Source organism: Ramlibacter sp., from assembly GCF_036676645.1.
GTDB lineage: Bacteria > Pseudomonadota > Gammaproteobacteria > Burkholderiales > Burkholderiaceae_C > Ramlibacter.
Genome location: NZ_JAKFCM010000113.1, coordinates 1 through 95,526, shown reverse-complemented (window position 1 = coordinate 95,526; position 95,526 = coordinate 1). Strand labels below are relative to the sequence as shown.

The window sequence follows — 95,526 nt, the reverse complement described above, 5'->3', positions numbered from 1 at the left end:
TTGAAGTTCAGGCTGGTGGTGACCGTGAGCGGCACGATGCCGATCTCGCCCAGGATGGCGACGTACAGCGCCACGTCGGCGGTGGCCATCATGACCGGCCCCGAGACGGTGCCGCCCGGCCGCAGCTCGGCGGGGCCGACCTCGTGGACCACGGTGGCCGACCGCCCGCCCACTTCCACGATCTGCACCCGCGTCTGCGGGAACTCCGTCGCGATGAAATCCGCGATCTCCTGCCTGCCTGGCTTGTTCACTGCGTTGCCCCTCATTCCACCCGTTCGATCGTCACCGGCTTGAAGCCCAGGTCCGCCGCCTTGCCCTTGCGGCCACGCGCGCCCCGGGCATTGTTCAACGACCGGATCTCCAGCGTCTCTTCCCGCTCCTTGCCGCCGCGGCCGACACCCGACAGCCGCACGCTGCGCGTGTAGGCCGCGGCGCCGGCCAGCGCGTCCCTGGCCTCCAGGTCGATCAGCATCAGGCCGCGGCCGCCGTTGGCCTGCGGGCGCAGCTCGCCGATCTCGAAGGTGAGGATGCGACCGCCGGTGGACGCGCAGGCGACGTGCGTCGCGGGCGCGTGCAACCCCGTTGCAGCGGCGCCCGCGGGCGCCGGCACGTTGGCCGGCGAGGGCCTGCACACCGCCTCGCCCTCGCCGCAGCTGATGAAGGACTTGCCGCCGCGCTGGCGCGACGTCATGTTCTCCACCGTGGCCAGGAAGCCGTAGCCTGCGCTGTTGGACAGCAGCAGCCAGGCACCGGCGGCGCCGGCGAAGTAATGCACGAGCTGCGTGCCGGCTTCCAGGTCGATGAAGGTGGTCACCGGCTGGCCGTCGCCGCGGCCCCCCGGCAGCGTGGACACCGGGATCGAATAGATGCGCCCGTTGCCGCCGAAGGCCAGCAGCGTGTCCACGGTGCGGCACTCGAAGGTGCCGTACAGGCCATCCCCCGCCTTGAAGGCAAAGCTGCCCGCCTCGTGGCCGTGGCCGTGGCGGGCGCGCACCCAGCCCTTCTGCGAGACGACCACCGTCACCGGCTCGTCGACCACGCGCACTTCGGCGACGGCGCGCTTCTCGGCCTGGATCAGGGTGCGGCGCGCATCGGCGAACTGCTTGGCGTCCTGCTCGATCTCCCTGACCATCAGCCGGCGCAGCGCGGCCGGGCTGCCCAGGATCTCTTCCAGTTTCTTCTGCTCCTCGCGCAGGCTCTTCAGTTCCTGCTCGATGCGGATCGCCTCCAGCCGGGCCAGTTGCCGCAGGCGGATCTCCAGGATGTCCTCGGCCTGCCGGTCCGAGAGGCGGAAGCGCTCGATCAGCGCCGCCTTGGGCTCGTCGCTGCCGCGGATGATGGCGATCACCTCGTCGATGTTCAGCAGCACCAGCTGCCGCCCTTCGAGGATGTGGATGCGGTCCAGCACCTTGTCCAGCCGGTGCCGCGAGCGGCGCTCGATGGTGCGCTGGCGGAACTGGATCCACTCGGTGAGCATCTGGCGCAGCGGTTTCTGCACCGGCCGGCCGTCCAGCCCGACCGAGGTCAGGTTGATCGGCGCCGAAGTCTCCAGGCTGGTGTGCGCCAGCAGCGTGGTGACCAGCTCGCCCTGGTCGATGCGGCTGGTCTTGGGCTCGAACACCAGGCGCACCGCGGCGTCCTTGCTGGACTCGTCGCGCACCGCGTCCAGCACGGCCAGCACGGCCTGCTTCAGTTGCAGCTGCTCGTGCAGCAGCGCCTTCTTGCCCGACTTCACCTTGGGGTTGGTGAGCTCCTCGATCTCCTCCAGCACGCGCTGCGTGCTGACGCCGGGCGGCAGTTCGTGCACCACCAGCTGCCACTGGCCGCGCGCCAGCTCCTCGATCTTCCAGCGCGCCCGCACCTTCAGCGAGCCGCGGCCGCTGCGGTAGGCCTCGGCGATGTCGCCGGCGCTGCTGATGATCTGGCCGCCGCCGGGGTAGTCGGGGCCGGGCAGCAGGGCGAACAGCTCCTCGTCGGACAGCTTCGCGTTCTTCACCAGCGCCACGCAGGCGTCGGCCACCTCGCGCAGGTTGTGGCTGGGGATCTCGGTGGCCAGGCCGACCGCGATGCCGCTGGCGCCATTGAGCAGCGCGAACGGCAGGCGGGCGGGCAGCTGCAGCGGCTCCTGCGTGCTGCCGTCGTAGTTGGGCGCGAAGTCGACCGTGCCTTCGTCGATCTCCTCCAGCAGCAGGTTGGTGATCCTGGCCAGCCGCGCCTCGGTGTAGCGCATGGCCGCCGCCCCGTCGCCGTCGCGGCTGCCGAAGTTGCCCTGGCCGTCGATCAGCGGGTAGCGCTGGCTGAAGTCCTGCGCCATGCGCACCAGCGCGTCGTAGGCCGCCTGGTCGCCGTGCGGGTGGAAGCGGCCCAGCACGTCGCCGACAACCCGGGCGCTCTTGACCGGCTTGGCGCCGGCGCCGCCGCCGAAGCCCAGGCCCATGCGCCACATCGAATACAGGATGCGGCGCTGCACCGGCTTCTGGCCGTCGCTCACGTCCGGCAGCGCGCGGCCCTTGACCACGCTGAGGGCGTATTCCAGGTAGGCACGCTGGGCGTAGCTGGCCAGGTCGATCTGGTCGTCGCTGCCGCCGTCATCCAGGGAAATCAGTTGTTCTTGGTCGCTCATCGGTCAGGTCCAGGGCGTGCCCGGCCGCCAGGGCGCCGGGCGCGCGGGGTTGGCTTCAATCGGTGCCGGCGGACGCCAGCCCCGGCGGGCGCGCCGCCAGCGAAGGCGGCAGGTTGCCGCGGCCGGCAGCGCCGCCCGGCGGGCCGGCCAGTTCGACGCGCACACGGCGCGGGACGCTCCGGCCGGCCGCCACCGCTGCCGGCGGCTTCAGCATGGCGTACAGCTGCATCACCGTCTGCACGTACTGGCGGGTCTCGCGGTAGTCGGGGATCCGGTTGCCCGCGCGCTGCACGGCCCCCTCGCCCGCGTTGTACGCGGCCAGCGCCAGCTCCAGCCGGCCGGGGAACAGGTCGAGCAGGTGGCGCAGGTAGCGGGCGCCGGCGCGGATGTTGGTGCGCGGGTCGGCCAACTTCTTCTCCACACTCTGCTGGCGGTCGGCGCTGACGCCGTAGCGCTGCGCGGTGGATGGCAGCACCTGCATCAGGCCCACTGCGCCCCTGGGCGAGACCGCGGCGGAGTCGAAGCCCGACTCGGTGGCGACCAGGGCCTTGAGCAGTTCGACATCGATGCCGTGGACCCGGGAGGCTTCGCGCAGGTGGTGCTGGACCTGCTTGTAGCCGGGCGAGACTTCGAAGAAGGCGAACAGCCGCGAGGCGCTGCCGGAGGGCACCGCCACCGGGCGCGGCGTCGGCCGGCGGGCGGCCACGCCCTCGGCCGTATCGAAGCTCTCGCCGCCGCGGAAGAACAGTTCGTAGCGATCGTCCAGCCGCTCGGGGGCGAAGTGCGCGACGCCCCGGGTGTCGACGTAGCCCCAGACGTCGGCCCGGGCCGGCGCGAGCGTGAAGGCCAGCGCAAGAAAGACCGCTGCCGCCAGCCCGGCCCCAGGTGTCATCCCGGGGAAAGCCGGGATCCATCTCCAGGTGCCAGCACCCCCGGGCACGTCGCACGGAAATCCCAGCCCCCTGCGCAACGACGACCTGAGCCTCATGCCGTCGACTCCAGCCCCTGGGCGCGCCGCGCTGCGAACTCGGCCTGCAGCATGGACATCACCACCAGCGAATCGAAGCCGTCGGCTCCGCGCACGCACTCGCGCAGCGTGCCTTCGGCCACGAAACCCTCGCTTTCGTACACGCCGCGCGCCCGCGCATTGTGCGTTCGCACGTCCAGCCAGAAGCGGTGCGCACCCAGGTCGTCGAAGGCCACCCTCTTGGCCACCCGCAGCGCCGCCCGGCCGTAGCCCGCGCCCTTGTCCTGCACCACCATGCGCTTGAGTTCCAGCGACTGGTTCGGGCTCTTGCAGCCGATCAGGATCAGGAACCCGACCGAGACCAGCCCGTCCCCGCCTTCGATGATGAAGTGCCGGAAATCCGGAAAGCGGATCGCCGCCTCGTGCTGGGTGCGTTCCCAGGGCGTGATGTACGGCAGGTTGGCGGGGTCGCGCTCGACCGAGAGCACGTACGCCAGGTCGCTCTGCATGGTCGGGCGCAGCCGCACGCGCGCCGGCGAGCGCGGCGAAGGCGATTCGGCGGCCGGCAGCATCGTCGTCATCCGTCCGGGTCAGACGTCGACTTCCACGGCGTCGCCGTGCAGTTCCATCAGCTCGCGCCGGGCCGCCGCCTCGCCCTTGCCCATCAGCTTGGTGATCAGGCCCTCGGTACCGGCGAAATCCAGCTTGCCCAGCTGCACCGGCAGCAGCCGGCGCGTGTCGGGGTTGAGCGTGGTCTCCCACAGCTGCTCGGCACTCATCTCCCCCAGTCCCTTGAAGCGGCTGATGGTCCAGCCGCCTTCCCTGACCCCCTCCTTGCGCAGCTTGTCGAGGATGCGGGTCAGCTCGCCCTCGTCGAGCGCGTATTCCTTGCCGGCCGGCTTCCTGCCGCGCGCCGGCACGTCCACCCGGAACAGGGGCGGCCGTGCCACGTACACGTGGCCGGCTTCGATCAGCTTGGGGAAGTGCCGGAAGAACAGCGTCAGCAGCAGCACCTGGATGTGCGAGCCGTCGACGTCGGCGTCGGACAGGATGCAGACCTTGCCGTAGCGCAGGCCGGACAGGTCGGGTTCATCGCTGGGGCCGTGCGGGTCGACCCCGATCGCCACCGCGATGTCGTGGATCTCGGTGTTGGCGAACAGGCGGTCGCGCTCGACCTCCCAGGTGTTGAGCACCTTGCCGCGCAGCGGCAGGATGGCCTGCGACTCCTTGTCGCGGCCCATCTTGGCGCTGCCGCCGGCCGAATCGCCCTCCACCAGGAACACCTCGTTGTGCGAGATGTCGCGGCTCTCGCAGTCGGTCAGCTTGCCGGGCAGCACGGCCACGCCGGAGCCCTTGCGCTTTTCCACCTTCTGGCCGGCCTTCTGCCGGGTCTGCGCCGCCCTGATCGCCAGCTCGGCCAGCTTGCGGCCGTACTCCACGTGCTGGTTGAGCCACAGCTCCAGGGCCGGCCGCACGAAGCTGGAGACCAGCCGCACCGCGTCGCGCGAATTGAGCCGTTCCTTGATCTGGCCCTGGAACTGCGGGTCCAGCACCTTGGCCGACAGCACGTAGCTGGCGCGGGCGAACACGTCCTCGGGCAGCAGCTTGACGCCCTTGGGCAGCAGCGAGTGCAGTTCGATGAAGCCCTTGACGGCGTTGAACAGGCCGTCGCGCAGGCCGCTCTCGTGGGTGCCGCCGGCGCTGGTGGGGATCAGGTTGACGTAGCTCTCGCGCACCGGGTGGCCTTCGTCGGTGAAGGCCACGCACCAGGCCGCGCCCTCGCCCTCGGCGAAGGTCTCGCTGTTGTCGGCGAAGCCCTCGCCCTCGAACAGCGGGATCACCGGGTCGGCCGGCAGGGTCTGCAGCAGGTAGTCGCGCAGGCCGCCCTTGTACTGCCAGCTCTGGCTCTCGCGCGTCTTCTCGTTGACCAGGTAGACGGCCACGCCGGGCATCAGCACCGCCTTGCTGCGCAGCAGGTGCTGCAACTCGGCCATGGGCAGCTGGCTCGACTCGAAGTACTTGCCTTCCGGCCAGACGCGCACCGTGGTGCCCTGCCGCCGCTCGCCCTCGGCCAGCTTGCGCACCTGTAGGTCCTCGACCACGTCGCCGCCGGAGAACACGATGGTGGCGACCTGGCCTTCGCGGTGGCTGGTGACTTCCATGCGCCTGGCCAGCGCGTTGGTCACCGACACGCCGACGCCGTGCAGGCCGCCGGAGAAGCTGTAGGCGCCGCCCTTGCCCTTGTCGAACTTGCCGCCCGCGTGCAGCCGGGTGAACACCAGTTCGATCACCGGCGCCTGTTCCTCCGGGTGCAGCCCGAAGGGGATCCCGCGGCCGTCGTCCTCGATGCTGACCGAGGCGTCGGCGTGCAGCGTGACCTTGATGCGCCTGCCATGGCCGGCCAGGGCCTCGTCGGCGGCGTTGTCCAGCACTTCCTGGACGACGTGCAGCGGGTTGTCGGTGCGGGTGTACATGCCCGGCCGCTGCTTGACCGGCTCCAGGCCCTTGAGGACGCGGATGGAGCCTTCGGAATAGTCGGTGGCGAGGGAGGAACGCGTGGCCATGGGAGGCGGATTGTAGTCGGGCACCCCTTCGGGGCTGTATGGATCCACAGCTGCGGGCAGCATCGATGCCCGCCACGCATCAATCCCGGGCCGCGATTTCATGGGGGTTGTCAGGGCGGCGACGGTCGCCCGCCGGGCCGATTCGCTACATTCGAGCGATGGTTTTTTCGCCCGCCCGCCTCTCCATGCGCCAGGTCGTGCTGTGCGGCGCCATGGTCGTCACGCTGTCCATGGGCATCCGCCACGGCTTCGGCCTGTGGCTGCAGCCGATCACCCAGGCCCAGGGCTGGACACGCGAGACCTTCGCCTTCGCGCTGGCGGTGCAGAACCTGGCCTGGGGCGTGTTCGGCGTGTTCGCCGGCATGCTGGCCGACCGCTTCGGCGCCTTCCGGGTGCTGGCCGGCGGCGCCGTGCTGTATGCGCTGGGGCTGGTGGGGATGGCGCTGTCCCCGAACGCGTTCCTGTTCGCCCTCACGGCCGGCGTGCTGATCGGCGCGGCGCAGGCGGCCACCACCTATGCCGTGGTGTACGGGATCATCGGCCGGCAGATCGACCCGTCCAAGCGGTCCTGGGCCATGGGCGTGGCGGCGGCCGCCGGCTCCTTCGGCCAGTTCCTGATGGTGCCGGTGGAGGGCTTCCTGATCAGCGGGCTGGGCTGGCAGCAGGCGCTGCTGGTGCTGGCGGCGCTGGTGCTGCTGATCGGCCCGTTCGCCTGGGGCCTGCGCGAGCCCGGCTTCCAGTCGGGCCAGCCGGCGCCGCGCGAGCAGACCATCGTGCAGGCGCTGCGCGAGGCCTTCCGGTACCCCAGCTTCCAGTTGCTGATGGCCGGCTACTTCGTCTGCGGCTTCCAGGTGGTGTTCATCGGCGTGCACATGCCCAGCTACCTGAAGGACGAGGGCCTGTCGCCGCAGGTGGCCAGCTACGCGCTGGCGCTGATCGGGCTGTTCAACGTGTTCGGCACCTACGCCGTCGGCGTGCTGGGGCAGAAGTTCGCGCGCCGCAAGATCCTGGCGGCGATCTACTTCGGCCGCTCGGTGGCCATCGTGGCCTTCCTGTGGGCGCCGCTGACGCCGGCGTCGGTGTACCTGTTCTCGGCGGTCATCGGCCTGCTGTGGCTGTCCACCGTGCCGCCCACCAATGCCACGCTGGCGCAGATCTTCGGCGTGGCCCACCTGTCGATGCTGAGCGGCTTCGTGTTCTTCAGCCACCAGATCGGCTCCTTCATGGGGGTCTGGCTGGGCGGCCTGCTGTACGACCGCACCGGCAGCTACGACATCGTCTGGTGGCTGGCGATCGCGCTGGGCGTGTTCGCGGCACTCGTCAACCTGCCCGTGCGCGAGGCGCCGATCCGCCGCGCCCCGCTGGCGCAGCCCGCATGAGCAGGGTCGGCCGCACCCGCAAGCTGCTGGCCTGGGGCGCCGCCGTGGCCCTGCTGGCGGCGGTGTTCGCGCTGTACGCCCAGCCGCAGGTGACGGTGATGCTGACCGAACAGATCTGGGCCTGCTTCGGCGCCTGAGGATGGGCGCCATGCACGGCCTGCAGCCGCCTTCCGACTGGGTCTGCCGCTGGAGCCACCTGGTCCCGGCCGGCGGCACCGTGCTCGACGTGGCCTGCGGCGCCGGCCGCCACATGCGCTGGTTCGCGCGCCTCGGCCATGTCGTGACCGGCGTCGACCGCGACCCAGGCGCGCTGGCCTTCGCCTCGGCCGCCGGCCGCACGGTCCAGGCCGACATCGAGAACGGCCCCTGGCCGTTCGCGGGTGAAACCTTCGACGCGCTGGTCGTCACCAACTACCTGTGGCGGCCGTTGTGGCCGGCCCTGCTGGGCAGCCTGGCGCCGGGCGGCGTGCTGCTCTACGAGACCTTTGCCGAAGGCAACGAGACCGTGGGCAAGCCCTCGCGGCCGGACTTCCTGCTGCGCCATGGCGAGCTGCTGGAACTGTGCCGCGGCCTGCGGATCGTGGCCTACGAGGACGGTTACCTGGACGATCCGCCGCGCTTCGTCCAGCGCGCCGCAGCGGTGCGGATGGGTCCTGCCGACGGAAGGGCTCGCTACCGCCTCCAGATAGAATCCGCCATTCCCGAGCGAACCCGACAATGACCTCCATCACTGGCAGCATCGTGGCCCTGGCGACCCCGATGCAGGACGACGGCAGCGTGGACTATCCCACCCTGCGCAAGCTGATCGACTGGCACATCGCCGAGGGCACCGACTGCATCGGCGTGGTCGGCACCACCGGCGAGTCGCCCACGGTCAACGTGCAGGAGCACCAGGAGATCATCCGCGTCTCGGTCGAGCAGGCGAAAGGGCGGGTGCCCGTCATGGCCGGCTGCGGCGCCAACTCCACCGCCGAGGCGATCGAGCTGGCGAAGTTCGCGAAGAAGGTCGGCGCCGACTGCCAGCTGCAGGTGGTGCCCTACTACAACAAGCCCACCCAGGAAGGCCAGTACCGGCACTTCAAGGCCATCGCCGAGGCGGTGGGCGACCTGCCGATGGTGCTGTACAACGTGCCCGGACGCACGGTCGCGGACATGCAGCACGACACCGTGCTGCGGCTCGCGCAGGTGCCCGGCATCGTCGGCATCAAGGAAGCCACCGGCAACATCGAGCGCGCCCAGTGGCTGCTGCGCGACCGTCCGGCCGGGTTCTCCGTGTATTCCGGCGACGACCCGACCGCGGTCGCACTGATGCTCTGCGGCGGCGACGGCAACATCAGCGTCACCGCCAACGTGGCGCCGCGCCTCATGCACGAGCTGTGCATGGCGGCCGTGAAGGGCCAGGCGCGCCAGGCCATGGAGATCCAGAACCGCCTGCTGCCGCTGCACAGGCAGCTGTTCGTGGAAGCCAATCCGATCCCGCTGAAGTGGGCCATGGCGCGCATGGGCCTGTGCGGCCCGGCGCTGCGCCTGCCGATGACGCCGCTGGCGCCTGCCTACCACGCGCAGGTGGAGGCTGCGCTGCGCTCCGCCGGCGTGCTGGCCTGAACCCGAGAGAAGGAAAGACGTGAAGCGATTTGCAAAGCTGGGCGTGCTGGCCGCCTGCGCCGCGCTGGCGGCTTGCTCGGTCCTGGAGAACGACCGGATCGACTACAAGTCGGCCAGCAAGGGGCCGACGCTGGAAGTCCCGCCGGACCTGACCCAGCTGGCCCGCGACTCGCGCTACCAGGTACCGGGCGGCCCCGTCACGGCCAGTTCCTACCAGGTCGGACAGGCGGCCTCCGGCGTTCCCACGGCCGCCAACACCGTGGGCGACGTGCGCATCGAGCGGGCCGGCGACAAGCGCTGGCTGGTCGTCAACCGTCCGGCCGACCAGCTGTGGGGGCCCGTGCGCGATTTCTGGCAGGAGAACGGCTTCCTGCTCTCCATGGACCAGCCCAACCTGGGCATCATGGAGACCGACTGGGCCGAGAACCGCGCCAAGATCCCGCAGGACATCATCCGCAGCACCCTGGGCAAGCTGATCGACTCGGTCTACTCGACCGCCGAGCGCGACCGCTTCCGCACCCGCTTCGAGCGCGCCCCCAACGGCGGCACCGAGATCTACGTCAGCCACCGCGGCATGATCGAGGTCTACAGCAACACCCAGAAGGACCAGACGGTGTGGCAGCCGCGCCCGTCCGACCCGGAACTCGAGACCGAATTCCTGCGCCGGCTGATGGTGGAGCTGGGCGTGTCGCAGGAGCAGTCCAAGGCGCTGGTCGCGGCCGGCTCGGACAAGCCCATCGCGCGCGTGGCCACCGTCGACGACACGCCGGTCGTGCAGATCGACGAAGGCTTCGACCGCGCGTGGCGCCGCGTGGGCCTTGCGCTGGACCGCACCGGCTTCACGGTCGAGGACCGCGATCGCAGCCAGGGCACCTACTTCGTGCGCTACGTGGCGCCCAACGCCGACCGCAAGGAGCCGGGCTTCTTCGGCAAGCTGCTGAATTTCGGGCGCAGCGAGCAGGCCGAGGCGCCGCTGAAGTACCGCATCGCCGTGCGCAGCCAGGGCGACTCCACCACCGTCTCGGTGCTCGACGACAAGGGCGCGCCCGCGGCTTCGGCCAATGCGCAGCGGATCGTCCAGGTCATCGCGGACGACCTGAAGTGACGGGGGATGACGAGTGACTTCGGCCACGGGGTCGCTCGGGCCGCGCGGCGGCGAGGGCGTGCGGGGAACGCGTCGTTCGCCATCGCGGTAGCCGCGGGCCGGGCATGATCCGCTTCAAGAGCCTGGGCAGCGGCAGCTCGGGCAACGCCACGATCGTCCAGGCGCGCAGCGGCAGCGCCACCACCCACCTGCTGGTCGACTGCGGCCTGGGGATAAGGACGCTGGACAAGCGCCTGGGGCAGGCCGGCCTGCTGGCCGAACAGGTCGATGCCATCTTCATCACCCACGAGCACGCCGACCACATCGGCTGCGCGCGAACGCTGGCGCTGCGCGAACGCATCCCGGTGTGGATGTCCGAGGGCACGTGGCTGGGGCTGGGCCAGCCGGACTTCGACGGACTGCTGCGCGTGGCCGGCGACGGCGTGGACATCGAGCTGGGCGAATTGCGGTTGCGCCCGTTCACGGTGCCGCACGACGCGCGCGAGCCGCTGCAGCTGACCTGCACCGACGGCGCTGCGCGGCTGGGCATCCTGACCGACCTCGGGCATGCCACGCCGCACATCATCGGCCAGCTGGCCGGCTGCGACACCCTGCTGCTGGAGTGCAACCACGACCCGCAGCTGCTGCAAAGCGGGCCCTACCCCTTCTTCCTGAAGAAGCGCGTGGGCGGCGACTGGGGCCACCTGGCCAACGGCGACGCCGCCGCCATCGCGCAGGCGCTGCTCGGGCATGGCCTCAGGCAGGTGGTGGCCGCGCACCTGAGCGAGCAGAACAACCGCCCCGACCTGGCGCGCGCCGCCCTCGCTGCGACACTGGGGACGGCGGTCGAGGTACACGTCGCCGACGGCCCCAGCGGCAGCGGCTGGCTGGCGGCCTGAGGATCGTGTCGTTGCGGCCTCGAGCCGCGATCGAATCGTCGGTCGACCGGACACGCACGCCGCAGGCGGCGGCAGACGGTTCCGGCCTTCGCCGGGACGACAAGAAGCACAAAAGCCGCCCGAAGGCGGCTTTTGCAGGGGGCGCGCAGCGCTTACTTGCTGGCGGCGGACGCAGCCGGCGCAGCGGCGGGAGCCGCAGCGGTATCGGAAGCAGCCGGAGCAGCGGCCGGGGCGGCGCCAGCCTCGGAGGCGGCCGGTGCGGCAGCCGGAGCGGCGGCCGGCGCCGGCGCGGGTGCAGGAGCGGGAGCAGCGGCAGGCGCGGGAGCCGGCGCAGGAGCGGGCTCTTCGGTCTTGCCGCAGGCGGTCAGGGCGACGGCGGCCACCAGCGACGCCAGGACGAGCGAGTTCTTCATTGGGAGGATCCTTTGGGTTTTCGAATTTCCGGAAACTGCGGCGCTACCCCGATGGCGCGCTGCATGAGCAGCGGCAACTCGAGCTGCGTCTGCTCAACAAAAAATTATAGGTTCAAACCCTGTTTCACGCGTGTGACCCTGATGGCAACAGGCGTCACAGGCCCAGCGTCGTCGCCGGAAATGCCGGCGAACTTTTCTGCAGCCACTCGCCCAGCAGTTCGCGCAGCGCGAGCCGCCGCGCCGGCTCGCTGCCGCTGACGCCGATGCAGCGCTGCGGGTCCATGCGCTGCATCACCCAGCCGGGACTCCAGACCAGGCTGGGGACTTCCAGCTCGTCGGCCGAGGGACAGGCCCGTGCCTCGACGATGTGCGACCAGGCCTGCCGCCAGCTCACGAAGCGGGCGTGCCGCCGGGGCAGCTCGTCGTAGCGGCGCGCCAGCAGCACGCAGCGGCGCCCGCCCGCCGACCAGGCGTGCAGCGACTCGGCCACCGCGCGTTCGCCCAGCGGCCAGTCGGCGAAGGACGGATCGGCCAGGACCACCTCGCGCCAGCCCTCGCGCGCGGCGCAGGCCAGCGCATCGCGCACGAGTTGCGCGAACGCCTGCCGCCCTTCGAAGCGGCCCTGCGGCAGCGCCGCCGCGCTCATGCCGGCTCCTCGTGCGCCCAGCCGGCTTCGCACCAGGCCGCCAGCAGCTGCAGGGCCTCCTCGCTGGCGCGCGACAGCTCGGCGCCGTCCAGCCGGCGCTCGTCGGCCAGCCGGCGCATCAGCCGCGCGTCCGGTCCCGAGGCATGCCAGCTCTCGCCGTTGATGAACAGGTGGCGGCCGTCGTAGAGCATGCGGGTGCGGCGGTCCAGCCGCACCGAACGGCGGGCCCCCGGTGCCGCCCCCGGCTCGAACCAGACGTCGGGCTTGGGCTCGCTCAGGTACTCGCCGAGTGCGCGCGGCAACGCCTGCGGGTCCTTCAGCGCGGCGCGCAGGGCTTCCTGCGCGAAGCGCCGCAGCTCGGGCGGAATCTCGCCGGGCGCGCGCACGGCGCTCTGGCCGGGGTCGCGGTACAGCGCCTCGCCCGCATCGCCGGCGTCCTCGTCGGCCAGGCGCAGCAGCAGCTCGCGCGCCAGCTCGGACCGCTGCGGCGCGCGAAAGCCGATCGAGTACGTCTGGCACTCCCCCTCGGCAATGCCGTCGTGCGCATGGCGGGGTGGCAGGTACAGCATGTCGCCCGGCTCCAGCACGTGCTCCTCCTGCGGCTCGAAGCCGGCCAGGATCTTCAGCGGCACGCCCTCCTGCAGCGAGAGGTCCTCCTGCCGGCCGATGCGCCAGCGGCGCCGACCCTGCGCCTGCAGCAGGAACACGTCGTAGCTGTCGAAGTGCGGGCCGACGCCGCCGCCGTGCGTCGCATAGCTGATCATCAGGTCATCGAGCCGTGCCTGCGGCACGAAGCGGAAGCGCTGCAGCAGCTCGTGCGCGGTGTCCAGGTGCAGGTCCACGCCCTGGACGAGCAGGGTCCAGCCGGCGCGCGACAGCGGCGGCAGGACGCGCCGCGCGAACGGACCGCGGCGCAGCGTCCACTGCCCGCCCGCCTGCTGCTCGACCACGCGCGACTCCACCTCCTCGCGCGCGGCCAGCGCGAACAGACCGGCGCGTCCCAGCAGGGGCCGGAACCCGGGGATGGCACCGCGCACCAGCAGCGGCTTGCGCTGCCAGTGGCGCTTCATGAACTGGCGCGGCGACAGGCCGCCGAGCAGCGGCGAGGGCAGGTGGACGTCCATCGAGGGCGGGGGAACTGCGAGAATTCTCGCCTATGCAAGTCACCCCGCAATGCGTCGTCGCCCTGACCTGGACGCTCAAGGACACCCTGGGCGAGGAGCTGGACGTGCTGTCCGATCCGGTGGAGTTCCTGGTGGGCGGCGACGACCTGCTCGCCCGCATCGAAGAGGCGCTGCAAGGCCACGAACCCGGCGCCCGGCTCGACCTGCACCTGGAGCCGGAAGATGCGTTCGGCGACTACGACGACCAGCTGGTGTTCCTGGAGCCGCGCGCCCTGTTCCCCGCGGAACTGGAAGAAGGGATGACCTTCGAGGGACTGCCCCGGGGCGCCAGCCCGCAAGCGCCGGCCGATCGCCTGTACACCGTCACCGAGATCTATCCCGACCACGTGGTGGTGGATGGCAACCACCCCCTGGCCGGCATCGCGCTGCGCCTGCACCTGAAGGTGGAAGGCGTGCGCGAGGCCACCGAGGAGGAGATCGGGCGCGGTTCGGCCGGTACGGGGTTCTTCCGCGTGGAGCGCAGCGATCAGGAGCGGTAGATCACCCCGTTCTCGACCCGCACGCGGTCGCCCACGCGCAGGTCGCCCAGCGCGCCGACCTCGTAGGTGCGCCACTGGCCCTGGTCGGTCTGCACGGTGACGCGATAGGCCGGGCCCGCCGCGCCGGCGGCCGCGGTGCTCTCCTGCCGCTGGCCCATGCGGTTGCCGATGGCCGCCCCGGCCGCGCCACCCAGCACGGTGGCCGCGCTGCGGTTGTCGCCTTCGTTGATGTGCTTGCCGGCGATGTTGCCGACCACCGCCCCGATGATGCCGCCCACCACCGCATTGCGCACGCCGGGGTTGGTGGCGCTGGTGGCCCCCATCTGCACGGTCTGGATGTCGGTCACGCGGCCGGTTTCCACGCCTTGCGGTACCGTCTGCGCGGTGGTGGCGCTGGGATAGGTGGTGCCGGGCGCCGTGCTCACGCTCGGGTAGACCGGCGTGCTGGGATAGGTGGCGACGGGCTGGGTGGGGTTGCTGCCGCAAGCGGCGAGGCCGGCCGCGACGACGGTGGCGCCGGCGAGGGTGAAGATGCGATTGCGCATGGAACTCTCCTGGGAAATGCAGACAACGGCGCAGCCAGGGCGCGCCCCGTGCTTTTCATTACAGGCATTCCGGCGCCGGCCGTGCCACCGCCATTGCCGCGCATGGTTGTAGGAGACCGCGGGAGAGGCTGTAGGCGCGCGCCGGACCGCGCCTCAGGCCTTGCCGGTGGAACCGTACCCGCCCTCGCCGCGCTGGGTGGCGGGAAACTCGGCGACCACGTTGAACCGCGCCTGCACCACCGGCACGATCACCAGCTGCGCCAGCCGCTCCATCGGCTGCAGCGTGAACGGCGTGTCGCTGCGGTTCCAGCAGCTGACCATCAGCTGGCCCTGGTAGTCGCTGTCGATCAGGCCGACCAGGTTGCCCAGCACGATGCCGTGCTTGTGGCCCAGCCCCGAGCGCGGCAGGATCAGCGCGGCGTAGCCGGGGTCCTTCAGCCAGATCGCGATGCCCGTGGGCACCAGCTTCCAGTCGTTGGGCGGCAGCTCCAGCGGCCGCTCGATGCAGGCGCGCAGGTCCAGCCCGGCGCTGCCGGGCGTGGCATAGGTGGGCAACTGGTCCGTCATGCGCGGATCCAGGATCTTGACGTCGACTCTCATGCGGGAAGGTTGCCGGGCAGCCGGCGCGCGATTTCGGCGACCAGCATCCGGGCCAGCTGCAGCTTGGGCGCGCGCGGCAGCTCCTGCTCGCCGTGCTCGTCCACCAGCAGCAGCTGGTTGTCGTCGAGGCCGAAGGTGAGCGGGCCGATGTTGCCGGCCAGCAGCGGGATGCCCTTGCGCGCGCGCTTGGCACGGGCGTGGGCCAGCAGGTCGTGGCTCTCGGCGGCGAAGCCGACGCAGAACAGGCGGCCGCTGCGCGCCCGCTCGCCCTGCGCCACGGTCTGCAGGATGTCCGGGTTCTCGGTGAAGGCAAGCACCGGGGGCTGGCCGGAACCGTCCTTCTTGATCTTCTCGCCGGCCTCGCTGGCGGGCCGCCAGTCGGCCACGGCCGCGGTGGCCACGAAGACGTCGGCTTCGGGCACGGCGGCCAGCGTGGCCTGCAGCATCTGGCGCGCCGACGTCACGTCGACCCGCCGGACGCCGCGCGGCGTCGGCAGGTGCACCGGGCCGGCCACCAGCGTGACCTCGGCACCGGCTTCCCGGGCGGCCCTCGCGATGGCGAACCCCATCTTGCCGGACGAGTGGTTGGTGATGCCGCGGATCGGGTCCATGGCCTCGAAGGTCGGCCCCGCCGTGACCACCACGCGCTGGCCGCGCAGCGGCTTGGGCTGCAGGAAGGCGGTGATGTCCTCCAGCAGTTCGGCCGGCTCCAGCATGCGGCCGTCGCCGGTCTCGCCGCAGGCCTGGTCGCCGCGGCCGACGCCGAGCAGCACTGCGCCGTCCTGCGCGAGCTGCGCCATGTTGCGCTGCGTGGCCGGGTGCGCCCACATCTCGCGGTTCATCGCCGGCGCCAGCAGCAGCGGCACCCGGCCGATCGGGCGGGCCACGCACAGCAGGCTGAGCAGCTCGTCGGCCCGGCCGACGGCCAGCCTGGCCATGAAGTCGGCGCTGCACGGCGCGACGACGATGGCGTCGGCTTCGCGCGACAGGTTGATGTGGGGCATGTTGTTCGGCTCGCGCGCGTCCCATTGCGAGGTGAACACGGCGCGCCCCGACAGCGCCTGCAGGGTGACCGGGGTGATGAAGCGCTCGGCCGCCTCGGTCATCACCACCTGCACGGCGGCGCCTTCCTTCACCAGCGCCCGGCACAATTCCGCGGCCTTGTAGCAGGCGATACCGCCGGTCAGGCCGAGGACGAGGCGCTTGCCCTGCAGGTCGTTCATGGCGCGAGTGTAAGCGGCGGCCCCTTCCCTATAATCTGGCTTTACCACCACCATTCGGAAGCGCGCCCTTCCGATCGACATGACCAAATTCGTCTTCGTCACCGGCGGTGTGGTGTCCTCCCTGGGCAAGGGAATCGCCTCAGCCTCCCTCGCTGCGATCCTGGAATCGCGGGGCCTCAAAGTCACCCTGATCAAGCTCGATCCGTACATCAACGTCGATCCGGGCACGATGTCGCCGTTCCAGCACGGCGAGGTGTTCGTCACCGACGACGGCGCCGAAACCGACCTCGACCTGGGCCACTACGAGCGCTTCGTGACCACCCGCATGGGCAAGGTCAACAACTTCACCACCGGCCGGATCTACCAGTCGGTGCTCGAGAAGGAACGGCGCGGCGACTACCTGGGCAAGACGGTGCAGGTCATTCCGCACGTCACCAACGAGATCCAGGAGTTCATCCAGCGCGGCGCCCACGTCGGCGAATCCGATGCGGCCGACGTCGCCATCGTGGAGATCGGCGGCACCGTCGGCGATATCGAATCGTTGCCCTTCCTGGAGGCGGCGCGGCAGATGAGCCTGCGGCTGGGCGCCAACCGCACGGCGTTCGTGCACCTGACCTACGTGCCGTTCATCGCCGCCGCCGGCGAGCTCAAGACCAAGCCCACCCAGCACACGGTGCAGAAGCTGCGCGAGATCGGCATCTCGGCCGACGCGCTGCTGTGCCGGGCCGACCGCAAGATCCCCGAGGAAGAGCGCGCCAAGATCTCGCTGTTCACCAACGTGCCCGAATGGGGCGTGATCTCGATGTGGGACGTGGACACCATCTACAAGGTGCCGCGCATGCTGCACGAGCAGGGCCTGGACGGCCTGATCTGCGACAAGCTGCGCCTGAACACGCCGCCCGCCAACCTGCGCCGCTGGGACGACCTGGTGCACGAGGTCGAGCATCCGCAGGGCGAGGTCACGATCGCCATGGTCGGCAAGTACGTCGACCTGTCCGACAGCTACAAGTCGCTCAACGAGGCGCTCAAGCACGCGGGGCTGAAGAACCACGTGCGCGTGAGGATCGACTACCTCGATTCCGAGGCCCTCGCGCCCGACAGCGTCAAGCAGCTCGGCCAGTACGACGCAGTGCTGGTGCCCGGCGGCTTCGGCAAGCGCGGGATCGAAGGCAAGATCGCCGCGGCCCGCTTCGCCCGCGAGAACCAGGTCCCCTACCTGGGCATCTGCCTGGGCATGCAGGTCGCCACCATCGAGTACGCCCGCCACGTGGCCGGCCTGCAGGACGCCAACAGCACCGAGTTCGAGCCGGGCACGCCGCACCCCGTGATCGCGCTGATCACCGAGTGGCAGGACGCCGACGGCACCGTCAAGCGCCGCGACGAGCAGTCCGACCTGGGCGGCACCATGCGGCTGGGCGCGCAGAGCTCCGACGTGGCCAGGGGCACGCTGGCCCACAAGATCTACGGCGACGTCGTCAACGAGCGGCACCGCCACCGCTACGAGGCCAACGTGCATTACCTGGACCGCCTGCGCAACGCCGGGCTGGTGATCTCCGCCCTCACCCAGCGCGAGCACCTGACCGAGATCGTCGAGTTGCCGCGCGAGGTGCATCCCTGGTTCATGGGCGTGCAGTTCCACCCCGAGTTCAAGTCCACCCCCTGGGACGGCCACCCGCTGTTCAACGCCTTCATCAAGGCCGCGCTGGACCACCAGGCGCAGCGCAAGCCGGGCAGCGGCAAGCTCAAGGTGGTGGCATGAGGACGTGGGCCGCCTCCGGCGTGCGACCCCTTCCATGTCATCCCTCGCACCTGTCATCCCTCGCACATGTCATCCCGGCGAAAGCCGGGATCCAGCTCCCGCCGACTCCTCAAGCCCGCAATGACATGCGGCCCCGGATCAATCCCGCAATGACATGAACCCATGAAGCTCTGCGGTTTCGACATCGGCCTCACCAGGCCGTTTTTTCTGATCGCCGGCCCCTGCGTGGTCGAGAGCGAGCAGTTGCAGATGGACACGGCCGGTCGCCTCGGGGAGATCACCGCCGCGCTGGGCATTCCCTTCATCTTCAAGAGCAGCTACGACAAGGCCAACCGCTCCTCCGGCGCCAGCTTCCGCGGCCCCGGCATGGCGCGCGGGCTGGAGATCCTGGCCAAGGTCAAGAGGGATCTGGGCCTGCCCGTCCTCACCGACGTGCACACCGAAGCCGAGATCCCCGCTGTGGCGAAGGTGGTCGACGTGCTGCAGACGCCGGCCTTCCTGTGCCGCCAGACCGACTTCATCCGCGCCGTGGCGCAGTCGGGCCGGCCGGTGAACATCAAGAAGGGCCAGTTCCTGGCCCCGCACGACATGAAGAACGTCATCGACAAGGCCCGCGCCGCCGCGCGCGAGAAGGGCCTGCCCGAGGACAGCTTCATGGCCTGCGAGCGCGGCGCCAGCTTCGGCTACAACAACCTGGTGTCGGACATGCGCTCGCTCGCGATCATGCGCGAGACCGGCGCCCCGGTGGTGTTCGACGCCACCCATTCGGTGCAGCTGCCGGGCGGCCAGGGCACCAGCTCGGGCGGCCAGCGCGAGATGGTGCCGGTGCTGGCGCGCGCGGCCGTCGCAGTCGGCGTGGCCGGCCTGTTCATGGAAACCCACCCGGACCCGGACAAGGCCCTGTCCGACGGCCCCAACGCGGTGCCGCTCAAGCACATGCAGGCCCTGCTCGAGACGCTGCTGGCACTCGACCGGGTCACCAAGAAGAACGGATTCCTCGAGAACGATTTCAGCGCCTGAGCGCCAAGGAGAACGCATTGCCTGCTGCCTACGTCATCGTCGACATGAACATCTCCGACCCGGAGCGCTACAAGGAATACATGGCGCGCGCGCCCGAGGCCGTGAAGGCCTTCGGCGGCGAATACCTGGTGCGCGGCGGCCGCCACGAGACGCTGGAGGGCGACTGGAAGCCGGCCCGCATGGCCATGCTGCGCTTCCCCAGCTTCGAGCAGGCCAAGGCCTTCTACGACGACGCGCAGTACACCCAGGCGCGCCAGCTGCGCGCGGGCGCGACCTCGTTCTTCAACATGGTGCTGGTCGAAGGCGTCGCCGCGCCGGTCTGAATCCGAATTCCCAAGAAACCGAGAGAAGCCTTCAATGAGTGCAATCGTTGACATCGTCGGCCGCGAGATCCTGGACTCGCGCGGCAACCCCACCGTGGAATGCGACGTGCTGCTGGAGTCCGGCACCATGGGCCGCGCCGCCGTGCCGTCCGGCGCGTCCACCGGCTCGCGCGAGGCCATCGAGCTGCGCGACGGCGACAAGGCCCGCTACCTGGGCAAGGGCGTGCTGCGCGCGGTGGAGCACGTCAACACCGAGATCTCCGAAGCGGTGCTGGGCCTGGACGCCTCCGAGCAGGGCTTCCTGGACAAGACCCTGATCGACCTGGACGGCACCGAGAACAAGAGCAAGCTGGGCGCCAACGCGATGCTGGCCGTGTCGATGGCGGTGGCGCGCGCCGCCGCCGAGGAATCGGGCCTGCCGCTGTACCGCTACTTCGGCGGCATGAACGGCTGCCAGCTGCCGGTGCCCATGATGAACGTGGTCAACGGCGGCGCCCACGCCAACAACAACCTGGACCTGCAGGAGCTGATGATCATCCCGGTGGGCGCGCCCAGCTTCCGCGAGGCGCTGCGCTACGGCGCCGAGGTGTTCCACGCCCTGAAGAAGATCATCCACGACAAGGGCATGAGCGTGGCGGTCGGCGACGAAGGCGGCTTCGCGCCCAACGTCGAGAACCACGAGGCGGCGATCGGCATGATCCTGCAGGCGATCGAAGCCGCCGGCTACCGCCCGGGCGAGCAGATCGCCCTCGGCCTGGACTGCGCCTCCAGCGAGTTCTTCAAGGACGGCAAGTACCACGTCGAAGCGGAAGGGAAGGTGCTGGAAGCCGGCGCCTGGGGCGACATCCTGGCTTCCTGGTGCGACAAGTACCCGATCATCAGCATCGAGGACGGCATGGCCGAGGGCGACTGGGACGGCTGGCGCCAGCTGACCGACAAGCTCGGTTCGCGCGTGCAGCTGGTGGGCGACGACCTGTTCGTCACCAACACGAAGATCCTGAAGGAAGGCATCGACAAGAAGATCGCCAACTCCATCCTCATCAAGATCAACCAGATCGGCACCCTGACCGAGACCTTCGCGGCCATCGAGATGGCCAAGCGCGCCAACTACACGGCCGTGATCAGCCACCGCTCGGGCGAGACCGAGGACAGCACCATCGCCGACATCGCGGTGGGCACCAACGCCGGCCAGATCAAGACCGGCTCGCTGTCGCGCTCGGACCGGATGGCCAAGTACAACCAGCTGCTGCGCATCGAGGAAGACCTGGGTGACATCGCCCAGTACCCGGGCCGCGCGGCCTTCTACAACCTGCGCTAGCCGCCGCGGCACTCCTCCGGACCGGCCATGTCGTCCCGCATCGTCCCGGCCCTGCTGATCGCGCTGCTCGCCATCGTGCACGCGCAGCTGTGGTTCGGGCGCGGCAGCGTGGGCAGCGTGGGCGAGATGCAGCGCAAGCTGCAGCAGCAGCAGGCCGCCAACATCCAGGCGCAGCAGGCCAACGAGCGGCTGGCGGCCGAGGTGCGCGACCTCAAGGAGGGCCTGGGGATGGTCGAGGAGAAGGCGCGCGCCGAACTGGGCATGGTCAAGCCCGACGAGATCTTCGTCAACGTCGTGACGCCCAAGTGAGGCGCCGCGGTTTCGCAGGGCGCCGCAGCAGCGCGCGGCGCGCAAGCTGATGCCCGAGTCCTGGTTCGCTTCGGCGTTCGCCCTGTGGGGCTCGCCGGTCACCTGGCTGGAACTGGTGGCCGTCGCGTTGTCGCTGGCCATGGTGGGCTTGAACATCCGCGAGATCCACTGGGGCTGGCCGCTGGCCATCGTGGCCTCGCTGCTGTACTTCCTGCTGTTCTGGCGCAGCCGCCTGTATGGCGAGGCCGGGCTGCAGGTGGTGTTCGCCGTGGTGGCGCTCTGGGGCTGGGCGCAGTGGCTGCGCGGCAAGGGCCGCGACGGCGCGCCCCTGCGGGTGCACCGGCTGACGGCGCGGGGCTGGGGCGCGTCCCTGCTGGCCTTCGGGCTGTCCTGGCCGGCGCTCGGCTGGGTGCTGAAGGCCTTCACCGACACCGACGTGCCCTGGTGGGACGCCTTTCCGACGGCCCTCAGCCTGGTCGGGCAGGTGCTGCTGGGGCGCAAGCTGCTGGAGAACTGGCTGGCCTGGATCGCCGTGAACACCGTCAGCGTGGCGCTCTTCGCCTACAAGGGCCTGTGGCTGACGGCGGGCCTGTACCTCGTGTTCATCGCGCTCAGCGGGGTCGGCTGGCGGGCCTGGCGCGCGCGGGCGGCGGCCCCATGAAGATCGCGCTGCTCGGCGCCGAGAGCACCGGCAAGACGGAGCTGTCGCTGCGCATGGCCGACGCGCTGCGCGCACGCGGGCATGCCGTCGCCGTGGTGCCGGAGGTGCTGCGCGAGTGGTGCGTGCGCGAGGGCCGCACGCCGCGGCCGGAAGAACAATGGCCGATCGCGCAGGAGCAGGAGCGGCGCGTCGACGACGCCGCCGCCGGCGCCGCGATCGTGATCGCCGACACGACGGCGCTGATGGTGGCCATCTACAGCGCCATGCTCTTCGACGACGGCACGCTGTACCGGTTCGCGCTGGAGCGCCAGCGCGGCTACGACCTCACGCTGGTCACGGGCCTCGACCTGGCCTGGGTGGCGGACGGCCTGCAGCGCGACGGCCCGCACGTGCGCGAGCCGGTCGATGCGCTGGTGCGCGAAGGGCTGGCGAAAGCCGGCGCGCCCTACCGGGTGGTCTACGGCAGTGGCGAGGAGCGCACGCGCCATGCGCTGGCGCCGGTGCTGGCGCGGTTGGGCGACAAGCCGCCGGCTCCGGCGGCCAGCCGATGGAAATGGGCCTGCGACAAGTGCAGCGACCCCGATTGCGAGCACCGCCTGTTCAGGCTGCGCTGATCACTGCACCGCCGACGTCACCGGCGGCTGGTCGCCCGGCGAGGCGAACAGCTGGGCGGCGTCGACCGCATCGAACCGGTACTGCTGGCCGCAGAAGTCGCAGCCGACCTCGATGCCGCCCTGCTCCTCGACGATGCCCTCGGCTTCCTCGCGGCCCAGGCTGCGGATCATGTTGGCGACGCGCTCGCGGCTGCAGGTGCAGGCGAAGCGCGGCGCCTGCGCCGGGAAGCGCATCAGCCGCTCTTCCCAGAACAGCCGCCGCAGGACGGTGTCGGCATCGAGCTCCAGCAACTCGTCGCGCTGCAGGCTGGACGCCAGCGTCGCGATCCGGTTGTAGTGCTCGTTCAGCCCGATCTCGTCCTCGTTGGCCTTGCCGGCCAGGTTGCCCTCGCCTTCCGCCGGCAGGCGCTGGATCAGCAGCCCGGCCGCCACCTTGGCGTCGGCGGCCAGCACCAGCGTGGTGTCGAGCTGTTCCGACTGCAGCATGTAGTGCTGCAGCACGTCGCTCAGGCGGGCCAGCTTCTCGCCATGGTCGCCGTGCAGCGGCACCACGCCCTGGTAGGGCTGCTGCCCCGGCAGCTTGTCGCGCGGATCCAGCGTGATGGCGCAGCGACCCTTGTTGTGCACGTTCACCAGGTCGGGCAGCCGGTCGGCCGGCTGCACGTGGCCCAGCACCTTGGCCGTCACGCGCAGGGCCAGGTCATGCTGCACCTCGGCCACCGCCACCTTGACCGGCCCGTCGCCGAAGACCTGCAGCACCAGCGCGCCGTTGAACTTGATGTTGGACTGCATCAGCACGCCGGCCGCCGCCATCTCGCCCAGCAACTCGGCCACCGGCGGCGGCCAGGCCCCGGTGGCACTGTTGGCCTGGCGCCGCGCCAGGATCTCGGTCCAGGCGCCGGTCAGGCGCACCAGCGCGCCGCGAACCGGCAGGCCTTCGAAGATGAACTTGTGGAGCTCCGACATGCAGGGAAATGCCCAAACCCGGGCAGATGGCGGTCAGCCGATCTTCTTCAAGCCCCGGGCGAAGCGCCGGCTGTTGGCCACGTAGTTCTTCGCGCTCAGGGCCAGCTTCGCCGCCGCCGCCTCGTCGAGCGTGCGCACGACCTTGGCGGGCGAGCCGATGATGAGCGAGTTGTCGGGAAACTCCTTGCCCTCGGTCACCACGCTGCCGGCACCCACGATGCAGTTGCGGCCGATCCTGGCGCCGTTGAGCACCACCGCCTGGATGCCGATGAGCGAGTTGTCGCCCACGGTGCAGCCGTGCAGCATCACCTGGTGCCCCACCGTGACGTGGTCGCCGATGGTCAGCGGCTTGCCCTCGTCGGCATGCAGGACGCAGGCGTCCTGGATGTTGCTGCCGTTGCCGATGCGGATGGTTTCGGTGTCGCCGCGGATCACGGTGTTGAACCACACGCTGGCGTCGTTGCCGAGTTCGACGGTGCCGATCACCTGCGCGCTGTCGGCGACCCAGGCGCCTTCGCCCAGCCGGGGCGCGGCGCCATCGAGTTCGTAGAGGGCCATGGAAGAATGCGCTCGCAATGCTGAAACCAGGAATTGTAGGGATGCGTACCGCGCGGCAGGAGGCACTGGCTGTGCTGTTGCAGCCCCGGCCCGAGCTGAAGGCGGAGATGGCGCGCGCCCTGCGCGCGGACGGCTGGCTGGGCGAAGCCGAAGCGATGGCCGAGCCCGCGGGCATTCCGGGCCGGCCGGCGCAGCCGCGGCTGGTGGCGCCCGCGGGGCTGAAGCGGCGTTCGGTGCGCACGCCGGAAGGCCGCGCGGCGCTCATCCACGCCCTGGCCCACATCGAGCTCAATGCCATCGACCTGGCGGCGGACATCGTGTGGCGCTTCCACGGCCTGCCGCCGCTGTTCTACCGGCAGTGGATCGCGATCGCGCGCGAGGAAGCGCTGCACTTCCAGCTGCTGCGCGCCCACCTGCGCTCGCTGGGCCACGACTATGGCGACTTCCCGGCCCACAACGGCCTGTGGGAGATGGCGGAAAAGACGAAGGGCGACCTGCTGGCGCGGCTGGCGCTGGTGCCCCGCACGCTGGAAGCGCGCGGCCTGGATGCCTCGCCGCCCATCAGGGCCAGGCTGCTCGAGGCCGGCGATGCGCACGCCGCCGGGATCCTGGACATCATCCTGCGCGACGAGATCGGCCACGTGCGTGTCGGCAACCACTGGTACCGCCTGCTGTGCGCCGAGCGCGGCCTCGATCCCGTGCAGGCTTATGCGGCGCTTGCCGCCCGCCACGGGGCGCCACGCCTGCGCGGACCCTTCAACCTCGAGGCCCGGCGCCGGGCCGGTTTCGAGGAAGCCGAACTCGCTGTCCTGGCCGCCGACGACGGCATGCCGTCCACAGGAGAGGGTTCCCGGCGTTTGCCGGGATGACCCATTTCGTGTCATTGCGGGCTCGCCCTGGCTCGCCCCGCAATCCATCTCCCGCCGCTTGAATCCCGCCTGCGATGGCGGCCGGCCCTCCGCCGACCGCCGGTCCTGTCACCTTTTCCGGTTTCGTGCGTCCCTTGGGGAGGGCCCGCCGGTCCGGCGCCGCCCTGCTCGAAAGAACGAGAAGGAACCTCTGCCATGGAACCCCTGTTGATGCTTCGCACCGCCATCGTGCTGCTGGCCATTGCCGCCCTGGGCGGCCTGCTGATGGCCGGGATGCGGTTTTCCGGCCGCGCACACCCGCCGCCGCTGATCACCATGGTGCACGGCCTGCTGGCCGGCGCCGGCCTGACGCTGTTGCTCTATGCCGGATTCACCGGCCACCTGTCCGGGGGCGGATGGCTGGGGGTGGCCATCCTCGTGGTCGCCGCCGCCGGCGGCCTGGTGCTGAACCTCGGGTACCACTGGAAGAACCAGGCGCTGCCGGTCTGGCTGGTGCTGGTGCACGCCGCCGTGGCGGTGGTGGGCTTCCTGGTGCTCGCGCTGGCCGTGTGGAACCCTCCCGCCTGACGGCGGCCGCGCGGGGCGCGGCAATCATGCGGCGGCGCGCAGGCGATCGGACAGGGCCCCGGCCCTGAGGCGCAGCTCGGTGGGCCGGTGGCAGCCCGCCAGCGCCGCCAGTTCCCGGCAGTGCCAGCATGTCCTCCAGCCGCTTCGCCGCGCGCAGGCGATGGAGCATCGGCTGGATCAGCACGTCCCATTGCAGGGACACGGGCCGGGCGCTACTCCGGCGAACGGTCGTTAGGCCGCCCTTATCCCGCGGGGCGCACGCAGGCCCTTCAGCCCTGCGCTTGTTCGGGGAGGCTGCGCCGACGCCGGCTTCGGTGCGTGTCTGCTTTCCACGCCGCCGTGTCCGCTGCCATTGTGGCCGCGGCGGGGACCCACGAAGCACAGCCGCGCCGGCTGCGCGCCGGAGTCGGGCAGTCCCGATTCACGGCTGCGCGGTTCCGCAGTACAAGGGCTCATCCTTGACTTCCTGCAAGAAAGGGGCCGGCGATGGGCAAGTCGGATCGCGAGCGCAGGCACCGCGCCAACCTGGAGCGGATCAATCGAGTCCAGCAAGTCGTGGGCCGTGGCGACTGCCTGCGCGTCGACCACGAAGGCACCCTGCTGGAGCGGGCCCGGCTGATGGCCGAGGAGTACCGGTCGCACGAGGCCACCGAAGCCGGCCTGGCGGCCTTCGGGCGCCTGCTGCGCGCCGCCGAGGAACCCGGCTTCCCGCACGGCCGCGACGTGGCGGCCTTCGTCTCCGCCGTCTGGAGCAGCCAGCCGCTGGCCATGGCCACGCTGCGCGGGCTGGACACCGCCACCGGCGACGACATGATGGCCGTGCTGGACGCCTATCGTTTTGCACGGCTCGACCTCGTCGAGCACGTGGAGGGCGGGCCGCGCCGCGTGGCGCGCGTGGTCGGCCAGTGGCTGCCTAGGCTGGCCGCGGCCCCGGCAACACCCTGAACCCGATGGCGGCCAGCGCCAGCATCAGCGCGATCGCGCCGAGCACCGCCTCGTAGGCCTCCACGCCCCAGCCCGGCGCCGCGGCCGCGACCAGCCCGGTGAGCCACTGCACCAGGGCGACGCCCAGGAACAAGGCCATGGTGAAGACCGCCATGGCGCGGCCGATCATCCGTGCCGGGTAGGTCGATCGCACGTCGGCGTACTGCAGCACGATGTAGCCCGAGACCAGGCTCATGACGATGCTCACCGCCACGTCCACCGCGGCCAGCCGGTTGAACGCCATCGCCGCGTACATCGCGGCCACCGCCAGCGTGTAGCCGACCAGCCAGCGGCGGCGGTGCGCGTCGCCGGGGTCCAGGCGCCCGAACAGCGGCGGCCCCAGCATCCCCATCACGGAGACCGCGAGCGCCACGTGCCCGGCCTCCACCAGCGTGAAGCCGTGCCGCTCCACCATCAGCGGGCCCAGCCACAGGCCGCGCAGCGCCATGAAGGACGCATAGGTGAAGGTCGCCAGCACCAGGATGCCCCAGGTGTGCCGCAGCGAGAACAGCTCGCGGTAGCCGCGCAGGGCCGCCAGCACGCCGGGCGGCGTCGGCGTGCCGGCGGGCGCCGGGGCCTCTTCGACCAGCCACCCGATCGCCAGCCAGGCGGCGAGCGAACCGGTGGCCAGGGCCAGGTAGCCGGCGCGCCACGACGTCAGGTCCACCAGCCACGCCAGCGGGGTGCCGGTGAGCAGCAGGCCGACCGAGCCTATGCCCAGCACCGCGCCCGAGACCGCGGCGAAGCGCTCGCCCGCGAAGCGCCGGGCGATGAACACCGTGCAGACCAGGAAGGCCGGGGCGCAGCCGACGCCGATCACCACCTGCCCGACCAGCAGCTGGCCGAATCCGCCGGCGCTCGCCGCGATCAGCGCACCGACGATCGCCAGCGGCGAAACCACCAGCACGGTGCGCCGCGGCCCCCACACGTCGATGCCGATGCCCATGAACAGCTGCAGCGCACCGAACGAGAAGTGGAAGGCGCCGGCGAACAGGCCGAGCTGCTCGGGCGTGAGCCCGAACTCCTGCTGCAGCGGCGGCGCGATGATGGCGGCGACGGTGCGGAAGGCCTGGCTGAGCGCGAAACCGAAGGTCAGCGCCATCAGCATGGCCCAGGCGGTGCGGCCCTGGGCAGCCGGGGAGGTGGCGTGGGAGTCCAAGGAAAGCGACTGTACTTGAGGCTCGGCAGGCGTCGCCGGGGGCGGCTGGCTAGCATGACCGCATGAATCGCAAGATCCTCGTCCTGCAAGGCCATCCCGACGCCACCGCCGCGCACCTGTGCCACGCCCTGGCCGACAGCTACGCGGCCGGGGCGCGCGACGCAGGCCACGACGTGCGCACGCTGGCCATCGCCCGCTTCGATTTCCCGCTGCTGCGCAGCCAGCACGAATGGGAAAAGGGCGAACTGCCGGCCACGCTCGCACCGGTGCAGCAGGACATCCGCTGGGCCGATCACCTGGTGCTGTTCTTCCCGCTCTGGCTGGGCGACATGCCGGCGCTGGTCAAGGGCTTCCTCGAACAGGCGATGCGGCCGGGTTTCGCCTTCGACTACGTCGAAAGCGGCACGGCCTTCACGCGCAAGGGCCTCAAGGGCCGCTCGGCCCGCGTGGTCTGCACCATGGGCATGCCGGCGCTGGTCTACCGCTGGTACTTCCGCGCGCACAGCATCCGCTCGCTGGAGCGCAACATCCTCGGCTTCGTGGGCATCGCGCCGGTGCACGAGACGCTGATCGGCGGCGTCGGCAACCTGGAGGCCGAGGATGCCGCGAAGTGGATGCGGAAGCTGCGCCGGCTGGGGCAGCAGGCCGCCTAGGAGGCGTTCACCCGCGCGGATGGTGCTGCGCGTGCAACACCTTGAGCCGCTCGCGCGCCACGTGGGTGTAGATGGTGGTGGTGGAGATGTCGGCGTGCCCCAGCAGCATCTGCACGGCTCGCAGGTCGGCGCCGTGGTTCAGCAGATGGGTGGCGAAGGCATGGCGCAGCGTGTGCGGCGACAGCGGCGCGGAGATGCCGGCGGCCCGCGCGTACTTGCGCACCAGCACCCAGAACATGGCGCGCGTCATGCCGTGGCCGCGCGCGGTGACGAACAGGTCCTCGCCCTGCCGGCCGGCCAGGATGGCGCCGCGGGACTCGGCCAGGTAGCGCACGATCCAGTCGCGCGCCACCTGCCCGAACGGCACCAGCCGCTCCTTGCTGCCCTTGCCCATCACGCGCACCACGTGCTCGGCCATGCCGAGGTGGATCACCTTGAGACCCACCAGCTCGCTCACGCGCAAGCCGCTGGCATACATCAGCTCCAGCATGGCGCGGTCGCGCAGGCCCAGCGGCGTGTCCACTTCCGGCGCCGCCAGCAGCGCTTCCACCTGCGCCTCGGTGAGCGTGCGCGGCACCCGCAGCGGACGCCTGGCCGACTGCAGCTTCAGGGTGGGATCGGCGCCGACCAGCCGCTGGCGCAGCGCCCAGCGGAAGTAGCGCCTGAAGACGGCGAGCCGGCGGTTGGCCGAGCTGGCCCGGGTCTGCGGGTGCCGCGCGGCGAAGTAGGCCAGCAGGTCGGCTTCGGTGCTGGCCTCCAGCACGCCACCGCGCGCGCGCAGCCACTGCGCGTACAGCGTCAGGTCGCGCCGGTAGGCCGCCAGCGTGTTGCGCGCCAGCCCGTCCTCCAGCCACAGGGCATCGACGAACTCGTCGATGGAAGCGAACAAGCCGCCCGGAGGCGGCCTGTTGCGGGGCGCGGCCCGTGCAGCCACGGAACCTGCGTCAGTCCAGGCGCAGCTTGGCGCTGTCGACCACCTTGCGGTACACCGCGAACTCCGCCTTGATCTGCTCGGCGAACTGCTCGGGCGTGTTGGCGATGATGATCGAGCCGGTGTCCTCGATGCGCTTGCGCACCGCCGGTTCCTGCAGCGCCTTGGCCGTGGCGGCGTGCACCTTGTCCACCACTTCCCTGGGCAGGCCCTTGGGGCCGAGGATGCCGTAGTAGGCCATGCGGTTGACCGGCTCCAGGCCGATTTCCTTGAAGGTCGGCACGTTGGGCAGCTCCTTCAGGCGCTGCGGTGCGGCCACCACGATGGGGACCAGCCGGCCCTCCTTGATGAAGGGCAGCGCCGAGGGGATGTTGTCGAAGATCACCGGCACCTGGCCGGCCACCACGTCGTTGAGGGCGGGGCCCGCGCCGCGGTAGGGGATGTGGGTGATGAAGGTGCCGGACAGGTTCTTGTACAGCTCCATCTGCAGGTGGCCGATGCCGCCGGTGCCCGACGAGGCATACGAGTACTTGCCCGGGTTCTTCTTCAGCTCGGCGACGAAGGCCTTGTAGTCCCTGGCCGGGAAGCCGGGATGCACCGCGATGAGGTTGGGGGTGGCGGCGATGTTGATGATCGGCGTGAAGTCGGTGGTCGGGTTGTACGGGACCTTCGGATTGATCGCCGGGTTGGCCGCCGTGGTGGACACGGTGGCCACGCCCAGCTCATAGCCGTCGGGCGTGGCGCGGGTGGTCTGGGTGGCGCCGATGATGCCGCCGCCGCCGGCCTTGTTCTCGACGATCACGTTCTGCCCCAGGGCCTTGCCCAGCGGCTCGGAGATCACGCGCGCGATGATGTCGGTGGTGCCGCCGGGGGCGAACGGGACGACCAGCTTGACGGGCCTGGTCGGATAGCCCTGGGCCAGCGCCGGGGCTGCCGCCACCGCCATCGAAGCGGCGGCCAGGGCCATCCAGTCACGACGTTTCATTCAATCTCCTTGCAGGTTGGAACCGGCGCAATCCTACAGGCGGCCGAACCGCCGGCCTGTGGATTCCACATACGGAGTTACCCCGAACGGCGCGGCTATGCTCGGGCGTGGACATCGCACGCCTGCTGTTTCCGGACTTCTCCCTCATTGCCCTGGGCTACCTCGTGTGCCGGTTCACGCCGCTGGACCGAGCCGTCTGGGAACCGGTCGAGCGGCTGGTCTACTACTTCCTGTTCCCGGTGCTGCTGTTCCACTCGATCGTGCGCACGCCGATGCAGCTCGGCCCCGCCTCCAGCCTGATCGGCGCCGGCCTGCTGCTGGGCCTGGCCGGCATCGCCATGGCCTACGCCATCCCGCACCTGCCGTGGCTGCGCAGCCACGTCGACCGGCGCGAGCACGCCGCCGCCGCCCAGGTGGCCTTCCGCTTCAACTCCTTCATCGCGCTGGCGATGGCCGGGCGGCTGGGCGGCGAACAGGGCCTGCAGCTGGTGGCGGTGCTGATCGGGGTGTGCGTGCCGCTGATGAACGTGGGCGCGGTGTGGCCGATGGCCCGCCATGCGCAGACCGGCGTGCTCGGCGCGCTGGTGCGCAACCCGCTGATCATCGCCACCGCCGGCGGCCTGGCCGCCAACCTGGCGGGACTGCGCATCCCCGGCCTGCTGGAACCCACCGTGGCGCGCATCGGCGGCAGCTCGCTGGCGCTGGGGCTGCTGGCGGCCGGCGCCGGCCTGCAAGTGGGCAGCCTGGCGCGCTCGCGGGCGCTCACCGCGGCCGTGCTCGGCATCCGGCACGCGCTGATGCCGCTGGTGGCGTTCGGGCTGGCGCTGCTGTTCCGGCTCGAGGCCATGCAGGCCGCCGTGCTGCTGGTGTTCTCGGCCCTGCCGACTTCCTCCAGCGGCTACGTGCTGGCCTCCCGCATGGGCTACAACGGCTCGTACGTGGCCGGGCTGGTGACGGTCTCGACGATGCTGGGCGTGCTGAGCCTGACGGCGGTGCTCGGACTGGCGCGCTAGCGGCGCGCGCCCTCAGCCGCCCTGCCCCAGCGCCCACTGCACATGCTCGCGCACCAGTTCGCTGGGGTGCGCGAGCAAGGCCTGCAGCGCGCTGCGCAGCTCGGCATCGTCGACCTGCCGCAGCGCGTTGCCGGCCGCCACCGCGACGTTGCGCAGCCAGCGCTCGTGGCCGACGCGGCGGATCGGGCTGCCTTCGGTGCGGCGCAGGAATTCGTCCTCGGTCCATGCCAGCAGGCTCGCCAGCGTCGACCCGCTCAGGCCCGCACGCTCGTCGAAGTCGGGCAGCGGGCTGCGCCCGGCGTACTTGTTCCAGGGGCAGGCCAGCTGGCAGTCGTCGCAGCCGTAGATGCGGTTGCCCATCAGCGGCCGCAGGTCCGCCGGGATGGGGCCGTGGTGCTCGATGGTCAGGTACGAGATGCAGCGCCGCGCATCCAGCCGGCCCGGCGCGACGATGGCGCCCGTGGGGCAGGCGTCGATGCAGGCGGTGCAGCTGCCGCAGTGCGCCGTCACCGGCTCGCTGGGCGGCAGCGCCACGTCCAGGTAGATCTCGCCCAGGAAGAACATGGAGCCCGCCTCGCGGCTGAGCACCAGGGTGTGCCTGCCGCGCCAGCCCTGGCCGCTGCGCGCCGCGAGTTCCGCCTCCAGCACCGGCGCCGAATCGGTGAACACGCGATGGCCGAACGGCCCGATCGCCGAGGCGATCCGCTCACTGAGTTTCTGCAGGCGCGCGCGCATCACCTTGTGGTAGTCGCGGCCGCGCGCATAGACCGAGACCACGCCTTCGCGCGGCGACTGCAGGCGGCTCCATTCGATCGCCTGCCAGTCCGGCGGCGTCGCCGAAGGCAGGTAGTCCATCCGGGCCGTGACCACCGACAGGGTGCCGGGAACCAGTTCCGCCGGCCGCGCGCGCTTGAGGCCATGGGCCTGCATGTAGGCCATTTCGCCGTGGAATCCGTTGGCCAGCCACTGCACCAGGCCCGGTTCGGCGCTGGAAAGGTCGACGCCGGCCACTCCGATTTGGGAGAATCCGAGCTCGCGGCCCCACTCACCGATGGCGGCCACCAGCGAAGGACCGTCGATCTGAGCACGCTGCAAGGTCACCCGCCGATTGTAGGAACCGGCCCCCTGTCGGGCCCGGGCGCCGTGTTGCAGTGGTCCGCCGAGGCGGACACCGCCCGCTTCGCCCAGCGACTGGCGTCGCGGCCCGCCGTGACCGACGCCTTCATCGAGCTGCACGGCGACCTGGGTGCGGGCAAGACCACCTTCGTGCGCCACCTGCTGCGGGCGCTGGGGGTGCCCGGCCGCATCAAGAGCCCGACCTACACCCTGGTGGAGCCGCACGAGGGACCGGGCTTCCCGATCTGGCATTTCGACTTCTACCGCTTCGACGACCCGCGCGAATGGGAGGACGCGGGCTTTCGCGACATCTTCCAGCAGCGCGGCCTCAAGGTCGCCGAGTGGCCCGCCAGGGCCGCCGGCCTGCTGCCGCCGCCCGACCTCTCCCTGCACCTCGAACTGCAGCCGGATGGCACGCGCCGGGTGCGCGTGCAGGCGCACAGCGCCACCGGCCAGGAGCTGCTCGCGTGAGCGCGGGCGGGCCGCTCCTGGGCGCGAAGGCCCCCTCGGGGGACAGTGCGGCGGCCCCGGCCGCAAACGTGGGGGTCCTGTTGCCGCGGCGCAAGCTGCTGAAGCGCGGCGCGCTGGTGCTGCTGCTGGGCCAGGCGCAGATCGCGCGCGGCGCCACCATCGTCGCCGTGCGCCTGTGGCCGGCGCCGGACTACACGCGCGTGACGATCGAGTCGGATGGCCGGCTGGCCTCGCGCCACGTGTCGGTCGGCAGCCCGCCGCGGCTGGCGGTGGACATCGAGGGCATCGAGCTCAACGCCGCGCTGCGCGAGCTGGTGGCCAAGGTGCAGGCCGACGACCCCTTCATCGCCGGCATCCGGGTGGGCCAGTTCGCGCCCGGCGTGGTGCGGCTGGTGGTCGACCTCAAGCAGCCGGCCCTGCCGCAGGTCTTCACGCTGCCGCCGATCGCTGCCTACCAGCACCGGCTGGTGCTGGACTTCCACCCCTCGCAGCCGGTCGATCCGCTGGAGCAGCTGATCGCACAGCGCCTGCGCGAGGGCCCGGCCCGGCCCGGCGCGGCCCCGGCGCCCGCGGCCGATCCGCTCGAGGAACTGATTGCGCGCCACAGCGGCCCCGCGGCCCGGCCGCGGGCGGGCGAAGCGGGCGCGGTGCCGCCGGCGTCGGCTGCGGCCGCGGCTGCGGCTGCGGCCGGCAAGACCGATCGCCTGATCATCATCGCGCTGGATCCCGGCCACGGCGGCGAGGACCCCGGCGCCATCGGACCCGGCGGCACGCGCGAGAAGGACGTGGTGCTGCAGGTGGCGCACCGCCTGCGCGACCGCATCAATGCCACGTCGATCAACGGCAACCCGATGCGGGCGTTCCTTACGCGGGATGCCGACTTCTTCGTGCCGCTGCACGTGCGCGTGCAGAAGGCGCGGCGGGTGCAGGCCGACCTGTTCGTCAGCATCCATGCCGACGCCTTCGTCACGCCGTCGGCGCGCGGCGCCAGCGTGTTCGCGCTCAGCCAGAACGGGGCCTCCAGTTCGGCGGCGCGCTGGCTGGCCGAGAAGGAAAACCGTGCCGACCTGATCGGCGGTGTCAACGTTCGCACGCAGGACCGCCACGTGGCCCATGCGATGCTGGACATGAGCACCACGGCCCAGATCAAGGACAGCATCAAGCTGGGCGGTGCGCTGCTGGGCGAGATCGGCCACGTCGGGCGCCTGCACAAGCGGCAGGTGGAACAGGCCGGCTTCGCGGTATTGAAGGCGCCCGACATCCCCAGCGTGCTGGTGGAGACCGCCTTCATCAGCAACCCCGAAGAGGAAGCCAAGCTGCGCAGCGACGCCTACCAGGAGGAACTGGCCGACGCGCTGATGCGCGGCATCGGCCGCTACTTCGCGGCCAACCCGCCGCTGGCACGCAGTCGCGCCGTCTGACCCGCCGCGCCCCGCGCGCGCCGTCAACCGCCGGCGGGGGGTGCCGACACCCCCTGTCTGGCGCCTCCTACAACCCGCTGACGGGCTGCTTTCCACAATGCAAGCACAGGCAGGCCGCGCCTTTGGCGGTCGTGAACGATTGAAGGTGAACGGTATGAGAACCAGGATTCTTGCCGTCGTGGCCGCCGCGACGATGCTGGCCTTGGGCGGCTGTGCCAACATGGACCGGCAGACCGCCGGCACGATCGGCGGCGCCGCGGTCGGCGGCGTGGTGGGCAATTCGGTGTTCGGCGGCCCGCTGGGCACGCTGGGCGGCGCGGCTGCCGGCGGCTACATCGGCAACAAGGCGACCGAGCCGAACCGGTAATGGCCCAAAGGAGCAGCTGAAAGCCTGCTCCGGGCCGGACCGCGCGGAATAACATGCAGCGCGGTCTCCCCTGCATGCAGGAGCCGGCTTTGCCGGGCCTGCATGCACTGGCTGGGGCCCCGTCGGAATCGCGCAGCGATTTCGACGTGATCAATCAGATCGGATAGATCAACGAGTTCAGCACCATCTCGCTGTCGTACACGCAGCGCCGGCTCCGGAACTTCAGGCCTTCGTCCGTGCGGACGATCTCGTCGATGTAGCGGCCCGCGTTGTAGACCTCGCTGGCATCGCCCGGCCGGGTGCGGAACACCGCGTAGTTCGCCTCGGCCCGCACCAGCCCCGGGTCGTCGCCGGCCTGCGCGGGCAGCACCCGCGCAGTGCCCACGACATGGCGCGTGTAGTAGGGTCGGTGGAAGATGGTCTGGGTGATGCCGTAGACGCGGTCCTTCATCATGCCGCGGCTTTCCAGCGCGATCAGCGCCAGCGGGAGGCCGCGGTCGAAGTTCTCGCGTCCCTGCACCACGTACTGGCCACCCTCCAGGAAGAAGCCGGGCCAGTCGTCGAAGCGGCGCTCGTCCAGCGCGGCCGCATAGTCGGCATTGAGCCGGTCGACCTCCAGTTGGAGCAGCAGCGACTCTTTCATACACCCATCACCTTGCGCCAGTAGGCGTACATGCTGCGGATCAGGGTCTCGGTCACCATGTGTTCGGTACCGCCGGTGCCCGTGCCGCCCAGTTCGCAGATCGTCTGCCCGTCGTCGCCCCACTGCCGGAAGCCGTCCTGGCTGAACTCGATCACCTCGCCGTCGTCGGCGCTCACGAACCCGGCCGGCCCGAACAGGTTGGCCTGGCGCAGGCGCCGCCGGGTCATCTCGGCGCCGTCGTCGGCGAAGCCGAAGTGGGTCCAGACGAAGTCGAATCCGCCCTCGCCGCGCGGCACGATGTGCCGGGTGGACAGCGAGTTGACCTGCTGCTGGACGATGACGCTGGGAAACAGCGTGATCATGGTGACGGTCGGCATGATCTCGACCCCCGGTTGGGCCGGGTCGGGCACCTTCCACCACGGCTCGGGCACCACGTCCAGCAGGCGGTCGTCATGCAGCACCATGTCCGCCTTGAACGAGGTCACGCCCTCGGTGACGACCTTGTTGGCGCCGCCGTCGTTGCGCCGCGAGATCATCACCGCGTGGCGGCCGTGCCCATCCATCACCATGCGGCTCTTCTGGTCGGCGCGCCACAGGCCGAAGGTGACGAACCAGGTGTGCAGAAGGCCCGGATGGTACGGGTCCTTGATGTTCTCCATCATCAGCTTCCAGTTGCCCGGGATGCGCTGGCGGTTGTAGCCGAGCAGCGCCAGTTGCCGGCCCTGGAAGATGCGGTCCAGCCAGGGCATCACCTGGGGCCCCAGGTAGTCGCGCAGCGGCTCGGCCTGCTCGCTGAAGGTGGCGAACACCAGGCCGTGCAGCACCTCCACGCGCAGCCGGGTCAGGCCATGGGCCTTCAGGTCGAAGTCCGCCGGCATGCCGCCCTGGATGCAGGTGGAGCCATCGGCCTCGATCGCCTTGACACCGTCCTTGAACGGTAGCCCGGCCAGCTCGCCGTTGAGCTTGTAGGTCCACTGGTGGTACGGACAGACGAAGCTGCGCGCGTTGCCGTGCGGCTGCTGGCAGAAGCGCACGCCGCGGTGGGCGCAGCGGTTTTCCACCACGCGGATGCCGGGGTCGGTGCCGCGGTCCCGCGGCGCCACGCGGTCGCGGACCATGATCACCTGGCGCTCGCCGACCCAGCTGAGCTTGTAGTCGCCGACGCTGGGGACCTCGACCTCGAGCCCGACATAGCACCAGTGCGGGCCGTAGAAGATCCTTTCCAGCTCGCGCCGGTACAGCTGGGGATCGGTGTAGGCCCAGAAGGGCACGCGGCTGGAACCCGGCTGGGTCCAGCGCGAGAGGGATTCGGGGGCGTTCATGCAGGTCGATCTCCTCGAGTTCCGTCATTGCCGCGCAGCGGCGCGACGACGCCAGGCTGGATGATAAGCATGCATAGCAACCCGCAGCCGGGCCAGCGGCTTCAGCCGACCGGCGTCAGCCTGGCCACCGACAGCGCCAGCCACTTCACGCCGTGCCGGTTGAACTTGACCTGCGCACGGGCGTCGTCGCCCTGCCCTTCGACGGCCAGCACGGTGCCCTCGCCGAACTTGTTGTGGAACACCTGCAGGCCGGCCCGCAGCCCATGCGAGGGCGCCGCCTTCTGGACCACCGGCGGCGCGCTGGCGTAGCGCTCGGCGCCCCAGGCGGTGCCGCCCTGGCCGGCCCGCGTGCTGGGATAGCCGGCGCCGTAGCCGAAAGCCGAGCCGCGGAAACCCTGATCCTTCGGCGTCAGCCACTTGAGCGCGTGCTCCGGCAGCTCGTCGAAGAACCGGCTGCGCATGTTGTAGCGGGTCTGGCCGTGCAGCATGCGCGTCTGCGAGTAGCTCAGGTACAGGCGCTTGCGGGCGCGGGTGATGGCCACGTACATCAGCCGGCGCTCCTCCTCCAGGCCGTCGTGGTCGGCCATGGAGCGCTCGCTGGGGAACAGGCCTTCCTCCAGGCCGGTGACGAAGACGACGTCGAATTCCAGGCCCTTGGCGGAGTGGACCGTCATCAGTTGCACCGCATCCTGGCCGGGCTGGGCCTGGTGGTCGCCGGACTCGAGGGCGGCGTGGGTGAGGAAGGCAGCCAGCGGGGAGAGGGTTTCGCCGGTCTCGGCGTCGGGCGCGAGCGGCTCCAGCGGCCGGTCGGGGTCCAGCCCCTGGCTCACCGGGCTCTGGCTGAGCTCGTCGACGGGCAGGGCGACGGCATCGCGGCCGAAACCTTCCTGCATCACGAAGCTCTCGGCGGCGCTGGCCAGTTCTTCCAGGTTCTCGATGCGCTCGGCGCCATCGCGTTCGGCCTTGTAGTGCTCCAGCAGCCCCGAGTGCTGCAGCACCAGCTCGATGATCTCGCGCAGGCTCAGCCCCTGGGTCTGCTCGCGCAGCACGTCGACCTTCGCGACGAAGGCGCCCAGGTTGGCGCCGGCCTTGCCGGTGGTGGCGCTGACGGCGTCGTGCAGCGAACAGCCGGCCGCCCGCGCCGCGTCCTGCAACTGCTCGATGCTGCGCGCGCCGATGCCGCGCGGCGGGAAGTTCACCACCCGCAGGAAGCTGGTGTCGTCGTTCGGGTTCTCCAGCAGCCGCAGGTAGGCCAGCGCGTGCTTGATCTCGGCGCGCTCGAAGAAGCGCAGGCCGCCGTAGACGCGGTACGGCACGCCGGCGTTGAACAGCGCCGTCTCGATCACCCGGCTCTGGGCGTTGCTGCGATAAAGCACCGCCATCTCGTGCCGCGGCATGCCCGCCGTGGTGCCGGAATCCCGCGCCAGCTGCCGCATCTCCTCGACCAGCCACTGTGCTTCGGCCAGGTCGGTGGGCGCCTCGTACACGCGCACCGGCTCGCCCGGACCCTGGTCGGTGCGCAGGTTCTTGCCCAGCCGCCCCTTGTTGTGGCTGATCAGCGCGTTGGCCGAATCGAGGATGTTGCTGTAGCTGCGGTAGTTCTGCTCCAGCTTGATCTGGTGGCGCACGCCGAACTCGCGCACGAAATCGGCCATGTTCCCCACCCGCGCGCCGCGGAAGGCGTAGATGCTCTGGTCGTCGTCGCCCACCGCGAAGATCGAGTTGCCCTCGCCCGGGCTGCCATCGGGGTTGAACGCGAAGATGCGGATCCAGGCGTACTGCAGCCGGTTGGTGTCCTGGAACTCGTCGATCAGGATGTGGCGGAAGCGCCGCTGGTAGTGGGCGCGGGTCGCGTCGTTGTCGCGCAGCAATTCATAGCTGCGCAGCATCAGCTCGCCGAAGTCCACCACGCCCTCGCGCGCGCACTGCTCCTCGTACAGCTGGTACAGCTCGACCTTCCGGCGGTCCTCCGGCGTGCGGGCGTCGACGGCGGCGGGGCGCAGCCCGTCCTCCTTGCACCCGGCGATGAACCACTGGGTTTCCCTGGCCGGGAAGCGCTCCTCGTCGACGTTGAACTGCTTCATCATCCGCTTGATCGCGGACAACTGGTCCTGCTGGTCGAGGATCTGGAAGCTCTGCGGCAGCCCGGCCAGCTTGTAGTGCGCGCGCAGGAAGCGGTTGCACAGCCCGTGGAAGGTGCCTATCCACATGCCACGCACGTTGACCGGCAGCATCGCCGACAGGCGGGTCATCATCTCCCGGGCCGCCTTGTTGGTGAAGGTGACGGCCATCACGCCGCCGGGCGAGACCTGTCCGGTGGACAGCAGCCAGGCGATGCGGGTGGTCAGCACGCGGGTCTTGCCGGAGCCGGCGCCGGCCAGGATCAGCGCGTGCTCGTTGGGCAGGGTGACGGCGGCGCGCTGCTCGGGGTTGAGGTGCGAAAGGAGCGGGGACGCGGCGTCGACTTCTGGGAACATACGGCATTGTAGAAACGGCCCCTGGCAAGCAAATGTCACGAGTCCCCCTCCTCGCCGTGCTGCTGGCCGCGGCCGCCACGGCCCATGCGCAGCAGACCTCGTGCAGCAGCGACGAGCAGCCCGCGCCGGTGGCGCTGCTCGAGCGCTTCATCACTGCGGATTGCGAAACCTGCTGGCAGGACGACCGCGCGCCGCGCCCGCGCGCGGGCGAGCTGGCCCTCGACTGGATCGTGCCGGGCGCGCGCGGCGACGACGCGCCCCTGTCGGCTGCCGCGACCCGCGACGCCGAGGTGCGCCTGCGCTCGCTCGGCCGCAACACGCCGGCCGGACTCGATTCGGTGCGCACCCCCCGGCAGCAGGCCGCGGGGCAGCTGCGCGTGGCCCAGGGGCCCGTCTTCAATGGCTATGTCGGCGCGTCCATCCAGTCGCTGGGCGGCGGCGAAGGCCCGTTCACCGGCTGGCTGGCCCTGGTGGAGACGCTGCCGGCCGGCACGGAGGGCTCTCCGGTCGAGCGCAACCTGGTGCGCAACCTGCTGCAGGTGCCCTGGCCGGCGCCGCCGGGGCGCCGCTTCGAGGCACGGCCCATGGGCATTCCCGAAGGCGCCAGCCCCGAGCGGCTGCGGGTGGTGGGCTGGCTGCAGGATTCACGGGGAAGGATCAGGGCCATCTCCGAGTCGCGCTGCGACCCGCCGCAGCAAAGGCGCTAGAATTGTGCACCGGGCCCAAGCATTTGGGACCCGGTTTTTTTTTGCCGAAACCGGGCCCAGTCCAAGCGTCCACTCGTTCTTCAACGATTCCTCTCCAGGGAGCTTGGTCAATGGAAATCTTCGACTACGACAAAGTCCTGCTGCTGCCGCGCAAGTGCCGCGTGGAAAGCCGCTCCGAGTGCGATGCCAGCGTCGAGCTGGGCGGCCGCACCTTCCGCATCCCGGTGGTCCCCGCCAACATGAAGACGGTGGTGGACGAGAAGACCTGCCTGTGGCTGGCGCAGAACGGCTACTTCTACGTGATGCACCGCTTCGACCTGGACAACCTGGCGTTCGTCCGGTGGATCAAGGGGCACGGGGCCTTCGCCTCGATCTCGCTGGGGGTCAAGCAACCCGATTACGAAACCGTCGACCGGCTGGCCGCCGAGGGCCTGGTGCCCGACTACGTGACCATCGACATCGCGCACGGCCATGCCGACAGCGTGAAGAACATGATCGCGCACCTGAAGGCGAAGCTGCCCTCGACGTTCGTGATCGCCGGCAACGTCGGCACGCCGGAGGCGGTGATCGACCTGGAGAACTGGGGCGCCGACGCCACCAAGGTCGGCATCGGCCCGGGCAAGGTGTGCATCACCCGCATGAAGACCGGCTTCGGCACCGGCGGCTGGCAGTTGTCGGCGCTCAAGTGGTGCGCGCGCGTGGCCACCAAGCCCATCATTGCCGACGGCGGCATCCGCGAGCACGGCGACATCGCCAAGAGCATCCGCTTCGGCGCCACCATGGTGATGATCGGCTCCATGCTGGCCGGACACGAGGAGTCGCCCGGCCAGACCGTGGAAGTGGACGGCCAGCTGTACAAGGAGTACTACGGCAGCGCGTCCGACTTCAACAAGGGCGAGTACCGGCACGTGGAAGGCAAGCGCATCCTCGAGCCGATCAAGGGCCGGCTGGCCGACACGCTGCGCGAGATGCAGGAAGACATCCAGAGCTCGATCAGCTACGCGGGCGGCAAGCGCCTGCTCGACATCCGCAAGGTCAACTACGTCATCCTGGGCGGGGACAACGCGGGCGAACACCTGCTGATGTGAGCGCCGACTGGGTCAACTCATGTCATCCCGGCGAACGCCGGGATCCATCACCCGCCGCCTGAACTCGCGCAGCGGCTGCTTGACACCCGGTGATGGATTGCGGCTCAAGGCCGCAATGACACCCTTCGGTGCGGCTCGGGCCGCAATGACACCCTTCGGTGCGGCCCAAGGCGCAATGACACCTGCCGTGCGGCTCGACGCCGCAAGGGCACCTGTTCACCGCCACAGCAGGTCCAGCGCCAGCTCATGCAGCCGGTGCTCCGGCTCCACCAGCGCCTCCAGCACGCTGAAATGGTTCAGCCCGGGCAGCGCCTCGCAGACCTCCACGCAGGGCTCGCCCCAGGCCTTGCGGATCAGCTGGTTCTGGCGCAGGAACTCGGGGCTCTCCTCGGCGCCAGCGACGGCGTACAGGGTCGCGCCCAGCGGCGAAGGCAGGAGGGCCGGGCTCGCCTTGCGCGCGTCGGCGGGGGTGAGCCGCAGGTCATTCGCCAGGAAGGGCGTGCGCCGGATCGGCTCCAGGTCGAACAGCCCCGAGATGGCCAGCCCCTTGCGCACCACATCGACCGGCAGCTCCGGGTCCCAGCGCCGCCAGTCGCAGGCCAGCATCATGGCCGCCAGGTGGCCGCCGGCCGAGTGGCCCACCACCGTGATCTGCCGCGGGTCGCCGCCGTAGGTGGGCGCGTTCTTCCAGGTCCAAGCGAGCGCGCGCACCATCTGCAGCGTGATCTGGGGAATCGTGACTGCCGGGCACAGGTCGTAGTTCGGCACCACCACGCAGGCGCCCACGTCCTGGAACATGGGCGCGACGAAGGAGTGGTCGCTCTTGTCCAGCGCACGCCAGTAGCCCCCGTGCAGGAACACCATGACCGGGCCGCGTGCCTGCGGCGCCGGGAACACGTCCAGCCTCTCGCCGGGGCTGTCGCCATAGGGGATGTCCAGCTCGCACTCGAACGCCTCGCGCGCGCGCCGCGACGCGTCGGTCCAGCGCGCCATGTGGGCGCCGTTTTCGGGCACCAGGGCGCGGTTGTTGTACATGCGGTCGAGCCAGTCGCCGTCCTGCCGTTCCATGCGTTGACCTTTCCTCGGGTATGGTGCCATTCCTGAACCAGCCGGCGACGATACCGCAGAGCCGGCCCCGCCATCACCCGGACACCGGACGGTGCACGTGGCCCGCCCGCGGCGCGAGCCCGCAATGACACGAAAATCCGACAGCAACGCCATGAGCCTCCACACCCAACTCCAACGGCGCGCCGCCGCCGGCAAGCCCATCCGCGTCGGCCTGATCGGTGCCGGCAAGTTCGGCTCCATGTACCTGGCCCAGGTGCCCCCCACGCCGGGCGTGCACCTGGCCGGCATCGCCGACCTCTCGCCCGCCAACGCGCGCGCCAACCTCGCGCGCGTCGGCTGGGAGCCGGCCCGCACCGAAGCCGCGTCCCTCGATGCCGCCCTCCAGGCCGGCAGCACCCACGTCGGCGAGGACTGGCAGGCGCTGGTGCGGCACCCGGCGATCGACGTGATCGTGGAATGCACCGGTCACCCGATCGCCGCGGTCGACCACTGCCTGGAAGCCTTCGCCAACGGCAAGCACGTGGTCAACGTCACGGTGGAGGCCGACGCCTTCTGCGGCCCGCTGCTGGCGCGCCGCGCGGCCGAGGCCGGCGTGGTCTATTCGCTCGCGTTCGGCGACCAGCCGGCGCTGATCTGCGACCTGGTCGACTGGGCGCGCACCTGCGGTTTCCCGGTGGTGGCCGCCGGCCGCGGGCACAAGTGGCTGCCGCACTTCTGCGAATCCACGCCCGAGACGGTGTGGGGCTACTACGGCCTCACGCCCGAGCAGGCGCAGCGCGGCGGCCTGAACCCCAAGATGTTCAACAGCTTCCTGGACGGCTCCAAGCCCTCGATCGAGAGCACCGCGGTGGCCAACGCCACCGGCCTGGGCGTGCCGAGTGATGGCCTGCTCTACCCGCCGGCGAGCATCGAGGACATCCCTTTCGTCACCCGCCCGCGCAGCGAAGGCGGCGTGCTGGAACGCAAGGGCATGGTGGAGGTGATCTCCTCGCTGGAGGCCGACGGCCGCCGCATCCCCTACGACATCCGCATGGGCGTGTGGGTCACGGTGGAAGGCGAGACCGAGTACATCCGCAACTGCTTCGAGGAATACAACGCGCACACCGACCCCAGCGGGCGCTACTTCACCCTGTACAAGCGCTGGCACCTGATCGGGCTGGAAGTGGGCCTGTCGGTGGCCTCGGTCGCCCTGCGCGGCGAGGCCACCGGCGTGGCCGCCGGCTGGCAGGCCGACGTGGTCGCCACCGCCAAGCGCGACCTGCAGCCGGGCGAGCTGCTGGACGGCGAAGGCGGCTACACCGTCTGGGGCAAGCTGCTGCCGGCGGACCGGTCGCTGCGGATGGGCGGCCTGCCGCTCGGACTGGCGCACGGCATCAAGATCGTGCGGCCGGTCGCCAGGGGGCAGAGCCTGACCTGGGCCGACGTCGCCATGGACACCGGCACGCGGGCCTGGCAGTTGCGCCGCGACATGGAGGAGCTGTTCGCGCCGGGGCGGCTGAAAGCCGCCTGACAGCCAGCGCGCCGGCGGCAGCGCCATGATGGCCGCACAAGGAGGGATGCCCACCATGAAGATCGCCCTGCTCGGCACCGGCCTGATGGGCCTGCCGATGGCGCGCCGCCTGTGCCGCGCCGGCCATGAAGTGGCGGCCTGGAACCGCACGCGCGCCAAGTGCGAGCCGCTGGCCGCCGACGGCGCCCGGCCATGCGACAGCGCCGCCGAGGCTGCCGCCAGTGCCGACATCGTGATCAGCATGCTGGAGAACGGCGCGGTCGTGCACGAGGTGCTGTTCAACCAGGGCGCCGCCCGGGCGATGCGCCGCGGCACCCTGTTCATCGACATGGCCTCCATCCAGCCGCGCGAGGCGCGCGACCATGCGGCGCGGCTGGGCGAACTGGGCGTCGCCTGCCTGGACGCGCCGGTCTCCGGCGGCACCGTGGGCGCCGAGAACGGCACGCTGGCCATCATGGTGGGCGGTACGCCGGCGGACTTCGAGCGCGCGGCGCCGGTGTTCCAGGTGTTCGGCCGCGCCACCCACGTCGGCCCGCATGGGGCCGGGCAACTGGCCAAGCTGGCCAACCAGATGATCGTGGGCATCACCATCGGCGCGGTGGCCGAGGCGCTGCTGCTGTGCGCCAAGGGCGGCGCCGACATGGGCAAGGTGCGCGAGGCCATCGGCGGCGGCTTCGCCGACAGCCGCATCCTGCAGCTGCACGGCCAGCGCATGGTCGAGCGCGACTTCGCGCCGCGCGGTCGCATGACGGTGCAGTTGAAGGACATGCGCAACGCGCTGGCCACCGCCGAGGAGATCGGCTTCGACGCGCCGATCACCCAGCTGTTCGCCCGGCTCTATGCCGAGGGCGTGGAGCACGGCCTGGCCGACCTGGACCATTCCGGCCTGTTCGTCGAGCTCGCGAGCCGCAACGGCATGCGCTAGAATATCGGCCTGTTGTGGGGGGGTAGCTCAGCTGGGAGAGCGTCGCGTTCGCAATGCGAAGGTCGGGAGTTCGATCCTCCTCCTCTCCACCACAGCCGTTTTCGCAGCGCCGCCCTCGTGCGGCGTTTGCAACAGTGGGTTCTTAGCTCAGTTGGTAGAGCAGCGGACTCTTAATCCGTAGGTCGTAGGTTCGAATCCTACAGGACCCACCACTTCATCAAGGACCTGGCCGCGAGGCCAGGTCCTTTGTCTTTCGGGGGCCCATTGGCACGCCCGCACAGGCGCCGCCCGAAGCGCGGCCCGGGATCCGTCAGTGGTGCGCCGCCGCCCCGCGGGTCGCAGCCGTCGTGAACATCTGCTGCCAGGCCTGCGCCATCGGCGCCGCCGCGTTCATGGCCGCTTCGACGACCTGGGCCGTCGCATCGGCCGCGGTCGCGGTGACGCTCTCCTCTCGCGGGGGTTTGGCACTCGTCGCGGTCGCCTTGGCGCCAGCCTGCATCAGTTCCTGGAAGTAGCGCATCCCTTCCTGGTACTCGTAGGCCAGCAGGTTGGCCTGGATCGACGCCAGCTCCAGCGGCGTCTCGGCGCTGCGCAGGGTCTCCGCGGCCTGCTGGCTCAGCAGGGCGGCGCGCTGGGCCATGTGGAGTTGCGCCTGCTGGATCGATTCCCCGGCGCGGAACAGCATCGCCATCGTGTCTGCGGCCCAGGCCATCTGCTGGCGAGCCATGTGCGCCCATGCGGCCGTGCCTTGCTGCGCAGCACGGTCGGCGCCGTTTCCGGCCATGGCCTGCTGGGTGCGCTTCGAAGTGTTCGCCATCGTGTCCTCCATCGGTGTGCGGGCCGGCCACTGTAGGAGAGGGGCGGCGAAAGCCCAAGGCTGGAAAAGAACTGTTGCCTGCGGCCGCCGACCGTTTCCGCGCGACACTCCACTCGTCCTCTCCTCCTACAGACCCTGGGCGCCATCGATGCCAGAGAGCCTGCCCTGCAGTCCCGCCGCCGAGCGCAACAAGGAGCCCATCCTGGCTGTCCTGCGCCGCATCCTGGGCGAGCGCGGCACGGCCCTGGAGATCGCCTCCGGCACCGGCCAGCATGCCGTCTGGTTCGCGGCCGCGCTGCCCGGCTGGACCTGGCAGCCCACGGACGCGGACGCCGGCGCGCTGCCGGTGATCGCGGCCCGTATCGCCGAGGCCGGGCTGGCCAACGTCCGGCCGCCGCTGCGGCTGGACGTGATGGCGGTGCAGTGGCCATCGCCGGGCGCGCCGTTCGTGCAGCGCTTCGATGCGATCTACTGCGCCAACCTGCTGCACATATCGCCCTGGGCGACCTGTGCCGCCCTCATGCGCGGCGCAGCCCGGCACCTGGCGCCAGGCGCAACCCTGGTCACCTACGGACCGTACCTCGAGGACGGCGTGCCGACCGCACCGGGCAACCTGGGGTTCGACCAGAACCTCCGGGCGCACGACCGGTCCTGGGGCATTCGCCGGCTGGAAGACGTGGTGGCGGAGGCGAACCGCGCCGGCCTGGGGCTCCGGCGCCGCCATGCGATGCCGGCGAACAACCTGCTGCTGGAGTTCCGCGCCGACGGTCCGGCGCCGGCTAGTTCACCTCCACCGTCACCTTGAGGAACACGGCCGAAGCCAGCGTCCTGCCCGGGTACTGGCACTGGTTGTGGCGCTCGAACAGGGCGACCAATTCGCTCCTCAGCGCATCCCCGCGCCCGTCCTTCCCGGCCGCCTCCAGGGCGCTCATGGTCGGGCCGTAGAACTGCAGGAAGGTGCAGGCGAAGTCCGCCGGCGTTCCGTCGAAATCGAACACGTAGGTGTCGCGCTCGCAGGTGATGCCCTCCCAGGCGATGCCCGCGCCGCCGAAGCGCTCGATGACGTTGGCCGGGACGCCCCAGCCCATCGGGCTGACGAACCCTTCCGGCGGCGGCGGCAGGTAGGTGGAACAGACCTTCAGGATCTGCGCCACCAGCGTCGGGTCGTTCGGGATCCAGTTGCCCATGAGGATGCGGCCGCCCGGGCGGGTCACGCGCACCATCTCGCGCGCCACGTCGTACGGCTTCGGGGCGAACATGGCGCCGAAGATGCTGATCACGCGGTCGAAGCTCTTGTTCTCCAGGCTGCCGAGGTCGCAGGCATCGCCTTCGATGAACCGGCAGGTCGACGAGAAACCGGCCTGCGCCGCACGCCGGTTGCCGGCCTCGACGATGCGCGGGGCGATGTCCACGCCCAGCACCCTGGCGCCGAGCTTGGCGGCCGGGATCGCCGTGGTGCCGTCGCCGCAGCCGAGGTCCAGCACGTCCATGCCCGGGACGATGCCGGCCTGGCGCACCAGGTCCTCGCCGCTCTCGCGCATGCTCACGGCGATGCGGCCGAAGTCCCCTTTTTCCCAAAGTGCCTTGTTCGCATTCGTGACGGGCCCTCCCGGATGCAGTGCTTGTGCTCGCGCTGCGGGTTGAACGTCACCCCCTGCGCGGATCGCGGCGCCCGGGATCTCCAGCCCGAGGTTCCTGTCGTCGGTGGCGATGGCCATGTCTGTCTCTCCTGTTGGCGGGCGGGTGCGCAAAGGTGTCGATCCACCGTCGCACCCGGGGGCGATAGATCGCATACTTCGCAGGGTCGGCGCCGGGCGTTCCCGAAACGTTCCCGGCCTCTGCAGGAAGGAAGCCGCGATGACCTTGCAAGTCCGCCTGCTCGGGCAGTTCAGCATCGGAGGCACCCCACGGTCCGGCGCCGCGACCCTGCAGCCCCGGCTCACCCGCCGTGCCGCCGAGCTCGTCCAGCTGCTCGGGCTGGATCCGCATCGCAGCCTGGCGCACGACCAGGTGGTGGAGGCGCTCTGGCCCCACCTGGGCCCGGATGCCGGCAGCGCCAACCTGCGCAAGGCGGCCCACCACGCGCGCCAGGTCATCGGCGAGCCCGGCGCGATCGTGCTGCAGGGCGGGCGCGTGCTGCTCCTGCCCGGCGAGGAGGTCGATTGCGACGCGATCCGCTTCGAGGCCGCCGCCGACCGTGCGCTCGCCAGCCGCGATGCCCAGGCGTGCAAGGCGGCCTGCCAGCTCTACGGCGGCGACCTGCTTCCCGACTCCCGCTACGAGCCCTGGACCGAGGCCCCACGCCGGCGGCTGCGCGGCAAGTACGTCGAGCTGCTGCGCCACTCGGGTGACCTGGAGCGCCTGCTGCGCGAAGAACCCACCGACGAGGCGGCGCACGCCCAGCTGATGCGCGAGGAACTGGCCGCCGGCCGGCGCTCGTCGGCCCTGCGCTGGTACGGGCACCTGCGCGACCACCTGCAGCAGTCCCTGGGCGTGCGGCCGGGGCCGCAGGTGGAAGCGCTCTACCAGGAATGCGTGGCCGGCCTGGAAGGCGCCTCGCCGGCCTTCGTCGGCCGCGCGCTGGAACTGGTGCGCGTGCTCTCGGCCTTGCGGGCCAGCCTGGGCGGCCAGCCGGGCGGCGCCGTGGTGCGCGCGCCTGCGGGAATGGGCAAGACGGCGTTCTGCCGCCGCGTGGCCCGGGAAGCGCGCGGCCTGGGCTGGCAGGTGCGACTGGTGCAGGCCGGCGACTGGACCCGGCCGTACGGCATCACCACCGACCTGGTGGAGCCCCTGCTGGCCGAAAAGCCGCAGCTGCTGCAGGCGGTCGGCGCCCCTGCGCAGGCGATCCTGGCCGCAATGACCGCCCTCGCCGGCCGCGTGGAGCCGCCGCGGCTGCCGATCGCCCGGCACCAGGTGGTGGGGGCCGTGCGGCGCCTGCTGGTCGCCGCCGCCGGCCGGCAACCCGTGCTGGTGATCGTCGACGAGGCCCACTCGGCCGACGACGCGAGCGCGGAACTGCTGGCCCAGCTGGCCTGCGGTGGGCCGCCCGTGTTCGTCCTGCTCGCCTGCCGCCCGGCCCTGCCCGAGCCGCTGGAGCGCAATGTGTCGCGCCTGCTGCGGGCCGGGCAACTCGAGGCCCTGGAGCTGGGCCCGCTGACGGAGGACGAAGCCGCGCTGCTGGCACGGCGGACGGCGGCCGCGCCCCTGGCGCCGGATGCGGCCGAGGCCGTCGTGCGCCGCTCCGGCGGCGTGCCGTTCGCGGTGGTCGAACTCGCGCGCGTTGCGGCGGACGCCGGGCTGGCTGCCGTCGAGGGCTTGCCGCCGGCCGTTTCATCCGCCCTGGCCGAGCGCCTGTGCGACGTCGGCGACGACGCACTGGAGGGCTTGCGGCGCCTGGCGCTGTCGGCCGAAGACTTCGACGTGCCCACGGCCGTCGCCCTGGTGGCCGACGACGGCCACGACGCCCACGCGCGGCTGGATCGCGCGCTCGCTGCGGGTGTGCTCGTCGTCTCGCAGGCACGCTACCGTTTTCGCCACGCGCTGGTGCGGCAGGCGCTGGTGGATGGCATCCCGCCCCATCGGCGCGCCGGCGTGCACCGTGAAGTGGCCGCGCGGCTGCAGCGGGCGGGCGCCGCCCCCGGACTCGTCGGCACGCACTGGCTGGCCGCGGGGGAGGTCGACGAGGCGCTGCCCTGCTCCCTGGCCGCCGCGCGCCGCGCCGCCTGCCTGGGCGCGTTCGAGGACGTGCTGCGCCACGTGGAGCCGCTGCTGGCCGAGCGGCCCGCGCAGCCGGAAGCGCTGGCGCTGAGGGCCGACGCCCTGGACGCACTCGGGCGTCCCGGCACGCTGGCCGCCTACGACGCGGCAGCCGCCGTGGCGGAGGAAGCACAGGCCCACGAGCTGCGGGCCAAGCGCGCGCTGGCGCAGGTGAAGATGAGCGATCCATCGGGCGCGCTGGCCTACCTGAAGGACGTGCGGCCGACCACCGTGGCGGGCCGGCTGGCCGAGGCCCTGGCCTACAGCGGCGCGGCGGCGCTCGGCTTCGGCGATCCGTCCGAGGGCACGCGCCGGGCAGCCGAAGTGCGGCGCCTCGCCCTGGAAACCGGTGACGAAGGCACGCTGGTGATCGCCTCGTGGGCGCAGGCGGCCGCGGCCCATGCGCGCGGCGACCTGCACGGCAGCGTGTGGGCCGACCTGAGGGAGACCAGCCACCTGCCGCAGCTGGCCACCCGGGTGTTCGACGGCCACCTCTGCATCACGCAGCGGTTCCTGTACGGCTCGCGCCCCTATGCCGACGTGATCGCCTTCGCCGACGCGCTGGCCGCCGAGGCGCAGCGGCTCGGTGCCGCGCGCGGGCACGCCTTCGCCGTCACCCTGCGCGGGGAAGCCCGGCTGCTCAGCGGCCAGCTGGACGCGGCCGAGCGGGACCTGGTCGAAGGCGGCCGGTTGCACCGGGCCATCGGTGGGGCGACCGGCGAGGCGCTGTCGCTGCAGCGCCGCTCCGAACTGGCCCTGCACCGGGGCCGCCGGGACGTGGCCCGCGCCCTGCTGGACGAGGCGCTGGACGTGGCACGCCAGTCCGGGGTGGGCTTCCACCTGCTGGACCGCATCTACGGCACCCGCATCGCCATCGCGTCCGGCACCGAGGCTGCGCTCGGCGCGCTGGAGGAGGCGGAAGCCGCGGTCCGCGGCCCGCTGGAGACCTGCCCGGGCTGTCGCATCACCTTTGCCATTCCGGCCACCATCGCGGCCGCCCGGGCGCACCAGATGGACCGGGCGGCCGGCCACGAGAAGGCGTCGGACTACCTGGCCAACACCGTGATGAAGCTGCCCGCGTGGTACGCCTCGCTGCACGAGGCGCGGGCGCACCTGGCGCTGGCCTCGGGCGAACGGCCGGCCGCCCGCGCGGAGTTCATGGCCGCGGCGCAAGGGTTCCGCAGCTCGGGCCAGCCGCTGGACGAGGCCCGCTGCCAGGAACTGGCGCGATAGGCGTCCGCGCGGCGCCATGAAGAAGCTGCCGGAGGCCGTTCCATGAAGGCGATCGCCGCCCTGTCCCGATCGGCGGCCGCCGGGCTCGGGCTCGGGCTCGTCGCCGGCATGGCCGCTGCCGCGGACGGCTGGGACACGCTCGCGCGGCCTGGCGCCATCGTCCTGTTCCGCCACGCCACGGCGCCGGGCGTGGGCGATCCGCCGGGCTTGCGGCTGGGCGACTGCAGCACCCAGCGCAACCTGGACGCGCAGGGCCGCGCCGAGGCGCGCGCGCTCGGCGAGCAGTTCCGGCGGCGCGGCATTGCGGTGGGTGCCGTCCTGTCGTCGCAGTGGTGCCGGGCACGGGAGACCGCGCAGCTCGCGTTCGGCGACCGGGTGCGGGAGGAGCCGGCGTTCAATTCCTTCTTCGGCCAGGGGCCGCAGCAGCGCGACGCCCAGACCGCGCAGGCCCGCCGGCTCCTGCGCGAGTGGCAGGGGCCCGGCGCGCTGGTGGTCGTCACCCACCAGGTCAACATCACCGCGCTCACCGGCCACGCAACCGCCTCCGGGGAAGGCGTGGTCGTGCGGCCCACGGCCGAGGGGCCGGTCCGCGTGATCGCCACGCTGCGGCCCTGAACCGGTGCGGCCGTCCTCACGGCGCTGGCTGCGCGAGGCGGCGCATCCAGCCGGCCGCCACGTCGGCCAGTTCGTCGCGCACCTCGGCGTCGCCTCGACCGGATCGCGCGAGGACGTGGAACGAGTGGTCGCCGCCCTGCACCTCGTGCAGCGCCGCGCGCGACCCGAGCCGCTGGACGGTCTGCCGCATCAGCGGCAGCTCGGCCAGCGCGTCGCGCGTGCCCTGCAGGAAGAGCATGGGCAGCGCCACCTGCTCGAGGTGCGCAGCGCGCCCGGTGTCCGGCCGGCCCGCCGGATGGAGGGGGAAGCCGACGAAGACCAGCCCCCGCACCTGCGGCAGGGGCGCCTCGGCCTGCGCCTGCGAGCTCATGCGCCCGCCGAAGGATTTGCCGCCGGCGAACAGCGGAACGCCGGGCAAGCGCTTCGCCGCTTCACCCACCGCGGCCCGCACGGCGCCCTGCGCGACGGCGGGCCGGTCCGGCCGCTTGCTGCCCTGTTCCATGTACGGAAACTGGAAGCGCAGCGTCGCAACCGCACGCGCCTGCAGCGCTTCGGCCAGGGCCGCCATGAAGGGGTGATGCATGCCGGCGCCGGCACCGTGTGCGAGGACCAGGCCGGCGATCGCATCGGCGGGTTGCTGCAGCACGGCCGACACGACCGTGCCGTCGGGCAGGGTGATGCGAAGGGATGTCGGGTCGGCGGGCATCGGCGGCAGGGGTGCAGGCGGGTCCGGCCAGGGTAGCGACAATCCGGTGTCTGCGTTCATCCCGACCCGATCCCATGACGCCTGCCCCTGCTTCCTCCTGGCTGGTCCGCAGCGAGCCGGTCGCCGCTGCACAGGCGGACGGCCGCCCCCTCGTCGCGCTCGAGTCGACCCTGATCGCGCACGGCATGCCGTATCCGGAGAACGTGCGGACCGCGCTCGAGGTGCAGGCGCTCATCCGCGAGAAGGGCGCGGAGCCCGCCACGATCGCCCTGATGGACGGCCGGATCCGGATCGGCCTGTCGGACGCCGAACTGGAACGGCTCGCCCGCCCGGGCCAGGTGCACAAGGCCAGCCGCCGCGACTTGCCCTTCGTGCTCGCCAGCGGCGGACTGGGCGCGACCACCGTGGCGGCCACGATGATCTGTGCGGCGCTGGCCGGCATCGAGGTCTTCGCCACCGGCGGGATCGGCGGCGTCCACCGCGGCGCGCCGGAGACCTTCGACATCTCGGCGGACCTGCAGGAGCTGGCCCGGACGTCCGTGGCGGTGGTCTGCGCCGGCGCGAAATCCGTCCTCGACATCGGGCTCACGCTCGAGTACCTGGAGACGCACGGCGTGCCGGTGCTCAGCTGCGGGCAGGACAACTTCGCGGCGTTCTACACGCGCGACAGCGGCCATCGCGCCGACTTCCGCCTCGACGACGAGGCGGCGCAGGCGCGCTTCATCCGGACCAAGTGGGACCTGGGGCTGGCCGGCGGGGTGGTCCTCAGCGTGCCGGTGCCGCAGCCGGCGGCGATGCCCAAGGAGGAGATCGATGCCATCACCCGGCAGGCGCTGGCCGAGGCCCGCGAACAGGGCATCGCCGGCAAGGCGGTGACGCCGTTCCTGCTGTCCCGGATCCAGGCGCTGACGGGCGGACGCAGCCTGGCGACCAACATCGCGCTGGTGAAGAACAACGCGGAAATCGCGGCCCGGCTGGCGCTGGCGCTGGCCAACACCGCGCCGCAGGGCGGTTCCGCCTAGTGGCCGGCCCCTGGCACGGGCCGGGGGTTTCGCATCTCAGGGATTTCCACGAACGGCAGGGCCAGCGCAGAGCGCAAGCTGTCGGGCTCCGACACCCCTCGAGGAGACCGACCATGAAACTGAGCTGGTTCGTGCTGCCGCTGGCAGCCGCCGGCGCCCTGCCGGCCCAGGCGCAGGACCTGCTGTACACCCGCAGCCTGGCCGCGACCTGCGCCAACTGCCACGGCACCGAAGGGCGCACGGTGCCGGGATCGGAAGTGCCGGCCATCGCCGGCATGCCGCGCGAATACATGCTGCGGCAGCTGCAGGCCTTCCGCGACGGCAGCCGGCCCGCCACCGTCATGCACCAGATCGCCAAGGGCTTCTCCGAGCAGCAGCTCGAGCAGATCGCCACCTACTTTGCCGCCGCGAAGCAGTGAGGCCCGCCATGCAACGACGACTCCTGCTCCAGTCCGCCGCCGCCACGTCCCTGCTCGGGCTGGCCGCCTGTGCAACCCCTACCGTTCCTTCGCGCGCCCGCGTCGTGGTGGTCGGCGGCGGCTACGGCGGCGCCACCGCCGCCAAGTACGTGCGCCTGCTGTCCGACTACCGCATCGACGTGGTGCTGGTCGAACCGAACGCCAGCTTCATCTCCTGCCCGCTGTCCAACCTGGTGATCGGCGGCAGCCGGCGCATGGCCGACATCACCACGCCCTACTCCGCCCTGTCCAGCCGCCACGGCGTGCGAGTGGTGCGCGACCACGCCAGCGCGATCGACACGCGGCGCAAGACCGTCACGCTGGCGGGCGGGCCGGTGATCGGCTACGACAAGCTGGTGGTGTCCCCGGGCGTCGACCTGCAGCTCGGCGCCATCGAAGGCCTGCAGGCCGCCAATGCCAGCGGCCAGCTGCTGCACGCGTGGAAGGCGGGCCCGGAGACGGCCGCGCTGCGGCGCCAGCTCGAGGCCATGCCCGACGGCGGCGTCTATGCGATCACGGTGCCGGCGCAGCCCTACCGCTGCCCGCCCGGGCCCTACGAGCGTGCCTGCCAGGTGGCCTGGTACTTCAAGCAGGCCAAGCCGCGCAGCAAGGTGCTGATCCTGGATGCGAACCCGGACGTGACCTCCAAGGGCGCCCTGTTCAAGAAGGTCTGGGCCGAGCAGTACCCGGGCATGGTCGAGTTCCGGCCGCAGCACAAGGTGGTGGCGGTGGATCCGCGCCAGGGGCTGATCAAGTTCGAGGTGCAGGACGACGTGCGCGCGCAGGTGCTCAACGTGCTGCCGCCGATGCGGGCCGGCGCCATCGCGGTCCAGGCGGGCCTGAACAACCTGGCCAACAACCGCTGGTGCGGGGTGGACTGGCTGACCTTCGAATCCAGCGTCGCGCCCGACGTGCATGTGCTGGGCGACTCCATCCAGATCGCACCGGGCATGCCCAAGAGCGGCCACATGGCCAACAGCCATGCCAAGGTGGCGGCCGCCGCGATCGTCGCGCGGCTGTCCGGCCAGGAGCCGAACCCGGCTCCGATGCTCACCAACACCTGCTACAGCTACGTGAACGACCGGCAGGTGATCCACGTGGCCAGCGTGCATGCCTTTTCGACGGCGCAGAAGACCTTCCTGCCGGTGCCGGGCTCCGGCGGCCTGAGCCCGGCGCCGAACACGCTGGAGGGCGTCTACGCCTGGAACTGGGCGCAGAACATCTGGGCGGACACGGTCGGCTGAGCCTCGGTTCGCGCGTTTCACCCAATGGCGGGAGCACCGCCATCGCGATGGAGCAGCCGCTCACCCCGCCGCCTGCGCATGCAGCGCGCCCAGCCGGCTGCGCTGCAGCTTGCCGGTCGCGGTGAGCGGTAGCGCGTCCAGCCAGTGCACCCAGCGCGGGCGGCGATGGCGGGGCATGGCCTCGATCGCGGCGGCAATGCGCCGGACGGCTTCGGCCTGGCAACCGGGCGCGGCTACGGCAAGCACGGACAGCGCCGACAGGCCTTCGGCGGTCGTCACGCCGACGGCAGCGACCTGCTGCAAGGTGTCGCCGCACGCGCCGGCCAGGCTTTGCTCCACCCAGAGGGTGCTGACCCACTGGCCGGCGATCTTCAGCATGTCGTCGTTGCGGCCGGCGTACTCCAGCCGGCCGTCGCTGCGGCGCAGGAACAGGTCGCCCGGCGAGAACCAGCCGCCCTCGCGGAAGCCGTCGGCCTGCGCTTCGGGACGGTTCCAGTAGCCGATGCCCACCGTGGGGTGGCGCAGCCACACGCGCTGGGGCACCTCGTCGTCGGCGCCGCGCAATTCCAGTTGCGTCAGCGGCGTGGGCGTGAGCAGGCCCGAATCGTCGTCGCCGTACAGCATCAGGCACAGCGTCTCGGTCGTGCCGTAGCCGCTGGTCGGGGCCAGGCCGGTCGCGTCGCGCCAGGCCCGGCGCGTGGTCGGCGGCAAGGCCTCGCCGGCCGAGACGAAGTGGCGGATGCCGCGGCCGGCCAGCCGGTCGGCCACGCCGGTGCGCAGCATCTTCAGGTACAGCGTGGGCACGCTGAAGACCAGCGTCGGGCGATGGCGCGCCACCATCGCCTCGACCCGCTCCGGGGTCGGCCAGTCGCGGTCGAGGATCACGGTCGCGCCACAGCGCAAGCCCGCGAACAGGCTGTTGCCCAGCGCGTAGGCGAAGAACAGCTTGGAGCTGGCATACAGGCGGTCGCGCGCGGTCAGGCCGAGCACGCCGCGGCCGAACGAGTGGGCGTGGGTCACCGTGCGCTGCACATGGATGGCGCCCTTGGGCGTGCCGGTGGTGCCGGAGGTGCCAATCCACAGCGCGGGGTCCTCGTCGTCGCGCGGCACCACCGCGACGGGTCGGGCGCCGGCGAGCTCGGCGTGCCACTGCGCATCGTTGCGGACGACGTGCGCCCACTCGACCGGCTCCTCGCACCAGACGAATCGCGGCGCGCTGTCGGCCAGGATGGGCGCCAGTTCCGCCGGCGGCAGCCCGGGGTTCACGCCCACCGCCACGCCGCCGGCCCAGATCACGCCGAGGTAGGCCACGACCCAGTCGATGCTGTCGGGCGCGATGACGAACACGCGGTCGCCGGCCTCCACGCCGCGGGCCCGCCACGACCCGGCCGCGCGCCGCACCTGCTCGCGCAACTGCGCATAGCTCATGCGCTCGTCGCCGCACTCCAGGGCGGTCGCGCCATCGGCGCCGGTGGCCAGCAGTCGTTCGGCCGCATTCATGCCGGTTCTCCTTCGGGTTGTTGCCGCACGCCCAGCCAGCGATCCAGCCGGGCGAGGTCCTGCGCCTGCCGGCGGCTGTCGGCCTCGTGCACGATGCGGCCGCGCTCGAGCACCACGCAGCGCTGCGTCAGCGCCAGCGCCTGCCGCACGTGCTGCTCCACCAGCACCAGCGACTGGCCTTCGGCCGCCACCATGCGTTCGATGCCGGCACAGACCTCCTCCACGATCACCGGCGCCAGGCCCTCCAGCGGCTCGTCCAGCAACAGCAGGCGCGGGTTGAGCATCAGGGCGCGGGCGATCGCCAGCATCTGCTGCTCGCCACCCGACAGTTCGTTGCCCCAGTGCCGGTGGCGCTCCTGCAGCCGGGGGAACAGCGCGTAGACGCGCGCCAGGTCCCACCGCCCCGGCCGCGCCGTGACCGTGAGGTTCTCTTCCACCGTGAGCGACGCGAAGATCTCGCGCTCCTGGGGCACCCACCCGAGGCCGAGCGCTGCGCGGCGATGGCGCGGCACCCGCGCCAGGTCTTCGCCGCACCAGCGCATGGCGCCGCCCCGCACCCGGGTCTGCCCCATCAGCGTGGCCAGCAGCGTGCTCTTGCCGGCGCCGTTGCGACCCAGCAGGGCCAGGGTTTCGCCGGCCGCGATCGACAGGCTGCAGCCGTCCAGCACGATGCCGTCGCCGTAGCCGGCCGACAAGCGATCGAGCACCAGCAGTTCAGCCATGGCCATGCCCCAGGTAGACCTCGCGCACCCGCTCGTCGGCGCCGATCTCGGCCGGCGTGCCGGTCACCAGTTCGGCACCTCCCACCAGCACCGTGATGCGCTCGGCGAAGCGGAACACCAGCGACATGTCGTGTTCGATCAGCAGCACGGCGATGTCGCGCGGCAGTTCCGCGAGCACGCCCAGCAGTTCCTCGCCGTCGCCTTCCGGCACGCCGGCGGCCGGTTCGTCCAGCAGCAGCACCTTCGGGCGCACGGCCAGCGCCAGCGCCATCTCCAGCAGCCGCTGCTTGCCATAGGCCAGCTCGCGGGTGGGCCGAAGGCACTCGGCGGCCAGGTTCATGCGCTCGAGCAGCGCGAAGGCCTCGTCGATCTCGGCGCGCCGGCGCGTCAGGCCGAACACGCGCCGCTGCAGCACGCCCAGCTTGTCGCGGTCGCGCTCGCAGATGGTGTTGGTCACCGCCTCCAGCGGCGTGAGCCGCGGGAACAGCGTGTTGATCTGGAAGGTGCGCGCCAGCCCGCGGCGCACGCGCTGGTCGGGGCGCAGCCGCGTGATGTCTTCGCCCTGCAGCCAGATGGAGCCGGCGGAAGGCTTGAGCACGCCGGTGAGCTGGTTCACCAGCGTGGTCTTGCCGGCGCCATTCGGTCCGATCAGCGCGTGGCGCGCGCCGGCTTCGAGCTTCAGGTGGATGTCCTGCGTGACCTTCAGGCCGCCGAAGGCCTTGGACAGCCCGCGCGTTTCCAGTACCGCGCTCACGGCCGGCTCCGCCAGCGCGCCGCCAGCCGCCTGAGCGCGCCGACCACCCCATCCTCGAGGTACAGCGTGCACAGGATCAGCAGGATGCCGAGCCAGAACAGCCAGTAGACCGGGTTCAGGTCCGCCAGCCGGTCCTGCGCCAGCAGGAACAGGGCCGCGCCGACGAAGCCGCCGTACAGCGTGGCCGTGCCACCGACGATCAGCATGATCAGCAGGTCGGCCGAGCGCTGGAAGCCGAGCGTGTCGATGCCGACGAACTGGGTGGTCTGGGTGAGCAGCGCGCCTGCCACGGCGGCCAGCAGCGCCGAGAAGGCGTAGATGTGGGTCAGGCGCGCGCGGATCGGCACGCCGATCGCCTGCGCGCGACGCCGGTTCTCGCGGATGCACGCCAGCGACAGCCCGTAGGGGGACACCATCAGCGCCCGCACCAGCACGAACAGCAGGAACACGACGACCAGCACGTAGACGTAGGCGGTGCGCCCCAGCAGGTCGAAGCGGAACAGGCCCAGCACCGGGCCGATCTCCACGCCCTGCAGGCCGTCCACCCCGCCGGTGATGGGCGTGGCGCGGTTGGCCGCTTCGTACAGCAGCAGGCCGATGCCCAGCGTGAGCATCAGCCGCGCCAGGTCGTTGCCGCGCAGCACGAGGAAGCTGGTGGTCCAGCCGGCGAAGGCGCCCACCGCTGCGGCGGCCGCCAGGCCCGCGACGGGATCGCGCAGTCCGTGCACCGACAGCAGGCCCGCGGTGTAGGCACCCAGGCCGAAGAAGGCGGCATGCCCCAGCGTGACGATGCCCGCGTAGCCGAGTACCAGGTCGAGCGACAGCGCGAACAGCCCGGTGATCAGGATCTGCGAGGCGAACAGCAGGTTCCTGGGAAAGACGAAATACACCGCCACCAGCGCGAGCCAGAACGCGATTTCGGCGCGTCCCCAGCGCTCGCGCCGGCGCAGCTGCAGCAGGTGCGGGGGCATCGCCAGGACCTGCCCGGACAGCCGCGGCGGCATCCTCACGCGAAGCCCCTTCGCACCACCAGCCCGCGCGGGAACGCCAGCAGCAGCAGCACCATCGCCGCGTAGATGATGAAGGCGCCGACTTCCGGCACGTAGTACTTGCCGGCGGTGTCCGCCACCCCCAGCAGCAGCGCCGCCAGCAGCGTGCCCCGCACCGATCCGGCGCCGCCGACCACGACCACCAGCAGGAAGTACACCAGCGTCTTGAGCGGGAAGTACGGATCCAGCCCCAGCACGTTGACGCCCAGCGCACCGCCGAGCCCCGCGAGCCCGCTGCCCACCGCCAGCGTGAGCTGGAACACCCGGCCCACGTGGATGCCCATGGCCTCGGCGGTGGCCTGCCGGTCGACCGAGGCGCGGATGCGCGCGCCGAAGCGCGTGCGCTCCAGCCCGAACACCAGCACCAGCGTGACGGCGATGCCGACCGCGACCAGGAACAGGCGGTAGCGCGAGAGCTCCAGCCCCAGCACGGACACCTGCCCGCCCAGGTACGGCGGGAGCGCGACCGGCTGCTGCTGCGGCCCCCAGCCCCAGGTGGCGGCCGCGACGGCGACGAAGATGATGCCCACCGTCAGCAGCACCTGCTTGAGGTGCGTGGCCCGGTACAGCGGCCGGTACAGCGTGCGCTCCAGCAGCAGGCTGGCCGCGGCCGTGCACACGAACACCAGCGGCAGCGCCGCCAGGAAGCCGATGCCGGCGCTGCCCATCAGCGTGACCAGCAGGTAGCCGCCCGCCATGGCGAACACGCCGTGCGCCAGGTTGATGAAGTTCATCATGCCCAGCGTCACCGACAGGCCCACCGAGACCAGGAACAGCAGCATCCCGTAGGCGATGCCGTCGAAGAGGATGCCCGGCAGGCCCGCCATCGCCCTTGCGCCTTCCCGGACGCCGGCTTACTTGCCCGGGTCCCTGACCGCCGGGAAGTGGTCGAACTCCACGTTGTAGAGCTTGCCGCCGACCTTCCGGACCTCGCGCACGTAGACGTTCTGCACGATGTCGCGTGTGTCGGCGTCGATCTGGATCGGCCCGCGCGGGCTGGCGATCTTCAGGCCCTTGAGCACGCCCATGGCCTTGTCACCGTCGACGTTGCCGTCGAGCCGGCGCACCACCTCGTACACCGCGGCCATGCCGTCGTAGCCGCCCACGGCCATGAAGTTGGGGCGCTGCTGCGGCGCGACCTGCGCGTACGCGGCCAGGAACGCCTTGTTCTCCGGCGAGTCGTGCGCCATCGAGTACTGGTGGGTGGAGATCACGCCGAGCGCGTTGTCGCCGAGCGCGTCGATCACGCCGTCCTCGGTGACGTCGCCGGTGGACAGCAGCCTGATGCCGGCCTTGGCCAGTTCGCGCTCGCGGTACGCCTTCATGAAGCCGACCGCCAGCTCGCCGGCCGGCACGAACACGAACACCGCCTCCGGCCTGGCGTCCTTGACCTTCTGCACGAAGGGGCTGAACTCGGGGTTCTTCAACGGCACGCGGGCCTCGCCCACCACCTCGCCGCCCAACTTCGCGAAGGTCTTCTTGAAGGTGGCTTCCGCGTCGTGGCCGGGGCCGTAGTCGGCCACCACCGTGTACACCTTGCGCACGCCGTTCCTGTGCGCCCACTGCGCCATCGGCTCGGTCACCTGCGCCAGCGTGAACGAGGTGCGCACGATGTAGGGCGACCTGGCGGTGATCACCGAGGTCGCTGCGTTCATGACGATGGTGGGCTTCTTCGCCTCGGTCGCGATGGAGGCGACCGCCAGCGCATTGGGCGTGAGCCCGAAGCCGGCGATGAAGTCGACCTCGTCCTTGACCACCAGTTCCTGTGCGAGCCGCTTGGCGACGTCGGGCGCGGGGCCGGTGGTGTCCCTGATCACCAGCTCGATCTTCCTGCCCGCCACCGTGTCGCCATGCTGCTTCATGTAGGCCTTGGCGCCGTTGGTGATCTGCTGGCCGAAGTCGGCGAAGGTGCCCGACATCTCGGCCAGGATGCCGACCTTGATGGTGTGGCCGGCGGCGCCGGCGGCGGGGCTTGCGAACGCTGCCGCGAGCGCCAGCGCGGCGCCCAGGATGGTCTTCCTCATGTGAGTCTCCTGTTGCTGGGAAGTCAGCTTGTGGTCGCTCGCACGGTAGGGGGCCGCCACGAGGAAAACCTTGGACCAGTTCAAGATTCGGTCCGGTCGGCCCATGCCCACCCCAGCCGCGCGGCCATTCTTGACGCCTTCTTTAATATGCACGGAAAATGCATCTTAAGAACGGCCGACCGGCACGATGAAGCGATCCCCCGCCCTCATTCCCCTTTCGCGCGAGCACCACGAAGCGCTGGTGCTGGCGCGCCGCGCCTGCGAACCCGACCGTCCGGGCGCCGACCCGGCCGGCGTTCGCGAACAGGTGCTGCGCCGCTGGTCCGAGCACATCGAGGCGCACTTCCGGCTGGAAGAGCAGGCGCTGCTGCCCGCCCTGAGGCAGGCCGGCGCACCCGCCGAAGCCGACGAGGGCGCACGCCAGCACCGGTCGATCCGGCGCCTGGTCGACGAGCTGGAGTCCCTGGGAACGGCCGCGCTGCCGGCCTGGGGCGACGCCATGCGCGAGCACGTGCAATGGGAAGAACGCCACCTGTTCCCGCTGGCCGAGCGCCTGCTGGACCTCCCCGCCCTTTCACCGGCACTGGCCGGCGCGCCGGCCGCGAGCGCACCATGACGGACCTCGCCATCGACTCCGGGCCCGACTGCGCGCCCTGCGCGCTCGAGGACTACGGCGGCTGCGAAGCCGCCGCCCGCACGCGCCTGACGGTGCGGCGCGGCGGCATCCTGTTCCGCCAGAACGACGCGTTCCGCTCCTTCATGGCGGTGCGCCGCGGCTCGTTCAAGTCGGTCGCGGTGGCGCCCGACGGACGCGAGCAGGTGCTGGCGTTCGTGATGGCGGGCGAGGTGCTGGGGCTCGATGGCTTCGGCCACTCGCGCTACGCCAGCACCGCGATCGCGCTGGAGGACTCCGAGGTGCTGGTGCTGGACTACGGCACCGCGAACAGCGCCGGCAGCGGGCCGGCGTTGCACCACGCCATGGCGCGCATCCTCAGCCGCGAACTGCTGCGCGACTACAAGCTCAAGGTGCTGCTGGCCAGCATGACGGCCGAGCAGAAGCTGGCCTCCTTCCTGCTGAACATGGCGCGCCGCCTGCAGGACCGCGGCGGCTGCCCCGGCGACCTGCCGCTGCGCATGACGCGCACCGACATCGCCAGCTACCTGGGCCTGTCGCTGGAGACCGTCTGCCGCACCCTCACTTCGCTGCAACGGCGGGGCGTGCTGAAGATCGAGGGCCGGCACCTGCACCTGCTGGACCGGCGCGCGCTGCTGCGTCAGTTCGGACGCGAAGAGTAGGCCGCAAGCTCCTCGGCAGCAACGAGCGGTTGCACCCGCGACCGGCATTCGCCCCTAGAGTGGCCGCTGGCTTCACTTGGGCGGGGATGCAGGATGAGTCAGGATTTCCACGGAAAGGTCGCGCTGGTCACGGGCGCCGGCTCCGGCATCGGCCGGGCCGCGGCGCTGGCGCTGGCCGCGCAGGGCGCGCAGGTGGTGGTCAACGACCTGAAGCCCGGGGTGGCGCAGAAGGTCGTGGACGAGATCGCCCGCGACGGCGGCAGCGCGATCGCCGTAGCGGGCAATGTCGGCAAGCCCGAGGACGTCAAGGCCAGCGTCGACGCGGCGGTGCAGCGCTTCGGCGCGCTGCACCTGGCCTTCAACAACGCCGGCATCAGCGGCCCGCTGGGGCTGCTCGCGGACATCGACATCCAGGCCTACCGGGAGCTGATCGACGTGAACCTGCACTCGGTCTTCTACGGCATGTACTACGAGATCCCGGCGATGCTGAAGGCCGGCGGCGGCGCCATCGTCAACATGTCGTCCATCCTGGGCGTGGTGGGGGATGCCAGCGCGGTGCCCTACGTCGCGGCCAAGCACGGCGTGACCGGCATGACCCGGGCGGCCGCGCTCGGCTACGCCGACAAGGGCATCCGCATCAACTCCATCCACCCCGGCTACATCGACACGCCCCTGCTGGAGGCGCTGCCCCGGGAAGCCTACGACGGGCTGGTGGCCCTGCACCCGATCGGGCGCCTGGGACGGCCGGAGGAGGTCACCGGGCTGGTGCTGTTCCTGCTGTCCGACCAGGCGAGCTTCATCACCGGGTCGCAACACGTCGTCGACGGCGCCTACACCGCCCGTTGACCAGGCTCCAGCGGCCACTCGCAGGCGCCGGCATGCGTCACGGCGCCCAGGTGCGCCGGCCCGACCAGCCGCGCGTACTTCTGCAGCACGCCGGCCAGCCGGCCCGCCTCGCGCGGCTTCCACGCCGCACGGCGGGCCTGCAATTCCGCTTCCGGCAGGTCCACCTGCAGCGTTCCCGCTTCGGCATCGATCCGGATGGGGTCGCCGTCGCGCAGCAGCGCCATCGGCCCGCCCAGCGCCGCCTCCGGACCCGCGTAGCCGATGCACAGGCCCCGCGTCGCGCCGGAAAAGCGGCCGTCGGTCAGCAGCGCCACCTGCTCGCCCATGCCCTGCCCGTACACCGCCGCCGTCACCGACAGCATCTCGCGCATGCCGGGGCCGCCGCGCGGGCCTTCGTTGCGGATCACCAGCACCTCGCCGGCGCGGTAGGCGCGCGCACTGACCGCGCGCATCGCTTCTTCCTCGCTCTCGAACACCCGCGCCGGCCCTTCGAACCGCAGCGACCGCAGCCCGGCGATCTTCAGCAGCGCGCCATCCGGCGCCAGGTTGCCCTTGAGGACCACGACCCCGCCGCTCGGATGCAGGGCCTGGTCGCAGCCGTGCACGACGTCGCCGTCGATGCGCACCTCCGCCAGCGCCTCGCGCAGCGGGCGGCCGTCGAGCGTCGGCACGTCGCCATGCACGAAGCCGCCATCGAGCAGCGACTTCAGGACCGCCGGCACGCCACCGGCCTCGTGCAGGTCCCTGGCCAGGTACGGGCCGCCCGGGCTCATGGCGGCGATCAGCGGCGTGCGCCGGAACACCTCGCCCACGTCGTCCAGCGTGAACTGCAGCCCCGCCTCGTGGGCGATCGCGGGCAGGTGCAGGGCCGCGTTGGTCGACCCACCGGTGGCCGCCACCGCGGCGCAGGCGTTTTCCAGGCTGCGGCGCGTGACCAGCTGGCGCGGCAGCGGCCCGCCCTCGGCCAGCATGCGGACCACGCGCTCGCCGGTGCGCTGCGCCAGCGCGAGCCGCTCGCTGTACACCGCCGGCAGCATGGCCGAGCCGAGCGGCGACAGGCCGAGCGCCTCGCCCACCATGGCCATGGTGTTGGCGGTGAACTGGCCGGCGCAGGAGCCCACCGTCGGCAGGCAGCTGCGCTCGACCCGGCCGAGCTGCGCTTCGTCCATGGCGCCGGTCTGCACCCGGCCCACGCCCTCGATCGCATCCAGGATGGTGAGGTCGCGGCCGCCCAGGCGCCCCGGCAATGCCGCGCCGCCGTAGATGAAGGCGCCGGGCACGTTCAGGCGCACCAGCGCCATCATCAGGGCCGGCAGCGTCTTGTCGCAGCCGCCGAAGGCCAGCAGTGCGTCGTAGGCATGGCCGCGCACCACCAGTTCGACGCTGTCGGCGATCCACTCGCGCGAGACCAGGCTCATGCGCATGCCGGCGTGGTTCATCGACGTGCCGTCCGACACCGACACCGTGGTGAAGGCCACCGGGACGCCGCCGCCGGCCGCCACCCCGAGGCGCGCGCGGTCGGCCTGCGGCGCCAGGCTCATCGAACAGGGCGTGTTCTCGCCGTGCGTGCTGACGATGCCCACGAAGGGCCGGGCCATGGCCCGTTCGTCCAGCCCGGTGGCGCGCAGGAAGGCGCGATGCGGCGCGCGCGTGAGGCCGGTGACGACGGCGCCGGAGCGGGGCTTGGGCAGGTTCATGGCGGTTCTCGCGAGGCAGCCGGGCGATTCGGCGCCGCTAGGGACGCTGGTACGACTCGACCGAGAGTGACAGTTCCAGCCGGGCAGGATCGTTGCGGAAGAACAGCCCGGCCTGGCGCGACGAATGGCCGGCCAGGTGATCGAACTCGGTTTGCGCCTCCTCGACCACCCGTTCGCCGTCGCGCAGCTGCGCCACCACGCGCAGCGCCGCCGCAGCGGCTCCGCCCTGGTTGTGCACCTCCAGCTGCACGTGGAAGCGATCGCCCCGGCGCTCGACCGAGGCGACGCGGGTCACCGGATCGACCCGCTCGTGGCCGTCCGAGAGCGCCGTCCACACCAGGCCGCCCATGCTCGCCAGCAGGATGAGCAGCCCGACGGCGGCGGCGATCCATTCCGACACCGGCTCGGTGTCGCCCGGCTTCGCCGCGCCCGGGGCGCGACCGTGGCCGGGCGCTGGCGGGCGTTCACGCACGGTCGGCCTCACAGGATCAGCCGGGCCGCCGCCGCGCCGACCGCGGCCGGCAGGCCCAGCACCACCGCCTGCTTGAGCGCGCCGGCGGCGCAGAGGCCCTCCAGCCGGCCGAACGACCACAGCAGGTACGCCGACAGCAGCAGCGCGATGGCGTAGCCCACCACCGTGAAGCGACCGAACAGGCTCCACCAGGGCACCCGTGGATGCTTGCGCGGCCGCCCGCGGAAGTTCGCGCCGTACACGAACGCATGCATGACCGCCAGCGTGGCGGCGACGAGGAGCAGGGCCTGCCACTCGTCCAGCTGGAGCGAGATGATCTGCACCTCGCCGGTGGGCGCGACGTTGAAGGCGAGGAACAGCGCGCCCACCGCCATGATGAACAGCTCGCTGAAGTAGCCCTCCTGCCCGCCGCGAACGGCGGCTTCGGCCGGACTCTCGCCCAGCAGGCTTTGCGCCAGCAGCGCCCCGATGCTGGCCGGCACCGCCTGCAGGCAGACCTTGCCCAGCCCCGCCCGCAGCCCGTCGCCCGCGGAGAGCGCACCCAGCATCGCGAGCAGCAGGGCCGAGGCGATGAACGCGACCCCGTAGGCCACCAGCGCGTCGAGCAGGTCGTCCTTCCAGCTGAAGGTCGGCTCGAAGCCGGCATGCCAGGACAGCGCGACCAGGAAGGGGAAGAACAGCGCGGTGAGCAGCGCGAGCCGCCCGGCGCTCATCTGGAACCCGAGCCACCACATCTCCATGGTCATGAGCAGCGGCAGGCCGAAGATCACGGCGCCGGCGAAGGCCCGCGCGAGCCCTTCGGCGAACTGGAGGTCGGGGTTTCGGGCGGCCGCGGGCATCGGACTGTGTCGGATGCCGGGATGGTACGGCCCAGGTCATTGGCGCGGGGAGCGGGAATCCACGCACCCCGCCGCAGGTCCCGCTTGCGCGGAGCAGGGGGAAGAAGCCGCCCTCAGCGGCGGCGGATGGGCCGCCGGACCGCGCCGCCGCCGCTGCGCTCGGGCAGGTGGCGGAACATGATCCGCCCCTTGGTGAGGTCGTAGGGCGACATCTCCAGCGTCACGTCGTCGCCGGCGATGATGCGGATGCGGTGCTTCTTCATCTTGCCGCCGGTGTAGGCCACCAGTTCGTGGCCGTTGTTCAGGATCACCCGGCAGCGCGAGTCCGGCAGGATCTCTTCGACGCGTCCGCGCATTTCGATCAGGTCTTCCTTGGCCATGGCACATCCTTTGCCGCAACTGCGGCCGTAGTTGGAGAAAGGGGGAGTGGCTGCACGCGCGCGAAGGGCGCAGCCGGGCAGCGCGGGCCGGTGGGTCGGCCCGCCCTGCTGCGCAAGCCCCCGCCCGGGGGGTTGCGCACGAAACGGGGATCAGTAGCCGCGGCTGCCGCCGTAGCCGCCGGCGCGGGGTGCGCGGGCTTCCATCGGGCGCGCTTCGTTGACCACCAGCTCGCGGCCGCCGAACGACTGGCCGTTCATGCCCTGGATGGCGGACTGCGCCTCGGCATCGCTCGACATCTCGACGAAGCCGAAGCCCTTGGAGCGGCCGCTGTCGCGCTCCATCATGACCTTGGCGCTCTGGACGGAGCCGAACTGGCCGAAGGACTGCTCGAGGTCGCTGTCGCGGAAGGAATAGGGCAGGTTGCCCACGTAAAGTTTGTTGCCCATGAGGACTCCATGTTGAGGGGGGAAAGCGCGATGGAGCCCGGTTGCAATCACAAACTCATGATCGGTTCGAAAGGCGAAGCTGACTGGTCACCGCAAAGAAAAACGTCCCACGAGAGGGACGCAGGACGGATTATGCGCGATGCAAGGGATCCGCGCCGCAGCAGATTGCAATCCCCTGTGCTCACACGGGCGGTTTCGCGTCCATCACCTGCGACCAGCGGCCCCAGGCGGCGTCGGTGTCCGCCCGTGCGGCCATCCAGGATGCGAACTCGGACGTCTCCAGCGCCGCTTCGACGGCACCCTTCGCCGCGGCGGCGGCATGGACCTCGTCGAACCTGCGCTCGGCCGCCTGCTCCAGCGATTCGGCCCGCAGCGCGGCCGCCTCCACCATCGCCAGCTCTTCAGCCCAGTACTTCATGACGGCCCTCCATGCAAACGCTCGAGTATGCCCCGCACGGGATGGCCGCGCCCGATACCGGTCATTACAACCCGTCGCGAGCCGGGCGGTCAGGGCAGGTGCAGCTTGGCCGAACTCTTGACCTCTTCCATCACCGCATAGGTGCGCGTCTCGCGCACGCCGGGCAGAGCCCAGAGCACCGCGCCGGCGAAGCGGCGGTAGGCTTCCATGTCGGCCACGCGCGTCTTGAGCAGGTAGTCGAAGCCGCCGGCCACCATGTGGCATTCGAGCACTTCGGGGTGCACCTGCACCGCGGCCTTGAACTCGTCGAACACATTGGGCGTGGTGCGGTCCAGCAGCACTTCCACGAACACCAGCAGGCCGCCACCCAGCAGCTGCGGATTCAGGCGGGCTTCGTAGCCGAGGATGTAGCCGGCGCGGGTCAGCCGCTGCACGCGCGCCAGCACCGCCGTCGGCGACAGCGACACGACCTCGGCCAGCTTCTGGTTGGTGATGCGGCCGTCGTCCTGCAGCGCCTGCAGGATGCGCCGGTCGATGCGGTCGAGCTGGTCGGCAATGGCCATGTTCCGCTAGTGATTCGCTCGGCCGGGCCGGCCAAAAACGAAGGAACATCCTAGCGAAAAAAGGAAACGATGTGATTCCCGTCAGCGACGAGCCATGATCGTGCCCGCCCCTTTCCACCGTTTCGCCGACCCTCCGCCCTTCCCCACTGCCCTGCGCGAGCGCATCACCGCCGCCTGGCGCCAGCCGGAGCCGGACGCGGTGGCCGGCCTGCTGCCGCTCGCCCGCCTGCCGCAGCCACTGGCCGCCGCGGCAGGCGAGCTGGCCGCGCGCCTGGCCCGCGGCCTGCGCGAGCGGGACGCCGGCCCGGGGCGCGCCGGGCTGGTGCAGAAGCTGCTGCAGGAATATGCGCTGTCCTCGCAGGAGGGCATCGCCCTCATGTGCCTGGCGGAGGCCCTGCTGCGCATCCCGGACACCGCCACGCGCGACGCCCTGATCCGCGACAAGATCGCCCAAGGCCGATGGCAGGGCCACCTGGGCAGGAGCCCGTCGCTCTTCGTCAATGCCGCCACCTGGGGACTGCTGATCACCGGCCGGCTGGTGGCCACGCACAGCGAAGCCGGGCTGTCGGCCGCCATCGGCCGGCTGCTGGGGCTGGGCGGCGAGCCGCTGATCCGCAAGGGCGTGGACCTGGCGATGCGCATGATGGGCGAGCAGTTCGTCACCGGCGAGACCATCGACCAGGCGCTGCGCAACGCGCGCCGGCGCGAGGAGCAGGGTTTCCGCCACTCCTTCGACATGCTGGGCGAAGCGGCCCTCACCGCCGATGACGCGCAGCGCTACCGGCAGCACTACGAGCAGGCCATCCACGCCATCGGCCAGGGCTCGCGCGGGCGCGGCGTGTACGACGGCAACGGCATCTCGATCAAGCTGTCGGCCCTGCACCCGCGCTACGGCCGCGCGCAGCAGGACCGGGTGATGGCCGAGCTGTACCCGGTGCTGGCCGGCCTGTGCGCGCGGGCCAGGCGCTACGACATCGGCCTGAACATCGACGCCGAGGAAGCCGACCGGCTCGAACCCTCGCTGGACCTGCTGGAGCGGCTGGCGTTCGATCCGCAGCTGCAGGGCTGGGCCGGGCTGGGCTTCGTGGTGCAGGCCTACCAGAAGCGCTGCCCGTTCGTGGTCGACCACCTGGTCGACCTGGCGCGGCGCAGCGGCCGGCGCCTGATGGTGCGGCTGGTCAAGGGCGCGTACTGGGACTCGGAGATCAAGCGCGCGCAGGTCGAGGGGCAGGCCGGCTACCCGGTGTACACGCGCAAGGCGCACACCGATGTCGCCTACCTGGCCTGCGCGCGCCAGCTGCTGGCCGCGCCCGACGCCGTGTATCCGCAGTTCGCGACCCACAACGCGCACACGCTGGCCGCCGTCTACCAGCTGGCCGACCCGGCGCGCTGGACGCCGAGGCAGTACGAATTCCAGTGCCTGCATGGCATGGGCGAGCCGCTCTACGAGCAGGTCGTGGGGTCGGTCGACGCGGGCGGGCTCGCGCGTCCGTGCCGCATCTACGCCCCGGTGGGCACGCACGAGACGCTGCTGGCGTACCTGGTGCGGCGCCTGCTGGAAAACGGCGCCAACACCTCCTTCGTGCACCGCATCGCGGACCCCGCGGTTCCGGTCGCCGAGCTGGTGGAGGATCCGGTGGCGCAGGTGGAGCAGCGGGCGCGCGAGGACGGCACGGTGGGATCGCCGCACCCTGCGATCCCGCTGCCGCGCGACATCTACGGGGACGGCCGCCGCAACTCCGAGGGGGTCGACCTGGCCAACGAGCACGAGCTGGCGCGCCTCTCGCTCGGGCTGCGCGAATCGGCCGCCGTCGCAGGGTCGTCCGCGCCGCTGCTGGCGGTGGACACACCGTCCGATGGCGAACTGAGGCCGGTGCGCAACCCGGCCGACCGTGAAGACGTTGTCGGGCAGGTCCGCGAGGCCACGCCGGGGGACGTGGATCTCGCGCTCGAGCACGCGATGCACGGCGCGGCCGCTTGGGCCGCCACGCCGCCGGCCGAGCGCGCGCGCGTCCTGCTCGCCGGTGCCGACCGGCTGCAGGCCGACCTGCCGCGGCTGGTCGGCCTGCTGATCCGCGAGGCCGGCAAGTCGGCGCCCAACGCGATCGCCGAAGTGCGCGAGGCGGTCGACTTCCTGCGCTACTACGCCGTCCAGGTGCGCGACGGCTTCGACAACGCCACGCACCGGCCGCTGGGGCCCGTGGCCTGCATCAGCCCCTGGAACTTCCCGCTGGCGATCTTCACCGGGCAGGTGGCCGCCGCGCTGGCCGCCGGCAACCCGGTGCTGGCCAAGCCGGCCGAGCAGACGCCGCTGGTCGCCGCCGAAGCCGTGCGCGCGCTGTGGGCCGCCGGCGTGCCGCGCAGCGCGCTGCAGCTGCTGCCCGGCCGCGGCGAGACGGTCGGCGCGCGCCTGGTCGGCGACCGCCGCATCCAGGGCGTGCTGTTCACCGGGTCCACCGAGGTCGCGCGCATCCTGCAGGGTTCGCTGGTGGGCCGCAGCGATGCGAACGGCCAGCCGATCCCGCTGGTGGCCGAGACCGGTGGGCAGAACGCGATGATCGTGGACTCGTCCGCGCTGCCGGAGCAGGTGGTTGCCGACATCCTGGGCTCGGCCTTCGACAGCGCCGGCCAGCGCTGCTCGGCCCTGCGCGTGCTGTGCGTGCAGGAAGAAGCGGCCGAGCGGGTGCTGGCCATGCTGCGCGGCGCCCTGGAGCAGCTGCGGGTGGGCAACCCGGACCGGCTCGCGGTGGATGTCGGCCCGGTCATCGACGAGGACGCGCGCGCCGCGATCCGGCAGCACGTCGACACGCTGCGCGGGCGCGGCCGCCGCGTGCACCAGTTCGCCGGCCGCGATCCGCAGTCGCTGGACCGCGGGACCTTCGTGCCGCCCGCGGTGATCGAGCTGGAGAGCCTCGGCGAACTGGGCCGCGAAGTGTTCGGGCCGGTGCTGCACGTCGTGCGCTACCGCCGCGAGGATCTCGAGGGCCTGCTCGCGCAGGTCAACGCCACCGGTTATGGCCTGACCCTGGGTCTGCATACGCGCATCGACGAGACCATCGCGCGGGTGCTGGCGTCGGCCCGCGCGGGCAATGTCTACGTCAACCGCAACATGGTTGGCGCGGTGGTCGGCGTGCAGCCGTTCGGCGGCGAGGGCCTGTCGGGCACGGGCCCCAAGGCCGGCGGGCCGCTGTACCTGTACCGGCTGCTGGCACGGCGCCCGGACGACGTGGCGGCGCGCGTGCTGGCGCAGGCCGGACAGGCCCCCGCGGCCCCCGCGGTGCCACCGCCCTTGTCCGCACTGCAGGACTGGGCCGGCCGGCAGGGCAAGCTGGCGCTCGCACGGGCCTGCGCGGACTTCGCGCACCGGTCGCGCAGCGGCGCCGCGGTCGTGTTGCGCGGACCGACCGGGGAGCGCAATGTCTATTCGCTGGTGCCGCGCCGCGCCGTGCTGTGCCTGGCCGGCGACGAGGACGACCGGCTGGTCCAGCTGGCGGCCGTGCTGTCGGTGGGCAGCCGTGCGGTCTGGCCCGCCACCGCACAGCCTCTGCTGCACCGGCTGCCGGCGACCGTGCAGGCCCGCATCGCCCTGGCCCAGCACTGGGAAGCACCGGGGACGGCGTACGAGCTGGTGCTGCTGCACGGCGGGCCCGACGAGCTGGCGGACGTGCAGCAGCGGCTGGCCGTTCGCCCCGGCGCGGTGATCGCCGTCGAGCGGCTGCGGCCCGGCGCTGCAGACGTGGCGCTGGAGCGGCTGCTGGTCGAGCGTTCGGTCAGCGTCAACACCGCAGCGGCCGGCGGCAACGCATCGCTGATGAGCATCGGCTGAGCGCGGAAGTTCCCAATCCGGCATGTGACGCAGGGGCATTCCGGCTGGGCTGCCGGAGGGATTAGACTTGGCCTCGTGAACGCATTCGTCCGCCTCCAGACCGCTGCCGCGCCGGCCCTCCCGGCCGCGTGCGCGCGCGCGTGCGGACGGGCACAGGAAGCACGTGCAGCGGGTGCGGCCATCGAGCCGCGACTGCAGGCACTCTCCTGAGCCCGGCGATTCACCCTCTCTCTCCCCCGCGCACCCTTCGAATCACCGGGCACCCCCAGCGCCCCACCGGGGTCGCCCTGCCGGCGGCCGCTTTCCCACTTCACGAGGACCGACCATGACGCCCGAAGTCCAGACCGAGCGAACGCTCACCGAACTCGATCACGCGCGACTGACCAAGCTGCTGGCGCAGACCCAGCGCATCGCGTCGCCGGCCAGCCAGGCCATGCACGACCTGCTGGAGAACAGCGACGTGGTGGAAGCGCCGGCCGCGCCCGCCACGCTGGTCACCATGTACACCCAGGTCCAGCTGCGCGACACCACCGGCGGCGAACCCTACAAGATCACGCTGTGCTACCCCGAGGACGCCGAGCCGGCCAGCGGGTTCATCTCGGTGCTGTCGCCGATCGGCACCAGCCTGCTCGGGCTGCAGGTCGGCCAGACGGCACGCTGGCGCCTGCCGGGCGGCGAGGAGCGCAGTGCGGTGATCGAATCCGTGCTGTTCCAGCCCGAAGCCTCGGGGGACTACACCACCTGATCGCCTGGCGCGACGCCTGACCCGCGGCGGAGGGGTGCGCCGCGGCGCTGCGGCCAGGTCCTCAGGCCGCGGTCGCCTGCAGCCGGTGCGCGACTTCCTCGAGGTGCCGCGCCGTGGCGTCGCGCGCCACGGCCACCACGCCCAGCACCTGGCCGCGCGGGTCCTTGAGCAGGCTGAAGGAAAAATCGACGTACAGGCGGCACTCGTTCTTGTGGTTGGAGCGGGTGGTCATCACCCGCCCTTCGGTGCGCAGGTGCCCGGCGGCGATCGCCTGCCGGAAGCCCTCGTTGTGCGCGGCCCGGAACCGGGGAGGCACCAGCAGGTCCAGCCCGGACCCCAGCGCCTCGGCCGCCGAGAAGCCGAACAGCACCTCGGCGCCGCGGTTCCACAGCCGGATCGTGCCTTCGGTGTCCGCCACGACCACCGCATCCTGCATCTGCTCCAGGATCATCTGGTGCAGTCCGCTCGCCGCAAGGGTTTGTCCAGGCCAAGCGCTCATGCTGCCTCCGCGTCCGGTTGAATGTCGTCCAGGTCGCGCAGCAGCGCGCCCAGTTGCCTCAGTTCGTCTCCGTGCAGGCGGACCAGCTGCCCGATGCAGCGCTCGCCGGCGGCGGTCAGGTGGACCTCGACCTGCCGCAGGTCCTGCTCGCTCGGCCTGCGCCGCACCAGGCCCAGTTCCTCGCAGCGGGTGACCAGTGCCCCCACGCCATGGTGCTTGGACTGCAGGCGTTCGGCCAGCTCGGCGATCGAGGCATGGCTGCGGCCGGGAAAGCCCTTGATCTGCAGCAGCAACTGGTACTGCAGCGGCGTGACGCCATGCCGCTGCGTCGCCTCCTCGCTGAAGCGGAGGAACTTGCGCAGCCGGTACCGGAACTCGGCCAGCGTCTCGAAATCCTGCTTGACCACCTTCGTCCTGCTCGCCGCGACGGCGAAATACCCCCGGCTTCCCTTCCCCCCGCCAGTGCGGTTGCAGCGGAAACCGGGCGGTCACTATATCATGCCGTGATACATATGCCGACCCACAGGTAATGCCATGAAGCTGCACGTGCTGTCCGACCTGCACATCTCGCGCGGGGGGCTGGACGTGCCCGACACCGGCGCCGACGTGGTGGTGCTGGCCGGCGACATCGCCCGGCCGGAGGCCGCCATCGCGTGGGCGCGGCGCCTTCCGGCACCGGTGCTCTACCTGGCGGGCAACCACGAGTTCTACGGCGGCACCCTGGCCGGGACGATGGCGCAGCTGAAGGCGCACGCGCAAGGCAGCAACGTGCACGTGCTGGACGATTGCGCGCTCGAGCTGGGTGGCGTGCGCTTCCTCGGCTCCACGCTATGGACCGATTTCCGCCTGTTCGGCGACGGGGCGGCACGCGACGACGCCGCCGCGCAGGCGATCCGGTTCATGCGCGACTTCCAGCGCATCCACCTGGACGAGGACCGGCAGCAGCTGTTCACCCCGCTGGAGTCGGCGCGGCTGTTCGAGCGGCACTCGGCCTGGCTCGACCATGCGCTGGACCAGCCCTTCGACGGCCCCACGGTCGTGATCACGCACCACGCGCCCAGCGCCTGCAGCGTGGAGCCGCGCTTCGCCGATTCGCCGCTGAGCGCCTGCTTCGCCTCCCGCGCCGACCACCTGATGCGGGGCGGCCGGGCCGCGCTGTGGATCCACGGCCACATGCACCACAGCGTGGACTACGTGCTGGACCGTACCCGCGTGGTCTGCAATCCGCGCGGCTACGCCAATGCGGAGGGCGTGCCCGAGAACCCCACGTTCGACCCCGGGCTGGTGGTCGAGGTCCCCAGCCCTGGCCCCTAGCCCCTGGTATTCCTGTCACCTTTTGCGCGCTCGCGCGTCTATGGCGGGTAAGGGCCCGTGCGGCCAGACTCCGCGCCCCAGGTGCCGCACCGGCATCCCACGAAAGGAAGTCGCGATGGACATCGCTCCGACCGAGGAAAAGACCGACGACAACGTCCTGCTGGCGGCGTTGCGGCAGGGCCAGGCCCGGGCTTTCGAGCAGCTGATGCGCCGCTACAACCGGCGGCTGTTCCGCGCCGCGCGCGGCATCACGCGCGACGACGCCGAGGCCCAGGACGCGGTGCAGGAAGGCTACCTGCACGCGTTCCAGTCCATCCACGGCTTCCGGGGGGATTCGTCGCTGGCTACCTGGCTGACCCGGATCGTCATCAATTACGCCCTCACGCAGCAGCGCCGGTCCGGCCGGCTGGTGCTGTGGAGCGAGGAGCACCCTGACGAGGAGGGTGACATGCCCCACCAGCACGACGAACCGACCCGCTCGGCCGAGGACGAGTTCGCGCGTCGCGAGCTGCGCGAGCACCTGCAGCAGGCCGTGGACCTGCTGCCGCCGATCTACCGCAGCGTGTTCATCCTGCGCACCGTCGAAGGCCTGAGCGTGGAGGAGACGGCGCAGGCGCTGCGCGTCTCCGGCGACGTCGTCAAGACGCGCCTGCTGCGGGCCCGCGCCATGCTGCGCGACTCGCTGAGCCCGTCCGGCGAGGCCGAGGCGCAACGCCTGTACGACTTCCAGGGCCACCGCTGCGACGAGGCCGTCGCCGTGGTGCTCGCACGCCTGCGCTCGCTCGGCGTGATCCGCGACCACTGATTCTTCTTCCCTCAACGCAAGGAACGTCATGAAGCTCATCCAGAACGACTCCCCCTCCTTCTTCGACCGCGGCCGCCGCGAGTCGCTCTTCGGCGCCGCTGCCGTCATGTCGGCCACCGCCGTGGCCATCCTGGCCGGGCGCGACGTGCTGGCCAAGGACGCCAAGCCCACCGCTGCCCAGCTGGAGGCCGACACGCGCATCCTGAACACGGCGCTGGGCGCCGAGCTCGAGGCCGTCGCCGCCTACCAGGTGGGCGCGGAAAGCGGCCTGCTGACGCCGGCCACCAAGACCGTCGCGCTGCAGTTCCAGGGTCACCACAAGTCGCACGCCGAGACGCTGGCCGGTGCCATCCGCAAGCTGGGCGGCAAGCCGGTCGATGCCAAGGGCCGCTACGACTTCCCGACCGACAAGCTCAAAGCCGAGGCCGACGTGCTGCGCTTCGCGGCCGGGCTGGAGCGCGGCGCCGTGTCGGCCTACCTGAATGCGGTGCCGCTGTTCAACGACCGGGGCCTGTCGCAGGCTGCGGCCAGTATCCTCGGCGACGAGGCCATGCACTGGGCGGTGTTCCGCCAGGTGCTGGGCGAAACGCCGGTGGTGCCCGGCGCCTTCATGTCGTGAGGGCGTCGCGACTGGTGCAGGGCGGCGGCGCCGTCCTGCTGGCCGCGTTGTGCGGCGCCGCTGCGGCGGCGGCGCCCGATGCGGCGGCCGTCAAGCACGGCGAAGAGGTCTATGGCCGCTGCATCGGCTGCCATGCGATCGAACAGAACCGCACCGGCCCGGCGCACTGCGGCCTGTTCGGGCGCAAGGCCGGGACGGCGCCGGGGTACACGAACTACTCCGCCGCCATGAAGAACTCGGGAATCGTGTGGAACGAGGCAAGCTTGTCGAAGTTCCTGGCCGACCCGATGAACACCGTGCAGGGCACCACCATGACCTACCTCGGGGTCACGGATGCGAAGGAGCGGGCCGACCTGGTCGCCTACCTGAAGCAGGCGACGCAACCTGGGAAGGCGTGCCAGCCGGCGAAATAGCCCGCGCTGCACGTGTTCCACGGTCGGGAGATGGATGGCGGCTCAGGCCCGCAATGACAACTTCGCCTGTCATCCCGGCGAACGCCGGGACCCATCTCCCGCCCACCCCCCGGCGCGGGGCGTGTTCCGCGGCCCCGAGATGGATTGCGGGTCGAGCCCGCAATGACAACTGTCGCTTGTCGGGTCGCGCGTCGCCTACTTCGCGAACTTGCGGAACTCGGGCTTGCGCTTTTCCTGCAGCGCCTTGACGCCCTCGCGCGACTCGTCGGTGTCGTAGAACAGCTTGAGCGCGTACATGCCCATGCCCGCGATGCCGGCCTGGTGGGCGGTGTCCATGTTGAAGCTGCGCTTGGCGATGGCGATGGCGGTGGGGCTGCGCTCGCAGATCTCCTCGGCCCACTGCTGCACCGTGGCGTCGAGTTCCGCGTGCGGCACGCAGACGTTGGCCAGGCCCATGGCCACGGCCTGTTCGCCGGAGTAGCGGCGGTTCAGGTACCAGATCTCGCGCGCCTTCTTCTCGCCGACCACGCGCGCCAGGAAGGCGGTGCCGTAGCCGGGGTCGACCGAGCCCATCTTCGGGCCGACCTGGCCGAAGATGGCCTTGTCCGAGCAGATGGTCAGGTCGCAGATGGTGCACAGCACGTTGCCGCCGCCGATGGCATAGCCCTGCACGCGGGCGATGACCGGCTTGGGCACGTCGCGGATGGCGGTGTGCAGCTCCTCCATCGGCAGGCCGATGGTGCCGCGGCCGTCGTAGTTGCCGTCGTGCGCCGACTGGTCGCCGCCGGTGCAGAAGGCGCGGTCGCCGGCGCCGGCCAGCACGATGCAGCCGATCTCGCGGTCGTAGCCGGCCTTGTGCAGCGCGCGGATCAGCTCGTCGCAGGTGGTGCCGCGGAACGCGTTCATCTTGTCCGGGCGGTTGATGGTGATCCACGCGACGCGGTTGCGCACCTCGTAGAGGATGTCCTGGAAGTCCATGTCGGATGCCTTTCGGGTGATGGGTGGGTTCAGCCGGCCATGGCCAGGCCGCCGGAGACGGACAGCACCTGGCCGGTGACGAAGGCCGCGTCGTCGCTGGCGAAGAACTGGTTCGCGCCGGGCAGGTCCTCGGGCAAGCCGATGCGCCCGAGCGGAATCGCGATGCGCCCGGGTCATGGGAATCCTTCCTTGCGGGGCTGCCGCCAATTATGACAACATATGGCGCATCTGAGGGGTCGAGGGCCGATCCCGCAAGACCTGCGGGGCACGCCGGACCAGGGAGGAAAGTCAATGGGGAACTCGAATTCGGAGACGCGGGCGGCGCTGGCCAACCGGCTCTTCTTCCGGCTCTACCAATGCGCCAACATGCTGCATAAAACCGGCAGCCGGGCGATCGAAGCGGAAGGCCTGACCACCCAGCAATGGGCCGTGCTGGGTGCGCTCTCGCGGCCGCAGGCCGGCGCCGGGATGAAGCTGGGCGAGCTGGCCCGCTACCTGATGGTCAGCCGCCAGAACCTGGCCGGCGTGGTCGGCCGGCTGGAGCGCGACGGCCGCGTCGAGAGCGCCGCCGATCCCGGTGACCGCCGCTCGCGCCTGATCCGCATGACGCCGGCCGGGCGGCAGGTGTGGCAGCGCAAGGCGCTGCCGAAGATTCGCGCCTACTACGAACAGGCGCTCGATGGCTTCTCCAGCAACGACATGGTGCACGCCGTGCACTACCTGCTGAAGATGCTGGAGAACATGGAGAGGATCGATGTGGCGGACGGGCGGGAGGAGGAAGAATGAGAGGGCGCGACTGGATCGCCCTTGCGCGCGCTGGCGCGCGCTCGCGGGCCATGCGCACGGCGGCGCGGCCGGCAACGTCTGCACCGAGGACCTGGCCTTCCTGTGCGAGCAAATGGGGATTGCCACCGGGCTGGATTTGCCGAAACTGCTGGCCGCGGCGCGGCTGGCCGAGCGCATCATCGGCCGGCGGCGGGAAGGCAAGCTGATGCACAGCGGCCTTCCTTCGGCCGCAGCACGCCCGGAGCAGCCCGCATGAACATCGACACCCGCCTCACCGTTGCCGGCCTGTTCGCCCAGCGCGTGCGCAGCCAGCCCGGCGCGCCGGCGCTGCAATCGCAGGACCGCACGCTCAGCTATGCGCAGCTCGCCGAGGCGCCCTGCAGGCGCGCGGCCTGAAGCGTGGCGACCGCGTCGCCCTGTGGTCGGAAAAACTGGCCGGAGTACATCGAGCTGGAACTGGCCGCGGCGCAATTGGGCCTGATCGTCGCCTGCCTGAACTGGCGGCTGTCGATGGACGAGCAGCGCCACTGCATCCGGCTGGTGCAGCCGGCCGCCTGCATCGTCTCGCCGCGCTACGCACCGGCCCTGGCCGGCCTGGACCTGCCCATGCCGCAGGTGCTGGAGCTCGGGCCCGCGTTCGAGGCCCTGTGCCGGGCGGCGCCGCCGGTGCCGCCCGACCCCGCGCTCGAGGCCGAAGACGGCCTGGTGATCCTCTACACCAGCGGCACCACCGGCCTGCCCAAGGGCGCGCTGGTCAGCCAGCGCGCGATGGTGGCGCGGGCGATGGTGTTCGCGGCCGACTACGGCATCGGCCGCGGCGACGCCTTCATCGCCTGGTCGCCGCTGTTCCACATGGCCGCCACCGACCACGCGCTGGCCACGCTGATGCTGGGCGGGCCGGTGGTGGTCTGCGACGGCCTGGACCTGCCGCGCATCTGCGCCACGCTGCGCGAGCGGCCGGTGGGCTGGCTGCTGGCCATGCCGGGCATGATCGACGGCTTCGCCGAGGCGCTGGCGCGCGATGGCGGGCCGTTCCAGCCGGTGCGCATGGTCGGGGCGATGGCCGACCTGGTGCCGCACCAGCAGATCGCACAGCTGTCGGCCCTCGTGCAGGCGCCCTTCTTCAACACCTTCGGCTCCACCGAGACCGGCCTGCCGCCGGCCTCGGGCAGCCTGCTGGCCGCGGGCGAACGGCCGGCTTCCATGGCCAAGCGCCAGTCCTCCTTCTGCATGACCAGGCTGGTGGACCCCGAAGGCCGCGAGGTGCCGGACGGCACGCCGGGCGAGATGGCGGTGCGCGGGCCCACCCTGTTCTCCGGCTACTGGGCAACGAGCAGGCCAACGCGCAGTCGTTCCGCGAAGGCTGGTTCCACATGGGCGACGTGTTCGTGCGCCACGCCGACGGCACGCTGGACTTCGTCGACCGCGTGAAGTACCTGATCAAGTCCGGCGGCGAGAACATCTACCCGGCCGAGATCGAGCGCGTCCTGCTGGCCCACCCCGACGTGGCCGACGCCGCCGTGGTGCGCAAGGCCGATGCGCGCTGGGGCGAGGTGCCGGTGGCCTTCATCGCCACCCGCAGCGGCACGCTGGACGAAGCCGCCCTGCTCGCCTTCTGCCGCGAGCGCCTGGCCGGCTACAAGCTGCCCAAGGCGCTGCACCCGATTGCATTGGCCGACCTGCCGCGCAGCAGCACCGGCAAGATCCAGCGGCACGAGCTGGAGCGGCGGGTGCAAGACTCAGGGGGCCAGGCTCGGCACGGTGCTCAGCCCGCCCCCAGCATCCGCACCGCCAGCCGCTGGTAGATCCGGATCAGCCGCTCCTGCCGCAGCCGGCCGCCCTCGCGGTACCAGGCGCTGACGCCGGTCAGCAGCGACAGCAGGGCCAGCGTGGTGACGCGCACGTCGTCGACGTCCCAGACCCCCGCCTTGCGGCCGTCGGCGACGATGGCGCGCACCTGCGCCTCGTAGTCCTTGCGCAGGCCGATGACGCGGTCGTATTGCTCGCGCGTGAGGCTGCGCAGCTCCATGTTGCCGATGAAGGTCTCCTGCCGGCGCGCCGTGTGCCACTCGATGTGGAAGCGCACGAAGGCCAGCAGCCGCTCCAGGGGATCCCGCAGCCCCTGCATGCGCTGGGCGAAGTCCTGCAGCAGCTCCAGCATGATGTCCTCGAGCAGCTCGGCCAGGAACTCCTGCTTCTGCGGCACGTGGTTGTAGAGCGAGCCCAGGCGCAGGTTCACGTCGGCCGCCAGGTCGCGCAGGTTCATCGCCTCGAAACCGTGCCGGAAGATGCGCTCGATCGCGGCCTTGCGCACGGCGCGCCGGGTGTCGGCGCCGTTCACGCCTGCGGGTCGTCCCATCGTGGTCGAGTACTGCTGCTGGAAGAGGCGTCGATGATAGGGAATGCGCCGCGGCCGCGTCCGGCGCGGGTTGCTCAGTCCGCGCCTTCCCGCAGCCGCGCCTGCAGACCGGTGTGCCGCTCGGTACCCCGGGCGATCGCCGCGCGCAGCGCGTCCTCGCCGGCGAACAGGTCCACCCGCTCCCGGGCGCGCGTCACGCCGGTGTAGAGCAGCTCGCGCGTGAGCACCGGGGATTGCGCCGCCGGCAGCACCAGCAGCACGGACTCGAACTCCGAGCCCTGGGACTTGTGCACGGTCATGGCGAACGCGGTCTCGTGCGCCGGCAGACGCACCGGCGCCACCGCGCGCCAGCCGCCGCCGGCCTGCGGGAACCAGACCTGCAGCACACCCTGCGCATCGGGCAGCGCGAGGCCGATGTCGCCGTTGAACAGCTGCAGCGCGTAGTCGTTGGCCAGCACCATCACCGGCCGGCCGGCGAACCAGGGCGAAGCGCCGCCGGCGCGCCGCAGCGCGTCGGGCAGGCCGGCCAGCGCCGCGCGCGCCTGCTGCGTGAGCGCCTGGTTCAGGGCCTCGACGCCCTGCGGCCCCTCGCGCACCGCGCACAGCACGCGGAACGAGGCGAACGCCTGGCTGGCCGCGTCGACGTCGTGCGGCGAGGCGAGCAGCGCATCGAAGTAGCGCTGCAGGCCGGCGCGCGCCAGCGCGACTGCCTGGGCACCGCTGCCGGGTACGTGCCAGGCGACGCCCGCATCGGCGCCGGCGTGCAGCCAGGCCACGGCCGGGTCGGCGCGGCCGGCGTTGATGAAGGCCGCCAGCTGCCCGATGCCCGAACCGGCGTCGAAGCGGTAGCTGCGCTGCAGCCAGACCACGCTGTCGCGCAGGCCGGTGTGGCCCGCGTCTGCCGGGTCCGCCTCGCGGCTGCCATCGGCGCCCGTGGCCGCGCGCGGTGCCGGCGGCCGGATCGCACCCGCCGGCAAGCCGCAGGCGGCTTCCAGTTCGCGGCGACAGGCGTCGCCCAGCGAAGGATCGGCGCACAGCTCGGAGAAGACGGCGCCGCTTTCCACGGCGGCGAGCTGGTCCTTGTCGCCCAGCAGGATCACGCGAGCGCCCGGCGGCACCGCTTCCAGCAGCCGGGTGGCCAGCGCCAGGTCCAGCATCGAGGCCTCGTCCACCACCAGCACGTCCAGCAGCAGCGGGTTGGCGGCGTCGTGGCGGAAGCTGCCGCGGCCCGGGTGGTAGCCGAGCAGGCGGTGCACGGTGAAGGCTTCCGCGGGCAGCCGCTCGCGCACGCGCGCCGGGAAGCCGGCAGCGCGCTCGCGCAGCGCCTCGCCCATGCGGGCCGCGGCCTTGCCGGTGGGGGCCGCCAGCACGATGCGCGCGTCGGGCTGCTGCTCCAGCAGGCAGGCGAGCAGCCGGGCCACGGTGCTGGTCTTGCCGGTGCCGGGACCGCCGCTGACGATGGCCAGGCCGTTGCGCAGGGCCAGGGCCGCGGCGACCTGCTGCCAGTCGGCCTCACCGCTTGCCGCACCCGGCGCGCGCGGGAACAGCGCCGCCAGCCGCTCGCGCAGGTCCGCGGTGACCGGCTGCGGCGCACGGCCGGCCAGTTGCAGCAGGCGCCGGGCCAGCCGGTGCTCGTAGTCGTAGTAGCGGTGCAGGTAGAGCCGGTCGCCGCCATCCAGCACCAGCGGCTGCATGCCCGGCACCGGCGGCTGGGCGACCACGCCGGACGCGAGCAGCAGCGTGCGCAAGGCCGCGGCATCGGCGCCCTCGCCCGCCACCTGCGCCAGCGGCACGCAGGCGTCGCCGGAGCTGGTGGCCAGGCTGGCCGCAGCCGCCGCGCGCACGGCGGCTGCCGCCGCTTCGGCCGAGGCGCCCGCCTGCAGCGACCAGCGCTGCACGTGGGCGGCGAAGGCGGTCGCCAGGCGGCGCGCGGGCGCGGAGCCGGGCCGGTCGTCGTCGTCGCGGATCACGTCGCTGCTCCCCGGGGCTGCCCCAGCATGGTCTCGAGCGCCTGCACCAGCCGCAGCGGCGGACGGTCGAAGTGCACGCCCAGCGGCTGGCCGCCGGCGCTGCGCCAATCGGGCCGGACCCCGCGCACGAACAGGTAGTGCGCGCCGCCGAAGTGCCGCTCGTAGTCGTAGCCCGGCAACCGCCGCTGCAGCCAGCGGTGCACCGCCACCGTGTACAGCAGCAGCTGCAGGTGGTAGCCGTTGTCGTCCATGGCCTGGCGCAGGGCCGCCGGCTCGTAGTCGCGCGCCTCCCAGCCGAGGTGGTTGGACTTCCAGTCGAGGATCCACCAGCACCCGCCGTGCGCGTAGACGAGGTCGATGGCGCCGTGCAGGTAGCCCTCCAGCACCTGCCACGGCAGTTCCGGGCCGCCGTAGCCGTGCTCGCGCAGCAGCGCCTCCAGCCGCCGGCTGTCCAGGCCGTGCGAGGCCAGGTTGAACGCGAACTCGGCGCGCGTGCGCGCCCGCGCCACCTGCGCCAGCGCGAAGCCCTGCCCCAGCGGCGTGTGCAGCACGTCACCCATCATGCGCAGCACCATCGCGGCGTAGGGCGGCGCCTCCCGGGTACCGCCGGTGCGGCCCGGCGGGTGGCGCCGCAGGGCGGCCTCGATCGCGCCCGGCCAGCCCTGCGGGTCGCCGAAGTCGGCGTGCTCGAACACGGCGTGCAGGCAGGTGCCCTCGCGCGCACCGCTGGGGAACCGCAGGATGTCGTCGTCCGGCAGGCGCTCGCGCGCCACGCGGCCGGCTTCGCGGCGCGCGGCCAGCAAGTCGTGGTCGACGGCCGCGCGGTCGTGCTCGGCACCGCGCACCAGGCCGCTGTAGCTGCCCAGCCGCCAGCCGCCGGGCAGCGCCGGTGCCGGCAGCGCCGCGATGCGGGCCGGCTCCAGCACCGGCGGCGACAGCGGCACGCCGGTGCCGGCCGGCAGGGGCTCGATCGCGATGTCGCCGGGGTGGTCGGCGGCGAGCCGTTCCCAGGCCTGCACGATCTCCGCCAGTGCCGTGTTCCGTTCGCGCCAATCCTGCGGCGCGACGCCGGTGCCGGCCGCCAGCCAGTTGAGCGGGTTGCCGCTGCACTCCCTGGGCGAGGTCCCGCGCCCGGACGGGCGCAGGTAGCCGCCCACCACCAGGTAGCAGCGGTGCACCGCCCGGGTCAGCGCCACGTAGACCAGCCGCAGGCGCTCGGCGTCCTTCTCCGCCTGGATGCGCGCCTTGACCGCCGCATCGGCTTCGCGGTAGTCGATGACGTGGTGGCCGTCCTCGTCGTGGTACTCGCAGCCGGGCAGGCTGCCGTTGCCGCCGCCCGGGCTGCCGTCCCACAGGTAGGGGCAGAACACCACGGTGAACTCCAGCCCCTTGGACTTGTGGATGGTGAGGATCCGGACCAGGTTGCGGTCCGACTCCAGCCGCACCTGCGTCGCCTCGGCCTCGCCGCCCTCGCGCCGCTGTTGCTGCAGCCAGCGCAGCAGTGCCTCGGGCGAGGCGTGCTCGCGCGCGGCCTCGTGCAGGCACTCGGCCAGGTGGCGCAGGTTGGTCAGGCGCCGCTCGCCGTCGGCGCGCGCCAGCATGCGCGGCTCCACGCCCTCCTGCACCATCAGCTCGCGCAGCATGGGCGCGATGCCGCGCCGCAGCCAGGCCAGCCGGTAGTCGGCGAAGCGCGCGGCCCATTCGGGCAGGCGCGAGCCCTCGTCCGCCAGCGCCTGCAGCTCGGGCGCCGGCACGCCCAGCAGGCCGGTGGCCAGCGCATGGAGCAGCAGCCCCTGGCGGTTGGGCTGCAGCACCGCGCGCAGCACGTCCTCCAGTTCCTGCGCGTCGACGCTGCCGAACACGCTGGCCTGCGCCAGTTCCACGCTGCCCACGTTCAATTGCGCCAGTTCGGCGCGGATGCGGCTGCCCTCGGCATGGCTGCGCACCAGCACGGCGATGTCGCCGGCCTCCAGCGGCCGGTTGCCGTGTCGCACGCCGTCGCGCGCCGCCAGCAGGCGCGCGATCTCGGCGGCGCAGGCCTGCGCCACCGCCAGCTGCGCCGGCCCCTTGCCCATCGGCTCGCCGTCCTGCGGCGGCAGCGACCACAGCTGCAGCGGCGCGCGCGCAACGCCCGAGGTGTCCTCGAACGGCTTGCGTGGCTTGTCGCCGGCGCTCACCGGGTGGTAGTGCAGGTCGTCCAGCATGAAGGCGCGCGGGTTGCGGCCGAACAGCCCGTTGAGCGCGCGGATCAGTGCCTCGCTGGAGCGCTGGTTCTGCGCCAGCGTGTACTCGGCCTGCGCCACCGTGCGCGCCTGCAGGTAGGTGTGCAGGTCGGCGTTGCGGAAGCTGTAGATCGCCTGCTTGGGATCGCCCACCAGGAACAGCGTGGCCTGCGGCTGGCCGCCGTACACGGCGCGGAAGATGCCGAGCTGCAGCGGATCGGTGTCCTGGAATTCGTCGATCAGCGCGGCCGGGTAGCGCTGGCGCAGTTGCCCGGCCAGGGCGGTCGCCGCATCGTGCTCGCCGGGGTCCGCCGGCACCAGCTTGCGGTGCAGGTTGGACAGCATGTCGTCGAACGCCAGCACCCTGCGCTGGCGCTTGAGCTCGCGCAGCGCCTGCCCGCCGTCCTGCAGCAGGCGCCGCAGTAGCTCGAAGCGCGCGGCCTGCAATCCCGCCTGGAAGCGTTCCCACAGCCGCAGGAAGACTTCGGCCTGGTCGAAGAAGGCATGCGGCCGGCAGGGCGGGTGGTTCTTCTTGGGCTGGAACTTCGACGCGGTCAGCAGCTGCGCCTTCTCGCCCAGCTGCAGGCAGGCCATCACGCGGTTGGCGGCGAACACCGTGTCCCAGCACGCGGCGGCCTGGGCGACGGCGTCCGGCTGGTAAGCCGTCTTGTGCAGGCTCTCGCGACTGGCTTCCACGCAATCGAGCACGGCACGGCGCTGGGCCTGCCACAGCGCGCGCAGCTCGTCGTAGGCCCGCTGCACGTCGGCGAACTCGACCTCCGCACCATCGGCCGGCCGTGGCCACTGCACCCGCGACAGCGGCTTGGCGGCATGGCGTTTCAGCAGCCCGGCGAACAGCTCGGGCGAATCCCTGCAGGCGAGCAGCCAGGCCGCCAGCCCCGGCGCCAGCCCGGGCTGCGCCACGTGGCGGCGCCAGAAGTCGCGCGCCGCCTGCCCGCGCAGCTCGCGGTCGTCCTCCAGCATGTCCTGGCGCAGCGGCAGGCCGGCGCTGAAGGGCGTGTCCTCCAGCGCGCGCTGGCAGAAGCCGTGGATGGTGTGGATCGCCGCCTCGTCGAAGCTGCGCAGGGCCTGGGCCAGCCGCTGCGCCGCCTCGGATTCGCCGATCGCCAGGCTGGCGCGCAGGCGCGTCAGGAAAGGATCGTCGGGATCGGCGGCGCGGCCTTCCAGTGCGGCCAGCACGTCGGCGAGGCGTTGGCGGATGCGGTCGCGCAGTTCGGCGGTCGAGGCCTTGGTGAAGGTGACGACCAGGACCTGCTGCACCGCCAGCGGGCGCTCGCGCCGCAGCAGCAGGCGCAGGTACAGGCCGCAGATGTTCCAGGTCTTGCCGGTGCCGGCCGAGGCCTCGATCAGGCGCACGCCGTCGAGCGGGCAGGCGAAGACGTCCAGGGCTTCGGGCGTGCCGATGCCGGGATCTTGCGTGCCGGGCGTGCGTGTCACAGGCCGGTTCATGCCCCCGCCTCCGCCGTCCACTCGCGCCACTCGCTGCCGCCCAGCAGCGGCTCGAACACCGCCCGGGCGAGATCCTCGAACTCCTCGTCCAGCGGATCGGGATCGCCGCGGAACGCCAGCCGGTACGAGGGCTTGTCCTTGTCCCCGGGCCCCGCGTGGCCGCGCCAGGCACCCCGCGCCGCCGACATCGACCTGGCCACCAGCGCGCCGGCCGGCCGGGGGAAGAAGCGCAGCGGCTGCGACAGCCCTTCCCGGTAGCCCTCGAGCAGCGCGGCCAGCTGGGCCCGCGCCTGTTCGTGCGGCAGGGCGTGGAACTCGCGCACCCCATCGCGGGCCACCCAGAGCGTGGCCGGCTCGATGCCGGCGGGCGCCAGCGCGCACAGGAACAGGTGCTCGACCCAGGCCTGCACCTGGTCGCTGGCGCGCTCGTCGTCGTAGCGCCAGGCCACCCGCCCCCTGGGCCGCAGGTCGGCGAAGCCGCCTTCCACCGCCCAGTCCTCGTCGGCCAGCCGCAGCGCGACGCGCCCGCCCTGCGCCGGCAGCGTGGCGTCCTGCGTCCATCGGCGCACGGCGGCACAGAAGCCCTGCAGGCGCAGCAGCTCCGTTGCCAGCTCCTCGGCACCCAGCACGCCTTGCGGCAGCTCGGTGCCGGCCAGCGCCAGTTGCCGCGCCTGTTCCAGGTCCAGCCGGCCCTCCAGCAGGCCGGGCAGCAACCGCCGGGCCAGCGCGGCGCGCCCCTGGAAGCTCACGAGCAGCGGTTCGTCGTCCACCAGTTGCTGCTCGTCACGCGGCAGTTCCAGCCGCAGGCGGCGCTCCAGCACGAAGCGGCTGGGGTCGCGCCAGAAGGCCACCAGCTCGCGCAGCGGCACGTCGCGCCACTGCGCTTCGGGTGGCGACAGCGGACCCGTGAAGAACGGCGGCACGGTTTCCTCCACCTCCTCCTCGTCGGCGTCGCCGGTCGTGACATCGAGCGGCTGCGGGTGCCCGGCAGCACTGGCGCGCAGTGCGCGCGCCAGGTCCTCGTCGAAGCTGCGCAGCCGCGCATCCGGCGTGTCCTCGCTGAAGGCTTCCGGCGCGAAGGGCTGCAGCGGGTGCTCGACCACGAGGCGTCGTCGCGCCGCCGCCAGCGCGTCCGCGCCGGGGCCGTCGGCCATGCCGGGCAGCACCACGTCCAGCAGCTCCGACACCAGCACCGAGGGCGGCAGCACGGCGTTGTCGCGGATGCTGCGGCCGGTGTAGCTGACGTAGAAGGACGCGCGCGCCGCCAGCAGCAGGTCGAGGAAGGTGTTGCGCTGGTCGGCCCCGCGCTGGCGGTCGCCGGGCCGCGGGTGGCGCGCCATCAGGTCGAACTCCGCCGGCCGGTCGGCGCGCGGGAAGGCGCCGTCGTCCATGCCGATGGCGCAGACCACCGGGAAGGCGAGCCCGCGCAGCGTGCTCATGCCGGTGAAGGTGACGCGGCCGGTGGGCACGCCGCCGCGCGCCGGGTCCTCCAGCGCGGCCTGCAGCGCCTGGCGCAGCACCACCGACGGCACCGGCTCCGCGACGCCGGCACCCTCCATCGCCTGCACCACTTCGTCGATGGCGCCATGCAGTTCGACCACGTCCTCCGCTTCGCGCCCCGGCGCATCGATGAAGTGCTCGACCAACTCGTGCAGCAGCGTGCGCCAGGGCCCCGGCGGGCGGGCCTGCGCCAGCTGCCGGCGCAGGGTGCGCAGATGGTCGGCGAAGGCCTGCAGCGCGCCCAGCGGCAGCACCGCCGAGCCCTCGGCCCGCCCCGCGGGCAGCACCTCGCCCAGCACGCCGTCCGCGCCATCGGGCAGCGCATAGCCGAGGAACAGGCGTTCCATCCCGTCGGCCAGGGTGTGCCGCGCCGCCGGCAGGTCCTCGCTGCGCAGGTGCTCCTCGTCCAGCGCCCAGTGCACGCCGGCCGCCTGCAGCCACTCGTGCACCTGCTGCAGGCCGGCTTCGTCCAGTCCGAAACGGCGCGCCACCACCGGCTGCTGCAGCAGGCCGTGCAGCTCCGTGGCGCTGCAGCGGGAGGCGGCCAGGGCCAGCACGTCCAGGAAGGCGCGCACCGGCTGGCTGGCGCGGGCCCGGCCCAGGCCGGTGATCTCGAAGGGGATGCGGCGCGCGGCCGGCACGCTGCCGAACACCGCGTCGATCAGCGGGGCGGCCGCCTCCAGGTCGGGCGTGACCACCAGCACGTCGCTGGCGCGCAGTTGCGGATCAGCCTGGAACAGCCCGAGCAAGTGGTCGTGCAGCACCTCCAGCTGGCGGGTTAGCGAGTGGCAGGCGTGGACCTCCAGGCTGCGGTCGCCCTCATGCCATGCGAGGCTGCCCGGCTCGATCTCGTGCAGGTCCAGCATCGCGTCCTGCAGCTGGCCGAGCAGGGAGGGCGTGGCGGTCGGCTGGTAGTGCTCGTGCGGCTCGCTGTCCACCGGCTCGGCCTGCAGCAGCGCGTCGAGCTGCGACTGCGCCTGCCGGCCCCAGGACACCAGCAGGCGCGGGCCCTCCTCGAAGCTGTCGATGCCGCGCGCGCGCAGCAGCGCCTGCCGGCGCTCATCGACCAGGTCGAACCAGTACTCGCGGCAGGGGTTGAGCACGTACAGCCGCACGTCCATCCAGCGGCTGAGCTGCTGCAGCGCCCGCAGGTACAGCGGCGGGATGGACGACAGGCCGAACACGTGCACGCACTCCGGCAGTCCCTGCGACGAGCCGGCGCCGGTGCCGCCGGCGGCGAGCTGGCGCACCAGCAGCTCGAACGGGTGCTCGCCCGCCACCTGCATGTCGCCGGCGATGCGCTGCCACAGCGCCGCCTGCCAGTCCTCGTCCTCGCCCAGCTCGCCGGTGGGGCCGCCCTGCTGCCAGCGCAGCAGCCAGCCGTCGCGGTAGGTGAGGTACTGGCCGAGCAGCGCGGCCACCCGCCCGGCCAGTTCGTAGCGCATCGCCTCGTCGGCGCCGGCCGCGGCGATCCAGGCCTGCAGGCGGCCGAAGCGGCTCACGAAGCCGGGATCGCGCAGCGCCCGGTACACGCGCCAGGCGAGCTGCGCCGGTTCGAACGGCGACTCGGCCTGTACCGGCAGGAAGCGCGCCGCCTGCTGCCACAGCCACTGCGCCAGGAAGGCGGATTCGGCATTGGCGCAGACGCCCTCGCGGTCGGCGATGGCCAGCGTCAGCGCGCGCCGGTGCGCGATGCTGGGCACGACGATGGGGTCGCTGCGCAGCGGATCGCCGCCGCCGTCGCCGAGCCGGGCCAGCAGCTGGTCCAGCAGGCACTCGTGGCGGTTGGAGAAGTGCAGGTGCAGCATGGGCGGTGCGCGCCTAGACCACGAACGCGGCTTCGCTGCCGCTGCGCGAGGCCCGCAGCTCCAGCCGGGCGTCGATCCAGTCCTTCAGCTCGGCCACGTGCGAAATGATGCCGACCATGCGGCCGGCCTGCTGCAGGTCCTTGAGCGTGCGGATGGCGAAGTCCAGCGCTTCGGGGTCCAGCGTGCCGAAGCCTTCGTCGACGAAGATCGCGTCCAGCCGGATGCCGCCGGCATGCGACTGCACCACGTCCGACAGGCCCAGCGCCAGGGCCAGCGAGGCGAGGAAGGACTCGCCGCCCGAGAGCGTGCCGACGCCGCGCGCGCTGCCGGTGTAGTGGTCGAACACCTCCAGGTCCAGCCCGCCGGCCGAGCGCGCGTCCGCCTTGTCCTGCCGGCGCCGCATCTCGTAGCGGCCGCGGCTCATCACGCGCAGGCGCTGGGTGGTGGCATCCAGCACCTCCTCCAGCAGGGTGGCCAGCACGTAGCGCTGGAAGGACATGCGCTGTGCGTTCTGGCCGCCGGCCATGTCGGACAGCGCGCGCAGCACGCCGTGGCGCTGCTCCAGCTCGGCGAAGCTGGTGGCGATGGCGACCAGTGCGTCGAGGAAACCGGTGCTGACCTGCAGGTCGGCCTGCGCCTGGGTGACGGCCTTGCCGGCGGCCAGGCGCTGGTCCTGCGCGTGGCGATGCGCCTGCTCGAGCGCCGGCAGGTCGGGGCGCGACAGGCCCTGGGCCTGCAGGGTGGCGCGCTGCAGGCGCTCGCATGCGGATTGCAGGCGCTGCTCGTGGCCTTCGATGGCCGCCTGCAACTGCTGCAGCGCCGCTTCGTCGAGGCGGGCCCGTTCCCAGGCCGGTCCGTCGGCGAAGCCGGCCTCGCGCAGCCGGGCGGCAAAGTCGGTCGACTTCGCTTCCTGTCGACGCTGCGCCTCGGCGCAGGCCTGCGCGCTCTCGCCGGCCTGCGCGACCAGCCGCGCCACCTCCAGCGCAGACGCGTGGGCCGCCTGCGTGGCCTGGTCGATGGCCTGCTTCAGTTCGCTGCGTCGGGCCGACGCCGACTGCAGGGCCGCGTCGAGCGCGCCGGGGTCGGCCAGGTCGGCCGGCACGCCGTCCTCGCGCTCGCGCCGGCGGGCTTGCGCGGCCTCCAGTGCCTTGTCGGCGACATGCAGCGCCTGCTGGGCAGCCTTGGCGGTTGCTTCGGTCGCGGTGGCCTTCGACCGCGCGGCCGGCAACTGCTGCTGGCCGGCATCGAGCGCTTCGCTGGCGGCCTTGGCGGTGGCCAGCGCGGCTTCGGCCTGCTGCACCTGCGCCTGGAGCGTTCCGGCCGAGGCCTGCGCGCCCAGCGCGCCCTGCAGCGTGCGGGCCTGACCCTGCAGTTGCGCATGGTCTTGCTGCAAGCCGGCGAGTTGCCCTTGCGCCGCCTGCCAGGCGGATTGGGCCTGCTCCAGCGCCGCATCGGCGCGCGCGAGTTCCTCGTCGCTCGCTGCGGGACCTTCGGCGTGCGCGGGCGCCGGATGCTCGTGCGAGCCGCACACCGGGCAGGCCTCGCCTTGCGCCAACTCGCGCGCCAGCCGCGCCGACTGTCCGGCCAGCCAGAGCTTCCAGGCCTGCTCGCGCGCCTGCCTGGCTTGCACGGCCCGCGCCTGGGCGGCCTGCACGCGCGCGCCCTGCTCTTTCGCCTGAGCCGCCGCCCGATCGCATGACTGCAGCAGCCGCTGCAATTGCAGGGCCCGCTGGTGCCCTTGCCGGGCCTGCTCCAGCGCCATCTGCGCGGCTTGCAACGGGGCGGCCAGCGGGCGCTGCGCCTCGATCGCGGCCTGCAGCTGCGCCAGCGAGCCGGCCGCCCGTGCCGCCGCATCGGCGGCAACTTGCGCGGCCTGGGCCGCCTGCTGCTGCTGCACCGCCGCCTTCTCGTGCTCGCCGCGGGCCTGGGCCAGCGCCGCCACCCGCTCCTTCGCCGCTTCGAGCCGCGCGATGGATGCGGCCAGCCGATCGAGTTCAGCGCCGCGCGCGGCCTGGCGTTGCTGCTCGCTGCGGGCCTGTTCGTCCTTCGCGCGCGCCGCCGCGAGTTGCGCCTGCCGCTGCGTCGAAGCAGCCCGGGCCTGGGTGAGTGCCTGCTGCGCTTCGCGCAGCGCCTGTTCCCAGGGCTGCAGGCCGGCCGCCTGCAGGGCCGCGGCCAGTTGCTTGCGCCGCTGCGCCCATTGCGGCGCCTGCGCCTGCAGCACCGTCGCTTCGGCCTGGGACGCATCGAGTTCGGCAAAACGCCCGGCGGCCTGCCGCCCCGCGGCGAACAGCGCTTCCGCCGCTTCGGCCGCCTGCAGCGCGGCCTGCTCCTGCTGCTGCAAGGCCGCCAGCGCCGCGTCCTGACCCGCCCGGCGCACCTGCAGCTCCTCGGGATCCGCAGCGCCGGCCTGCGCCAGCAGCGTGGCCCGCCGGGTGCGACAGGCCTCGAGTTGCGCATTCAGTTCCGACGCGGCGCGCTTGAGGGCGTCCTCGATGCGCTTGTACAGCTCGGTGCCGAACAGCACCTGCAGGATCTTCTCGCGCTCGGCCGAGCTGCTCTTGAGGAATTCGTAGAAGCGGCCCTGCGGCAGCACGATCACCTGGCGGAACTGCCGGCTCTCGAAGCCGAGCAGCTCCACCACCTTGTCGGTGACCCGGTTCCAGCCGCTGGCCAGCGCCTCCTCCTGCAACGCATCGCCCTCGCCTTGCAGCCGGTGCAGCTGCGCCTGCGCGGCCTGCCGCACTTGGCCGCCGCCGCGGCGCGCCGGCCGCGTCTGCTCGGGCACGCGCAGCACGCGGTAGCGCTGCTCGCCGAGCTGGAAGTCGAAGCGCACCCGGGTGAGCCGGTCCGGCGCCGCGTGGTGGCTGCGCATCTGCCCGCCGTCGCGCTCGCCGCCGGAGCTGTCGCCGAACAGCGCGAAGCACATGGCGTCCAGGATGCTGGTCTTGCCCGAACCCGTGGGCCCGTGGATCAGGAAGAAGGTCTTGCCGCCCAGCCGGCCGAAGTCGATCAGCTGCGTGCCCGCGAACGGGCCGAACGCTTCCATGGCGAGGACCAGCGGCTTCATGCGCCCTCGCCGTCCTGCTGCGCGCGGATCACCGGCTGCGCGCAGGCCTGGAAGGCCTGCAGCTGCGCGGTGGCCAGCTCCTCGCCCTGCAGGTCGCGCCAGAAGCCCTTGAACAGCTCGGCCGGATCGAGCCGGCGGTGGTCGCGCACGGCGGGCGCGGTGCCGCCTGCGGCGGCGGCCTCGTGCCGCGCGAAGCGGATCTCCATCAGGTTGGGATAGGCCTCGCGCAGGCGGCCCAGGGGATCGAAGACCGGGCCGGGGTCGGTGAGCTGCGCGCTGAGGTAGTCCTCGCGCGGGCCGTTGGCATCGCGCCCTTCCAGCAGCTGCTGCAGCGTGCCGCGCAGCACCCGCACGTCGCGCCGCGCCGAGAGGCGGTGCTCGGCGACTTCGCAGCGGCCGTCGGCACCGACGCGCACCACCGACACGCTCTTGTCGTGCCCGGCTTCCTGGAACGAGTATTTGAGCAGGCTGCCGCTGTAGCGCACGCGGCCGACCGCGTCGGCCCGCTGCGGGCGGTGCAGGTGGCCGAGCGCCACGTAGTCGAATCCCTCGAAGGTGTCGGCCGGCACCGCGCCGGAGCCGCCCACGCTGAGCGGCCGCTCGGACTCCGATTCGCTGCCGCCGGCCACGAAGGCGTGGCCCACCAGCACGTTGCGCAGGCCCGGCTCGAACGAGGCGCGCAGCCGGCCGATCACGTGCGCCATGGCGCTGGCGTGGTCGCTGACCGCCTCGCCACCGGCCAGCCCGCGGGCAAACGCCGGCTCCACGTAGGGCAGCGGGTGGAAGGCGACCTGCTGGCCGCCCTGGCCGAGCACGACCGGCCCGAGGTGATCCAGCCCGCCGCGCACGAACAGGCGCTGGCGCTCCAGGATGCGGCCGGAGAAGCCGATGCGCTCGGCGCTGTCGTGGTTGCCGGCGATCAGGATCACGGCGATGCCGTGCTTCACGACGAGCTGCTCCAGCGTGTCGCCCAGCAGGGCCACCGCCTCGGCCGGGGGCACGGCGCGGTCGTACACGTCGCCGGCGATGACCACCGCATCGACCTGCTCGTCGGCGGCCAGCGCCACCAGCTGCTGCAGGACGTGGTGCTGGTCGTCCAGCAGCGAGGCGCCGTGGAACCAGCGGCCCAGGTGCCAGTCGGCGGTGTGCAGGAATTTCATCGGGCGCCTTCGATCGCTTGCAGGTCGCGGATGCTGGTGCGTGCGAGGCTCACCACGCGAGCCTGCGGCTGGGAATGGGCGGCGGGGAGCTCATGGGTACTGCACGGCGCCCGCAGCTCAGCGGTGCGCCGGGCGATTATCAGGCGCGCGGCGCGGGATGCGACCCCGGGAGTCGACCGCTGCATGAGCTTATTGCCTACCGCCTATACTTGGGCTCATGTCCGCCCGCGCAGCGCTCCTTCCCACCGGTGCCAGCGCTTCCATGAGCCGCATGGAAGCGCTGCTGCCCGCGCGCGCGATCCGCACGACCCATAAACCACTTCGCTGCCTGGCCGCACTTTCCCCGGCCCGGCGGTTGCATTGACCACGTCACACGCACACCATTGACCGTCGGGCCTGCACCAGGTGCGGTATCGATTCGGCCCGGAGCTCCCGGCCGCGGTTGACAGGAGTGCTTCGATGATTGCAATGCGCCAGGGCGGCTTGCGCACGGCCCGGGACCCCCGACGTTTTTCCCCCTGCTTCGCAGCCGCGCAGCGCGCGCCGGCGGCAACCCGATCTGGAGGACGCTGACGATGGAAGGCCTGCACCTCACTGCCGATCTTTTCGACTGCAACTGCGAGCCGGCGCTGATGATCGACGCCGACCGCCTCGCGCAGCTGTGCAGCTCGCTGACGGTGGCCGCCGGACTGACGGAAGTCGCCCAGCGCTGGCACACCTTCCCCGACTACGAAGGCCAGCCCGGCGGCGTCACCGGCACGCTGCTGCTGGCCGAGTCGCACCTGGCGATCCACACCTGGCCCGAGCGCAAGGCGGTGACGCTGGACGTGTACGTCTGCAACTTCACCGACGACAACTCGGGCAAGGCACGCGACCTGATCGGCGGCCTGCAGCAGGCCTTCCGGCCCGGGCGCGCACAGCGACAGCAGCTGCAGCGCGGCGGCGAAGTCACCGGCACCAGCGAGACCGAGCTGGTGCTGGAGCCGCTCAACGAGCAGAGCGTCTTCGGCTTCCGCTTCGACCGCCGGCTGCTGTCGACCCGCACGGGCTACCAGCAGCTGGAACTGCTGGAGTCGCGCCAGCTGGGTCGCACGCTGCGGCTGGACGGCCGCTTCATGACCTCGGAGGCCGACGAATTCTTCTACCACGAGGCGCTGGTGCATCCCGCCGCGATCGCCCATCCCGCGCCCGGGCGCGTGCTGATCCTGGGCGGGGGCGACGGCGGCGCGGCCGAGGAAGTGCTCAAGCATCCTTCGGTGCAGCGCATCACGCTGGTGGACCTGGATCCGGGCGTGATCGAGATCGCCCGGCGCGAACTCGCCGCCATCCACCGCGGCTCGCTCGACGACGGGCGCGTGCAGGTGCTGTGCGAGGACGGCGATGCCTTCGTGCGCACCACCGGCGAGCGGTTCGACCTGGTGCTGCTGGACCTGACCGACCCGGAGACGCCGGCCGGCCCGATGTACACGCAGGACTTCATGGAGAGCGTCAAGCGCGTGCTCGCGCCCGGCGGCGCCGTGGTGCTGCACCTGGGCGCGCCGTTCTACGAGCGCGAGCAGGTGCGCGGCCTGCTCGCCTCGCTGGAGAAGACCTTCCGCAAGGTGTCGCCCTACGGCCTGCACATTCCGCTGTATGGCGCCTACTGGGGCCTGGCCGTCGCCTCCGACGACCTGGACCCGACGCACGTGTCGGCTCCGGAGGTCGCCGCGCGCCTGCACCAGCGCGGCGTCGGGGACCTGCAGTACTACAACCCGCAGGTGCATGGGGCGCTGTTCGCGCTGCCGAATTTCTACCGGGCGCTGGCGGGCGCGTGACGGCCGGCGCGGCGACGGAGTTGGCGCGCACGTTGCCGGGAGGCGGCACGTAGAACTACCTAAAAGCATTCACCCATGACAGCCGGGCAGGCGGCTCCCAGACTGTTGGGCTGCACCGAGCCACCGGGGGAATCCCATGACCCACACCTTCCGACCCGCCCGCCTGCTTGCCGTGGCGATCACGGCGCTGGCGGCCTTCGCCGTCCATGCCGAGATCGTCATCGGCCAGGTGGCGCCGCTCTCCGGCGTGCTGGGCAGCACCGGCAAGCAGATGGTGGTCGGCGGCGACATCTACTTCAAGCACGTCAACGCCACCGGCGGCGTGCACGGCCAGGCCATCAAGGTACTGGTTGCCGACGACGGCTACAAGGTCCCCGAGACGGTGCGCCTGACCAGGGAGATGCTGGACAAGCCCGAGGTGGTGGCGCTGTACGGCTTCGCCGGTACCTCCAACATCTCGCAACTGCTGGCCGACAAGGTGCTGGAGCAGGGCGGCGCCGCGCTGGTGGCGCCGTACACCGGCGGCGAGCCGCTGCGCAGCCCCTTCAATCCCTGGATCTTCCACGTGCGCGCCGGCTATGCCGACGAGGCCGAACACATGGTGGCGCAGCTCACCACGCTGGGCATGAAGCGCATCGCGGTGATGTACCAGGACGACGGCTTCGGCAAGGCCGGACTGGCCGGCGTGGAAGCCGCCGTGGCCAAGCGCAACCTGCAGCTGGCCGCCAAGGCCGGCTACGAGCGCAACACCGACAAGGTGAGCGAGGCCGTCAAGACCATCAAGGCCGCCGACCCGCAGGCGGTCATCATGGTTTCGATCAACAAGCCGACGGCGGCCTTCGTCAAGCAGTACCGCGAGGCCGGCGGCGGCGCCCAGCTGTTCAACATCTCGGTGGTGGACCCGGCCGAGATCGTCAAGCTGGCCGGCGTGAAGTACGCGCACGGCCTGGGCATCAGCCAGGTCGTGCCCTATCCCTACACGCCCAAGCTGGCGGCGATCCGCGAGTACCAGCAGCTGCTGAAGAAGTACGCCCCGGGCGAGCACATCAACTACACCTCGTTCGAGCAGTTCCTGGGCGCCAAGGTGCTGGTCGAAGGCCTGCGCCGCGCCGGTCCCAAGCCGACGCGCGCCAGGGTGATCAAGGCGCTGGAGAGCATCAGCAACTTCGACCTGGGCGGCCTGGTGGTGAGCTACGGCCCGCAGGCGCGGGTCGGCTCGCAGTTCGTCGAAGTGACGGTGATCGGGGCCGGCGGGAAGCTGCTGAAGTAGGCCCTCAGAGCGAAACCGCCAAGGCGCG

General features: G+C 71.7%; 93 protein-coding genes, 2 tRNA genes and 2 pseudogenes. 50 read left to right on the top strand and 47 right to left on the bottom strand.

What is annotated here, in order from left to right:
• The 5 genes and pseudogenes from V6M57_RS18165 to V6M57_RS18145 form a co-directional block, all read right to left on the bottom strand.
• Positions 1-251: pseudogene (locus V6M57_RS18165) on the bottom strand (PaaI family thioesterase); the annotation flags it as partial.
• Positions 252-262: 11 nt separating this feature from the next.
• Positions 263-2,623: a DNA topoisomerase IV subunit A gene (gene parC, locus V6M57_RS18160; RefSeq protein ID WP_332816406.1), complete on the bottom strand. Its 2,361-nt coding sequence runs from the start codon at positions 2,621-2,623 to the stop codon at positions 263-265.
• A 55-nt stretch (positions 2,624-2,678) separates the two neighbouring features.
• Positions 2,679-3,515, bottom strand: a complete 837-nt coding sequence (locus V6M57_RS18155; RefSeq protein ID WP_332816405.1) for a lytic transglycosylase domain-containing protein — start codon at positions 3,513-3,515, stop codon at positions 2,679-2,681.
• Between the two features lie 92 nt (positions 3,516-3,607).
• The gene (locus tag V6M57_RS18150) at positions 3,608-4,171 is read right to left on the bottom strand and encodes a GNAT family N-acetyltransferase (RefSeq protein WP_332816404.1); all 564 of its coding nucleotides are present in this window, start codon (positions 4,169-4,171) and stop codon (positions 3,608-3,610) included.
• A 9-nt stretch (positions 4,172-4,180) separates the two neighbouring features.
• A complete protein-coding gene (locus V6M57_RS18145; protein WP_332816403.1) occupies positions 4,181-6,154 on the bottom strand; it encodes a DNA topoisomerase IV subunit B in 1,974 nt (657 codons plus the stop codon).
• 158 nt (positions 6,155-6,312) lie between these two features.
• Here V6M57_RS18145 and V6M57_RS18140 point away from each other — a divergent pair, with 158 nt between their 5' ends.
• The 6 genes from V6M57_RS18140 (at position 6,313) to V6M57_RS18115 (ending at position 11,121) form a co-directional block, all read left to right on the top strand.
• Positions 6,313-7,533 (top strand): MFS transporter, encoded by a 1,221-nt coding sequence (locus V6M57_RS18140; RefSeq protein ID WP_332816402.1) that lies wholly within the window; start codon positions 6,313-6,315, stop codon positions 7,531-7,533.
• The gene (locus V6M57_RS18135; protein WP_332816401.1) at positions 7,530-7,670 is read left to right on the top strand and encodes a hypothetical protein; all 141 of its coding nucleotides are present in this window, start codon (positions 7,530-7,532) and stop codon (positions 7,668-7,670) included. Before V6M57_RS18140 ends, V6M57_RS18135 begins: the two co-directional genes overlap by 4 nt.
• A gap of 11 nt (positions 7,671-7,681) precedes the next feature.
• Entirely contained in the window at positions 7,682-8,254 is a 573-nt protein-coding gene (locus V6M57_RS18130) for a class I SAM-dependent methyltransferase (RefSeq protein ID WP_332816400.1), read from the top strand.
• Positions 8,251-9,138: a 4-hydroxy-tetrahydrodipicolinate synthase gene (gene dapA, locus V6M57_RS18125; protein ID WP_332816399.1), complete on the top strand. Its 888-nt coding sequence runs from the start codon at positions 8,251-8,253 to the stop codon at positions 9,136-9,138. The genes V6M57_RS18130 and dapA overlap by 4 nt, the downstream gene beginning before the upstream one ends.
• Positions 9,139-9,157: 19 nt before the next feature.
• On the top strand, positions 9,158-10,243 hold the full coding sequence (gene bamC, locus V6M57_RS18120; RefSeq protein ID WP_332816398.1) for an outer membrane protein assembly factor BamC: 1,086 nt from the start codon (positions 9,158-9,160) through the stop codon (positions 10,241-10,243).
• Positions 10,244-10,347: 104 nt separating this feature from the next.
• A complete protein-coding gene (locus V6M57_RS18115) occupies positions 10,348-11,121 on the top strand; it encodes an MBL fold metallo-hydrolase (protein ID WP_332816397.1) in 774 nt (257 codons plus the stop codon).
• A 152-nt stretch (positions 11,122-11,273) separates the two neighbouring features.
• On the opposite strand, the gene V6M57_RS18110 is transcribed toward V6M57_RS18115, so the two are convergent.
• The 3 genes from V6M57_RS18110 to V6M57_RS18100 form a co-directional block, all read right to left on the bottom strand.
• Positions 11,274-11,534, bottom strand: coding sequence for a hypothetical protein (locus V6M57_RS18110; RefSeq protein ID WP_332816396.1), 261 nt, complete (start codon positions 11,532-11,534; stop codon positions 11,274-11,276).
• A gap of 154 nt (positions 11,535-11,688) precedes the next feature.
• Positions 11,689-12,180 carry a hypothetical protein gene (locus V6M57_RS18105; protein ID WP_332816395.1) on the bottom strand — a complete coding sequence of 164 codons (492 nt, stop codon included), beginning with the start codon at positions 12,178-12,180 and terminating at the stop codon, positions 11,689-11,691.
• Entirely contained in the window at positions 12,177-13,304 is a 1,128-nt protein-coding gene (locus V6M57_RS18100; protein ID WP_332816394.1) for a JmjC domain-containing protein, read from the bottom strand. Before V6M57_RS18100 ends, V6M57_RS18105 begins: the two co-directional genes overlap by 4 nt.
• A gap of 32 nt (positions 13,305-13,336) precedes the next feature.
• Between V6M57_RS18100 and V6M57_RS18095 the strand changes: the two genes are divergently transcribed.
• Positions 13,337-13,843, top strand: coding sequence for an FKBP-type peptidyl-prolyl cis-trans isomerase (locus V6M57_RS18095; protein ID WP_332816393.1), 507 nt, complete (start codon positions 13,337-13,339; stop codon positions 13,841-13,843).
• Here V6M57_RS18095 and V6M57_RS18090 read toward each other — a convergent pair.
• The 3 genes from V6M57_RS18090 to coaBC form a co-directional block, all read right to left on the bottom strand.
• Positions 13,831-14,388, bottom strand: a complete 558-nt coding sequence (locus V6M57_RS18090; RefSeq protein WP_332816392.1) for a glycine zipper 2TM domain-containing protein — start codon at positions 14,386-14,388, stop codon at positions 13,831-13,833. The genes V6M57_RS18095 and V6M57_RS18090 overlap by 13 nt on opposite strands.
• Before the next feature lie 153 nt (positions 14,389-14,541).
• Positions 14,542-14,988: a dUTP diphosphatase gene (gene dut, locus V6M57_RS18085; protein ID WP_332816391.1), complete on the bottom strand. Its 447-nt coding sequence runs from the start codon at positions 14,986-14,988 to the stop codon at positions 14,542-14,544.
• Positions 14,985-16,211 carry a bifunctional phosphopantothenoylcysteine decarboxylase/phosphopantothenate--cysteine ligase CoaBC gene (coaBC, locus tag V6M57_RS18080; protein ID WP_332816390.1) on the bottom strand — a complete coding sequence of 409 codons (1,227 nt, stop codon included), beginning with the start codon at positions 16,209-16,211 and terminating at the stop codon, positions 14,985-14,987. The genes dut and coaBC overlap by 4 nt, the downstream gene beginning before the upstream one ends.
• A 79-nt stretch (positions 16,212-16,290) precedes the next feature.
• Between coaBC and V6M57_RS18075 the strand changes: the two genes are divergently transcribed.
• The 7 genes from V6M57_RS18075 to V6M57_RS18045 all read left to right on the top strand — a co-directional run bounded on the left by V6M57_RS18075 (position 16,291) and on the right by V6M57_RS18045 (position 22,215).
• Positions 16,291-17,970 (top strand): CTP synthase, encoded by a 1,680-nt coding sequence (locus V6M57_RS18075; RefSeq protein WP_332816389.1) that lies wholly within the window; start codon positions 16,291-16,293, stop codon positions 17,968-17,970.
• A gap of 162 nt (positions 17,971-18,132) precedes the next feature.
• Positions 18,133-18,990: a 3-deoxy-8-phosphooctulonate synthase gene (gene kdsA, locus V6M57_RS18070; protein ID WP_332816388.1), complete on the top strand. Its 858-nt coding sequence runs from the start codon at positions 18,133-18,135 to the stop codon at positions 18,988-18,990.
• Positions 18,991-19,007: 17 nt separating this feature from the next.
• Positions 19,008-19,313 carry a DUF1330 domain-containing protein gene (locus tag V6M57_RS18065; protein WP_324913876.1) on the top strand — a complete coding sequence of 102 codons (306 nt, stop codon included), beginning with the start codon at positions 19,008-19,010 and terminating at the stop codon, positions 19,311-19,313.
• A 34-nt stretch (positions 19,314-19,347) separates the two neighbouring features.
• Complete coding sequence (gene eno / locus V6M57_RS18060; RefSeq protein WP_332816387.1) at positions 19,348-20,631, top strand: phosphopyruvate hydratase; 1,284 nt, start codon at positions 19,348-19,350, stop codon at positions 20,629-20,631.
• 27 nt (positions 20,632-20,658) lie between these two features.
• The gene (locus V6M57_RS18055) at positions 20,659-20,940 is read left to right on the top strand and encodes a septum formation initiator family protein (protein WP_332816386.1); all 282 of its coding nucleotides are present in this window, start codon (positions 20,659-20,661) and stop codon (positions 20,938-20,940) included.
• Between the two features lie 49 nt (positions 20,941-20,989).
• Positions 20,990-21,601 (top strand): nicotinamide riboside transporter PnuC, encoded by a 612-nt coding sequence (gene pnuC, locus V6M57_RS18050; RefSeq protein WP_332816385.1) that lies wholly within the window; start codon positions 20,990-20,992, stop codon positions 21,599-21,601.
• Complete coding sequence (locus V6M57_RS18045) at positions 21,598-22,215, top strand: ATP-binding protein (protein WP_332816384.1); 618 nt, start codon at positions 21,598-21,600, stop codon at positions 22,213-22,215. The genes pnuC and V6M57_RS18045 overlap by 4 nt, the downstream gene beginning before the upstream one ends.
• On the opposite strand, the gene hslO is transcribed toward V6M57_RS18045, so the two are convergent.
• The gene (gene hslO / locus V6M57_RS18040; protein ID WP_332816383.1) at positions 22,216-23,181 is read right to left on the bottom strand and encodes an Hsp33 family molecular chaperone HslO; all 966 of its coding nucleotides are present in this window, start codon (positions 23,179-23,181) and stop codon (positions 22,216-22,218) included.
• A gap of 33 nt (positions 23,182-23,214) precedes the next feature.
• A complete protein-coding gene (locus tag V6M57_RS18035) occupies positions 23,215-23,739 on the bottom strand; it encodes a gamma carbonic anhydrase family protein (protein WP_332816382.1) in 525 nt (174 codons plus the stop codon).
• A gap of 41 nt (positions 23,740-23,780) precedes the next feature.
• Between V6M57_RS18035 and V6M57_RS18030 the strand changes: the two genes are divergently transcribed.
• From V6M57_RS18030 to V6M57_RS18020, 3 genes are all read left to right on the top strand, one after another.
• Entirely contained in the window at positions 23,781-24,608 is an 828-nt protein-coding gene (locus V6M57_RS18030; RefSeq protein ID WP_332816381.1) for a ferritin-like domain-containing protein, read from the top strand.
• 195 nt (positions 24,609-24,803) lie between these two features.
• Positions 24,804-25,175: a hypothetical protein gene (locus V6M57_RS18025; RefSeq protein ID WP_332816380.1), complete on the top strand. Its 372-nt coding sequence runs from the start codon at positions 24,804-24,806 to the stop codon at positions 25,173-25,175.
• 486 nt (positions 25,176-25,661) lie between these two features.
• Positions 25,662-26,120 carry a DUF7673 family protein gene (locus V6M57_RS18020; protein WP_332816379.1) on the top strand — a complete coding sequence of 153 codons (459 nt, stop codon included), beginning with the start codon at positions 25,662-25,664 and terminating at the stop codon, positions 26,118-26,120.
• On the opposite strand, the gene V6M57_RS18015 is transcribed toward V6M57_RS18020, so the two are convergent.
• On the bottom strand, positions 26,089-27,318 hold the full coding sequence (locus tag V6M57_RS18015; protein ID WP_442968848.1) for an MFS transporter: 1,230 nt from the start codon (positions 27,316-27,318) through the stop codon (positions 26,089-26,091). The two genes, V6M57_RS18020 and V6M57_RS18015, sit on opposite strands and share 32 nt — an antisense overlap.
• Positions 27,319-27,380: 62 nt before the next feature.
• On the opposite strand from V6M57_RS18015, the gene V6M57_RS18010 reads away from it, so the two are divergent.
• Positions 27,381-27,971 carry an NAD(P)H-dependent oxidoreductase gene (locus tag V6M57_RS18010; protein ID WP_332816378.1) on the top strand — a complete coding sequence of 197 codons (591 nt, stop codon included), beginning with the start codon at positions 27,381-27,383 and terminating at the stop codon, positions 27,969-27,971.
• A 7-nt stretch (positions 27,972-27,978) separates the two neighbouring features.
• Here the strand turns inward: V6M57_RS18010 and xerD are convergent, their stop codons facing one another.
• Both xerD and V6M57_RS18000 read right to left on the bottom strand, forming a co-directional pair.
• Entirely contained in the window at positions 27,979-28,860 is an 882-nt protein-coding gene (gene xerD / locus V6M57_RS18005; protein ID WP_332816377.1) for a site-specific tyrosine recombinase XerD, read from the bottom strand.
• Positions 28,861-28,915: 55 nt separating this feature from the next.
• Complete coding sequence (locus V6M57_RS18000) at positions 28,916-29,887, bottom strand: tripartite tricarboxylate transporter substrate binding protein BugE (protein WP_332816376.1); 972 nt, start codon at positions 29,885-29,887, stop codon at positions 28,916-28,918.
• A gap of 107 nt (positions 29,888-29,994) precedes the next feature.
• Between V6M57_RS18000 and V6M57_RS17995 the strand changes: the two genes are divergently transcribed.
• On the top strand, positions 29,995-30,900 hold the full coding sequence (locus V6M57_RS17995) for an AEC family transporter (RefSeq protein ID WP_332816375.1): 906 nt from the start codon (positions 29,995-29,997) through the stop codon (positions 30,898-30,900).
• Positions 30,901-30,912: 12 nt separating this feature from the next.
• Here V6M57_RS17995 and queG read toward each other — a convergent pair whose 3' ends face one another.
• Positions 30,913-31,953: a tRNA epoxyqueuosine(34) reductase QueG gene (gene queG, locus V6M57_RS17990; RefSeq protein WP_332816409.1), complete on the bottom strand. Its 1,041-nt coding sequence runs from the start codon at positions 31,951-31,953 to the stop codon at positions 30,913-30,915.
• 90 nt (positions 31,954-32,043) lie between these two features.
• On the opposite strand from queG, the gene tsaE reads away from it, so the two are divergent.
• The 3 genes from tsaE to V6M57_RS17975 all read left to right on the top strand — a co-directional run bounded on the left by tsaE (position 32,044) and on the right by V6M57_RS17975 (position 34,275).
• Positions 32,044-32,487 carry a tRNA (adenosine(37)-N6)-threonylcarbamoyltransferase complex ATPase subunit type 1 TsaE gene (tsaE, locus tag V6M57_RS17985; RefSeq protein WP_332816374.1) on the top strand — a complete coding sequence of 148 codons (444 nt, stop codon included), beginning with the start codon at positions 32,044-32,046 and terminating at the stop codon, positions 32,485-32,487.
• A gap of 68 nt (positions 32,488-32,555) precedes the next feature.
• Positions 32,556-33,908, top strand: coding sequence for an N-acetylmuramoyl-L-alanine amidase (locus tag V6M57_RS17980; protein ID WP_332816373.1), 1,353 nt, complete (start codon positions 32,556-32,558; stop codon positions 33,906-33,908).
• 154 nt (positions 33,909-34,062) lie between these two features.
• Entirely contained in the window at positions 34,063-34,275 is a 213-nt protein-coding gene (locus V6M57_RS17975; protein WP_332816372.1) for a glycine zipper 2TM domain-containing protein, read from the top strand.
• Positions 34,276-34,429: 154 nt separating this feature from the next.
• On the opposite strand, the gene V6M57_RS17970 is transcribed toward V6M57_RS17975, so the two are convergent.
• The 3 genes from V6M57_RS17970 to V6M57_RS17960 form a co-directional block, all read right to left on the bottom strand.
• Positions 34,430-34,918: an aromatic-ring-hydroxylating dioxygenase subunit beta gene (locus V6M57_RS17970; RefSeq protein ID WP_332816371.1), complete on the bottom strand. Its 489-nt coding sequence runs from the start codon at positions 34,916-34,918 to the stop codon at positions 34,430-34,432.
• Positions 34,915-36,240 carry an aromatic ring-hydroxylating dioxygenase subunit alpha gene (locus V6M57_RS17965; RefSeq protein WP_332816370.1) on the bottom strand — a complete coding sequence of 442 codons (1,326 nt, stop codon included), beginning with the start codon at positions 36,238-36,240 and terminating at the stop codon, positions 34,915-34,917. Before V6M57_RS17965 ends, V6M57_RS17970 begins: the two co-directional genes overlap by 4 nt.
• Positions 36,241-36,341: 101 nt before the next feature.
• Positions 36,342-38,717, bottom strand: a complete 2,376-nt coding sequence (locus V6M57_RS17960; protein WP_332816369.1) for a UvrD-helicase domain-containing protein — start codon at positions 38,715-38,717, stop codon at positions 36,342-36,344.
• A gap of 32 nt (positions 38,718-38,749) precedes the next feature.
• Between V6M57_RS17960 and V6M57_RS17955 the strand changes: the two genes are divergently transcribed.
• Complete coding sequence (locus tag V6M57_RS17955) at positions 38,750-39,424, top strand: hypothetical protein (protein WP_332816368.1); 675 nt, start codon at positions 38,750-38,752, stop codon at positions 39,422-39,424.
• A gap of 110 nt (positions 39,425-39,534) precedes the next feature.
• Complete coding sequence (locus V6M57_RS17950; protein ID WP_332816367.1) at positions 39,535-40,512, top strand: GMP reductase; 978 nt, start codon at positions 39,535-39,537, stop codon at positions 40,510-40,512.
• 216 nt (positions 40,513-40,728) lie between these two features.
• On the opposite strand, the gene V6M57_RS17945 is transcribed toward V6M57_RS17950, so the two are convergent.
• Positions 40,729-41,580, bottom strand: coding sequence for an alpha/beta hydrolase (locus tag V6M57_RS17945; RefSeq protein WP_332816366.1), 852 nt, complete (start codon positions 41,578-41,580; stop codon positions 40,729-40,731).
• A gap of 151 nt (positions 41,581-41,731) precedes the next feature.
• Here V6M57_RS17945 and V6M57_RS17940 point away from each other — a divergent pair, with 151 nt between their 5' ends.
• From V6M57_RS17940 to V6M57_RS17925, 4 genes are all read left to right on the top strand, one after another.
• Entirely contained in the window at positions 41,732-43,090 is a 1,359-nt protein-coding gene (locus V6M57_RS17940; RefSeq protein WP_332816365.1) for an NAD(P)H-dependent oxidoreductase, read from the top strand.
• A 46-nt stretch (positions 43,091-43,136) separates the two neighbouring features.
• Positions 43,137-44,015, top strand: a complete 879-nt coding sequence (locus tag V6M57_RS17935) for an NAD(P)-dependent oxidoreductase (protein ID WP_332816364.1) — start codon at positions 43,137-43,139, stop codon at positions 44,013-44,015.
• Positions 44,016-44,031: 16 nt separating this feature from the next.
• A tRNA-Ala gene (locus tag V6M57_RS17930) sits at positions 44,032-44,107 on the top strand.
• Between the two features lie 44 nt (positions 44,108-44,151).
• Positions 44,152-44,227 (top strand) — tRNA-Lys (locus V6M57_RS17925).
• 98 nt (positions 44,228-44,325) lie between these two features.
• Here V6M57_RS17925 and V6M57_RS17920 read toward each other — a convergent pair.
• Positions 44,326-44,832: a phasin family protein gene (locus V6M57_RS17920; protein ID WP_332816363.1), complete on the bottom strand. Its 507-nt coding sequence runs from the start codon at positions 44,830-44,832 to the stop codon at positions 44,326-44,328.
• Positions 44,833-44,980: 148 nt separating this feature from the next.
• On the opposite strand from V6M57_RS17920, the gene V6M57_RS17915 reads away from it, so the two are divergent.
• On the top strand, positions 44,981-45,637 hold the full coding sequence (locus V6M57_RS17915; protein WP_332816362.1) for a DUF938 domain-containing protein: 657 nt from the start codon (positions 44,981-44,983) through the stop codon (positions 45,635-45,637).
• Here V6M57_RS17915 and V6M57_RS17910 read toward each other — a convergent pair.
• Positions 45,612-46,550 carry a class I SAM-dependent methyltransferase gene (locus V6M57_RS17910; RefSeq protein WP_332816361.1) on the bottom strand — a complete coding sequence of 313 codons (939 nt, stop codon included), beginning with the start codon at positions 46,548-46,550 and terminating at the stop codon, positions 45,612-45,614. The genes V6M57_RS17915 and V6M57_RS17910 overlap by 26 nt on opposite strands.
• Before the next feature lie 139 nt (positions 46,551-46,689).
• Here V6M57_RS17910 and V6M57_RS17905 point away from each other — a divergent pair, with 139 nt between their 5' ends.
• Together V6M57_RS17905 and V6M57_RS17900 are read left to right on the top strand one after the other, a co-directional pair.
• On the top strand, positions 46,690-49,821 hold the full coding sequence (locus tag V6M57_RS17905; protein WP_332816360.1) for an ATP-binding protein: 3,132 nt from the start codon (positions 46,690-46,692) through the stop codon (positions 49,819-49,821).
• A gap of 42 nt (positions 49,822-49,863) precedes the next feature.
• Positions 49,864-50,436 (top strand): histidine phosphatase family protein, encoded by a 573-nt coding sequence (locus tag V6M57_RS17900; protein ID WP_332816359.1) that lies wholly within the window; start codon positions 49,864-49,866, stop codon positions 50,434-50,436.
• Between the two features lie 16 nt (positions 50,437-50,452).
• Here the strand turns inward: V6M57_RS17900 and V6M57_RS17895 are convergent, their stop codons facing one another.
• A complete protein-coding gene (locus V6M57_RS17895; RefSeq protein WP_332816358.1) occupies positions 50,453-51,142 on the bottom strand; it encodes an alpha/beta hydrolase family protein in 690 nt (229 codons plus the stop codon).
• 74 nt (positions 51,143-51,216) lie between these two features.
• Here V6M57_RS17895 and V6M57_RS17890 point away from each other — a divergent pair, with 74 nt between their 5' ends.
• The 3 genes from V6M57_RS17890 to V6M57_RS17880 all read left to right on the top strand — a co-directional run bounded on the left by V6M57_RS17890 (position 51,217) and on the right by V6M57_RS17880 (position 53,866).
• Positions 51,217-52,164: a pseudouridine-5'-phosphate glycosidase gene (locus tag V6M57_RS17890; protein ID WP_332816357.1), complete on the top strand. Its 948-nt coding sequence runs from the start codon at positions 51,217-51,219 to the stop codon at positions 52,162-52,164.
• 113 nt (positions 52,165-52,277) lie between these two features.
• The gene (locus V6M57_RS17885) at positions 52,278-52,583 is read left to right on the top strand and encodes a c-type cytochrome (RefSeq protein WP_332816356.1); all 306 of its coding nucleotides are present in this window, start codon (positions 52,278-52,280) and stop codon (positions 52,581-52,583) included.
• A gap of 8 nt (positions 52,584-52,591) precedes the next feature.
• Positions 52,592-53,866: an NAD(P)/FAD-dependent oxidoreductase gene (locus V6M57_RS17880; protein WP_332816355.1), complete on the top strand. Its 1,275-nt coding sequence runs from the start codon at positions 52,592-52,594 to the stop codon at positions 53,864-53,866.
• Positions 53,867-53,926: 60 nt separating this feature from the next.
• Here the strand turns inward: V6M57_RS17880 and V6M57_RS17875 are convergent, their stop codons facing one another.
• The 6 genes from V6M57_RS17875 to V6M57_RS17850 are packed head-to-tail and all read right to left on the bottom strand — an operon-like array spanning position 53,927 to position 59,915.
• The gene (locus V6M57_RS17875) at positions 53,927-55,366 is read right to left on the bottom strand and encodes an AMP-binding protein (protein ID WP_332816354.1); all 1,440 of its coding nucleotides are present in this window, start codon (positions 55,364-55,366) and stop codon (positions 53,927-53,929) included.
• The gene (locus V6M57_RS17870) at positions 55,363-56,088 is read right to left on the bottom strand and encodes an ABC transporter ATP-binding protein (protein ID WP_332816353.1); all 726 of its coding nucleotides are present in this window, start codon (positions 56,086-56,088) and stop codon (positions 55,363-55,365) included. Before V6M57_RS17870 ends, V6M57_RS17875 begins: the two co-directional genes overlap by 4 nt.
• Positions 56,081-56,842, bottom strand: a complete 762-nt coding sequence (locus V6M57_RS17865; protein ID WP_332816352.1) for an ABC transporter ATP-binding protein — start codon at positions 56,840-56,842, stop codon at positions 56,081-56,083. Before V6M57_RS17865 ends, V6M57_RS17870 begins: the two co-directional genes overlap by 8 nt.
• A complete protein-coding gene (locus tag V6M57_RS17860) occupies positions 56,839-57,813 on the bottom strand; it encodes a branched-chain amino acid ABC transporter permease (RefSeq protein ID WP_332816408.1) in 975 nt (324 codons plus the stop codon). Before V6M57_RS17860 ends, V6M57_RS17865 begins: the two co-directional genes overlap by 4 nt.
• Before the next feature lie 35 nt (positions 57,814-57,848).
• Positions 57,849-58,718 (bottom strand): branched-chain amino acid ABC transporter permease, encoded by an 870-nt coding sequence (locus V6M57_RS17855; RefSeq protein ID WP_332816351.1) that lies wholly within the window; start codon positions 58,716-58,718, stop codon positions 57,849-57,851.
• 27 nt (positions 58,719-58,745) lie between these two features.
• Entirely contained in the window at positions 58,746-59,915 is a 1,170-nt protein-coding gene (locus V6M57_RS17850) for an ABC transporter substrate-binding protein (protein ID WP_332816350.1), read from the bottom strand.
• A gap of 187 nt (positions 59,916-60,102) precedes the next feature.
• Here V6M57_RS17850 and V6M57_RS17845 point away from each other — a divergent pair, with 187 nt between their 5' ends.
• The 3 genes from V6M57_RS17845 (at position 60,103) to V6M57_RS17835 (ending at position 62,057) form a co-directional block, all read left to right on the top strand.
• The gene (locus tag V6M57_RS17845; protein WP_332816349.1) at positions 60,103-60,531 is read left to right on the top strand and encodes a hemerythrin domain-containing protein; all 429 of its coding nucleotides are present in this window, start codon (positions 60,103-60,105) and stop codon (positions 60,529-60,531) included.
• Positions 60,528-61,211 carry a Crp/Fnr family transcriptional regulator gene (locus V6M57_RS17840; RefSeq protein ID WP_332816348.1) on the top strand — a complete coding sequence of 228 codons (684 nt, stop codon included), beginning with the start codon at positions 60,528-60,530 and terminating at the stop codon, positions 61,209-61,211. Before V6M57_RS17845 ends, V6M57_RS17840 begins: the two co-directional genes overlap by 4 nt.
• A 93-nt stretch (positions 61,212-61,304) precedes the next feature.
• Positions 61,305-62,057 (top strand): SDR family NAD(P)-dependent oxidoreductase, encoded by a 753-nt coding sequence (locus V6M57_RS17835; protein WP_332816347.1) that lies wholly within the window; start codon positions 61,305-61,307, stop codon positions 62,055-62,057.
• On the opposite strand, the gene ilvD is transcribed toward V6M57_RS17835, so the two are convergent.
• From ilvD to V6M57_RS17800, 7 genes are all read right to left on the bottom strand, one after another.
• Positions 62,042-63,754 carry a dihydroxy-acid dehydratase gene (gene ilvD / locus V6M57_RS17830; protein ID WP_332816346.1) on the bottom strand — a complete coding sequence of 571 codons (1,713 nt, stop codon included), beginning with the start codon at positions 63,752-63,754 and terminating at the stop codon, positions 62,042-62,044. The two genes, V6M57_RS17835 and ilvD, sit on opposite strands and share 16 nt — an antisense overlap.
• 37 nt (positions 63,755-63,791) lie before the next feature.
• Positions 63,792-64,226 carry a hypothetical protein gene (locus V6M57_RS17825; RefSeq protein WP_332816345.1) on the bottom strand — a complete coding sequence of 145 codons (435 nt, stop codon included), beginning with the start codon at positions 64,224-64,226 and terminating at the stop codon, positions 63,792-63,794.
• Positions 64,227-64,234: 8 nt separating this feature from the next.
• Positions 64,235-65,065, bottom strand: a complete 831-nt coding sequence (locus V6M57_RS17820; protein WP_332816344.1) for a TIGR02587 family membrane protein — start codon at positions 65,063-65,065, stop codon at positions 64,235-64,237.
• 113 nt (positions 65,066-65,178) lie between these two features.
• Entirely contained in the window at positions 65,179-65,445 is a 267-nt protein-coding gene (gene infA / locus V6M57_RS17815) for a translation initiation factor IF-1 (protein WP_332816343.1), read from the bottom strand.
• 150 nt (positions 65,446-65,595) lie between these two features.
• On the bottom strand, positions 65,596-65,892 hold the full coding sequence (locus tag V6M57_RS17810) for an RNA recognition motif domain-containing protein (RefSeq protein ID WP_332816342.1): 297 nt from the start codon (positions 65,890-65,892) through the stop codon (positions 65,596-65,598).
• 181 nt (positions 65,893-66,073) lie between these two features.
• Entirely contained in the window at positions 66,074-66,310 is a 237-nt protein-coding gene (locus tag V6M57_RS17805) for a hypothetical protein (RefSeq protein WP_332816341.1), read from the bottom strand.
• A gap of 89 nt (positions 66,311-66,399) precedes the next feature.
• Positions 66,400-66,873 carry an Lrp/AsnC ligand binding domain-containing protein gene (locus V6M57_RS17800; RefSeq protein WP_332816340.1) on the bottom strand — a complete coding sequence of 158 codons (474 nt, stop codon included), beginning with the start codon at positions 66,871-66,873 and terminating at the stop codon, positions 66,400-66,402.
• Positions 66,874-66,967: 94 nt separating this feature from the next.
• Between V6M57_RS17800 and putA the strand changes: the two genes are divergently transcribed.
• Together putA and rnk are read left to right on the top strand one after the other, a co-directional pair.
• A complete protein-coding gene (gene putA, locus V6M57_RS17795; RefSeq protein WP_442968846.1) occupies positions 66,968-70,699 on the top strand; it encodes a trifunctional transcriptional regulator/proline dehydrogenase/L-glutamate gamma-semialdehyde dehydrogenase in 3,732 nt (1,243 codons plus the stop codon).
• A 325-nt stretch (positions 70,700-71,024) separates the two neighbouring features.
• A complete protein-coding gene (rnk, locus tag V6M57_RS17790; protein WP_332816339.1) occupies positions 71,025-71,444 on the top strand; it encodes a nucleoside diphosphate kinase regulator in 420 nt (139 codons plus the stop codon).
• 61 nt (positions 71,445-71,505) lie between these two features.
• On the opposite strand, the gene V6M57_RS17785 is transcribed toward rnk, so the two are convergent.
• Positions 71,506-71,943, bottom strand: coding sequence for a PAS domain S-box protein (locus V6M57_RS17785; protein WP_332816338.1), 438 nt, complete (start codon positions 71,941-71,943; stop codon positions 71,506-71,508).
• Positions 71,940-72,350: a MarR family winged helix-turn-helix transcriptional regulator gene (locus V6M57_RS17780; RefSeq protein ID WP_332816337.1), complete on the bottom strand. Its 411-nt coding sequence runs from the start codon at positions 72,348-72,350 to the stop codon at positions 71,940-71,942. Before V6M57_RS17780 ends, V6M57_RS17785 begins: the two co-directional genes overlap by 4 nt.
• Before the next feature lie 127 nt (positions 72,351-72,477).
• On the opposite strand from V6M57_RS17780, the gene V6M57_RS17775 reads away from it, so the two are divergent.
• The 4 genes from V6M57_RS17775 (at position 72,478) to V6M57_RS17760 (ending at position 75,094) form a co-directional block, all read left to right on the top strand.
• Positions 72,478-73,257: a metallophosphoesterase gene (locus V6M57_RS17775; protein WP_332816336.1), complete on the top strand. Its 780-nt coding sequence runs from the start codon at positions 72,478-72,480 to the stop codon at positions 73,255-73,257.
• A gap of 115 nt (positions 73,258-73,372) precedes the next feature.
• Positions 73,373-74,062 (top strand): RNA polymerase sigma factor, encoded by a 690-nt coding sequence (locus V6M57_RS17770; RefSeq protein ID WP_332816335.1) that lies wholly within the window; start codon positions 73,373-73,375, stop codon positions 74,060-74,062.
• A 28-nt stretch (positions 74,063-74,090) separates the two neighbouring features.
• Positions 74,091-74,681: a ferritin-like domain-containing protein gene (locus V6M57_RS17765; RefSeq protein WP_332816334.1), complete on the top strand. Its 591-nt coding sequence runs from the start codon at positions 74,091-74,093 to the stop codon at positions 74,679-74,681.
• A complete protein-coding gene (locus tag V6M57_RS17760; protein WP_442968845.1) occupies positions 74,678-75,094 on the top strand; it encodes a c-type cytochrome in 417 nt (138 codons plus the stop codon). The genes V6M57_RS17765 and V6M57_RS17760 overlap by 4 nt, the downstream gene beginning before the upstream one ends.
• 195 nt (positions 75,095-75,289) lie before the next feature.
• On the opposite strand, the gene badI is transcribed toward V6M57_RS17760, so the two are convergent.
• Both badI and V6M57_RS17750 read right to left on the bottom strand, forming a co-directional pair.
• A complete protein-coding gene (gene badI, locus V6M57_RS17755; protein WP_332816333.1) occupies positions 75,290-76,072 on the bottom strand; it encodes a 2-ketocyclohexanecarboxyl-CoA hydrolase in 783 nt (260 codons plus the stop codon).
• A 29-nt stretch (positions 76,073-76,101) separates the two neighbouring features.
• Positions 76,102-76,233, bottom strand: a pseudogene (locus V6M57_RS17750) (SDR family oxidoreductase); the annotation flags it as partial.
• A gap of 130 nt (positions 76,234-76,363) precedes the next feature.
• On the opposite strand from V6M57_RS17750, the gene V6M57_RS17745 reads away from it, so the two are divergent.
• Genes V6M57_RS17745 through V6M57_RS17725 form a run of 5 tightly spaced genes read left to right on the top strand, consistent with a single transcriptional unit; the run spans position 76,364 to position 78,663 of the window.
• Positions 76,364-76,858, top strand: coding sequence for a MarR family winged helix-turn-helix transcriptional regulator (locus V6M57_RS17745; protein WP_332816332.1), 495 nt, complete (start codon positions 76,364-76,366; stop codon positions 76,856-76,858).
• Complete coding sequence (locus V6M57_RS17740; RefSeq protein ID WP_442968844.1) at positions 76,827-77,114, top strand: hypothetical protein; 288 nt, start codon at positions 76,827-76,829, stop codon at positions 77,112-77,114. The genes V6M57_RS17745 and V6M57_RS17740 overlap by 32 nt, the downstream gene beginning before the upstream one ends.
• Positions 77,111-77,254: a hypothetical protein gene (locus V6M57_RS17735; RefSeq protein ID WP_332816331.1), complete on the top strand. Its 144-nt coding sequence runs from the start codon at positions 77,111-77,113 to the stop codon at positions 77,252-77,254. The genes V6M57_RS17740 and V6M57_RS17735 overlap by 4 nt, the downstream gene beginning before the upstream one ends.
• Before the next feature lie 3 nt (positions 77,255-77,257).
• Positions 77,258-78,289, top strand: coding sequence for a class I adenylate-forming enzyme family protein (locus V6M57_RS17730; RefSeq protein WP_332816330.1), 1,032 nt, complete (start codon positions 77,258-77,260; stop codon positions 78,287-78,289).
• Positions 78,232-78,663, top strand: coding sequence for a class I adenylate-forming enzyme family protein (locus V6M57_RS17725; RefSeq protein WP_332816329.1), 432 nt, complete (start codon positions 78,232-78,234; stop codon positions 78,661-78,663). Before V6M57_RS17730 ends, V6M57_RS17725 begins: the two co-directional genes overlap by 58 nt.
• Here V6M57_RS17725 and V6M57_RS17720 read toward each other — a convergent pair.
• The 6 genes from V6M57_RS17720 to V6M57_RS17695 all read right to left on the bottom strand — a co-directional run bounded on the left by V6M57_RS17720 (position 78,624) and on the right by V6M57_RS17695 (position 92,414).
• Complete coding sequence (locus tag V6M57_RS17720) at positions 78,624-79,217, bottom strand: TetR/AcrR family transcriptional regulator (protein ID WP_332816328.1); 594 nt, start codon at positions 79,215-79,217, stop codon at positions 78,624-78,626. The genes V6M57_RS17725 and V6M57_RS17720 overlap by 40 nt on opposite strands.
• 74 nt (positions 79,218-79,291) lie before the next feature.
• Positions 79,292-81,187: an exodeoxyribonuclease V subunit alpha gene (gene recD / locus V6M57_RS17715; RefSeq protein ID WP_332816327.1), complete on the bottom strand. Its 1,896-nt coding sequence runs from the start codon at positions 81,185-81,187 to the stop codon at positions 79,292-79,294.
• Positions 81,184-84,879 carry an exodeoxyribonuclease V subunit beta gene (recB, locus tag V6M57_RS17710; protein ID WP_332816326.1) on the bottom strand — a complete coding sequence of 1,232 codons (3,696 nt, stop codon included), beginning with the start codon at positions 84,877-84,879 and terminating at the stop codon, positions 81,184-81,186. The genes recD and recB overlap by 4 nt, the downstream gene beginning before the upstream one ends.
• The gene (recC, locus tag V6M57_RS17705) at positions 84,876-88,187 is read right to left on the bottom strand and encodes an exodeoxyribonuclease V subunit gamma (RefSeq protein WP_332816325.1); all 3,312 of its coding nucleotides are present in this window, start codon (positions 88,185-88,187) and stop codon (positions 84,876-84,878) included. The genes recB and recC overlap by 4 nt, the downstream gene beginning before the upstream one ends.
• 13 nt (positions 88,188-88,200) lie before the next feature.
• Entirely contained in the window at positions 88,201-91,254 is a 3,054-nt protein-coding gene (locus V6M57_RS17700; protein ID WP_332816324.1) for an SMC family ATPase, read from the bottom strand.
• Positions 91,251-92,414: an exonuclease SbcCD subunit D gene (locus V6M57_RS17695; RefSeq protein WP_332816323.1), complete on the bottom strand. Its 1,164-nt coding sequence runs from the start codon at positions 92,412-92,414 to the stop codon at positions 91,251-91,253. The genes V6M57_RS17700 and V6M57_RS17695 overlap by 4 nt, the downstream gene beginning before the upstream one ends.
• A gap of 575 nt (positions 92,415-92,989) precedes the next feature.
• Here V6M57_RS17695 and speE point away from each other — a divergent pair.
• Together speE and V6M57_RS17685 are read left to right on the top strand one after the other, a co-directional pair.
• The gene (gene speE, locus V6M57_RS17690; RefSeq protein ID WP_332816322.1) at positions 92,990-94,228 is read left to right on the top strand and encodes a polyamine aminopropyltransferase; all 1,239 of its coding nucleotides are present in this window, start codon (positions 92,990-92,992) and stop codon (positions 94,226-94,228) included.
• A 136-nt stretch (positions 94,229-94,364) separates the two neighbouring features.
• Entirely contained in the window at positions 94,365-95,498 is a 1,134-nt protein-coding gene (locus V6M57_RS17685; RefSeq protein ID WP_332816321.1) for an ABC transporter substrate-binding protein, read from the top strand.
• The last annotated feature ends 28 nt before the right edge of the window (positions 95,499-95,526 follow it).

What these genes read in the sequence shown, in the direction of transcription:
- parC (WP_332816406.1), bottom strand. Translation starts at nt 2,623, where the DNA reads ATGAGCGACCAAGAACAACTGATTTCCCTGGATGACGGCGGCAGCGAC.
- V6M57_RS18155 (WP_332816405.1), bottom strand. Translation starts at nt 3,515, where the DNA reads ATGACACCTGGGGCCGGGCTGGCGGCAGCGGTCTTTCTTGCGCTGGCC.
- V6M57_RS18150 (WP_332816404.1), bottom strand. Translation starts at nt 4,171, where the DNA reads ATGACGACGATGCTGCCGGCCGCCGAATCGCCTTCGCCGCGCTCGCCG.
- V6M57_RS18145 (WP_332816403.1), bottom strand. Translation starts at nt 6,154, where the DNA reads ATGGCCACGCGTTCCTCCCTCGCCACCGACTATTCCGAAGGCTCCATC.
- V6M57_RS18140 (WP_332816402.1), top strand. Translation starts at nt 6,313, where the DNA reads ATGGTTTTTTCGCCCGCCCGCCTCTCCATGCGCCAGGTCGTGCTGTGC.
- V6M57_RS18135 (WP_332816401.1), top strand. Translation starts at nt 7,530, where the DNA reads ATGAGCAGGGTCGGCCGCACCCGCAAGCTGCTGGCCTGGGGCGCCGCC.
- V6M57_RS18130 (WP_332816400.1), top strand. Translation starts at nt 7,682, where the DNA reads ATGCACGGCCTGCAGCCGCCTTCCGACTGGGTCTGCCGCTGGAGCCAC.
- dapA (WP_332816399.1), top strand. Translation starts at nt 8,251, where the DNA reads ATGACCTCCATCACTGGCAGCATCGTGGCCCTGGCGACCCCGATGCAG.
- V6M57_RS18115 (WP_332816397.1), top strand. Translation starts at nt 10,348, where the DNA reads ATGATCCGCTTCAAGAGCCTGGGCAGCGGCAGCTCGGGCAACGCCACG.
- V6M57_RS18110 (WP_332816396.1), bottom strand. Translation starts at nt 11,534, where the DNA reads ATGAAGAACTCGCTCGTCCTGGCGTCGCTGGTGGCCGCCGTCGCCCTG.
- V6M57_RS18105 (WP_332816395.1), bottom strand. Translation starts at nt 12,180, where the DNA reads ATGAGCGCGGCGGCGCTGCCGCAGGGCCGCTTCGAAGGGCGGCAGGCG.
- V6M57_RS18100 (WP_332816394.1), bottom strand. Translation starts at nt 13,304, where the DNA reads ATGGACGTCCACCTGCCCTCGCCGCTGCTCGGCGGCCTGTCGCCGCGC.
- V6M57_RS18095 (WP_332816393.1), top strand. Translation starts at nt 13,337, where the DNA reads ATGCAAGTCACCCCGCAATGCGTCGTCGCCCTGACCTGGACGCTCAAG.
- V6M57_RS18090 (WP_332816392.1), bottom strand. Translation starts at nt 14,388, where the DNA reads ATGCGCAATCGCATCTTCACCCTCGCCGGCGCCACCGTCGTCGCGGCC.
- dut (WP_332816391.1), bottom strand. Translation starts at nt 14,988, where the DNA reads ATGAGAGTCGACGTCAAGATCCTGGATCCGCGCATGACGGACCAGTTG.
- coaBC (WP_332816390.1), bottom strand. Translation starts at nt 16,211, where the DNA reads ATGAACGACCTGCAGGGCAAGCGCCTCGTCCTCGGCCTGACCGGCGGT.
- V6M57_RS18075 (WP_332816389.1), top strand. Translation starts at nt 16,291, where the DNA reads ATGACCAAATTCGTCTTCGTCACCGGCGGTGTGGTGTCCTCCCTGGGC.
- kdsA (WP_332816388.1), top strand. Translation starts at nt 18,133, where the DNA reads ATGAAGCTCTGCGGTTTCGACATCGGCCTCACCAGGCCGTTTTTTCTG.
- eno (WP_332816387.1), top strand. Translation starts at nt 19,348, where the DNA reads ATGAGTGCAATCGTTGACATCGTCGGCCGCGAGATCCTGGACTCGCGC.
- V6M57_RS18055 (WP_332816386.1), top strand. Translation starts at nt 20,659, where the DNA reads ATGTCGTCCCGCATCGTCCCGGCCCTGCTGATCGCGCTGCTCGCCATC.
- pnuC (WP_332816385.1), top strand. Translation starts at nt 20,990, where the DNA reads ATGCCCGAGTCCTGGTTCGCTTCGGCGTTCGCCCTGTGGGGCTCGCCG.
- V6M57_RS18045 (WP_332816384.1), top strand. Translation starts at nt 21,598, where the DNA reads ATGAAGATCGCGCTGCTCGGCGCCGAGAGCACCGGCAAGACGGAGCTG.
- hslO (WP_332816383.1), bottom strand. Translation starts at nt 23,181, where the DNA reads ATGTCGGAGCTCCACAAGTTCATCTTCGAAGGCCTGCCGGTTCGCGGC.
- V6M57_RS18035 (WP_332816382.1), bottom strand. Translation starts at nt 23,739, where the DNA reads ATGGCCCTCTACGAACTCGATGGCGCCGCGCCCCGGCTGGGCGAAGGC.
- V6M57_RS18030 (WP_332816381.1), top strand. Translation starts at nt 23,781, where the DNA reads ATGCGTACCGCGCGGCAGGAGGCACTGGCTGTGCTGTTGCAGCCCCGG.
- V6M57_RS18025 (WP_332816380.1), top strand. Translation starts at nt 24,804, where the DNA reads ATGGAACCCCTGTTGATGCTTCGCACCGCCATCGTGCTGCTGGCCATT.
- V6M57_RS18020 (WP_332816379.1), top strand. Translation starts at nt 25,662, where the DNA reads ATGGGCAAGTCGGATCGCGAGCGCAGGCACCGCGCCAACCTGGAGCGG.
- V6M57_RS18010 (WP_332816378.1), top strand. Translation starts at nt 27,381, where the DNA reads ATGAATCGCAAGATCCTCGTCCTGCAAGGCCATCCCGACGCCACCGCC.
- V6M57_RS18000 (WP_332816376.1), bottom strand. Translation starts at nt 29,887, where the DNA reads ATGAAACGTCGTGACTGGATGGCCCTGGCCGCCGCTTCGATGGCGGTG.
- V6M57_RS17975 (WP_332816372.1), top strand. Translation starts at nt 34,063, where the DNA reads ATGAGAACCAGGATTCTTGCCGTCGTGGCCGCCGCGACGATGCTGGCC.
- V6M57_RS17970 (WP_332816371.1), bottom strand. Translation starts at nt 34,918, where the DNA reads ATGAAAGAGTCGCTGCTGCTCCAACTGGAGGTCGACCGGCTCAATGCC.
- V6M57_RS17965 (WP_332816370.1), bottom strand. Translation starts at nt 36,240, where the DNA reads ATGAACGCCCCCGAATCCCTCTCGCGCTGGACCCAGCCGGGTTCCAGC.
- V6M57_RS17960 (WP_332816369.1), bottom strand. Translation starts at nt 38,717, where the DNA reads ATGTTCCCAGAAGTCGACGCCGCGTCCCCGCTCCTTTCGCACCTCAAC.
- V6M57_RS17955 (WP_332816368.1), top strand. Translation starts at nt 38,750, where the DNA reads ATGTCACGAGTCCCCCTCCTCGCCGTGCTGCTGGCCGCGGCCGCCACG.
- V6M57_RS17950 (WP_332816367.1), top strand. Translation starts at nt 39,535, where the DNA reads ATGGAAATCTTCGACTACGACAAAGTCCTGCTGCTGCCGCGCAAGTGC.
- V6M57_RS17945 (WP_332816366.1), bottom strand. Translation starts at nt 41,580, where the DNA reads ATGGAACGGCAGGACGGCGACTGGCTCGACCGCATGTACAACAACCGC.
- V6M57_RS17940 (WP_332816365.1), top strand. Translation starts at nt 41,732, where the DNA reads ATGAGCCTCCACACCCAACTCCAACGGCGCGCCGCCGCCGGCAAGCCC.
- V6M57_RS17935 (WP_332816364.1), top strand. Translation starts at nt 43,137, where the DNA reads ATGCCCACCATGAAGATCGCCCTGCTCGGCACCGGCCTGATGGGCCTG.
- V6M57_RS17920 (WP_332816363.1), bottom strand. Translation starts at nt 44,832, where the DNA reads ATGGCGAACACTTCGAAGCGCACCCAGCAGGCCATGGCCGGAAACGGC.
- V6M57_RS17915 (WP_332816362.1), top strand. Translation starts at nt 44,981, where the DNA reads ATGCCAGAGAGCCTGCCCTGCAGTCCCGCCGCCGAGCGCAACAAGGAG.
- V6M57_RS17910 (WP_332816361.1), bottom strand. Translation starts at nt 46,550, where the DNA reads ATGGCCATCGCCACCGACGACAGGAACCTCGGGCTGGAGATCCCGGGC.
- V6M57_RS17905 (WP_332816360.1), top strand. Translation starts at nt 46,690, where the DNA reads ATGACCTTGCAAGTCCGCCTGCTCGGGCAGTTCAGCATCGGAGGCACC.
- V6M57_RS17900 (WP_332816359.1), top strand. Translation starts at nt 49,864, where the DNA reads ATGAAGGCGATCGCCGCCCTGTCCCGATCGGCGGCCGCCGGGCTCGGG.
- V6M57_RS17895 (WP_332816358.1), bottom strand. Translation starts at nt 51,142, where the DNA reads ATGCCCGCCGACCCGACATCCCTTCGCATCACCCTGCCCGACGGCACG.
- V6M57_RS17890 (WP_332816357.1), top strand. Translation starts at nt 51,217, where the DNA reads ATGACGCCTGCCCCTGCTTCCTCCTGGCTGGTCCGCAGCGAGCCGGTC.
- V6M57_RS17885 (WP_332816356.1), top strand. Translation starts at nt 52,278, where the DNA reads ATGAAACTGAGCTGGTTCGTGCTGCCGCTGGCAGCCGCCGGCGCCCTG.
- V6M57_RS17880 (WP_332816355.1), top strand. Translation starts at nt 52,592, where the DNA reads ATGCAACGACGACTCCTGCTCCAGTCCGCCGCCGCCACGTCCCTGCTC.
- V6M57_RS17875 (WP_332816354.1), bottom strand. Translation starts at nt 55,366, where the DNA reads ATGAATGCGGCCGAACGACTGCTGGCCACCGGCGCCGATGGCGCGACC.
- V6M57_RS17870 (WP_332816353.1), bottom strand. Translation starts at nt 56,088, where the DNA reads ATGGCTGAACTGCTGGTGCTCGATCGCTTGTCGGCCGGCTACGGCGAC.
- V6M57_RS17860 (WP_332816408.1), bottom strand. Translation starts at nt 57,813, where the DNA reads ATGCCCCCGCACCTGCTGCAGCTGCGCCGGCGCGAGCGCTGGGGACGC.
- V6M57_RS17855 (WP_332816351.1), bottom strand. Translation starts at nt 58,718, where the DNA reads ATGGCGGGCCTGCCGGGCATCCTCTTCGACGGCATCGCCTACGGGATG.
- V6M57_RS17850 (WP_332816350.1), bottom strand. Translation starts at nt 59,915, where the DNA reads ATGAGGAAGACCATCCTGGGCGCCGCGCTGGCGCTCGCGGCAGCGTTC.
- V6M57_RS17845 (WP_332816349.1), top strand. Translation starts at nt 60,103, where the DNA reads ATGAAGCGATCCCCCGCCCTCATTCCCCTTTCGCGCGAGCACCACGAA.
- V6M57_RS17840 (WP_332816348.1), top strand. Translation starts at nt 60,528, where the DNA reads ATGACGGACCTCGCCATCGACTCCGGGCCCGACTGCGCGCCCTGCGCG.
- V6M57_RS17835 (WP_332816347.1), top strand. Translation starts at nt 61,305, where the DNA reads ATGAGTCAGGATTTCCACGGAAAGGTCGCGCTGGTCACGGGCGCCGGC.
- ilvD (WP_332816346.1), bottom strand. Translation starts at nt 63,754, where the DNA reads ATGAACCTGCCCAAGCCCCGCTCCGGCGCCGTCGTCACCGGCCTCACG.
- V6M57_RS17820 (WP_332816344.1), bottom strand. Translation starts at nt 65,065, where the DNA reads ATGCCCGCGGCCGCCCGAAACCCCGACCTCCAGTTCGCCGAAGGGCTC.
- infA (WP_332816343.1), bottom strand. Translation starts at nt 65,445, where the DNA reads ATGGCCAAGGAAGACCTGATCGAAATGCGCGGACGCGTCGAAGAGATC.
- V6M57_RS17810 (WP_332816342.1), bottom strand. Translation starts at nt 65,892, where the DNA reads ATGGGCAACAAACTTTACGTGGGCAACCTGCCCTATTCCTTCCGCGAC.
- V6M57_RS17805 (WP_332816341.1), bottom strand. Translation starts at nt 66,310, where the DNA reads ATGAAGTACTGGGCTGAAGAGCTGGCGATGGTGGAGGCGGCCGCGCTG.
- V6M57_RS17800 (WP_332816340.1), bottom strand. Translation starts at nt 66,873, where the DNA reads ATGGCCATTGCCGACCAGCTCGACCGCATCGACCGGCGCATCCTGCAG.
- putA (WP_442968846.1), top strand. Translation starts at nt 66,968, where the DNA reads ATGATCGTGCCCGCCCCTTTCCACCGTTTCGCCGACCCTCCGCCCTTC.
- rnk (WP_332816339.1), top strand. Translation starts at nt 71,025, where the DNA reads ATGACGCCCGAAGTCCAGACCGAGCGAACGCTCACCGAACTCGATCAC.
- V6M57_RS17785 (WP_332816338.1), bottom strand. Translation starts at nt 71,943, where the DNA reads ATGAGCGCTTGGCCTGGACAAACCCTTGCGGCGAGCGGACTGCACCAG.
- V6M57_RS17775 (WP_332816336.1), top strand. Translation starts at nt 72,478, where the DNA reads ATGAAGCTGCACGTGCTGTCCGACCTGCACATCTCGCGCGGGGGGCTG.
- V6M57_RS17770 (WP_332816335.1), top strand. Translation starts at nt 73,373, where the DNA reads ATGGACATCGCTCCGACCGAGGAAAAGACCGACGACAACGTCCTGCTG.
- V6M57_RS17765 (WP_332816334.1), top strand. Translation starts at nt 74,091, where the DNA reads ATGAAGCTCATCCAGAACGACTCCCCCTCCTTCTTCGACCGCGGCCGC.
- badI (WP_332816333.1), bottom strand. Translation starts at nt 76,072, where the DNA reads ATGGACTTCCAGGACATCCTCTACGAGGTGCGCAACCGCGTCGCGTGG.
- V6M57_RS17745 (WP_332816332.1), top strand. Translation starts at nt 76,364, where the DNA reads ATGGGGAACTCGAATTCGGAGACGCGGGCGGCGCTGGCCAACCGGCTC.
- V6M57_RS17740 (WP_442968844.1), top strand. Translation starts at nt 76,827, where the DNA reads ATGTGGCGGACGGGCGGGAGGAGGAAGAATGAGAGGGCGCGACTGGAT.
- V6M57_RS17735 (WP_332816331.1), top strand. Translation starts at nt 77,111, where the DNA reads ATGAACATCGACACCCGCCTCACCGTTGCCGGCCTGTTCGCCCAGCGC.
- V6M57_RS17725 (WP_332816329.1), top strand. Translation starts at nt 78,232, where the DNA reads ATGGGCGACGTGTTCGTGCGCCACGCCGACGGCACGCTGGACTTCGTC.
- V6M57_RS17720 (WP_332816328.1), bottom strand. Translation starts at nt 79,217, where the DNA reads ATGGGACGACCCGCAGGCGTGAACGGCGCCGACACCCGGCGCGCCGTG.
- recB (WP_332816326.1), bottom strand. Translation starts at nt 84,879, where the DNA reads ATGAACCGGCCTGTGACACGCACGCCCGGCACGCAAGATCCCGGCATC.
- recC (WP_332816325.1), bottom strand. Translation starts at nt 88,187, where the DNA reads ATGCTGCACCTGCACTTCTCCAACCGCCACGAGTGCCTGCTGGACCAG.
- V6M57_RS17700 (WP_332816324.1), bottom strand. Translation starts at nt 91,254, where the DNA reads ATGAAGCCGCTGGTCCTCGCCATGGAAGCGTTCGGCCCGTTCGCGGGC.
- V6M57_RS17695 (WP_332816323.1), bottom strand. Translation starts at nt 92,414, where the DNA reads ATGAAATTCCTGCACACCGCCGACTGGCACCTGGGCCGCTGGTTCCAC.
- speE (WP_332816322.1), top strand. Translation starts at nt 92,990, where the DNA reads ATGGAAGGCCTGCACCTCACTGCCGATCTTTTCGACTGCAACTGCGAG.
- V6M57_RS17685 (WP_332816321.1), top strand. Translation starts at nt 94,365, where the DNA reads ATGACCCACACCTTCCGACCCGCCCGCCTGCTTGCCGTGGCGATCACG.